Annotated in this window: 101 protein-coding genes, 1 tRNA gene, 1 other RNA gene and 2 pseudogenes (2 of these 105 running past the window's edge); 64 read left to right on the top strand and 41 right to left on the bottom strand. The window is 62.3% G+C overall.

Annotated features, from left to right (window positions below; all coding sequences use genetic code 11):
• Together IB264_RS21165 and IB264_RS21160 are read right to left on the bottom strand one after the other, a co-directional pair.
• Positions 1-205: the 5' portion of a YmdB family metallophosphoesterase gene (locus IB264_RS21165; RefSeq protein ID WP_053249648.1), read on the bottom strand. It extends 620 nt beyond the left edge of the window; only the first 205 of its 825 coding nucleotides appear in the window; it begins with the start codon at positions 203-205; the stop codon falls past the left edge of the window.
• 108 nt (positions 206-313) lie between these two features.
• Positions 314-886, bottom strand: coding sequence for a 5-formyltetrahydrofolate cyclo-ligase (locus IB264_RS21160; RefSeq protein ID WP_057205722.1), 573 nt, complete (start codon positions 884-886; stop codon positions 314-316).
• 370 nt (positions 887-1,256) lie between these two features.
• Here IB264_RS21160 and IB264_RS21155 point away from each other — a divergent pair, with 370 nt between their 5' ends.
• Positions 1,257-1,454 (top strand): transcriptional regulator, encoded by a 198-nt coding sequence (locus IB264_RS21155; RefSeq protein WP_234907902.1) that lies wholly within the window; start codon positions 1,257-1,259, stop codon positions 1,452-1,454.
• Here the strand turns inward: IB264_RS21155 and IB264_RS21150 are convergent.
• Positions 1,449-1,682, bottom strand: a complete 234-nt coding sequence (locus tag IB264_RS21150; RefSeq protein ID WP_057205693.1) for a hypothetical protein — start codon at positions 1,680-1,682, stop codon at positions 1,449-1,451. The genes IB264_RS21155 and IB264_RS21150 overlap by 6 nt on opposite strands.
• A 97-nt stretch (positions 1,683-1,779) precedes the next feature.
• Between IB264_RS21150 and IB264_RS21145 the strand changes: the two genes are divergently transcribed.
• Positions 1,780-2,655, top strand: coding sequence for a LysR family transcriptional regulator (locus IB264_RS21145; protein ID WP_107027710.1), 876 nt, complete (start codon positions 1,780-1,782; stop codon positions 2,653-2,655).
• A gap of 23 nt (positions 2,656-2,678) precedes the next feature.
• Here the strand turns inward: IB264_RS21145 and ssrS are convergent.
• The 3 genes from ssrS to IB264_RS21130 form a co-directional block, all read right to left on the bottom strand.
• A non-coding RNA gene (gene ssrS, locus IB264_RS21140) (6S RNA) lies at positions 2,679-2,836 on the bottom strand.
• 55 nt (positions 2,837-2,891) lie between these two features.
• Positions 2,892-3,269, bottom strand: a complete 378-nt coding sequence (locus IB264_RS21135) for a cell division protein ZapA (RefSeq protein WP_025424755.1) — start codon at positions 3,267-3,269, stop codon at positions 2,892-2,894.
• A 12-nt stretch (positions 3,270-3,281) separates the two neighbouring features.
• Complete coding sequence (locus IB264_RS21130; RefSeq protein WP_025424756.1) at positions 3,282-3,551, bottom strand: DUF4164 domain-containing protein; 270 nt, start codon at positions 3,549-3,551, stop codon at positions 3,282-3,284.
• A 336-nt stretch (positions 3,552-3,887) separates the two neighbouring features.
• On the opposite strand from IB264_RS21130, the gene tkt reads away from it, so the two are divergent.
• The 9 genes and pseudogenes from tkt to IB264_RS21085 all read left to right on the top strand — a co-directional run bounded on the left by tkt (position 3,888) and on the right by IB264_RS21085 (position 13,029).
• Positions 3,888-5,870, top strand: coding sequence for a transketolase (tkt, locus tag IB264_RS21125; protein ID WP_057205691.1), 1,983 nt, complete (start codon positions 3,888-3,890; stop codon positions 5,868-5,870).
• Between the two features lie 75 nt (positions 5,871-5,945).
• On the top strand, positions 5,946-6,956 hold the full coding sequence (gene gap / locus IB264_RS21120; protein WP_057205689.1) for a type I glyceraldehyde-3-phosphate dehydrogenase: 1,011 nt from the start codon (positions 5,946-5,948) through the stop codon (positions 6,954-6,956).
• 5 nt (positions 6,957-6,961) lie between these two features.
• A complete protein-coding gene (locus IB264_RS21115) occupies positions 6,962-7,552 on the top strand; it encodes a putative glycolipid-binding domain-containing protein (RefSeq protein WP_057205688.1) in 591 nt (196 codons plus the stop codon).
• Entirely contained in the window at positions 7,552-8,751 is a 1,200-nt protein-coding gene (locus tag IB264_RS21110) for a phosphoglycerate kinase (RefSeq protein ID WP_057205686.1), read from the top strand. The genes IB264_RS21115 and IB264_RS21110 overlap by 1 nt, the downstream gene beginning before the upstream one ends.
• 343 nt (positions 8,752-9,094) lie before the next feature.
• Complete coding sequence (locus IB264_RS21105; RefSeq protein WP_057205684.1) at positions 9,095-10,120, top strand: class I fructose-bisphosphate aldolase; 1,026 nt, start codon at positions 9,095-9,097, stop codon at positions 10,118-10,120.
• A gap of 238 nt (positions 10,121-10,358) precedes the next feature.
• Positions 10,359-11,276, top strand: coding sequence for a PhzF family phenazine biosynthesis protein (locus IB264_RS21100; protein WP_057217982.1), 918 nt, complete (start codon positions 10,359-10,361; stop codon positions 11,274-11,276).
• A gap of 99 nt (positions 11,277-11,375) precedes the next feature.
• Positions 11,376-11,909 carry a MarR family winged helix-turn-helix transcriptional regulator gene (locus IB264_RS21095; protein ID WP_057205682.1) on the top strand — a complete coding sequence of 178 codons (534 nt, stop codon included), beginning with the start codon at positions 11,376-11,378 and terminating at the stop codon, positions 11,907-11,909.
• Positions 11,906-12,667 carry a DNA alkylation repair protein gene (locus tag IB264_RS21090; protein WP_107027708.1) on the top strand — a complete coding sequence of 254 codons (762 nt, stop codon included), beginning with the start codon at positions 11,906-11,908 and terminating at the stop codon, positions 12,665-12,667. Before IB264_RS21095 ends, IB264_RS21090 begins: the two co-directional genes overlap by 4 nt.
• Before the next feature lie 17 nt (positions 12,668-12,684).
• Positions 12,685-13,029 (top strand): annotated as a pseudogene (locus tag IB264_RS21085) (DUF6616 family protein).
• A 25-nt stretch (positions 13,030-13,054) separates the two neighbouring features.
• On the opposite strand, the gene IB264_RS21080 reads toward IB264_RS21085, so the two are convergent.
• Positions 13,055-13,507 (bottom strand): GrpB family protein, encoded by a 453-nt coding sequence (locus IB264_RS21080; protein ID WP_309141663.1) that lies wholly within the window; start codon positions 13,505-13,507, stop codon positions 13,055-13,057.
• A 116-nt stretch (positions 13,508-13,623) separates the two neighbouring features.
• Positions 13,624-14,172, bottom strand: a complete 549-nt coding sequence (locus tag IB264_RS21075) for a TetR/AcrR family transcriptional regulator (protein WP_057205674.1) — start codon at positions 14,170-14,172, stop codon at positions 13,624-13,626.
• Positions 14,173-14,275: 103 nt separating this feature from the next.
• On the opposite strand from IB264_RS21075, the gene IB264_RS21070 reads away from it, so the two are divergent.
• On the top strand, positions 14,276-15,775 hold the full coding sequence (locus IB264_RS21070) for an MFS transporter (protein WP_057205672.1): 1,500 nt from the start codon (positions 14,276-14,278) through the stop codon (positions 15,773-15,775).
• 122 nt (positions 15,776-15,897) lie between these two features.
• Here IB264_RS21070 and IB264_RS21065 read toward each other — a convergent pair whose 3' ends face one another.
• A complete protein-coding gene (locus tag IB264_RS21065) occupies positions 15,898-17,832 on the bottom strand; it encodes a tetratricopeptide repeat protein (RefSeq protein WP_107027713.1) in 1,935 nt (644 codons plus the stop codon).
• A gap of 126 nt (positions 17,833-17,958) precedes the next feature.
• The gene (locus IB264_RS21060; RefSeq protein WP_107027707.1) at positions 17,959-18,114 is read right to left on the bottom strand and encodes a hypothetical protein; all 156 of its coding nucleotides are present in this window, start codon (positions 18,112-18,114) and stop codon (positions 17,959-17,961) included.
• A gap of 258 nt (positions 18,115-18,372) precedes the next feature.
• Between IB264_RS21060 and IB264_RS21055 the strand changes: the two genes are divergently transcribed.
• The 3 genes from IB264_RS21055 to IB264_RS21045 all read left to right on the top strand — a co-directional run bounded on the left by IB264_RS21055 (position 18,373) and on the right by IB264_RS21045 (position 20,724).
• Positions 18,373-19,680: an MFS transporter gene (locus tag IB264_RS21055; protein WP_025424770.1), complete on the top strand. Its 1,308-nt coding sequence runs from the start codon at positions 18,373-18,375 to the stop codon at positions 19,678-19,680.
• The gene (locus IB264_RS21050) at positions 19,667-19,855 is read left to right on the top strand and encodes a DUF1192 domain-containing protein (RefSeq protein ID WP_057205668.1); all 189 of its coding nucleotides are present in this window, start codon (positions 19,667-19,669) and stop codon (positions 19,853-19,855) included. Before IB264_RS21055 ends, IB264_RS21050 begins: the two co-directional genes overlap by 14 nt.
• Before the next feature lie 350 nt (positions 19,856-20,205).
• Positions 20,206-20,724, top strand: coding sequence for a DUF1465 family protein (locus tag IB264_RS21045; protein WP_025424772.1), 519 nt, complete (start codon positions 20,206-20,208; stop codon positions 20,722-20,724).
• 179 nt (positions 20,725-20,903) lie between these two features.
• On the opposite strand, the gene rpmE is transcribed toward IB264_RS21045, so the two are convergent.
• Positions 20,904-21,125, bottom strand: coding sequence for a 50S ribosomal protein L31 (gene rpmE, locus IB264_RS21040; RefSeq protein WP_025424773.1), 222 nt, complete (start codon positions 21,123-21,125; stop codon positions 20,904-20,906).
• 209 nt (positions 21,126-21,334) lie between these two features.
• On the opposite strand from rpmE, the gene IB264_RS21035 reads away from it, so the two are divergent.
• Positions 21,335-23,137 (top strand): ABC transporter transmembrane domain-containing protein, encoded by a 1,803-nt coding sequence (locus IB264_RS21035; protein WP_082523471.1) that lies wholly within the window; start codon positions 21,335-21,337, stop codon positions 23,135-23,137.
• Positions 23,138-23,268: 131 nt separating this feature from the next.
• Positions 23,269-24,261, top strand: coding sequence for a tripartite tricarboxylate transporter substrate binding protein (locus tag IB264_RS21030; RefSeq protein ID WP_025424775.1), 993 nt, complete (start codon positions 23,269-23,271; stop codon positions 24,259-24,261).
• A gap of 307 nt (positions 24,262-24,568) precedes the next feature.
• On the opposite strand, the gene IB264_RS21025 is transcribed toward IB264_RS21030, so the two are convergent.
• The 6 genes from IB264_RS21025 to IB264_RS21000 all read right to left on the bottom strand — a co-directional run bounded on the left by IB264_RS21025 (position 24,569) and on the right by IB264_RS21000 (position 31,747).
• A complete protein-coding gene (locus tag IB264_RS21025) occupies positions 24,569-26,215 on the bottom strand; it encodes an FAD-binding dehydrogenase (RefSeq protein ID WP_057205666.1) in 1,647 nt (548 codons plus the stop codon).
• A gap of 120 nt (positions 26,216-26,335) precedes the next feature.
• Positions 26,336-27,367, bottom strand: a complete 1,032-nt coding sequence (locus IB264_RS21020) for a peptidoglycan -binding protein (RefSeq protein ID WP_057205664.1) — start codon at positions 27,365-27,367, stop codon at positions 26,336-26,338.
• A gap of 3 nt (positions 27,368-27,370) precedes the next feature.
• Positions 27,371-28,474, bottom strand: a complete 1,104-nt coding sequence (locus tag IB264_RS21015) for a MotA/TolQ/ExbB proton channel family protein (protein WP_025424778.1) — start codon at positions 28,472-28,474, stop codon at positions 27,371-27,373.
• A gap of 255 nt (positions 28,475-28,729) precedes the next feature.
• Positions 28,730-29,530: an inositol monophosphatase family protein gene (locus IB264_RS21010; protein WP_057217926.1), complete on the bottom strand. Its 801-nt coding sequence runs from the start codon at positions 29,528-29,530 to the stop codon at positions 28,730-28,732.
• Positions 29,531-29,914: 384 nt separating this feature from the next.
• The gene (locus IB264_RS21005) at positions 29,915-31,084 is read right to left on the bottom strand and encodes a tetratricopeptide repeat protein (RefSeq protein ID WP_057217928.1); all 1,170 of its coding nucleotides are present in this window, start codon (positions 31,082-31,084) and stop codon (positions 29,915-29,917) included.
• A 9-nt stretch (positions 31,085-31,093) separates the two neighbouring features.
• Complete coding sequence (locus IB264_RS21000) at positions 31,094-31,747, bottom strand: thiamine phosphate synthase (protein ID WP_057217986.1); 654 nt, start codon at positions 31,745-31,747, stop codon at positions 31,094-31,096.
• Positions 31,748-31,849: 102 nt separating this feature from the next.
• Here IB264_RS21000 and IB264_RS20995 point away from each other — a divergent pair, with 102 nt between their 5' ends.
• Positions 31,850-32,629: a sulfite exporter TauE/SafE family protein gene (locus IB264_RS20995; RefSeq protein ID WP_057217929.1), complete on the top strand. Its 780-nt coding sequence runs from the start codon at positions 31,850-31,852 to the stop codon at positions 32,627-32,629.
• 97 nt (positions 32,630-32,726) lie between these two features.
• Entirely contained in the window at positions 32,727-32,987 is a 261-nt protein-coding gene (locus IB264_RS20990; protein WP_025424783.1) for a helix-turn-helix transcriptional regulator, read from the top strand.
• A gap of 161 nt (positions 32,988-33,148) precedes the next feature.
• Here IB264_RS20990 and IB264_RS20985 read toward each other — a convergent pair whose 3' ends face one another.
• Positions 33,149-33,322: a YdcH family protein gene (locus tag IB264_RS20985; protein ID WP_082557445.1), complete on the bottom strand. Its 174-nt coding sequence runs from the start codon at positions 33,320-33,322 to the stop codon at positions 33,149-33,151.
• 212 nt (positions 33,323-33,534) lie between these two features.
• Between IB264_RS20985 and IB264_RS20980 the strand changes: the two genes are divergently transcribed.
• From IB264_RS20980 to IB264_RS20960, 5 genes are all read left to right on the top strand, one after another.
• Positions 33,535-33,738 (top strand): YdcH family protein, encoded by a 204-nt coding sequence (locus tag IB264_RS20980; protein WP_025424784.1) that lies wholly within the window; start codon positions 33,535-33,537, stop codon positions 33,736-33,738.
• Between the two features lie 53 nt (positions 33,739-33,791).
• On the top strand, positions 33,792-34,256 hold the full coding sequence (purE, locus tag IB264_RS20975; RefSeq protein WP_038576471.1) for a 5-(carboxyamino)imidazole ribonucleotide mutase: 465 nt from the start codon (positions 33,792-33,794) through the stop codon (positions 34,254-34,256).
• Positions 34,253-35,302, top strand: coding sequence for a 5-(carboxyamino)imidazole ribonucleotide synthase (locus IB264_RS20970; protein WP_057217931.1), 1,050 nt, complete (start codon positions 34,253-34,255; stop codon positions 35,300-35,302). The genes purE and IB264_RS20970 overlap by 4 nt, the downstream gene beginning before the upstream one ends.
• Positions 35,303-35,478: 176 nt before the next feature.
• On the top strand, positions 35,479-35,604 hold the full coding sequence (gene ykgO / locus IB264_RS20965) for a type B 50S ribosomal protein L36 (RefSeq protein WP_025424787.1): 126 nt from the start codon (positions 35,479-35,481) through the stop codon (positions 35,602-35,604).
• A gap of 81 nt (positions 35,605-35,685) precedes the next feature.
• Positions 35,686-36,300: a hypothetical protein gene (locus IB264_RS20960; protein ID WP_025424788.1), complete on the top strand. Its 615-nt coding sequence runs from the start codon at positions 35,686-35,688 to the stop codon at positions 36,298-36,300.
• Positions 36,301-36,551: 251 nt separating this feature from the next.
• On the opposite strand, the gene IB264_RS20955 is transcribed toward IB264_RS20960, so the two are convergent.
• Positions 36,552-36,698 carry a hypothetical protein gene (locus IB264_RS20955; protein ID WP_171520440.1) on the bottom strand — a complete coding sequence of 49 codons (147 nt, stop codon included), beginning with the start codon at positions 36,696-36,698 and terminating at the stop codon, positions 36,552-36,554.
• Between the two features lie 172 nt (positions 36,699-36,870).
• On the opposite strand from IB264_RS20955, the gene IB264_RS20950 reads away from it, so the two are divergent.
• A complete protein-coding gene (locus tag IB264_RS20950) occupies positions 36,871-37,875 on the top strand; it encodes an alpha/beta fold hydrolase (RefSeq protein ID WP_057217932.1) in 1,005 nt (334 codons plus the stop codon).
• A 19-nt stretch (positions 37,876-37,894) separates the two neighbouring features.
• Here the strand turns inward: IB264_RS20950 and IB264_RS20945 are convergent, their stop codons facing one another.
• The 3 genes from IB264_RS20945 to IB264_RS20935 all read right to left on the bottom strand — a co-directional run bounded on the left by IB264_RS20945 (position 37,895) and on the right by IB264_RS20935 (position 40,708).
• Positions 37,895-38,542, bottom strand: coding sequence for a substrate binding domain-containing protein (locus tag IB264_RS20945; protein WP_192434034.1), 648 nt, complete (start codon positions 38,540-38,542; stop codon positions 37,895-37,897).
• 250 nt (positions 38,543-38,792) lie between these two features.
• Positions 38,793-40,232 (bottom strand): pyruvate kinase, encoded by a 1,440-nt coding sequence (gene pyk / locus IB264_RS20940; RefSeq protein ID WP_057217934.1) that lies wholly within the window; start codon positions 40,230-40,232, stop codon positions 38,793-38,795.
• The gene (locus tag IB264_RS20935) at positions 40,232-40,708 is read right to left on the bottom strand and encodes a DUF1036 domain-containing protein (protein WP_025424793.1); all 477 of its coding nucleotides are present in this window, start codon (positions 40,706-40,708) and stop codon (positions 40,232-40,234) included. Before IB264_RS20935 ends, pyk begins: the two co-directional genes overlap by 1 nt.
• A 194-nt stretch (positions 40,709-40,902) precedes the next feature.
• Between IB264_RS20935 and IB264_RS20930 the strand changes: the two genes are divergently transcribed.
• From IB264_RS20930 to IB264_RS20920, 3 genes are all read left to right on the top strand, one after another.
• Entirely contained in the window at positions 40,903-41,697 is a 795-nt protein-coding gene (locus tag IB264_RS20930) for an N-formylglutamate amidohydrolase (protein ID WP_107027705.1), read from the top strand.
• A gap of 19 nt (positions 41,698-41,716) precedes the next feature.
• A complete protein-coding gene (locus IB264_RS20925; protein ID WP_057217936.1) occupies positions 41,717-42,022 on the top strand; it encodes a DUF1244 domain-containing protein in 306 nt (101 codons plus the stop codon).
• A gap of 124 nt (positions 42,023-42,146) precedes the next feature.
• A complete protein-coding gene (locus IB264_RS20920) occupies positions 42,147-42,413 on the top strand; it encodes a DUF2312 domain-containing protein (protein ID WP_025424796.1) in 267 nt (88 codons plus the stop codon).
• Positions 42,414-42,493: 80 nt separating this feature from the next.
• Here the strand turns inward: IB264_RS20920 and IB264_RS20915 are convergent, their stop codons facing one another.
• Positions 42,494-44,365, bottom strand: a complete 1,872-nt coding sequence (locus IB264_RS20915) for a DUF882 domain-containing protein (RefSeq protein ID WP_057205658.1) — start codon at positions 44,363-44,365, stop codon at positions 42,494-42,496.
• A 180-nt stretch (positions 44,366-44,545) separates the two neighbouring features.
• Positions 44,546-46,027, bottom strand: coding sequence for a sigma-54 dependent transcriptional regulator (locus tag IB264_RS20910; protein ID WP_234907910.1), 1,482 nt, complete (start codon positions 46,025-46,027; stop codon positions 44,546-44,548).
• Positions 46,028-46,275: 248 nt separating this feature from the next.
• Here IB264_RS20910 and IB264_RS20905 point away from each other — a divergent pair, with 248 nt between their 5' ends.
• From IB264_RS20905 to IB264_RS20895, 3 genes are read left to right on the top strand one after another with little or no spacing between them, the layout of a single operon-like run.
• Entirely contained in the window at positions 46,276-48,135 is a 1,860-nt protein-coding gene (locus IB264_RS20905) for a M3 family oligoendopeptidase (RefSeq protein WP_057217938.1), read from the top strand.
• 60 nt (positions 48,136-48,195) lie between these two features.
• Positions 48,196-49,353: an aminodeoxychorismate synthase component I gene (locus tag IB264_RS20900; protein ID WP_057217939.1), complete on the top strand. Its 1,158-nt coding sequence runs from the start codon at positions 48,196-48,198 to the stop codon at positions 49,351-49,353.
• Positions 49,350-49,976, top strand: a complete 627-nt coding sequence (locus IB264_RS20895) for an aminotransferase class IV family protein (RefSeq protein ID WP_057217940.1) — start codon at positions 49,350-49,352, stop codon at positions 49,974-49,976. Before IB264_RS20900 ends, IB264_RS20895 begins: the two co-directional genes overlap by 4 nt.
• On the opposite strand, the gene IB264_RS20890 is transcribed toward IB264_RS20895, so the two are convergent.
• On the bottom strand, positions 49,941-50,891 hold the full coding sequence (locus IB264_RS20890) for a GGDEF domain-containing protein (RefSeq protein WP_082557447.1): 951 nt from the start codon (positions 50,889-50,891) through the stop codon (positions 49,941-49,943). The genes IB264_RS20895 and IB264_RS20890 overlap by 36 nt on opposite strands.
• 162 nt (positions 50,892-51,053) lie before the next feature.
• Between IB264_RS20890 and IB264_RS20885 the strand changes: the two genes are divergently transcribed.
• The 8 genes from IB264_RS20885 to IB264_RS20850 all read left to right on the top strand — a co-directional run bounded on the left by IB264_RS20885 (position 51,054) and on the right by IB264_RS20850 (position 60,556).
• Positions 51,054-51,932: a DUF3445 domain-containing protein gene (locus IB264_RS20885; RefSeq protein WP_371412283.1), complete on the top strand. Its 879-nt coding sequence runs from the start codon at positions 51,054-51,056 to the stop codon at positions 51,930-51,932.
• Between the two features lie 144 nt (positions 51,933-52,076).
• Positions 52,077-53,528, top strand: coding sequence for a homospermidine synthase (locus tag IB264_RS20880; RefSeq protein WP_025424804.1), 1,452 nt, complete (start codon positions 52,077-52,079; stop codon positions 53,526-53,528).
• Positions 53,529-53,699: 171 nt separating this feature from the next.
• The gene (omp10, locus tag IB264_RS20875) at positions 53,700-54,068 is read left to right on the top strand and encodes an outer membrane lipoprotein Omp10 (protein ID WP_057217943.1); all 369 of its coding nucleotides are present in this window, start codon (positions 53,700-53,702) and stop codon (positions 54,066-54,068) included.
• A 333-nt stretch (positions 54,069-54,401) separates the two neighbouring features.
• On the top strand, positions 54,402-56,243 hold the full coding sequence (locus IB264_RS20870; RefSeq protein WP_057217945.1) for a bifunctional UDP-sugar hydrolase/5'-nucleotidase: 1,842 nt from the start codon (positions 54,402-54,404) through the stop codon (positions 56,241-56,243).
• 115 nt (positions 56,244-56,358) lie between these two features.
• Positions 56,359-57,396 (top strand): ferrochelatase, encoded by a 1,038-nt coding sequence (hemH, locus tag IB264_RS20865; protein WP_057217947.1) that lies wholly within the window; start codon positions 56,359-56,361, stop codon positions 57,394-57,396.
• Positions 57,397-57,497: 101 nt separating this feature from the next.
• A complete protein-coding gene (locus tag IB264_RS20860; RefSeq protein ID WP_025424808.1) occupies positions 57,498-58,496 on the top strand; it encodes an SPFH domain-containing protein in 999 nt (332 codons plus the stop codon).
• A gap of 3 nt (positions 58,497-58,499) precedes the next feature.
• Positions 58,500-58,958 carry an NfeD family protein gene (locus IB264_RS20855; protein WP_025424809.1) on the top strand — a complete coding sequence of 153 codons (459 nt, stop codon included), beginning with the start codon at positions 58,500-58,502 and terminating at the stop codon, positions 58,956-58,958.
• A 152-nt stretch (positions 58,959-59,110) separates the two neighbouring features.
• A complete protein-coding gene (locus IB264_RS20850; RefSeq protein ID WP_025424810.1) occupies positions 59,111-60,556 on the top strand; it encodes an outer membrane beta-barrel protein in 1,446 nt (481 codons plus the stop codon).
• A gap of 114 nt (positions 60,557-60,670) precedes the next feature.
• On the opposite strand, the gene galU is transcribed toward IB264_RS20850, so the two are convergent.
• Positions 60,671-61,558, bottom strand: a complete 888-nt coding sequence (galU, locus tag IB264_RS20845; RefSeq protein ID WP_025424811.1) for a UTP--glucose-1-phosphate uridylyltransferase GalU — start codon at positions 61,556-61,558, stop codon at positions 60,671-60,673.
• Positions 61,559-61,952: 394 nt separating this feature from the next.
• On the opposite strand from galU, the gene IB264_RS20840 reads away from it, so the two are divergent.
• Complete coding sequence (locus tag IB264_RS20840) at positions 61,953-63,173, top strand: lytic murein transglycosylase (RefSeq protein WP_025424812.1); 1,221 nt, start codon at positions 61,953-61,955, stop codon at positions 63,171-63,173.
• Positions 63,174-63,274: 101 nt separating this feature from the next.
• On the top strand, positions 63,275-64,495 hold the full coding sequence (locus tag IB264_RS20835; RefSeq protein ID WP_234907903.1) for a DUF459 domain-containing protein: 1,221 nt from the start codon (positions 63,275-63,277) through the stop codon (positions 64,493-64,495).
• A 217-nt stretch (positions 64,496-64,712) separates the two neighbouring features.
• Here the strand turns inward: IB264_RS20835 and IB264_RS20830 are convergent, their stop codons facing one another.
• Together IB264_RS20830 and gltB are read right to left on the bottom strand one after the other, a co-directional pair.
• Positions 64,713-66,170 (bottom strand): glutamate synthase subunit beta, encoded by a 1,458-nt coding sequence (locus IB264_RS20830; RefSeq protein WP_025424814.1) that lies wholly within the window; start codon positions 66,168-66,170, stop codon positions 64,713-64,715.
• 104 nt (positions 66,171-66,274) lie between these two features.
• Positions 66,275-70,999 carry a glutamate synthase large subunit gene (gene gltB / locus IB264_RS20825; protein ID WP_025424815.1) on the bottom strand — a complete coding sequence of 1,575 codons (4,725 nt, stop codon included), beginning with the start codon at positions 70,997-70,999 and terminating at the stop codon, positions 66,275-66,277.
• A gap of 557 nt (positions 71,000-71,556) precedes the next feature.
• On the opposite strand from gltB, the gene IB264_RS20820 reads away from it, so the two are divergent.
• The gene (locus tag IB264_RS20820) at positions 71,557-72,603 is read left to right on the top strand and encodes a low specificity L-threonine aldolase (RefSeq protein ID WP_057205649.1); all 1,047 of its coding nucleotides are present in this window, start codon (positions 71,557-71,559) and stop codon (positions 72,601-72,603) included.
• 100 nt (positions 72,604-72,703) lie between these two features.
• Here the strand turns inward: IB264_RS20820 and IB264_RS20815 are convergent, their stop codons facing one another.
• A complete protein-coding gene (locus IB264_RS20815) occupies positions 72,704-73,561 on the bottom strand; it encodes a LysR substrate-binding domain-containing protein (protein ID WP_057217950.1) in 858 nt (285 codons plus the stop codon).
• Between the two features lie 95 nt (positions 73,562-73,656).
• Here IB264_RS20815 and IB264_RS20810 point away from each other — a divergent pair, with 95 nt between their 5' ends.
• Positions 73,657-74,646 (top strand): bile acid:sodium symporter family protein, encoded by a 990-nt coding sequence (locus tag IB264_RS20810; protein WP_025424818.1) that lies wholly within the window; start codon positions 73,657-73,659, stop codon positions 74,644-74,646.
• Between the two features lie 151 nt (positions 74,647-74,797).
• Here the strand turns inward: IB264_RS20810 and IB264_RS20805 are convergent, their stop codons facing one another.
• Positions 74,798-75,259, bottom strand: a complete 462-nt coding sequence (locus IB264_RS20805; protein ID WP_025424819.1) for an Hsp20 family protein — start codon at positions 75,257-75,259, stop codon at positions 74,798-74,800.
• Positions 75,260-75,653: 394 nt separating this feature from the next.
• Here IB264_RS20805 and IB264_RS20800 point away from each other — a divergent pair, with 394 nt between their 5' ends.
• Positions 75,654-76,619, top strand: coding sequence for an alpha/beta fold hydrolase (locus IB264_RS20800; RefSeq protein WP_057217952.1), 966 nt, complete (start codon positions 75,654-75,656; stop codon positions 76,617-76,619).
• 24 nt (positions 76,620-76,643) lie between these two features.
• Here the strand turns inward: IB264_RS20800 and hisN are convergent, their stop codons facing one another.
• The gene (hisN, locus tag IB264_RS20795; protein WP_057205640.1) at positions 76,644-77,417 is read right to left on the bottom strand and encodes a histidinol-phosphatase; all 774 of its coding nucleotides are present in this window, start codon (positions 77,415-77,417) and stop codon (positions 76,644-76,646) included.
• A 419-nt stretch (positions 77,418-77,836) separates the two neighbouring features.
• A complete protein-coding gene (locus IB264_RS20790; RefSeq protein ID WP_025424822.1) occupies positions 77,837-78,718 on the bottom strand; it encodes an N-formylglutamate amidohydrolase in 882 nt (293 codons plus the stop codon).
• A gap of 195 nt (positions 78,719-78,913) precedes the next feature.
• Here IB264_RS20790 and cpdR1 point away from each other — a divergent pair, with 195 nt between their 5' ends.
• The 4 genes from cpdR1 to IB264_RS20770 all read left to right on the top strand — a co-directional run bounded on the left by cpdR1 (position 78,914) and on the right by IB264_RS20770 (position 81,959).
• The gene (cpdR1, locus tag IB264_RS20785) at positions 78,914-79,276 is read left to right on the top strand and encodes a response regulator CpdR1 (RefSeq protein WP_025424823.1); all 363 of its coding nucleotides are present in this window, start codon (positions 78,914-78,916) and stop codon (positions 79,274-79,276) included.
• Positions 79,277-79,548: 272 nt separating this feature from the next.
• Positions 79,549-79,623, top strand: a tRNA-Val gene (locus IB264_RS20780).
• A gap of 565 nt (positions 79,624-80,188) precedes the next feature.
• Positions 80,189-80,851 (top strand): lysozyme inhibitor LprI family protein, encoded by a 663-nt coding sequence (locus tag IB264_RS20775; protein ID WP_057205638.1) that lies wholly within the window; start codon positions 80,189-80,191, stop codon positions 80,849-80,851.
• Between the two features lie 415 nt (positions 80,852-81,266).
• Positions 81,267-81,959 (top strand): alpha/beta hydrolase, encoded by a 693-nt coding sequence (locus IB264_RS20770; protein WP_057205636.1) that lies wholly within the window; start codon positions 81,267-81,269, stop codon positions 81,957-81,959.
• A 121-nt stretch (positions 81,960-82,080) separates the two neighbouring features.
• On the opposite strand, the gene IB264_RS20765 is transcribed toward IB264_RS20770, so the two are convergent.
• From IB264_RS20765 to IB264_RS20740, 6 genes are all read right to left on the bottom strand, one after another.
• Positions 82,081-82,758, bottom strand: a complete 678-nt coding sequence (locus tag IB264_RS20765) for a peroxiredoxin-like family protein (protein WP_025424826.1) — start codon at positions 82,756-82,758, stop codon at positions 82,081-82,083.
• Between the two features lie 299 nt (positions 82,759-83,057).
• The gene (locus IB264_RS20760; protein ID WP_057217954.1) at positions 83,058-86,336 is read right to left on the bottom strand and encodes an adenylate/guanylate cyclase domain-containing protein; all 3,279 of its coding nucleotides are present in this window, start codon (positions 86,334-86,336) and stop codon (positions 83,058-83,060) included.
• Positions 86,337-86,569: 233 nt separating this feature from the next.
• Positions 86,570-86,845, bottom strand: a complete 276-nt coding sequence (locus IB264_RS20755) for a hypothetical protein (protein WP_057217956.1) — start codon at positions 86,843-86,845, stop codon at positions 86,570-86,572.
• A gap of 36 nt (positions 86,846-86,881) precedes the next feature.
• Positions 86,882-87,064, bottom strand: coding sequence for a hypothetical protein (locus IB264_RS20750; RefSeq protein WP_025424829.1), 183 nt, complete (start codon positions 87,062-87,064; stop codon positions 86,882-86,884).
• 118 nt (positions 87,065-87,182) lie between these two features.
• Positions 87,183-88,121 (bottom strand): 4-hydroxy-tetrahydrodipicolinate synthase, encoded by a 939-nt coding sequence (dapA, locus tag IB264_RS20745; RefSeq protein WP_057217958.1) that lies wholly within the window; start codon positions 88,119-88,121, stop codon positions 87,183-87,185.
• Between the two features lie 11 nt (positions 88,122-88,132).
• Entirely contained in the window at positions 88,133-88,639 is a 507-nt protein-coding gene (locus tag IB264_RS20740; RefSeq protein ID WP_057217960.1) for a hypothetical protein, read from the bottom strand.
• A 301-nt stretch (positions 88,640-88,940) separates the two neighbouring features.
• On the opposite strand from IB264_RS20740, the gene ilvD reads away from it, so the two are divergent.
• Positions 88,941-90,779, top strand: coding sequence for a dihydroxy-acid dehydratase (gene ilvD, locus IB264_RS20735; protein WP_057217962.1), 1,839 nt, complete (start codon positions 88,941-88,943; stop codon positions 90,777-90,779).
• Between the two features lie 162 nt (positions 90,780-90,941).
• The gene (locus IB264_RS20730; RefSeq protein ID WP_025424833.1) at positions 90,942-91,370 is read left to right on the top strand and encodes a lipocalin-like domain-containing protein; all 429 of its coding nucleotides are present in this window, start codon (positions 90,942-90,944) and stop codon (positions 91,368-91,370) included.
• Between the two features lie 59 nt (positions 91,371-91,429).
• Here the strand turns inward: IB264_RS20730 and IB264_RS20725 are convergent, their stop codons facing one another.
• Entirely contained in the window at positions 91,430-91,834 is a 405-nt protein-coding gene (locus tag IB264_RS20725) for a GFA family protein (protein ID WP_025424834.1), read from the bottom strand.
• Positions 91,835-92,213: 379 nt separating this feature from the next.
• Here IB264_RS20725 and IB264_RS20720 point away from each other — a divergent pair, with 379 nt between their 5' ends.
• On the top strand, positions 92,214-92,675 hold the full coding sequence (locus IB264_RS20720) for a MarR family winged helix-turn-helix transcriptional regulator (protein ID WP_025424835.1): 462 nt from the start codon (positions 92,214-92,216) through the stop codon (positions 92,673-92,675).
• 12 nt (positions 92,676-92,687) lie between these two features.
• Here the strand turns inward: IB264_RS20720 and IB264_RS20715 are convergent, their stop codons facing one another.
• Positions 92,688-93,134 (bottom strand): MarR family winged helix-turn-helix transcriptional regulator, encoded by a 447-nt coding sequence (locus IB264_RS20715; protein WP_025424836.1) that lies wholly within the window; start codon positions 93,132-93,134, stop codon positions 92,688-92,690.
• A 61-nt stretch (positions 93,135-93,195) separates the two neighbouring features.
• On the opposite strand from IB264_RS20715, the gene IB264_RS20710 reads away from it, so the two are divergent.
• From IB264_RS20710 to IB264_RS20695, 4 genes and pseudogenes are all read left to right on the top strand, one after another.
• Positions 93,196-93,924: a thioredoxin family protein gene (locus IB264_RS20710; RefSeq protein WP_025424837.1), complete on the top strand. Its 729-nt coding sequence runs from the start codon at positions 93,196-93,198 to the stop codon at positions 93,922-93,924.
• A gap of 123 nt (positions 93,925-94,047) precedes the next feature.
• Positions 94,048-94,508, top strand: a pseudogene (locus tag IB264_RS20705) (DUF1579 domain-containing protein).
• Positions 94,509-94,587: 79 nt separating this feature from the next.
• Complete coding sequence (locus IB264_RS20700; RefSeq protein ID WP_192434032.1) at positions 94,588-95,358, top strand: VOC family protein; 771 nt, start codon at positions 94,588-94,590, stop codon at positions 95,356-95,358.
• Positions 95,359-95,654: 296 nt separating this feature from the next.
• Positions 95,655-97,415, top strand: coding sequence for a GGDEF domain-containing protein (locus IB264_RS20695; protein WP_025424839.1), 1,761 nt, complete (start codon positions 95,655-95,657; stop codon positions 97,413-97,415).
• Positions 97,416-97,443: 28 nt separating this feature from the next.
• Here IB264_RS20695 and IB264_RS20690 read toward each other — a convergent pair whose 3' ends face one another.
• Positions 97,444-98,352 (bottom strand): LysR family transcriptional regulator, encoded by a 909-nt coding sequence (locus IB264_RS20690; RefSeq protein WP_025424840.1) that lies wholly within the window; start codon positions 98,350-98,352, stop codon positions 97,444-97,446.
• A 110-nt stretch (positions 98,353-98,462) separates the two neighbouring features.
• On the opposite strand from IB264_RS20690, the gene IB264_RS20685 reads away from it, so the two are divergent.
• From IB264_RS20685 to glgA, 9 genes are all read left to right on the top strand, one after another.
• Positions 98,463-99,497 (top strand): aldo/keto reductase, encoded by a 1,035-nt coding sequence (locus IB264_RS20685; protein ID WP_025424841.1) that lies wholly within the window; start codon positions 98,463-98,465, stop codon positions 99,495-99,497.
• Between the two features lie 132 nt (positions 99,498-99,629).
• On the top strand, positions 99,630-102,956 hold the full coding sequence (locus tag IB264_RS20680; RefSeq protein WP_057217964.1) for a DUF2126 domain-containing protein: 3,327 nt from the start codon (positions 99,630-99,632) through the stop codon (positions 102,954-102,956).
• Positions 102,957-105,365: a circularly permuted type 2 ATP-grasp protein gene (locus tag IB264_RS20675; RefSeq protein ID WP_057217966.1), complete on the top strand. Its 2,409-nt coding sequence runs from the start codon at positions 102,957-102,959 to the stop codon at positions 105,363-105,365. It abuts the gene before it with no gap.
• A 16-nt stretch (positions 105,366-105,381) separates the two neighbouring features.
• A complete protein-coding gene (locus IB264_RS20670; RefSeq protein ID WP_025424844.1) occupies positions 105,382-106,260 on the top strand; it encodes a transglutaminase family protein in 879 nt (292 codons plus the stop codon).
• A gap of 176 nt (positions 106,261-106,436) precedes the next feature.
• Positions 106,437-107,690 (top strand): TadE/TadG family type IV pilus assembly protein, encoded by a 1,254-nt coding sequence (locus IB264_RS20665; protein WP_081788819.1) that lies wholly within the window; start codon positions 106,437-106,439, stop codon positions 107,688-107,690.
• Between the two features lie 224 nt (positions 107,691-107,914).
• Positions 107,915-110,380, top strand: a complete 2,466-nt coding sequence (locus tag IB264_RS20660) for a glycogen/starch/alpha-glucan phosphorylase (RefSeq protein WP_107027701.1) — start codon at positions 107,915-107,917, stop codon at positions 110,378-110,380.
• Positions 110,377-112,587 (top strand): 1,4-alpha-glucan branching protein GlgB, encoded by a 2,211-nt coding sequence (gene glgB / locus IB264_RS20655; protein WP_057217968.1) that lies wholly within the window; start codon positions 110,377-110,379, stop codon positions 112,585-112,587. The genes IB264_RS20660 and glgB overlap by 4 nt, the downstream gene beginning before the upstream one ends.
• A 432-nt stretch (positions 112,588-113,019) precedes the next feature.
• Positions 113,020-114,282: a glucose-1-phosphate adenylyltransferase gene (gene glgC / locus IB264_RS20650; protein ID WP_025424848.1), complete on the top strand. Its 1,263-nt coding sequence runs from the start codon at positions 113,020-113,022 to the stop codon at positions 114,280-114,282.
• Between the two features lie 11 nt (positions 114,283-114,293).
• Positions 114,294-115,343, top strand: the 5' portion of a protein-coding gene (gene glgA / locus IB264_RS20645; protein WP_025424849.1) for a glycogen synthase GlgA. Its footprint extends 393 nt past the window's final position; only the first 1,050 of its 1,443 coding nucleotides appear in the window; the start codon lies at positions 114,294-114,296; its stop codon lies beyond the right edge, outside the window.

The following is a 115,343-nucleotide window of genomic DNA, read 5'->3' as shown; positions in this document are numbered from 1 at the left end:
CATGGTTGCCTGTGGTGACGACATCGGCACCGGCATTGATCGTCTCGAGAAAGATATCTTCGGTGATGCCGAAGCCGCCGGCGGCGTTCTCGCCGTTGACGATGACGAAGTCCAGCTTGAGGTCACCGACCAGCCCCGGAAGACGCTCCCAGACCGCCGTGCGGCCCGTCTTGCCAACCATATCTCCCAGAAACAAAAGCCTCATGCCCGTTCAATCCCACCAGAGCAGTTCCAGGAGGTTTTGCGTCCGGAACTGCGTAAAACAACAAAGAGATAGAGCGTTTCCACGAATCCGTAGATTGCCTGAAACCCTCTAGAAATGTCGAAATCCGCTCTCCGTGAGGACGGCGTCCAGCGCGACGTCGTGCGGTTCAGCGGGCACTGATGCCACTTCCTGGCAGTCAAATGCAATCCCGATCAGCTTCGGCAGATGCCCTTTGTTGCGCAGTTTGTCGATGGCGCGGTCGTAATATCCGGCGCCGTAGCCGATGCGATGACCGGTCGCATCGAAGGCCGACAGTGGCACGAGCATGATATCGGGGTCGAGTTCCGGCGCATCCGGGCCAGGCCCCGTCGTGCCGAAACCGGTCTCGATGACGGAAGCGCCATTGAGCAATTCGCGGAACACGATCGTCTTCTTGTCGATGATTACGGGCAGGCAGAGCCGCGCGCCGCGATCCCGAAGGCGCGCCATCAGCGGCCGGATGTCCATCTCGGAACGGATCGGCCAAAAGCCGGCAACGATATGGCCGGGATCGAGCGCAATGACGTCGCCAGCGTGATCGGCCATGGTCAGGCTTGCCTCGATGCGGCTCTCCGGCGCCATCGCGTCGCGAAGCGCCAGCTTCTCCTTGCGCAGAGCGGCCTTCAGATCCTTTGGTGACATCATTCCCCTCCGACAGACTGCGCGCAAATATTCGACCGCCCGCACATTCTTTTCCCAAAATGAAACAGAACATCGTGGACCGATCGATTTCCCGCCTCGACGCCTGTGGCATAGCGCGTTGCGGCCTTTAGCTCGAACCACGTCACCGCCGGTTTTGCAACAGTTTGCGACAGTCGAACAGCGCATTCCCGCAACGGCACAGAGTTAGCGTTCCGTTCATCATGGACAACGGTTCCGCTTTCTCATGAGTGGGGCCGCGTGCAAATACAGTCGTGATTTCAAATAATTAGCAGGAACTAATGCCCGCGTTCGATGTATGGACGCGCTCCTGCAGGCAGCAGTGGAAAAGCCGACGTCCATGAAGGACCAGATGATCGAACTCGATCCGTTGGAATTGCGTTGCCTGACGCTGGCCGCCCGCGGCCGCACCCGTCAGGACATGATGCGCGAGACCGACATTCCCCTCGACCGCATCGACAGGGCCTTGCAGGACGCCATGCGCAAGCTGCAGGCGGGCAATCTTGCAGAAGCGATTTTCCGCGCCGCCCGTCTCGATATTATTTCATAACATCCAGAGCGACCGATAGACCGCATCCCTGCCCAAACCCTCCCGCCAGCGGTCGTCGAACCGCAGCTCACGGCGCCCTGCATCGTGCAGCAGATGCGGCTTGTCGCGTGGGATCGCAGGCCGCGGCTCCACGGAAGCGGCTATTAGCATCCAGCGACTTGATGACACGAGCCGGGCACGGATGGTGGTGTGAAGATCGGAGAAGAAGACAAGAGCAAGAACGCTCATCGGGGACAGCCTTGATGTCTATAGGACCGGCTAATTGTCCTCGCCTCGTTGACATCTGACAAACGAATTGCAAGCATGACTGCCATCAGAAACTCTGATGGTAGAGACAATGTCCGTCCCCCTCGACAGCGATCTGCTCAGAACCTTTCTCGCCGTTGCCGACGCCGGCAATCTGACACGCGCCGCCGACAGCATCGGCCGCACACAGTCCGCCGTCAGCATGCAACTCAAGAAACTCGAGGACATGCTCGGCGACCCGCTGTTCGAGCGTCATTCGCGCGGCGTGGTGCCGACGGCGCAGGGCTTGCGTCTCGTCGACAACGCCCGGCGGATCGTGGCTCTGCTCGACGATACCGCGGCATCGATGCGCCAGCCGGCGCTCGACGGAACGGTCAGGATTGGCATCTCCGAGGAATACATCAACTCCACGCTTCCGAAAGCCTTGGGCGCCTTCGCCGCCGTTCATCCCGGCGTGGAGGTGACGGTACAGCAGGGTGTGTCGATGTCGAACGTCAACGCCCTTGCTGCCGGCGAAATCGACATCGCCGTGGTTTTCGAGCCTGGCGGACCGACGAAAAACGAAGTCCTCATGATCGATCCCACTGTATGGGTGACCTCGGACCAGCACGCGGCCCATGAACGCCAGCCCCTGCCGATCGCCACCTATACCTATCTGGCAGGAGGGTGGTGCGATGACCTTGCGATGAAGAGCCTGTGGAATCGTGGGCACGAAAGCCGCGTCGCCTATGCGAGCCGGACCAGCAACGGCCTGATCGCCGCCGTGATCTCGGGGCTTGCCATTGCGCCGTTGTCGCGCAGCGCCATACCGGCCGGTTGCCGCGAACTGACCGAAGAAGACGGCTTCAGCGTCATCGATTTTTCCAACGTCGTACTGCGCACCCGACCCGGCAAGCGCTCGCAGACCGTCGACGCGATGGCCGACGCCATCCGCAGCGCTTTTGCCGCCGGTTAAGACTGATGGAGAAGAGGGAAGAGGTGCGATCCACCCAACCGATGGATATTTTACGATCCCGGGTGCCTACAAAGTAGGTGGGCGCCATATGTCCGAGCCCACAAGCCCGGCCAGGGACAGCTCCCTTGAGATCGAGTAAGGCCCCGGGGATTGTGGATCCTGTCGGGAAGCGCAGACCGCATCCGACATATAGAGCCTATCCCTGCTTCGCGCCAGTGGCAGCCCGACGAAAGAGCTCAGTTTGTCGAAGACGTTGCCCGGCCATTGAGCTTGGCGGCAATGGTGTGGATTTGCGAGGTGACTTCGCTCAGCGCCGAGGCCAGGAGCTCCTCGCTTCTTGCCTGGTCGGTGAGGGTACTGTCGCGCCCCCGCTTGAGGGTGTCGACTTCCGCTTCGAGCGCCTTCAGCCGGCGGTTCACTTCGCTGAGTTCGTCCATGACCATGATGCCGGCCATGACCGTCAGCCGCAGATCGCCGATCTCGCCGAACTGCGTCTTCAAATGACCGACATACTGATCGAAGTTGGTGGCCAGTTCGATCAGATGATCTTCCTGTCCCTCTTCGCAGGCCATGCGATAGGCCTTGCCGTCGATCGATACTGTCACCTGCGCCATGTCGCTTAAACCTCAGCGGTCGAGCACCGCTCGAATGGTTTCCATCGCCGTCACGAGGCGTCGGGAAACCTCGCGGTTGACCTCTTCAAGTCGGTTTGCCCGGAATTGGGATTGGTCGAGTTCCTGTGCCAGTCGCGACCGGTCCGAATTGACCCGCCGGACCTCGCCCTCGAACTCGCCGAGATCGCGTTCCCTGTCAAAACGGCTGTCGATCGCGTTTTCCAGGGACTGAACCGCGTTCTTCAGTTCGTCGATCGCCGCTTTGACCGTCTTTGCCGGCATGTTTTTCGATACCTCGCCCGTGAGGCCGAATCGCCAGCATCCCGTCCGCCGCTTCGGCTCACTCCTTTTTAAACCTATTACGCAAATCTCAACAATGCCAACTGTAGCAAAGCATTACGGAAGCTGTGGATGGTTTGTATAGCCGGCTCATCCGGCCGCAGCGCAAAAACTCTGCTGCGACGCGATATCACCCCTTGAAAACCATGCTGCCAATGGCCGCAAAAGGCCTGTATTTGTTGACTCGCGCGGCGCAGATGCTATTTGTCTGCCGCTTCTTGCACGGTCTTTGGAGGATAGAGACCGTCCCCTGACCACCGAACTCAAAACGGAACAGTCATGATCTCTCGCGAAAAACACGACCGGATGGCGAATGCGATCCGTTTCCTCTCCATGGACGCCGTCGAGAAGGCAAATTCAGGTCACCCCGGCCTGCCCATGGGTGCGGCTGACATAGCGACAGTCCTCTTCACGCGCTTCCTCAGCTTCGATCCCAAAAACCCCTCCTGGCCGAACCGCGACCGCTTCGTGCTGTCGGCCGGTCACGGCTCGATGCTGCTTTATTCGCTGCTCTATTTGACGGGCTACGAAGACATCTCCATCGAAGAGATCAAGAATTTCCGCCAACTCGGCGCCCGCACCGCCGGTCACCCGGAATATGGCCACGCCGCCGGCATCGAGACGACCACCGGCCCGCTCGGCCAGGGCATTGCCAATGCCGTCGGCATGGCGATCGCCGAGCGCAAGCTGCGCGACGAGTTCGGCGCCGACCTGATGGAGCACTACACCTATGCGCTCGCGGGCGACGGCTGCCTCATGGAAGGCATCAGCCAGGAAGCGATTTCGCTTGCCGGCCACCTCAAGCTCAACAAGCTGATCGTCTTCTGGGACGACAACAACATTTCGATCGACGGCCCGATCTCGATCGCCGACTCGACCGACCAGCACGCCCGCTTCCGCGCCTCGAACTGGAACACCATTGCCGTCGACGGCCATGATCCGGAAGCCATTGCCGCTGCGATCGAACAGGCGCAGAAGTCCGACAAGCCGACCATGATCGCGTGCAAGACGACGATCGGTTTCGGCGCGCCGAACAAGGCCGGCACCCACAAGGTTCACGGTTCGCCGCTCGGCGCCGAGGAAATCGCCGCCACCCGCAAGGCACTGAACTGGGAATCCGAAGCCTTCGTCGTTCCGTCCGACGTGCTCGACGCCTGGCGCCTGGCCGGCCTGCGTTCGACCAAGACCCGCAAGGACTGGGAAGAGCGCCTCGACAAGAGCGACGCCGAGAAGAAGGCACAGTTCGTTCGCCGCTTCTCCGGCGAACTCGAAGGCCGCCTGTCGTCGGCCATCGACGACTACAAGCGCAAGCTGGCCGAGACCAAGCCGTCGCCGGCAACCCGCAAGGCTTCCGAAGACGCGCTCGAAGTCATCAACGGCGTTCTGGCCGAAACGATCGGCGGCTCGGCCGACCTGACCGGCTCCAACAACACCAAGACCAGCCAGACCAAGTCGATCACCCCGGACGATTTCTCCGGCCGCTACATCCACTACGGCGTGCGCGAGCACGGCATGGCGGCAGCGATGAACGGCATGGCACTGCATGGCGGCATCATCCCCTACTCCGGCGGCTTCCTGATCTTCTCGGACTACTGCCGTCCGTCGATCCGCCTGGCCGCCCTGATGGGCATCCGCGTCATCCACGTGCTGACGCATGATTCCATCGGCCTTGGCGAAGACGGCCCGACGCATCAGCCGGTCGAGCACATGGCGGCGCTGCGCGCCATCCCGAACCTCCTGATGTTCCGCCCGGCCGACGCCACGGAAACGGCCGAGTGCTGGCAGCTGGCGCTTGAAAGCCACAACCGTCCGTCCGGCATCGCGCTCACCCGCCAGAACCTGATGGCCGTGCGCACCGAGTATGAGGAAGAGAACCTCTGCGCTCGCGGCGCCTACGACCTGATCTCGGCAAGCGACGCCAAGGTGACGATCTTCGCCACTGGTTCGGAAGTCGAAATCGCCGTCAAGGCCTGCCAGGCGCTGACCGCCAAGGGCATCGCGACCCGCGTCGTCTCGGTCCCCTGCTTCGAACTCTTTGCCGAGCAGAGCGAAGACTACCAGCAGGCGATCATCGGCAACTCGCCGGTCAAGATCGCCGTCGAAGCCGGCATCCGCCAGGGTTGGGATCATTTCATCGGCAGCGACGGTGCCTTCATCGGCATGTCGTCCTTCGGTGCTTCCGGTCCCTACAAGGAACTCTACAAGCACTTCGGCATCACGCCTGAGGCGGTCGTCGCCGCTGCGGAAGCCAAGCTTTCCTGATCAAGCCGCGGGGCGCGCGTGAAAGCGCGCCCCGCTTTTTTCCGACCATGCCATTCAGACAGGGAGAGACCCGATATGACAGTGAAAGTCGCCATTAACGGTTTTGGCCGCATCGGCCGCAACGTGCTGCGCGCCATCGTTGAATCCGGCCGCAAGGATATTGAAGTCGTTGCCATCAACGACCTCGGCCCGGTCGAGACCAACGCACACCTGCTGCGTTTCGATTCCATCCACGGCCGTTTCCCGGCTGATGTGAAGGTCGAAGGCGATGCGATCATCATCAACGGCGGCAAGCCGATCAAGGTCACCGCGATCCGCAACCCGGCCGAACTGCCGCACAAGGAACTCGGCGTCGACGTCGCGATGGAATGCACCGGCATCTTCACCGCCCGCGACAAGGCAGCCGCACACCTGGAAGCCGGCGCCAAGCGCGTCATCGTTTCGGCTCCGGCCGAGGGCGCCGATCTCACCGTCGTTTACGGCGTCAACCACGACAAGCTGACGAAGGATCACCTCGTCATCTCCAACGCATCGTGCACGACCAACTGCCTTGCACCGGTCGCCAAGGTCCTGAACGACGTCATCGGCATCGACCACGGCATGATGACGACGATCCACTCCTACACCAACGACCAGCCGTCGCTCGACCAGATGCACAAGGATCTGTACCGCGCTCGCGCTGCAGCCCTGTCGATGATCCCGACCTCGACCGGTGCTGCCAAGGCCGTTGGCCTGGTTCTGCCGGAACTGAAGGGCAAGCTCGACGGCTTCGCCATGCGCGTTCCGACCCCGAACGTCTCGGTCGTCGACCTCAAGTTCGTCGCCAAGCGCGAAACCACCAAGGAAGAGATCAACGCTGCGATCAAGGCAGCTGCTGACGGCCCGCTCAAGGGCATCCTCGGCTACACGCTCGCTCCGAACGTCTCGATCGACTTCAACCACGACCCGCATTCCTCGGTCTTCCACATGGACCAGACCAAGGTGATGGAAGGCAAGTTCGTGTCGATCCTGACCTGGTACGACAACGAGTGGGGCTTCTCCAACCGCATGTCCGACACTGCGGTTGCGCTCAGCAAGCTCATCTAACTCCGATGTTTCGCGCCCTTTCCCAAACGACGGTCCGCTGGCGTCCGCTGGAGGGGGAAGGGCTCGAACATCTGACGCTGACGCAAATCGACACAGCCAACGGCGCGGTCATCCGCGCCGTTGGCGTTCTGATCGGCAACCGCGGCGGCACGCCCTACGGTGTGCGCTACCGGATCGATTGCGATGCCGGATGGCTGGTTCGAAAGCTCATGGTCGATACGACCGATGGCCGGAGCCTTCATCTGCGCTCGGATGCTCCGGGCCAATGGGCGACGTCGGGAGGCACGGCGCTGCCCGAATTCGACGGATGCATCGACATCGACCTTGCCGGCACGCCCTTCACCAACACCCTGCCGATCCGCCGTCTCGGCCTTGATTGCAAGGCCGGCAAGGCGCGGCTGAAAATGCTGTACGTGCCGTTCGACACCTTTGAACCGGTGGTCGACGGCCAGCACTATACCTGCTTCGATGATGGCAGGCTCTATCGCTACGAGGCCGAGGACCGCAGCTTTGCCGCAGACCTGCCCGTGGACGAGGACGGCCTCGTCATCGACTACCCCACCCTTTTCCAGAGACTATCACCGGAGACAATCTGATGACTTTCAAGACCCTCGACGACCTGACCGACATTGCCGGCAAGCGCGTGCTTGTGCGTGTCGACCTCAACGTGCCGGTCAAGGACGGCGTGGTCACCGACGCAACCCGCATCGAACGCGTCGCGCCGACTATCCGCGAACTGTCGGAAAAGGGCGCCAAGGTCATTCTGCTGGCGCATTTCGGCCGCCCGAAGGGTGAGCCGGTCGCCGAAATGTCGCTGAAGACCATTGCACCGGCAGTGGAAGACATCCTCGACCAGCGCGTTCACTTTGCCGCCGACTGCATCGGCGACAAGGCCGCAAACGCCATTGCCGAGATGAACGACGGCGACGTGCTGCTGCTCGAAAACACCCGCTTCCACAAGGGCGAAGAGAAGAACGAACCAGACTTCGTCAAGGCACTCGCCACCAACGGCGACATCTATGTCAACGATGCCTTCTCGGCCGCGCACCGCGCCCACGCCTCGACCGAGGGCCTTGCCCACCACCTGCCGGCCTATGCCGGCCGCACGATGCAGGCCGAGCTCGAGGCACTTGAAAAGGGTCTCGGCCAGCCGAAGCGCCCGGTCGTTGCCATCGTCGGCGGCGCCAAGGTCTCGACCAAGATCGATCTGCTGCAGAACCTCGTGAAGAAGGTCGACGCCCTCGTCATCGGTGGCGGCATGGCCAATACCTTCATCGCCGCAAAGGGCGTCAATGTTGGCAAGTCGCTCTGCGAGCACGATCTCGCCGATACCGCCAAGGCGATCATCACTGCAGCGGCTGAAGCCGGTTGCGCCATCGTCCTGCCGGAAGACGGCGTTGTCGCCCGCGAATTCAAGGCCGGCGCCGACAATGAAGTGGTGGAGATCAACGCCATCCCGGCGGATGCGATGATGCTGGACGTCGGTCCGAAGTCGATCGCTGCGGTCAACGACTGGATCTCCAAGGCCGAGACACTGGTCTGGAACGGTCCGCTCGGCGCCTTCGAAATCGCCCCCTTCGACAAGGCGACGGTCGCCGTTGCCAAGCATGCGGCTGCCCGCACCCGCCAGGGATCGCTCGTGTCGGTCGCCGGCGGCGGCGATACGGTTGCAGCCCTCAACCACGCCGAAGTCACGGACGATTTCAGCTATGTCTCGACCGCCGGCGGCGCCTTCCTCGAGTGGATGGAAGGCAAGCCGCTGCCGGGCGTCGACATCCTCAAGCAGCAGAAGTAAGTCAGGCGCTCAGGCGCGCGGGTTACCCGCGCGCCTGAGACACAGAAAAAACCAAGATAATTCAAACGATTAAAATTATTTAAATCGTTTCAGTCGCTTTTCCTGCCTTTTTCCCGGACAATTTCCCCTGTTACTCACGCCCTGTTTGGGGGCGTGGCGGTCACGTGCGCACCGATTGCCCCGAAACGGTTTCAGTGGTTGCCTGATCCTTGCTGATCGGCGCTGAGCGGGATGAGGAAAACGCCTGCTTTTTCCGTCCGTATCCCGCTCTACTTATTGGGAACGATCACGGTTATGATTTGGTCCGGCCCGGCCCAAATCATCGTGACCTAGGGAGAAAAACATGAGCGAAAGACTGGAAGACATCGCAGTTGCCATGGTCGCAAACGGCCGGGGTCTGCTTGCCGCCGACGAGTCCACGGCGACGATCAAGAAGCGCTTCGACGGCATCGGTCTGGAATCGACCGAGACATCGCGGCGCGACTATCGCGAAATGCTCGTTCGCGCCGACGAGGCGATGCGCAAGTACATTTCCGGCGTCATTCTCTACGAAGAGACACTGTTCCAGAAGGCGGCCGACGGCACGCCGCTGGTGGACGTCATCCGCGCCGCCGGGTCGATCCCGGGCATCAAGGTCGATGCCGGTGCCAAGCCGATGACCAATTTTCCGGCGGAAACGATCACCGAAGGTCTCGACGGGCTCGCACAACGCCTGACGAAATATTACGAGGCCGGTGCCCGCTTTGCCAAATGGCGTGGCGTGATTGCCATTTCGGACACGTTGCCGAGCCCAGGTGCCGTCAGGGCTAACGCCCATGCGCTCGCGCGCTACGCCGCCCTTTGCCAGGAAGCCGGCATCGTTCCGATCGTCGAGCCGGAGGTGCTGATGGATGGCGCGCCGGGCGATCACTCGATCGACCGGTCGCAGGAGGTCACCGAATGGACGCTGCGCGTCACTTTCGAGGCGCTCGCCGAGATGCGTGTAAAGCTCGAAGGCATGATCCTGAAGCCGAGCATGGTCATCGATGGCAAGAAGGCGCGCAAGGCGTCCGTCGCCGAAGTCGCCGAACGCACGATCAAGGTGCTGCGACGCACGGTGCCATCAGCCGTTCCCGGCATCGCCTTCCTTTCCGGTGGCCAGACGACCGAGGAGGCGACGGCCCATCTCTCGGCCATGAATGCGACCCACAATCTGCCCTGGAAGCTCACCTTCTCCTACGGCCGCGCCCTGCAGCAGGAAGCGCTGTCCGCCTGGAACGGCAAGGCCGAGAACGTCGCTGCCGGCCAGCGGGCCTTCTCGCACCGCGCCGAAATGTGCAGCCTGGCCGCCAAGGGCAGCTGGAAGAAGGACCTGGAGAAGGCCGCCTGAGCGCCGCCGTCAGCCAAGTCGAAGACGACGCAAGGGGCCATTTATTGGCCCCTTTTCGTGCGGCCCCCGCATGGTTTGCCGCTCGCCGTAGAGTGTAAATGCCGATCTTGTCACCAAGACAAGTTGGTGTCTTTGCCGGTTTCGCCGCCTGCCTTAAGCCTTTCGATCCAGGCCATCAGGCGGCGCTGATCGCCGCCGCATCCAGCGGAAGCGAGCGTTCATGACTTCTTTTGCCCCCGTGCACTCCGTCGACTACATCACCGTCGACGTCTTCACTGAAAATCGTTTCGCCGGCAACCAGCTTGCCGTCATCCCGGACGCACGGGGTTTAAACGATGCGCAGATGCAGGCGATCGCAACCGAGTTCGGCTATTCCGAAGTCACCTTCGTGCTGCCGCCGGAGGATCCTGCCAACAGCGCGCGGGTGCGCATTTTCACGCCGACGATGGAGATCCCCTTCGCCGGACACCCGAATGTCGGCACCGCCTTCGTGCTCGGCCAGCAGGCGGAGATTTTCGGCCGGGCGCCCGGCGATCACCTGCGGTTTGAAGAGCTCGCCGGCCTGGTCGAGGTCGCCCTGTCGCGCGCCGATGGCGCGGTGAAGGAGGCGCGTATCGTCGTGCCGCGCGCCTTGAGCATCGGACCCAGCATCGATGTCGAGACGATCGCCGCCTGCGCCATGGTCGCACCCGATGTCGTCAGCACCGCCAACCATGCACCGGTGCGCGTTTCCGTTGGCCTGCCCTTCGCGGTCGCGGAACTGAAAGACGTAGCCGCGCTGTCGGCGGCGCGTCCCAACGTCACCGCCTTCGAGGCCGCCAATCGGCGCTACAAGCCAGACGAAGACAGCTTCAGCCTGTTCCTCTATGCCCGCTCGGCCGAAAATCCATGGCAGCTGCGCGCCCGCATGTTTGCGCCGCTCGACAACGTCATTGAGGACCCGGCGACCGGCAGCGCCTCAGCCGCCCTTGGCGCCTATCTCGTCTCGCTTCTGCCCGAGGAGACCATCGACGTCGATCTGACGATCGAGCAAGGCTTCGAGATGGGGCGCCGAAGCATCATCGAGGTCAGCGTCAGCAAGCAACGCGGCACCGTAGGCAAAACCAGCATTGCCGGCGCCTGCATGACTGCGATGCGCGGTTCCATCGCGCTCTAAACACCCGCAAGACGCTGACCGGCGGCGCGAGCGAACCCGCATGCGTGCCTTCGGCGAACCCATTGACTCTTAATTTGGCGCCATACTATATGGCGCCTTATGGATATACTTGAGCAAAAGCACCTCGCCCTGATCACCGAAGCCGAACAGCGCGGACACCTACCAACCGCCAACCTGCGTCTGTGCTTCGAAGTCATGGCACTTGCCGCCGCCATCGATCGCGACTGTGCTGCGCGCCTCGCGCCACACAATCTCTCAGAGGGAAAGTTCGTTCTGCTTTTCCTGCTGCACCAGCTGCCGCAGGGATTGTCACCATATGAGCTTGCCGATCGGGCCGGCGTCACACGCGCAACCGTTACCGGACTTCTGGACGGGCTGGAGCGGGACGGCTTTCTCGCGAGGCAGCAGAGCAAGGACGATCGCCGAAAGGTGCTGGTGCAGTTGTCGCCGAAGGGCGAGCATGCAGCGCGCGAGCTGTTCGACACGCACACGCGCTGGATTGCATCGCTGTTTGCCGGTTTCGACGAGCGCGACCGACAGACGCTAAGTACGCTCATCCAGCGCGCGTGGCGCAACACCGACGCCGGCCGAAAGGCCGTATTGACGACGGCTGGAAGCGAGATCGAGCCGTGAGCCCTGCCCCACGGCGCGTGCAGGATATCGACCCGCAACGGCTCGCGCTGTTGAATGCGGGAGCGGCGCAAACCTCGACGCTGACCCAATGCCTCGCGGTCGATTTCGCGGCGCTGATGCGGTCGGCCGTACCGGAAGTCGGCGACGATGCACTCGCCAGCATCGGCGCCATAGCCGGCACCGGCATTTCCAAACGCATGGCGCTCGCAGCAGGATTGATCCGCGGCCGGCTTGGCGATGGCGCAGTGACAAGGCTGCAGCAACACCAGTCCGACACGGTCAGGGGCTGGGCGTGCTTCGTGATCGGCGCAAATCCAGCGCTCACGCTTGAACAACGCCTCGAAGCGATCCGGCCGCTTGCCGACGACCCGCACTTCGGCGTGCGTGAATGGGCCTGGATGGCCGTGCGGCCGCATCTCGCCGCCGATCTCAAAGCGGCGATAACGCTTCTTGGCCGCTGGACCGCCTCCCGCTCCGACCGTCTGCGCCGGTTTGCAAGCGAAGCGACGCGCCCCCGCGGGGTCTGGTGCAGCCATATCCCGACGCTCAAAGACAATCCGGAAATGGCACTAATCATCCTCGAACCGTTGAACGCCGACCCCTCGCGCTACGTTCAGGACTCCGTCGGCAACTGGCTGAACGACGCGGCCAAGGACCGGCCCGACTGGGTTCGCGATCTCTGCGCCTCCTGGCAACGCAAGCAAGACAGCGCCGCCACCGCCCGGATCTGCAAGCGCGCACTTCGGTCCATCGATTGATCCTGAAAAGAGAATGCATGCCCCACTATCTGAGCGAACTCTATACCTCGAAGCGAACATGGCTGTCGCTTGACGCCGTCGCGCGGCAGCAGTTTTTCGAGACCGTCGGCCATGGCATGGCCAAGTTATCGGATCTCGGGGTCGAGCCTATCGCCTTTGGCGAGGTGGATGCCGGCAAGCTTCATGCCGCATCGCAGTCCTATTTCGCCATCTGACGCTTCCCCGATGAAGCAGCGCTTGATGCCCTGGTCTCGGGCATCGCGGCGGCCGGCTGGCACGACTATTTCGAAACGATCAACGCCGCCGGTCGCGGGACCGACCTGCCCGGCCACCTTGCCCAACTGGCGGCAGCCCGTAGCTGACGCCACGCGAGGGGGAGAGGGCCGTTCAACTCCGGCCGGCGCACTCGACCACCTGCTCGATAAACTGCGTCTTGGCCGCGGTATAGCCGTCGCCATCGAAGGCAAATGTCGCGGCAAGGCTTCGCTTCAGCGCTGCGTAGGCGTCGACCGTCTCGCGGCTTTGACGAAGCTGATCACGAAAGATCAGGCGACGGCGATGGGTGTCGTTGTGTGGCGGACAGAGATAGACGCGCTGTCCCGGCGATCCCTGCTTGGCGAATGCCCAGACACCATCGTCATATCTGTTCCCCCGTGACATAAAGCCGTCGGCGACGAGCGCCGCGCCGCCGGCGGCAATCGCTTCCGGCCTGCACAGCGTCACATCGATATCGATGATCGGCTTGGCGATGAGCCCGGGAACTGCAGTGCTGCCGATATGGTCGATTGCGATCGTGGCGGAGCCAAGCAGGCATCGCCAGATGCTTCGACATCTCCGCAAACGCCTGCGGCCACGCATCGTCGTAGGCGATGACTTCGACCAGCGTCGGCATGCTCTTCCCTTTGCTCGAAGCCCTGTCGCTTGCCGGATCGTGCCCGGCGGTCGAGGGGTCGCAGTCAGGCGTTTTCTTTCGGCACCAGGGCAACGATATCGGCAAAAATATCCTGCCATTCGGTATCGTCCATTTCGGCAAAACCGAAACTGCGCAGCAGGAAGGCGCCTTCCGTTGCGAGAAAGGCAAGACGCGCCCGGCGCCCCTCCTCGGTCGACAGATCGAGGCTGTCGAGGCGCCCGCGATACCAGGCCCGGTTCTTTTCCATATGGTCTTCGCGCTGCAGGAGCGCTGCCATCATCCCGGACGTGCGGGCATTCTCCGCCGTGTTCATGCGCGCTGTCACCTCCGCGTGCGCACGCATCGCCGTTACCGGATCCGTCTCGTCTCCGACTTCGGCGGCGACCGCGCTGTCGAACTCGTTGAACCAGCGTTCCATCATCGCGTCGATCAGGCCGTCCTTGTTACCGAAGCAATATTGAACCCCGCCCTTGGTGATGCCCGCCGCCTTGGCCACCGCGTCGATCGTCAGGCCGGCAGCACCGATGGCGCTGACGGTCGCCTCCGCCGCATCCAGCACCTTGTCGCGATCGATCGTCCGGCGTCGTCCCATTTCAGATTCCCACTTTCAATTCCATACGTATGTATTTATATAATCGCTCTGACGTCAACAAGGCCAAAGGTCCCGCAGGCAGGGTCGGCCACAGAGGTGTACCATGTCCCCGCATAATCGCTGGCTCATTCTTGCCATCGTGTCGAGCGCGCTGCTGCTGATCGTTGTCGATATGACCGTGCTTTACACGGCGCTGCCCCGGCTGACCCACGATCTTGGCGCGTCCGCGTCGGAAAAGCTCTGGATCGTCAATGCCTATGCGCTGGTCGTTGCCGGCCTGCTGCCGGGGCTCGGCACGCTCGGCGACCGGCTCGGCCACAAGCGGCCGTTCATTGCCGGTCTTGCCGTCTTCGGCCTCGCTTCACTGCTGGCGGCCTATGCCTCGAACCCGTCGATCCTGATTACCGGCCGCGTGCTTCTTGCCGTCGGCGCCGCGCTGATGATGCCGGCAACGCTTTCGATCATCCGGCTGACCTTCACCGACGAACGTGAGCGGGCGCTGGCGATCGGCGTCTGGGCTGCCATCGCCTCGGGTGGCGCGGCGATCGGCCCGGTGCTCGGCGGGTTCCTGCTCGAATACTTCTGGTGGGGCTCGGTCTTTCTCATCAACGTGCCGATCGTCGCCGTGGCCTTGCTGCTCGGCGTTGTCGTGCTTCCCGACAGCAAGGGCAACAAGGATCACCCGTGGGATCCGCTCGGCTCCGTCCAGATCATGGTCGGCCTGGTCGGGCTTGCCTATGCCATCAAGGAGATGAGCAAGCGCGAACCCTCGGCTGAAGCCGGGCTCATCGCCGCCGCCATCGGCGTCGTAGCGCTTCTCCTCTTTGTGCGCAGACAGAGGCGCAGCCCGCACCCGATGATCGACTTCGGCCTGTTCCGCAACGCCGCCTTCTCCTCGGGCGTCGCCGCAGCCCTTGTCGCATCCGCGGCCATCGTCGGCGCCGAGCTCGTGCTCAGCCAGCGGCTGCAGCTTGTCGCCGGGTATTCGCCGCTTGACGCCGGCATTTTCATCCTGCCGATCCCGCTTGCGGCCTTCGTCGCCGGTCCGCTTACCGGCATGATGCTGCCGCGCCTCGGCGCCGAGATGGTGCTGCGCACCGGCCTTATCACCGCAGCCGCCGGCCTCGGCGCGTTTCTTGCCGTGCACGAAGCCGGCGTGCTCGCTCAGATCGTCAGCCTCATCGTGCTCGGCCTTGGCATTGGCGCTTCGATGACGGCAGCCTCCAGCGCCATCATGTCCAACGCCGCGCCGGAACGCGCCGGCATGGCCGCCTCCATCGAGGAGGTTTCCTTCGAACTTGGCGGCGCCATCGGCATCGCCGTGCTCGGCAGCGTGATGTCGGCGGTCTACACCGCCTTCGTCATGCTGCCGGAAGGGGCGGGCATATCGGCAATCGCACGCGACAGCCTGGACGAGGCGTTGATATTGGCGGAAAAACTGTCGTCGAATGATGCCGAAAATCTAGTGGCACTCGCCAAAGCGGCCTTCGAGAAGGCGTTCGTCGCCGTCGTCCTTTTGGCAACAGGCCTCCTGTTTGCCACCGGCGCCGGCATCTGGTGGTTTACGCGCGGCAATCGCCTACAACGCCGCGCGTCTTATTAGACGCGCAAAGTTCGCCGTAGCACTTTGAATTGCTGCATGTCTTTATCCTTAAATCGAATGCGATTTAAGGAAACGTGCAGTCGCGCCGGTCGGGTCCTACCGGGCGCACTGATTTCAGGTGGTCAGTGCTTTGCTGCCTCGCACTGGGCGATCGCTGCCACCATCGCCTCGAAACGCACATGGTGGCGAACGGCGTCCAGGTCGGAGTCCTGCTTGAACCAAAGCAGCTGGTAACAGGAACTTTGCGGCAACAGGCTCTCGAGCATGTCGAGCGCCGTGTCGACATCGCCGAGGATCGAATGGACGCAGGCCGTGTTGTAGCGTGCGACAACATCATCCGGATCGATGGCGATCGCACACGCCGCCCATTCACGCGCGCGCTCTGCTTCGCCCATATGGGCCAGCGCCAGGGCGCCGCGATGGGCCGGACCGGAATTCTCCGGATGCAGCTCCAGCGCCCGCTCGGCCCGGGAAATACCAATCTTCGCCCAGTGTCCCCGCTCGGTTTCCTGGCCCAGCGACTTGTAGGCGCTCATCAGGTGGATCGGCGAGAGATAGTCATCCGGGCTGATTTCCGCGGCCCGCTTGAAGAACTGGATCGCCGTCTCGAACTCGCCGCGCATGAAGAGAAAGCGGCCATAGTGAAAGTTTGCCTCGTAGAGCTGCGGATCAAGCGTCAAGGCGCGCTCAAACTCGGCAACGGCCTCTTCGCTTTGCCCGTCCTGGTGCAGGACCAATCCCCGGGAAGCGTGCGCTTCCGCCAGGTTCGGATCGAGCGCCAGCGCCCGCTCGCTCGTGCTCAGAATGCTCTCGAGCGGGAATTCGTGCTCGTGCCAGTCGCGAAGAGCGGATTCGCAATCGGCGATGCCGGCATAGGCGCGGGCAAAATTCGGGTCGAGCTCGACGGCCTTCAGGAACATCCGTCGGGCGAGCAGCAGATAGGAACGGGTCCAGGCGTGCGAGAATCGCCGCCCGCGCAGATAGTAAGTGTAGGCCTCGACGCTCGTCGTCGGATCGCTCTCGATCGCCTTCTTCTCCTCAGGCAACAGCTTGATGCGCAATTGGTCGACGATGGCGTGAGTGATCTCGTCCTGGATGGCGAAGATATCGGTGAGATCGCGGTCGTAGCGGTCGGCCCAAAGATGCGTGCCTGTCAGCGCATCGATCAGCTGCCCGGTGATGCGCACCCGCGCGCCGGCCTTGCGCACACTGCCTTCGAGGATGAACCGAACGCCCAGTTCCTGCGCCACGGTTTTGACCCGGACAGACCGTCCCTTGTAGGTAAAGACCGTGTTGCGGGCGACCACGTGCAACTGCGAGATCTTCGACAGGTCGGTGATGATGTCTTCGGTGATGCCGTCGGAGAAATATTCCTGCTCCGGGTCATGGCTCATATTGGTGAAGGGCAGCACGGCGACGGAAAGCCCGTAACCATCGTCCACCGTTACCGTATGGGACCCATTCAACACCTTGGCGATCTTGGTCGGCGCCCCCAGCGCCACCGAATAGACATGCACACCCGCTGCGATGTTCTTCAGCGCGTGCTGTCCCTTGTCGACGAAGCCGACATCCAGCCTCGAGCCGACATGGTCGCGAACGGAGGCGGAGACGGCAATGCCGGAGGGCTCGGCCAGGCCTTCGAGCCGGGCTGCGACATTGACGCCGTCGCCGAAGATATCGCCGTCCTCGACGATCACGTCGCCCAGATGCACGCCGATGCGCAGTTCGATACGCTTCAACTGCGGCACGTCTTCGTTGCGGATAAGCATGCCGCGCTGAATGTCGACGGCACAAGCAACCGCGTTCACGACACTCGCGAACTCGACCAGAATGCCGTCGCCGGTCAGTTTGACAATCCGACCCTTGTGTCGGCTGACCTTGGGATCGACCAGCTCGTTCTTGTGCCGCTTCATGGCGGCCAGCGTGCCGGTCTCATCAGCGCCTATGAGGCGGCTGTAGCCCACGACATCGGCAGCAAGGATGGCAGCAAGGCGGCGTTCCAAGTAACCCCCGATTTCATCTCCTGGGTGAAGTATACAATCTAGCGCGTTCTTCATCATCTGTCCTGCGCGCTTTTCTGGGTACGACGAATGACCGAAGAACCGGATAACACACTAGGCCAGATGGCGAAGTTTCCAAGGAAACCACCATCCTAACACTATGGGATTACTTCGTTCGCCGTATCACGGTCGAATAAGAACCGTGATCATCATCATGACGATCGCAAACACTGCGATCTTCCAGAAATCGCGACGCTGCCTCAGACCGGGCAGGCCGATCGGCCAGATCAGCTGGATGGCCATCGCCAGAAGCAGAATGAGCGCCAGCGCCTTCGACATATCCAGCCTATCCCCGGGTAAATTCCCGCAACTCGGCGGAACTGTCACGCCGCCGTCACCTTGTCGTCGTAGCAGCGCAGGCCGTCAGCACGCGCAACTGCTTATGATCCCGAAATTCGATATCGATTCTTGGGATGATGCATTAGAGGGCTATTGTTTCCGCCGCCGATTTGCAATGACCGGCCGGACAGAATCCGGCTGGCAATTCCGGGCACACCGCCCTAACTTGCTGACGGCAGAACGATTTTCGGATGGATGATGAGAAAAAACCTGCTCCCCGTCGCCTCGCTCCTGCTGGGCACGCTGTTTCTCTTCCTGGGCAACGGCCTGCAGGGCCTGCTTTTGCCGGTCAGAGGCACGGCCGAGGGCTATCCCACCACCATCCTTGGCCTGATCGGCACGTCCTGGGCGGCCGGCTTCGTGCTTGGCTGCTTCTTTGCACCTAATGTCGTCAAGCGCATCGGCCATGTGCGCGCCTTCAGCGTCTTTACCTCGATGATTGCCATCGTCGCGTTGATGACCGGCATCCTGATCGACCCGACCTGGTGGCTGATCCTGCGTGCGCTGACCGGTTTTTCCACTGCCGGCACCTCGATGATCATCGAAAGCTGGCTCAACGAGCGCGCCACCAATGAGAGCCGCGGCGTCATCTTTTCCCTCTATATCGCCATCACGCTCTTCGGCGTCGTCGGCGGCCAGATGATGATCCCGTTCGGCGATACCTCCACCAGCACCCTCTTCATGATCTGCGGTATTCTCTATTGCGTCGCTATGCTGCCGACCCTGCTCTCGAAGGCCGCCTCGCCGCAGCCGCTGAAGCAGGTCCAGCTCGACCTGCGCGGGCTCTATCGCAATTCCCCGGTCTCGTTCCTCGGCATCCTGCTCGTCGGCATCGCCAACGGCGCTTTCGGCACGCTCGGCGCCGTCTTCGGCCGCCAGGCGGGCCTCTCCGACAGCACTGTCGCGGCGATGATGAGCGTGGCGATCTTTGCCGGCGCGGTGATGCAGCTGCCGGCCGGGCGCCTGTCCGATCGCATCGACCGGCGTTACGTGCTTGCCGCCCTTGCCGGTGTCGGTGCGCTGGCGGGGCTCCTGATCTTTCTGGTCGAACCGAGCCAGGTCTGGATCGTGCTTACCCTGATTGCGATCTATGGCGCGGCGGCCAACGCGCTCTACCCGATCGCCGTTTCGCATGCCAACGACTTTGCGACGGCAGAGGATTTCGTCAAGGTTTCCGGCGGATTGCTGCTGCTCTACGGCATCGGCACCATTATCGGCCCGACCATCGGCGGCCCGGTGATGACTGCGACCGGCCCCTACGGGCTGTTCATGATCACCGCCTGCGCCCATATCCTCATCACCGCCTACGCCATCATCCGCAGCCGCATGCGCGCGCCGGTTCCGGTCGCCGAGCGCGATGCCTTCTCGCCGATCAACGCCGGAACGGCGATGACGCCCGAGAGCTTGCAGCTCTCGCCGCGCGCAGCACCGTTCGATGAAACACATGATGACGACGACGGCGATATCGACCCCGAACAGGAGGAGAAGTCGAATGGGCCTGTTTGACGAAGACCAACCCAAGAAGAAGCTGGCGCATGAGATCGGCAGCGACCTGTCGCTTCTGTCCGTCGACGAGCTCACACAGCGCATCGCGCTGCTGAAGGAGGAAATCGCCCGGCTCGAGGCGGAGCGCGAGCGCAAATCCGCAAGCCGATCTGCGGCCGAAGGCCTGTTCCGCTGACGATCGCACAAGGACAAACGGCCCGAAACGGCGCTTTCTTAACGGTATATTAAGCATTCTCTGCGATTGTCTGTTTATCCGGAGCTTTCCGGACTCAGACAATTTCTCCGACTGGCGAATGGGTCTGATTTTTCTCCCTGTTTTACCTTGAGAGCCGCTTTCCGCGGCTCTTTTTTTGTTTTGATATATGTCGCTGCAAAGAATTGTGGAGATTAACCCTTTCTTAAGAATGCTCTTGCGCGAAATGCGCTATGGCATCATTCTTCAGGCATAGAGGCGGCAAGGAAACTTTTCCCAAAACCGCCCGTTACCCGACTGTCGTGATGCGTTTGAACCAGGGAAAACAGGTCATGTCCGAAAGAGGATTGAATACCGTCAGTTTCGCGGGACACGCGGCGGCGTCGGCGCAGTTCAAGGCGCTCTATTCGGAAGGCATGGGTCTGGTCGAAGAAACCGCGAGCTATCTCGACGGCCCCGGTCGCCTGGCCTCCAAGGTCCTGCCGCGCATGGCATCGGTCCTCTATGCAGCAGAATCCATGCGTCTGACCACGCGTCTCATGCAGATGGCATCATGGCTCCTGCTTCAACGCGCTGTCAACAACGGCGAGATGAGCCGCGACCAGGTGCTGTCGGAAAAGAGCAAGGTTCGCCTCGACAGCTTCAACGTCGACCGCAGCGCGCCCGGCTGGAGTGAGCTGCCGGAAGCATTCCGCGACCTCATCGAGCGCTCACTGCGCCTGCAGAACCGCGTCGCCCTGCTCGATCGCGAGATCTACCGTCCGCAGGAAGCCTCGACCTTCGTTCCTGATAACCAGAACGGCGTCAAGGCGCAGATTAAGCTCTTGCAGACGGCCTTCGGCACCAACTGATTTCAAGATATTCGGCAGTTCGCTGCCAACGAAACGAACCCGGCCTCTAGCCGGGTTTTTTCATGCGCGGCTTGAGCCGGCTCGCACGATCAAAGATCGGCCTTAAGTCGGAACGGAAATCCGCACAACAAAAAGCCCGGCAGAGCCGGGCTTCGAAAACGCGCCAAGAGAGCGTGCGATTAGAGGCCGAGGCCTTCGAAACGCTTCTTGAACTTGGAGACGCGGCCGCCGCGGTCCATGAGCTGCTGGTTGCCGCCCGTCCAAGCCGGGTGCGACTTCGGGTCGATTTCCAGGTTCATGGTGGCGCCTGCCGAACCCCAGGTCGAGCGGGTTTCGTATTCGGTGCCGTCAGTCATGACCACCTTGATCAGGTGATAGTCGGGATGGATGTCTGCCTTCATAACGATCTTCCTAGAGTTCCAGGGTCCAATTGTCGCAAGGCATTGCGACTTCGAGACCGAACACGTAAATGAAGCCGCGGACCGGCTGATGGGCCACGGCTTCCCAATTCGATGCCGTGCCTATACATCAAGGTCCGCGGGATAACAAGTGCCGCGCGGAAGACTCATGGGCAAACCCGCCCCCTCCGTGATTGGCGAACGGGGGTCATGTGTCCGAACGAGCAAACCAGTCACCAGCGCGTAAATCCATTCGCCCTCTCGCCACGCTGCTGCCCTACCTCAAGCGCTACCGCCATCTGGTCATCGGCGCCGGGATTTCGCTCGTTATCGCTGCGGTGACGACCCTGACGCTGCCGCTCGCCGTCAGGCGCATGGTCGACAACGGCTTCTCCAATTCCGACAGCGGCTTCATCAATACCTATTTCTCGATGCTGATGATGCTCGCCATCATCCTGGCTTTGGCCAGTGCGGCCCGCTACTATTTCGTCATCACCCTTGGCGAGCGCATTGTCGCGGATCTCCGGCGCAACGTCTTCCAGCACGTCACCCGCCTTTCCGCGTCGTTCTTCGACGTGAACCAGTCGGGCGAGATCGTCTCGCGGCTGACCGCCGATACCACGCAGCTGAAGTCCGCCGTCGGCGCGACGGCATCGGTAGCACTTCGCAACCTGATCCTGTGTCTCGGCGCCATCGGCATGATGGTCTATACCAGCCCGAAGCTGTCGAGCCTGGTGCTGGCGGCAATCCCGGTGATCGTGTTTCCGCTGGTCGGCTTCGGCCGCTCCGTCCGCCGCCGCTCGCGCGAGGCACAGGACACCCTGGCGATGGCATCGGCCTATGCCGGCGAGGCGATCGCCGCCTCGCGCACGGTTCAGGCCTTCAACAGCGAGGACATCGCCAACAACCGCTTCGGCAACGCCGTCGAAGATGCCTTCGGCGCGGCACGCGCGGCCATCAAGGCCCGCTCGGTGCTGACAGCCTTCGCCATCACCATGGTGTTTGGCAGCGTTGTCGCCGTCCTGTGGTTCGGCGCGCGCGACGTGCTGGCGGACAATCTCTCGGCCGGAACCCTCAGCCAGTTCCTGCTTTATTCGGTCTTCGCCGCCGGTAGCCTCGGATCGCTATCGGAGGTCTGGGGCGAGCTCTCGCAGGCAGCCGGTGCCGCCGAGCGGTTGAACGAGCTCTTGACCGAAGTCCCGGAAATCGAGGCGCCCGAAACCCCCGTCGCCATGCCGGCGCCGGCGCTCGGCGCCATCAGCTTCGACGAAGTCTATTTCGCCTATCCCGCGCGCCCTGATTACAAGAGCCTGAACGGCCTGAGCTTTGCGATCAAACCGGGTGAAACCGTCGCCATTGTCGGCCCATCCGGCGCGGGCAAGAGCACCGTCTTTTCGATGCTGCTGCGGTTCTACGATCCGGCAAAGGGTGCCATCACGGTCGATGGCGTCGATATCCGCACCGTGGACCCGAAGGATCTGCGCGACCGCCTGGCGATCGTGCCGCAGGACGTCACCATCTTCGCCTCCTCCGTCCACGACAACATTGCCTTCGGCCTGCCGGGTGCAAGCCGTGAGGCGGTGCGCGCCGCTGCCGTCGCCGCCCAGGCCGACGAATTCATCGGCCGGATGGAGAAGGGCTACGACACGCTTGTCGGCGAGCGTGGCATCACGCTCTCGGGCGGCCAGCGCCAGCGCATCGCCATTGCCCGCGCCATCCTGCGCAACGCGCCGATCCTTTTGCTCGACGAGGCGACCTCGGCGCTCGACGCCGAAAGCGAGACACTGGTGCAGAAGGCACTCGAAGGCTTGCTGCATGAACGCACGACTGTTGTCATCGCCCACCGGCTCGCAACCGTCTTGAAGGCCGACCGCATCCTCGTGATGGAACACGGCCGGATCGTCGAAGAGGGAACCCATGCCTCGCTGATCCGGCAGGACGGGCTCTATGCCAAGCTGGCCCGTTTGCAGTTCAACCACGGCGCCGAGGAGCTGTTCCTGAACCCGGGGAAGTAAGACGACCACTACCATAGTCGCATGCCGGCATGTCCGGCATGCCATTGCAGCTGGAAAGCCGGACCCTATTCTATAGGTGCCGGCTTTTTTCGGCCGCCACGACCGATGTGGATTGTTCAGGGAGGAACCTAATGACATTTTCGAAGTTGACCCGCCGGGCGGCGCTTGCCCTCGGCTTCACCGCACTCACCGTTCTCGGCTCCGGCATCCAGGCGAATGCCCAGGACTTTCCGGATCGCGCAATCACCCTTGTCGTTCCCTTTGCCGCCGGCGGCTCGACCGACGTGGTCGCGCGGATCGTGGCGCAGAAGATGTCGGAGGATCTCGGCCAGCAGGTCATCGTCCAGAATGTCGCCGGCGCCGGTGGCAACCTCGGTGCCGACAATGTCGCGCGCGCCGACCCGGACGGCTATACGATCCTCATGGGCACGGTGGCGACGCACGCCCTCAACCCGCTGATCCTCAAGACCAAGCCCTATGACCCGGAAAAGGACTTCGCTCCGATCTCGCTTCTGGTCGTCGTTCCGAACGTGCTGGTGGTCAATCCGGAGCTGCCGGCCAAGACCGTCGAGGAGCTTCTGGCACTGCTCAAGGCCAAGCCCGATGAATATGCCTACGCTTCTTCCGGCAATGGCACGCCGCTGCACCTCTCCGGCGAGCTCTTCAAGAAGATGGCCGGCGTCAACATGCAGCATATCCCCTACAAGGGCGCCGGACCGGCGCTCAACGACGTCATCGGCAACCAGGTGCCGATCATGTTCGACAACCTGCCGTCCTCCTCCAGCCACATCAAGGCCGGCACCTTGCGGGCGCTTGCGGTAACGACCGCCGAACGCGCGCCATCCTTCCCCGACGTTCCGACGGTCGCGGAGGCAGGCATTCCGGGCTACGAAACCTATACCTGGAACGCGCTGTTTGCACCGGCCAACACGCCCGAGCCGGTTGTCGCCCGCCTGAACGAAGCCGCCAACAAAGCGCTTGCGGACCCGGCCGTGGTCGAGCGGATGAAGGAATTCAGCGCAACCATCGTCGGCTCTACGCCGCAGGAGCTTGCCGCGCATGTGAAGGCCGAGCTCGCAAAATGGACGCCTGTCGTTCGCGACGCCAACATCCAGATGGATTGATCAGAGTTACTTGACCCCATCTGCCGGATCGGCCCCTATCCGGCTGCCGCCGCCTTCTCCCCGCCTGCGGGGAGAAGGGATATGTGGCACGCGCTCGCCGATCTCGAGCGTCTCCGTCTTAGGCGGGGCCATCAAAACGCTCATGTATTTCGCATTCCCTGGCCGAAACCGCTTCGCACTTTTCCGGGAAGCTCTGGCCATAACAAGCGCTGGGCCGACTGCAGCATGCGTCCCCTCTCCCCGCTTGCGGGGAGAGGGCTAGGGTGAGGGGCCCGACACGCGGACAACGATAGCCGATTCAGCCCGCTTAGACCGCACCCGCATGCCTCCCGGCGACACGGCCGGAATAGATGCAGCCGCCGAGAAACGTGCCTTCCAGCGCGTTGTAGCCATGCATGCCGCCGCCGCCGAAGCCTGCGACTTCACCTGCAGCGTAAAGGCCCGGCACCGGTTCGCCCGACTGCTCCAGCACCTGGCCGGCCAGGTTGGTCTGCAGGCCGCCGAGCGTCTTGCGCGTCAGGATATGCAGCCTGACGGCAATCAGCGGCCCGGCCTTGGGGTCGAGCAGGCGGTGCGGTTTGGCGGTACGCAGCAGCCGGTCACCGCGGTAGGACCGTGCCCCGCGGATCGCCGTCACCTGCGCATCCTTCGAGAAGGGATTGGTGATCTCGCGGTCGCGCGCCTCGATCTGCTCGCGCAGGTGATCGACCGACAGCCGGTTCTCAGCCGTCAGCGCATTCATCGCCGGCACGAGATCGTCGAGCCGATCGCGAACGATGAAATCCTCTCCCCTGTCCATGAAAGCCTGCACCGGTCCGGGCGGGTTCTTGCCCAGCCGCTTGAGCAGGAGAGAGATGCTTTTGCCGGTCAGATCAGGGTTCTGTTCGGAACCGGATAGGGCAAATTCCTTCTTGATGATCGCCCGCGTCAGGATGAACCAGCTGTAGTCATGGCCGCTTTCGCGGATGGCCTGCAAGGTGCCGAGCGTATCGAAGCCGGGCATCGCTGGCGCTGAAAAGCGATTGCCGTCAGCATCGCACCAGAAGGACGACGGACCGGGCAGGATGCGGATGCCGTGATCCGGCCAGATCGGATCGAAATTCTTCAGGCCTTCGGTGTAGTGCCACATGCGATCGGAATTGATGACCGAGCCGCGGGCGCGGCCGGCAATCTCCAGCATGCGGCCATCGACATGATGCGGCACGCCGCAGACCATCGTCGCCGGCGGCTGGCCCAGCCGCTTGCGTGGCCAGTTGCGCCGTACCAGCTCATGGTTGCCGCCGATGCCGCCCGATGTCACGATCACCGCGCCCGCCGAAATCTCGAAATCGCCGGCGACATCACGCGAGCTGCGCTGGCCGCGGCCGACCGGATCGGCCTTGAGCACCGAACCGCGCGCGCCGGTGACCGCCCCATCCGTCGTCACCAGTTCGTCGACGCGGTGGCGGAAGCGAAAACGCACGAGGCCGCGGCTTTCCGCCTCGCGCGTCAGCCGCACGAACGGCTCGATAACAGCCGGGCCGGTGCCCCAGGTGACGTGGAAGCGCGGAACAGAATTGCCATGCCCATGCGCAAGGCCGCCACCGCGCTCGGCCCAGCCGACGACGGGGAACCAGCGCATGCCGAGCGAATGCAGCCAGCTGCGCTTCTCGCCGGCAGCGAAATCGAGATAGGCATCGGCCCACAATCGCGGCCAGTGGTCCTCGGGACGATCGAATTGCGACGAGCCCATCCAGTCCTGGCGGGCGAGCTGGCGACTGTCCTTGATACCCATGCGCCGCTGCTCGGGACTGTCGACGAAAAAGAGACCGCCTAGCGACCAGAAGGCCTGACCGCCGAGGTTCTGCTCCCCCTCCTGATCGAGAACGATCACCTTGCGGCCAAGCGCTGCTGCCTCAGACGCGGCCACAAGACCGGCAAGCCCAGCACCGACGACCAGTACATCGCAATCCATTAACGGCGCCCTCCCCTGCATCCGCCAAGATGCAAGCTTCCCCCTGCATGTTGTGGATGCAAGTGTTACGCGCACGTCAAGGTCAATTCAAGGGCGTCGGACCGAGGGCTATCCTTGAGCCTATTTCTCGGTCAGCTTCAGCTCGATACGACGGTTCTGCGACCGCGCTTCGACGCTCTCGCCCTCGGCGATCGGCTGATACTCGCCGAAACCGGCGGCGACCAGCCTGTCGGCCGGCACGCCCTTGGAGATCAGGAACTTGACGACGGATGTGGCACGGGCGGACGAAAGCTCCCAGTTGTCGGCAAAACGGCCGGTGCCTGAAAGCTGTACATTGTCCGTGTGCCCGTCGACGCGCAGCACCCAGTTGATCTCCGCCGGAATTTCCTTGGCAAGGTCGAGCAGCGCCGAGGCGAGCTTGGCCATTTCAGTCTGGCCCTCAGGATTGAGTTCGTTGCCGCCGGAGGGGAAAAGCACTTCCGACTGGAAGACGAAGCGGTCGCCGACGATGCGGATGTTTTCGCGATCGGACAGGATTTCGCGCAGCCGTCCGAAGAAATCGGAACGATAGCGGTTTAGTTCCTGCACCCGCTGCGCCAGCGCGACATTCAGCCGGCGACCGAGATCGGCGATCTTCGTCTGCGAAGACTGGTCCTTGGCTTCCGACGCCTGCAATGCCTCTTCGATCGCCGCGATCTGGCTGCGCAGCGCCGCGATCTGCTGGTTGAGAAGCTCGATCTGGCTCATGGCACGGGCGCTGGTCTGGCGTTCGGCGTCAAGCTCGGCACCGACACGCCCAAGCTTCTCGTTGGCGGCATCCGTGCTGCCGGCGCCCTGGTCGAGCAAGGCTTTCAGGCGAGAACGCTCGCCTTCCGACTGGGAGAGGGAGGCCTGGAGATTGGCGAGTGAATCCTCCAGATCCTGCTTGCCGCTCTTTTCGAGCGCGAGCAGCTGTGTCAGCTCGTTGATCTGGCTGTTCAGCCGGGTCAGAACCTCGTCCTTGCCGCTGATTTCGCGGCTGAGCAGGAACTGCGCCAGCACGAAGACGCTGAGCAGGAACATGATCGACAGGAGCAGGGTCGACAATGCGTCGACGAAACCGGGCCAATAGTCGATCGTGCGCTGTGAACGGCCTTTTCGGGCAAGCGCCATGGATCATTCCCCTCCGGTATCGTCCGCATGGCTGAGCTTGGCCTGCGATCCGGACTTCTCGCTGTTCACTGAAATGCGCTCGGAGTGGCCGATGCGCGTCGTGAGCTTGTCCAGCGTCTTGCGCATCGCCTTCGCCTCTTCCTGCTGCGCCTCGATCCAGTCGCGCAGCATCTGCTGCTCGCCGCGCATGTTCTTGACCAGACCCTGAATACCTTCAGCCAGGCTCGCCATTGCCGCCGTCGTGCGCTGGTTGGAACCGCCTTCATGGTTGAGGCGGACGAGCTGGTCCGTCAGGCGCTTCAGCTCCTCGACCGGCGCGCCGGTCGACAGGTCGCCGGCAATCGAGAGTTCCGATCCGACATCGGTGACGGAGGAGAGCCAGTTTTCAAGCTCGGTATAGAAACGGTTCTGAGCCCGACCCGCCTGCAGATCGAGAAAGCCGAGGATCAGCGAGCCGGAAAGGCCGAAGAGCGACGTCGAGAACGCCGTTCCCATGCCGGTCAGCGGCGCCGACAGGCCGTTCTTGAGAGCGCCCAGCACGTCCTCGGTGCTGCCGGAACCGGCATCCAGCGACTGGATGACGGTGTTGATGGAGCCGATCGTGCCGAGCAGACCCCAGAAGGTGCCGAGCAGGCCGAGGAAGACGAGCAGACCGGTCAGATACCGCGTCGTGTCGCGCGATTCATCCAGCCGTGTTGCAATCGAATCCAGGATCGACCGCAGCGCCGTCGTCGAGATCGCCGTCTGGCGGCCACCGATCAGCGCGCGCATCGGCGACAGCAGGACCGGATCCCGCCCGACCTTGTCGGCGCTGCCGGCGGCGCGGAAAGAATTGAACCAGCGCACCTCTGGACGAAGCCCGAGCACATGGTTGAACGCCAGCAGGATGCCGATCAGCAGCACCCCGAGGATCAGGCCGTTCAGGCCGGGATTGGCGAGGAAGGCATTGTGTGCCTGCCGAAAGAGGATCGCGCCGACGAAACCGACGATGATCAGGAAAATCACCATGGTCCAGAAAAAATGCATGGGGCTCGAAAGCTTATGCGGATTGTAGTCTGCTTCCACCCCTTCCCGACCGTCCCACCCGGACAGATGCAGTTTCGTCATGGGTATACCATTCTCCCGGTTGCATTTGGCGGAACGGTGCCGCGACGCGTCGGAGCCTACTGCATAATTCCTCAAATCGGAATCGATTTAAGAGAAAGTTATGCAGCAAGTTAACGCGCTGCAGCATCCATCGCGCGTCCTGTTTAACGTGTGGCGCTGTAGTGGAGCTTTGCGCCGAATTGAAGGAAAAAACAAAAAGCCTCCGACACATGGAGCGCCGGAGGCTTGGCAAGCAGGAAACGGACGGGCCGTCGATTATTTCGACGGGATCGGACGGTGAACGACGTCGCGCAGCGCCTTGGTGATGTATTCGTTGCCGCAAACGATCGAACCCTCGTCGACCGGCTTGGCTCCGCCATCGATATCCGTCGACCAGCCACCGGCTTCGCGGATCAGAAGCACACCGGCCGCAATGTCCCAGGCGGCCAAGTCGCGCTCCCAGTAGCCGTCGAAACGGCCGGCTGCAACATAGGCGAGATCGAGTGCCGCCGAGCCCATGCGGCGGATGCCGGCGACTTCGCCCATCACGTGGCGCAGTTCGATCAGGTATTTGCCGTGATTGCCACGACCGAGATGCGGCGTGCCGGTGGCGATCACTGCATCCGATAAGGCCTTGCGCGCAGCGACGCGCAGGCGACGGTCATTGAGGAAGGCGCCGCCACCACGCTCGGCGGTATACAGTTCGTCGGTTGCCGGGTTGAACACGACAGCGCCGACGATCTCGCCCTGGCGCTCTAGCGCAATCGAGACAGCAAAATGCGGAATGCCGTGCAGAAAGTTGGTGGTGCCGTCGAGCGGATCGACGATCCAGCGATGGGCGCCATCGGTGCCGATGATCTCCTCGCCTTCCTCGCCGAGGAAGCCATAGGTCGGACGCGCCTTCAGCAGTTCTTCGCGGATGAGCTTTTCGGCCTTGCGGTCGGCCTGGGACACGTAGTCGCCCGGTCCCTTGAGCGAGACCTGCAGGTTCTGGACTTCACCGAAATCGCGCGCCAGCGACTTGCCGGCCTTGAAGGCGGCCTGGACCATGACATTGAGGAGAGCTGAACGGGCCATCTGGCGATCCTTGTGAAGCGAAGGCCGATCGAGCCTTCTCGATCGGACATTGAACCTGTGTGACGGAACACGGGGATAGCACCTGCCGATCGGGCAATGCCTGTCATCGAGTCCCATCGTCAAAAAACCGAGTGAAGATCACTCCGCCCGGGGCGTGCCGGAAAACCATGGCGCCAGGGGCAAAAACCGGGGCTTCAAGACCACAAAAATCCCGGAAGTTCAAGAGAAATAGCGCCTGGCTCGGCCGAACAGCCGAGATTCAGGCGCCTACAGCGGCGCGCGTCTTATTAGACGCGCAAAGGTCGCTGTAGCACTTTGATTTTTGCTGCATGTTTTTATCCTTAAATCGAATAGGATTTAAGGATACATGCAGTGGAATGCCGGTCAGCTCGAGCGGAACTTGTTGGCTGCGCTGAGTGCCGCCTTCTGCTGCTGCTCGTTGAGACCGAGGTAGAAGTCTTCCAGCGCATCGTCCTTGAGGCCGGCCCGGCGCGACAGCACATACCACTTCGCCGCCTCGACCGGATTGGGCCGGGTGCCGATGGCGTTGACATAGAGATGCGACAGCCGGTTCTGCGCCACGACATTGCCGCCTTCCGCCGCCCGCTTCATCCAGCCGAAACCGTCCTCCAGGTTGCGATCGCCGGCAATGCCTTCGATCATCCAGATGGCGATATCAAGCTGCGCCGTATCGTAGCCGGCATGGGCCGCCCGAAGCAGCCATTCCCTGGCCCGCGCCCGCTTGCCTTCGTCAATGCCATCGACGTTGAGATAGATCTGCGACAGCGCATATTGCGCGTCGGCGATCCCCTGCTCGGCCGATTTTTCGTAGTAGGGCATAGCGGCCTTCAGACCCTTCGGTCCGGGGCTGTCGGCCACGAGCGTCTGGCCATAGTTGAACTGGGCCGACCCATTGCCGAGATCGGCCGCCTTCTTCATCAGTTCTTCGGACTTCTTGCGGTCGCGCTTGACGTAGCGCCCCTCCATCAGGATCAGCGCGTATTTGAACATGGCGGCCGGGTCGCCGTTTTCAGCCGCCTGTCCGTACCAGAACGCCGCCTGCTTGGCATTGCGCACCACGCCGAGGCCCTGCTGCAGGATTTCGGCAACAAGCGTTTGCGCGGCAGGATCGCCGAGCTGCGCGCGCGGAAGTGCGAGATCCATCGCCGTCAGATAATAGCCGCGCTGGAAAGCGCCGTAGGCGTCGTCGACCTTGCCGGCGAATGGCTTTTCCGCAGGTAGTGCCGGCAGTTCGGCGCCCATGCGGTCAAAGACATTGACGCCCTGCGAAGGCACCGTGCCATCACCAGCCTTCTTCTTGTCCGCCGGATGAGCCGGCTTGGCCCCAGGCTTGCCAGTGCCTTCTTCAGGCAGCGCCGCGCCATTGAAGGGGGTGATGCGGCCGCGCTTTGCAGCGCCACTATCATCGGCGTTGACGCCCAGCTCCGGCACTGGAGCCGGCTTTTCCTGCGCGCGCACCGGCGTCGCCACGGCAGCGGTGGCGGCAAGGAGGGCAACGCCCCAACTGAGCTTTGACGACAGGCGGTTCAACATCGACACGTCTTAAGCTTCAAACCGTGGCGCTTTTTCGTCAAGAAGCGCGTTGACGGCGGCGACCACCGACGGCGCCTGCTCGGGCTCGCCGAAGACGGCCAGGCGAAGCGCCACGAATTCGGCGCCGGTCTCGGCCGCCGCCAATGCGGACTGCGGATCCGTGCCACCCATGACGATGCAGGGGATCTCGATCATCGAGGCCCACCATTCGGCGAGCGCCAGGTTCTTCGGATGCGCATCCGGCTTGATGTCGCCATCCGTCTTGCCGAAGAACACGTAGTCCGGACGCACTTCGCCGATTTGAAGCGCGTGATGGCGATCGGCCGCATTGCCGCCGCCGACGATAAGCTTCGGCGTGTGCTTCTCGACCGCCTCGCCAAGTGCTTCGGCATTGCCGGAAATATGCAGGCCATCGGCCCTGGCGCGTCCGGCGACCCGGGAATCGCCCTCGATCAGCGCAGCGGCTCCAGCCTCCTGGATGATCGGCACGAGGCGCTCGGCGTGTTTCTGGAACTCGGCGTCATCGAGGCCATATTGCGGCACGATCACCGAAGCGACGTCGCCGCCCTTCAAGGCGTCGGCAAGCACCTTGGCGCGATCCGCCGGATCAGCGATATCCGGCGCAATCAGCACCAGGCGGCAGCGTTCTATTGTGTTGCTCATGACATCCATTTCTAGCTGTGCCCGCATGTCGGCGGAAACCAGCGCTCGATTTCGTTTGGGAAAACCGATAGACGGAGACGTCAAAAGGATCAACCGCCACCGATGCTTCCCGACCTGGACTTCTATCTCATCGCCATCCCGGCGGTTCTTCTCGTTGGCCTCAGCAAGGGCGGCATGGGCGAGGCCCTTTCGTTGATGGGCGTGCCGATCCTGTCGATGGCCGTCTCGCCGGTTCAGGCGGCCGCGCTGCTTTTACCGATCCTGATCGCGATGGACCTCGTCTCGCTCTGGATGTGGCGCAAGCACGGCGATCGCAAAACCCTGTTCATGCTCCTGCCCGGCGCCATCGCCGGCATTCTCATCGGCTGGGCGACGTCGGCCTATGTCTCGCGCGACTATCTGCGCCTGATCATCGGCCTCATCACCGTGCTGTTCGTCCTGCGCTATGTCTACAATGTCTGGCGCATGCGCAACGGAATAACGATCACGCCCAAGCAGCAGCGGGCTGGTCCCGCAACACTCTGGGGCTCGTTTGCCGGCTATGGCAGCTTTGTCGCCCACGCCGGCGGCCCGCCTTTTCAGATCTACGCCCTGCCGCTTCAGCTCGATCCGCGCGAATACACCGGCACCATCGTGCGCTTCTTCGCCATCCTCAATGCCGTCAAGCTCATTCCCTATTTCGCGCTTGGCCAGCTCGACATGAGCAATCTCAAGATCTCCGCGACGCTGTTTCCGCTGGCGATCGTTGCCACCGTCTGCGGTGCCTTCATCGTTCGCCGCATGAAGCCGCAGATCTTCTATCCGTTCATGTATAGCATGGCTTTCATCGCCGGGCTGAAGCTGCTGTGGGACAGCCTCAACAGCCTGCTGGCCGGCGCCTGACTGCATTCAAGCGATCGATCATATTGCAAAGCAAAACGAAAATGCCGCAGCGCACAAATTTCTTGCCGCCCGCGGTGATTTCGCTTAACGTCCGGTCATGACCATTGCGGACCCTTTCGATGCCATCGCGGATCCCAACCGGCGTTACCTGCTGGAGGAACTGCGGCGCGCGCCGAAAACGGTCAACGAACTGGCCGAAGGATTGCCGATCAGCCGGCCCGCGGTATCACAGCACCTGAAGGCCCTGCTCGACTGCAATCTGGTTTCGGTTTCGGCCAACGGTACGCGGCGGATATATGCGATCAACCGCCCTGGCTTCGACAGGCTCAACCTATGGTTGGATCAATTCTGGGCCTGACAGCCGGACGGAAGCGTAACCGCGGCCTGACACAAATCGACCGGGTCTCAAACCCGGTCGAGCGATCCGTATCTTCCGTTGAGGGGATTGGTTGTGAACCTTGTTGCGTCGTCTCCGCGGAGAGGACACCTCCCGTTGTTACTGGGAAATACCGTTTATAATCAGTGAGTCGAGGAGCGAATCCTTTCGATTTCGTCCCTGATGCGCAGCTTCCTTCGCTTGATGTCGCTGATCATTTCGTCCTCGATGGACGGCTGGTTCATTGCTGCATGGAGCTCCTGCTCCAGTGCGCCATGTTTTTTCTCAAGCGTTGCAAGATGAGCCTCAATGGTCATTGGCAGTCCCTTCCTTTTGCTTGCATCCGGCAGGTAAATGCCGGATGTTCCATGGTTGTAACCTTACTACTGTGCCATGCCATTTTTCATTTGTCGAAGGCGAAATGATGACGACGGATAACTTCCCGTTACCGCCCAAGATGTGATAGAGCGGCGCATGAAATTCCGGTTCGAGGAGGACTTCGCAACCGGGCTGATGGGGATCGCTTTGCATGCCGGACCAGGACCAGGCCGAACTCAGATTGACCGCCGCGCGGCTGAGGCAGGAACATGAAGATTATGATGCTGCGATCAACGCCATGATTCAGACCGGCTGCGATGCGCTGAGAATTCAGCGCATGAAGAAGAAGAAGCTGGTCATCAAGGACAAAATCACCAAGCTCGAAGACCAGATCATCCCCGACATCATCGCCTGAAGCGGAACTTTAAAGACGTGCTCGACACCACGACCCCACCCGTCGCCATCATCATGGGAAGCCAGTCCGACTGGGAGACGATGAAGAACGCCGCCGATACGCTCGACGCGCTCGACATTGCCTATGAGGCTCGCATCGTTTCTGCACACCGCACACCTGATCGGCTGGTAAGCTTCGCCAAGGGCGCGCGCGACGAAGGCTTCAAGGTCATCATCGCCGGTGCCGGCGGTGCCGCCCATCTGCCGGGCATGTGCGCCTCGATGACGCCGTTGCCGGTGTTCGGCGTGCCGGTGCAGTCGAAGGCACTGTCCGGGCAGGACAGCCTGCTGTCGATCGTCCAGATGCCGGCCGGCATTCCCGTCGGAACACTGGCGATCGGACGCGCCGGCGCGGTCAACGCGGCACTACTCGCCGCAGCCGTACTGGCGCTCAGCGACAACGACCTTGCCGACCGTCTCGACGACTGGCGCGAACAGCAGACCGTCGCCGTCGCCGAGTATCCGGTGGACGACGCATGACAACCATTGGCATCATTGGCGGCGGCCAGCTCGGCCGCATGCTGGCCATGTCTGCTGCACGGCTGAACTTCCGCACCATCATCCTCGAGCCGCAGTCCGACTGTCCGGCAGCGCAGCTGGCAAACGAACAGATCGTTGCCGCCTATGACGATGAGCGCGCGCTCGATGCGCTGGCGGCCGCCTGCGACATCGTCACCTACGAATTCGAGAATGTGCCGGTTGCGGCCGCCGAGAGGCTCGCCCGTGCCCGACCTGTCTTCCCGCCGCCGAAGGCACTGGAAGCCGCCCAGGACCGCCTGGTCGAAAAACGCTTCCTCAACGACAGCGGCATCGTCACCGCCCGTTTCCATGCCGTCGACAGCCAGGCCGATCTTGAAGCAGCACTTGCCGATTTCGGCGGTTCCGGCGTCCTGAAGACCCGCCGCCTCGGCTATGACGGCAAGGGCCAACGCGTGTTCCGCTCCGGGCAGGACAACCCGCAAGGCGCCTTCGCGGCGCTCGGCTCCGTGCCGCTGATCCTCGAAAGCTTCGTGCCGTTCGAACGGGAAATCTCCATCATTGCTGCCCGCTCGGTTGATGGCGCCGTCGCCTGCTTCGATCCGGCAGAGAACGTTCACCGCAACGGCATTCTGCATACCTCCACCGTACCCGCCGCCATTGGCCCTGCCACCGCCGAGACCGCGCGCACTGCGGCCAAGGCGATCCTCGATGCGCTCGGCTATGTCGGCGTCATCGGCGTGGAGTTCTTCGTGCTTGCCGACGGTAGCCTCGTCGCCAATGAAATGGCGCCGCGCGTGCATAATTCCGGCCACTGGACGGAGGCGGCCTGCATCGTCTCGCAATTCGAGCAGCACATTCGCGCCGTGGCCGGCCTGCCGCTCGGCAATCCCGTTCGCCACTCCGACTGCGTGATGCAGAACCTGATCGGCGACGACATCGACGATGTGCCGGCCTGGCTTGCCAAGGATAACGTTTTCGTCCATCTCTACGGCAAGACGGAAGCGCGACCGGGCCGCAAGATGGGTCACCTCACCCGCTTGACGTGAGCCTCAAAGCCACAGAAATGCGGGGCAAGGCGCCAAAATCCGGTGTCTTGCGGTTGACACAACAGGGGTGACACGGTATTTGCCATCCCACCTTATGGAGCGCGCTGAATGGCGCGCTTTTGATTGTTAGAAATACCGGGCGAATTTTGTTTCCCCGAAACCTGCGGATCAGGAAAATGAAGATCAAGAATTCGCTCAAGTCGCTGAAGACCCGCCATCGCGAAAACCGTCTGGTTCGTCGCAAGGGCCGTATCTACATCATCAATAAGCAGAACCCGCGCTTCAAGGCACGTCAGGGCTGAGGCCCAGACTGGTTTCTGTTTGGCGTCTCGCTTCGGCGATGTCCCAAAATTGATTTTGATCTTATTCCGTGGCGAGCTAACATGCTCGCCATGCGAGTTTTTGTACCCTTGATTCTGGCGTGTTCCGCCCTTCTCGCCGCCTCAGTTGGAGCCGGCACCCTGACTTTCGCCGCAGAGACGGCACCGGAAACCGAGGCCGCCAGCCTCACCACCCCAAAGCAACGCCTCGACGCCCTGTTCTCCGACCTCAAGAAGGAACGGGACGCCGACAAGGCGCGCGAACTCGCCAACCAGATCCGCCTGGAATGGCAGGATTCCGGCAGCGCGACGGTCAACCTGCTGATGCAGTGGGCCGACAAGTCCATCACCGACAATAAGCCGGCGGCAGCCCTCGATATCCTCGACCAGGTGATCACGCTGGCCCCGAGCTACGTCGAAGGCTGGAACCGCCGCGCGACCCTGCACTACACGATGGGCAACTATCGCAAGTCGATGTCGGACATCAATCATGTCCTGTCGCTCGAGCCTCGGCATTTCGGCGCGCTCGCCGGCATGGCCGCAATCCTCGGCTCCGCCGGCAAGGACGAGCTGGCGCTCAGGGCCTGGGAGCAGTTCCTGGCAATCTATCCAGCCGATCGCAAGGCACAGGAGCAACTGGGCGAGCTGACCGAAAAGCTCGCGGGCAGCAAGACGTAAACCGGCCGGATGCCGAAGCAAGCGCAGGCCCCGCGATGACGCCTCCCACGGAACTGGCCGCTATCCGCAACCTTGCCACGGCAGCGCGCCAGTTCATGGAGCCGATCTGGCTGGAATGGCATAGCGCCTGGAACGGCGATGCGCCGGTCACGCCCTCTCAATGGACATGCGGGCGCACAAGTCTGTTTCTGTCGCGTGCCCTGGCGGCTGAAGGTTTCGAGGCTTCATGGGCAAGCGGCACGCCCCGCCTGTCATCTTCCGGGCCGGAATTGGGCGATTTCGGCTTCCTTGGCGACGCCGGCTGGCAAAGCCACGCCCGGGTCGAGTGCGGCAACGTCATCGTCGATATTACGGCCGACCAGTTCGGCGCTCCGCCCGTGCACATCGTCGATCGACACGATCGCCGCTACGGCAAGGGCGACCGCGTCACTGCATTGCCTGAGTTCATTCTGACCCGTCAGCGCGCGCTGAACGAAATCTGGCCACGATGGCTCTGCAATAGCAGAAGACCATTGACCCTATCCCTGGGATGTTCGTGTACACTGCCGAGTAAGAGGAGCCGCCGAGACAATGGTTCTAGCCGTCGTGTTGATCGTTGCCCTCACCCTCGCAGGTATTGCCTACAGCCTGCGTAGCGCACAAAACATCAGCGCGCGGTTCCCGAACACAGGCGAACTGATCGACGTCGGCGGCTTCCGCATGAACAGCGTCCACCTGCAGGCGACAGCCGGGGCCGACCTAGCTCCTCTCGTCTTCATCCACGGTGCGAGCGGCAACCTGCTCGATCAGATGCATGCCTTTGCTCCTGTCTTCGAAGGCCGCGCAGAGATGCTTTTCGTCGACCGGCCGGGCCACGGATACTCCGAGCGCGGCGGGCGGGCGAATGATCGCCCCGATGGCCAGGCGGATGCGATTGCAAAGCTGATGGAGAAGAGAAGCATAACCCGGGCGATCATCGTCGGCCATTCCTTCGGTGGCGCGATCGCCGCGAGCTTCGCTCTTCGCCATCCGGCGAAGACGGCGGGCCTCATCCTGCTGGCGCCCGCGACCCATCCCTGGCCGGGCGGCATCGACTGGTACTATCGGCTAACGGCCCTGCCCTATGTCGGCTGGCTGTTCGCGCATACGGTTGCCGCACCGGTCGGACTGAGACGCATCGAAAGCGGCACGCGTTCGGTCTTCCATCCCAATCCGCGGCCTGCCGACTATATCGACAAGACCGCGCCGCACCTCGTGCTGCGGCCGCTGGCCTTCCGCAACAACGCCGTCGATGTCGCAAATCTGCATGCCTATGTCACCGAGGTCGCGCCGCGATATCAGGAGATCGCCGCACCAACGATCATCGTCAGCGGCGACAGCGACGACATCGTGCTGGCCGATATTCACTCGCGCAGCCTGGCGCGCGACATTGCCGGATCGGAACTGCTGTGGATCGGCAACCTCGGCCACAAGCCCGATTATGTCGTCACCGACGTGATTGTCGCCGCAGTGGAGAAACTGGTGGGCAAACCCGGCGATCTCCGCGCAGCGGTGAAGCTCGCCGAAGAGAGGCTCACCGACGGCAAGGCGCATTGATAGGAGCGGAAGTTTTATCTCAACCGACCTGAGCCGTCGGCCTTCCCAGCGTCTCGACGAGATAATCGATGAACACGCGAACCTTGGGCGAAAGGTGACGTCGGCTGAGGTAGACGGCATAGAGGTTGAACGCGCTCATATGCCAGCTTTCCAGCAAGGGGACCAACCGACCGGAGGCGATATCGTCTCCGACGATGAAGTCCGGCTGTACGATGACCCCGCCGCCGACGAGTGCCAGCGCGCGCAGCAGATCGCCATTGGTGGCATGCACGACCGGATGAATCCGAACCTGCGTCTCGCGCCCCTCGACATCGGAAAACATCCAGCTATCCCCGAGCGAGAGATAGGAATAGCTAAACGTTTCATGGCCGCCGAGATCGGACGGTTGCTGCGGCGTGCCGCGGCGCGCGAGGTAATCTGGCGAAGCACAAACGATCATCCGCACCGGTGCGATTTCACGCGCGATAAGGCTGGCGCTGGGCGCGCGGGCAATACGCAAGGCGACATCGACACCGGAGTGGGCGAGATCGACGAGCATGTCGGTCAAATCGATGTCGAGACGCAGGCCGGGATGCTTCGCCCGGAAGCCCGGCAAGACGCGGGCGAGCGGCCCGATCCCATAGGAGAGCGGCGCGCTGATGCGCAGCAGCCCGGTGGGCACGGTCACGTGTTCGCCCACCAGCGCCTCGGCCTCGCTGATGTCGGCGAGTATCTGCCGGGCACGTTCGTAGAAGAGTTGGCCCGGCTCTGTGAACAGGTCACTGGACCAAGGAAGGCGTGATGGATGAGGAATACCTCTTTTGGGACACTCAGGGCTTCATGAAGCAGATCGGCCTGGCCCAATAGAAAGACAGAGGCCACGGGAGCAGGTTCACTGCTCCCATGGCCTCCTGGCATTCTGAAACGAGCGGCGAGCCTCAGATACCGCTCAGGCCGTCCGAGCCGATATAGGCGATGCGCAGCATGTTGGTGGCGCCGGGGGTGCCGAGCGGCACACCGGCCGAGATGATGACCCGTTCGCCGGGCTTGCCGAAACCCTCATGAGCAACGATGCGGCAGGCACGGTTGACCATGTCGTCGAGATCGGTCGCATCCTCGGTGACGACGCAATGCAGGCCCCAGACGACCGAAAGCCGGCGAGCCGTCTGGACGATCGGCGACAGCGCGATGATCGGAACCTGCGGGCGCTCGCGCGCGGCGCGAAGGCCCGTTGTGCCGGACGAGGTGTAGCAGACGATTGCAGACAACCGCAGCGTCTCGGCGATCTGGTGGGCGGCCAGCGAAATCGCGTCGGCACCGGTCGCCTCGGGCGGCGTGCGCTGCGCGTAGATGATGCTGGAATAGTGCGGGTCGCGCTCGACGCTGCTGGCGATCGACGCCATGGTCGAGACGGCTTCCACCGGATACTCGCCGGAGGCGGATTCAGCCGACAGCATGATGGCGTCGGCGCCTTCGAAGACGGCAGTCGCCACGTCGGAGACTTCAGCGCGCGTCGGCACCGGCGCGGAGATCATCGATTCCAGCATCTGCGTGGCCACGACCACCGGTTTGCCGGCGCGGCGACAGGCGCGCGTCAGCTGCTTCTGCAGGCCAGGCACAGATTCGAGCGGCATTTCGACGCCAAGGTCGCCGCGTGCAACCATCAGCGCGTCGGAGAGCTCGATGATCTCGTCGATGCGCTCGAGCGCCTGCGGCTTCTCGATCTTGGACATCAGACCGACGCGGCCGCGGGCGATCTTGCGAACCTCGGCCAGGTCCTCGGGACGCTGGACGAAGGACAGCGCCACCCAGTCGAACTCTCCGGTTGCCAGAATCGCATCGAGGTCCGAGCGGTCCTTGTCGGTCAGGACGCCGACGGCCAGCAGCGTGTCGGGCAGGCTGACGCCCTTGCGGTCGGAAATCTTCGTGCCGGCAACAACCGTTGTGACGATGCTCTTGCCGTCGGTCTTTTCGGCGCGCAGGTGCAATTTGCCGTCATCGATCAGCAGGCGATGGCCAGGCTTGACCGCTTCGAGGATTTCCGGATGGGGCAGAAACACACGGGTGCTGTCGCCAGGCTCGTCCTTGTTGTCGAGGGTAAAGGTCTGACCGACCTTGAGGTCGACCTTGCCTTCGGCAAACTTGCCGACGCGCAGCTTCGGACCCTGCAGGTCGCCGAGAATGCCGATCGGGCGGCCACAGCGCGCTTCGACCGCGCGGATGCGCTGCACCAGCGTGCGCATCACTTCGTGGCTTGCGTGGCTCATGTTGATACGGAACAGATCAGCCCCCGCCTCGTGCAGCTTCTGGATCATCTGCTCGTCGGCAGACGCCGGTCCGAGCGTGGCGAGGATTTTGACTTTTCTGTTCCGCTTCATCAATTCTGGCTTTCCTGCGTGCCGGGCGTATCGGAGAGCTGAACCATCCAGCTTCCTTGTCGCCCCGTGTCATATTCCTTGAATCCCATCCGCTGGAAGCCGCGGGCAAAGCAGTCCTGCACGCCCGAAACCTTGAATTCGTTTTCGGCGACGCACATGTTGACGTCGCCGGTCCAACGGCCACCCCGGGCCGCGTCTTCAGCGTAGAGATAATAGTATCGCGATTCGAGCTCGCCCTCGATCAGGGTCGCACAGGTGGTCGCGGGAACCTGCCACCACCCCTCGGTTACCCAGCCTTCCTTGGCGCGGTAACCGATCGCCACGCCGACCAGATTTTGCGTGCCATTGCAGACGCGAAAATCGGCGCGAGCCTCACCGGCAAATAGAAATGAGCCTGAAATAGCCAGGGAAAACAGGAGGATCCCCCCCAATGTCGACAGCCCCGGCTTCGCTTTGGAAAATGGATATCTGGACACGGTTTCCGATGGAACTCCGTTTTGATTTGCGTGGCCTTTCTTGCGACGACCAGCCCGGAAAGTCAACGTAACTCTAATCGATTACATCGGGCTAATTAGGTGTCGATTGCGCAAAACAGTTGCGTTTTTCTTGTGAATGTCGCCGACGCGTGCAATCAAAAGCATACCCCCCCCCAAAAGCAGACTGGAACGGCATGCAGCACTATTCGCCCTATGAGATTATCGAAGCCAACCCCACAACCGGCCTCGTACTACTCGCCGACCACGCCATGAACCGCCTGCCGGAAGAATATGGCAGCCTCGGCCTGTCGGCAGCCGCGTTTCAACGTCACATCGCCTATGACATCGGCGTCGAACATCTCGTCCGCCGGCTCTCGGCCGCACTCGACGCACCGGCAGTTCTAGGGTGCTTCTCGCGACTTTTGATCGACCCCAATCGCGGCGAGGACGATCCGACCCTGATCATGAAGATTTCCGACGGCGCGATCATTCCGGGAAACCACCCGATCAGCGAGGAGGAATGGGACAACCGGCTGAACCGTTTCCATCGGCCCTATCACCGCGCAGTCGCCGAGACACTGGAGCGCAGTGCCGTGGCCACGGGCAGCGCCCCGCTGGTCATCTCCATCCATTCCTTTACGCCCGCCTGGAAGGGTGCCGTCCGTCCGTGGCACGCGGCCGTGCTCTGGGACAACGACCCGCGCGCGGTGCTGCCGCTGATCGAAAAGCTCGAAGCATCGGGCGATATCGTCGTCGGCAACAACGAGCCCTATGACGGGGCGCTGCGCGGGGATACGATGTTCCGGCACTGCATGGCACCGGGCATTCCCCATGCCCTGATCGAGGTTCGACAGGATCTGATCGCAGACGAGGCGGGCGTCGCCGCATGGGCCGATCGGCTCGCCCCGATCCTTGCTGATCTCAATACCCGGCCCGACCTGCATCGCTATGAGCAGCACCCGTCGCGCACCGGCGCCTACGACATTTGAGACCAGGAAAGACAAGATCATGACCGAGCTCACCCCGGACCAGCAGACCGCCTTCGAGGCCGCCGCCTTCCGGCGTCTGGTCGCGCACTTGCGCGAGCGCAGCGACGTGCAGAACATCGACCTGATGAACCTTGCCGGCTTCTGCCGCAACTGCCTGTCCAACTGGTATCGGGACGCGGCCAACGAGGCCGGCATGACACTCGACAAGGAGCAATCCCGCGAGATCGTCTACGGCATGCCCTATGAGGAATGGCGGGCGCTGCATCAGAGGGAAGCCTCGAGCGAGCAGAAAGCCGCCTTCGAAACCAACCGCCCCAAGGAATAAACCTCTGCGCCGGGCCACCGCCACGGAAATGCCAGCGTTGTTGCGCAATGGCCCTTGACCTTGGCCGCCGTTCGCGGCACGTCACGGCACCCAAGAATTTCATTCCCCGCAAAAGGAGAAGACCATGTCAGATGCACACGGCGTCGCACGCGACCAACTCCGCGCTTTCATCGAACGGATCGAGCGCCTGGAAGAAGAAAAGAAGACCATCGCCGACGACATCAAGGACGTCTACGGCGAAGCCAAGTCCACCGGCTTCGATGCCAAGATCCTGCGGAAGGTCATCTCCATTCGCAAGCAGGACGCCGATGAGCGCATGGAACAGGAAGCGATCCTCGACACCTACCTGCAGGCGCTCGGCATGATCCCGGCCGCGGCTGAAGAAGAATAATTTCTCCTGCCATAGACAGCAAAAAGCCCGCCGGTATCACCGGCGGGCTTTTTTTGTGTTGAGTCTTATTTGCTCGAAACTCAGTTGGTGCTGAACTTCTTCACTTCCATGAAGTTGACGGCGTTGCCGCTGAAGCGGGCCGTATCGACCGTTGTTCCGGCCGTGCTGTTGAAGCCCGCAGCATAAACAGTCGTCGGGGCCGTGCGCAGCGTCTTGCTGACGAAGCGCGGTGCCTTCACGGGCTTGGAAAGCGTCGCGACGCGGCCGGCAGAAAGGGCCCATTCGGAGATGATCTTCTGCGTCAGCTTCGGCTCGGTGCGAACCGACGAACGGGTCGCGGCGTCGGCATCATGCTTCTTCGGACGACCACCTTTTGCCGGGGCTTCGGCCTGGGTGTCGAAGGCGCCATCAAAGGCATTGGCGCGGCCATTCGTCGAGGCCTGCGGCGCATAGGCGGCCATTTCGACTGGCTGGGCGACTGGCTCGCGCTCTGCCTGTGTCGGCGCGGCAAGCGCGACGCGTGTCGATGCCTGAGCCGTGGTGTCACGCGGCGGCTCGGCCGAAGCCAGAACCGGGCGCTCTGCAAAGGCAGGCACGGCAACCTTGGCATCCGCGACAGCGGCAAGAGCCGCATCACCCGCCGGGCGCATGGCCGGAACCGGCACGAAGCCAAGCGCCTGCATGTCCGTTGCCAGCGGATCGACCGATGCCACAAGCGTCTCGCCGGCAGCAGCGTTCACGCCACCCCGATCGAGCATCTGCGGGACCGGCACCTTGACCGAGGTCAGATCCGCAAATTCGCTCGGCATTTCCGGCGTCTGCGGCAGGGCGGCAGCAAGCGCGTCCTGGGCCGCGTTCTTCTGCGGCGCGACCAGGGCCACGGCTACGCCGCCATTTTCAGGCGCATCCTTGAAGGCCGGACGAACGGCCGGAACCGGAGCATTGATGTTCTGATCGGCTGTGGTGGTCTCGGCTGTGGTGGTCTCGGCTGCGACCGAACCGGCAACACCCGGAAGTGCTTCCTGGGCGGCAGGAGCCGACGCCGTCTGGACCTTTGCCGGAGCGGCTTCTTCATCGCCGGGGCCGGCCGCGATTGCCGAGGGTTCTTCATCCTCGTCGCCGCCACCGCCAAAGAGCATGGCGAACAGGTTACCGCGGCGCTTGCCGCCCTCGGCATCGCCCGCACCCTTGGCACCACCACCGGCAACTTCGATCGCCGAGGCGCCGACGCGACGCTTGTAGTCGGCAACAGCCTGGTTATAGCCCGGTAGCGGCTTGCCGTCGGACGGAACGTGCATGGTCTTGCCGTCGGGGAAGAGACGGGCCAGTTCGTTGCGGGTCATGCGCGGCCAGGCGCGAACGCCGCCGACATCCATGTGAACGAACGGAGAGCCTGAGGTCGGGTAGTAGCCGACGCCACCGACCTGGAATTTCATGCCGATTTCGCGCACCGTCTTCAGCTTCACGTCGGGAATGTAGAAGTCCATCGCCTTGCCGAGCATGTGCTGGCTCTTCTTGGCAACGCCCTTGGAACGCGAACGCAGCATGCCGTTGGTGGCCGGCGAACGATAGGCCGAAACGACGTGGATATAATCGCGCGAGCCACTCTTGGTGTAGACTTCCCACACGAGGTCGAGCAGGCGCGGATCCATCTTGGTCGGCTCGTTGCGACGCCAGTCGCGCAGGAACCGGTTGATCTGCTGCAGGCCCTTCGGGTCATAGCGGCCGTTGCGCTTGAAGGTGATCTGCGCCTTTTCCTGCGTGTGGATGAAATAGAGCTTGAGCGTACGCGTCTGGCCGGCGGCCTCGACGGGAGGTGCCATGCCAGGCGTAACCAGAGACACCGCAAGGGCGATGGATGTCAGAACCTGCGGCACCTTACGGGTCATCGCCGAGCAGAGTCTGCTAGCTAAGGAGCCGAGAGGCTTCTTAAAACTGAACAAATTTGGCATTCAATCCCCGTCCGACGGACAACCGTGCTTCGCTGTCTCAGATGACTGTCAAATAAGGTGACAGGATGGCATATATGCCACAGTCGTCACCGCCCCTTATAATATAGTGAACACTTCACTAACAAGGTCTAAACGGCGGTGACGGAATCGCACGGCTAGTGAGGCGTGAATGCGTCGATTTTATGCCGCCTCGCGCAAGGGATTGTCCGGATCTATGCCGTAATCCTTGAGTTTGCGGTAGAGCGTCGACCGGCCAATGCCGAGTTTGCGCGCCACCTGGCTCATCTGGCCCCGATAGAATTTCAGCGCAAAACGAATCAGTTCCTCCTCGACTTCGGCGAGTTTGCGCACGTCTCCGCCCTCGTCGACGCTGGCAATTGCGTTCTCCATACGGCCATCATGCGTGGCATCGGCCTCCATCGATTTCGCCGTGCTGGCAAAATCGGGATAGACGCTTGCGGCCGGATCGGCAGCGGCGGTGCGCTCGGGGCCGGCATCGCCCCAGGAGAAACCGCTGCGGTCGGAAACGACGTAGCCGGGGATCTGCGTGGCGATCTGCGGGAAGTCCTTGACCGTCAGCTCGTTGCCGTCGGCCAGAACGACCGCACGAAAGATCGCGTTCTCCAGCTGGCGGATGTTGCCCGGCCAGTCATAGGCGGTGAGCAGCGCCATCGCACCGCTCGAAACGGTGAGCGGCGTGCTGAGCCTCTGCTCGGACGCAAACCGGTCGACGAACGAGCGCACCAGGACCGGGACGTCCTCCTTGCGCCGGCGCAGCGCCGGAATGGTGATCGGGAAGACGTTGAGGCGGTAATAGAGATCCTCGCGGAACCGGCCTTCGCGCACCTCGTTGATGAGGTCCTTGTTGGTGGCCGAGATCAATCGCACGTTGACCCGATGCGGATGGCGCGCGCCGATCGTCTCGATCTCGCCCTGCTGGACCGCACGCAGCAGCTTCACCTGCACTTCGAGCGGCAGGTCGCCGATCTCGTCGAGGAACAGGGTGCCGCCGTCGGCGTCGACGAACTTGCCGCTGTGCTTTTCGGTGGCACCGGTAAAGGCGCCCTTCTCGTGGCCGAAGAGAATGCTCTCGACCAGATTGTGCGGGATGGCGCCACAGTTGACGGTGATGAACGGCTTGCCCGAACGGTCGCTGGCCGACTGGATCGCCCGCGCCACCATTTCCTTGCCGACGCCGGATTCACCCTCGAGCACGATCGGAATGTTGGACTGCGCAGCCCGGCGAGCGAGATCGATCACCCGGATCATCGCCGGGCTGGCCGAAACGACGTCATCGAAACCGACGGCACCGCCGCGCGGGCGGCGCGAGGTTTTGACCTTGCCGTCGCGGCTCGCCATCTTCAGCGCGTTGCCGAGCGCCACCGACAGCCGCTCCGGAGAAACCGGCTTGACCAGGAAGTCGAAGGCACCGGCCTGCATCGCATGGACGACGGTTTCGATACCGCCCTGCCCCGTCTGCACGATGACGGGCGTATCGACGCCCCGTTCCGCCAGCGCATCGAGAAAGCCGTGGCCGTTCATTTCGGGCATCAGCAGATCGAGAAGGATGACGTTGATGATGCCGCCCTTGCGCTCGAGCAGCTCCAGGCCACTGCGGCCATTGTCGGCGAGATGCGCGACATGACCGAGACGCTCGATCATGTTCGTCAGCAACCGGCGCTGCACCGGATCGTCATCGATGACAAGAATGTGTGATGTCACGGAAGCCTCCTGCTTTGGACACGCGGTACTTTTTGGCCAACGTCATGTGCCAAATCACGTCAGGCATCTGTGCCATAAAGGGCTGAACATCATCTTTTGAGAAATGCTTGCATTTTATCCATTGGCGGCGATAGCAATGGAACCCGTATCGCTTGCCTCTTCCTGCCACGAACGAGAGAAATCCGACGATGACCTTCCGCACCTTCGCCCTCGAGAAAACCATCGTCCGTGCCGCCACCGGCCCCGCCCAAGGCGCTGTGGCCGAGCTCGGCGATCTGCCCTCCTGGCGGCTGGAGGATCTCTATCCGTCCGCAACCTCTGACGCCTTCCGTTCCGACATGAAGAAGGCCGAGGCGGATTCGATTGCGTTTGAGGCCAAGTGGAAAGGCAAGCTTGCCGCCGCCGCGACGAAGGCCGGCGACGAAGGCATCGGTGCTGCCGTGAAAGAATTCGAAGCGCTGGAAGACATCATGGGGCGCATCGCGTCCTTTGCCGGCCTGACCTATTTCTCCGACACCTCCAAGCCGGAAAACGGCAAGCTCTACGGCGACGTGCAGTCGAAGCTGACCGATATGTCGGCGCATCTCCTGTTCTTCTCGCTCGAACTCAACCGCATCGACGATGCGGTGATCGACGCAGCGCTTACCAACGACGGCCTGGCGGCGCACTACAAGCCCTGGCTACTCGACCTGCGCAAGGACAAGCCCTACCAGCTTGATGACAAGCTCGAGCAGCTGTTCCTCGAGAAATCGATGACCGGGCCAGCCGCCTTCAACCGCCTGTTCGACGAGACCATGACGTCGCTGACCTTCACCGTCGACGGCGAGACGATGCCGCTCGAAATGGCCCTGAACCTGCTGCAGGATCCCTCGACCGAGGTGCGCAAGAAGGCGGCGATGGCGCTTGCCGAAACCTTCAGGGCCAATATCCGCACCTTCACGCTGATCACCAATACGCTCGCCAAGGACAAGGAAATCTCGGATCGCTGGCGCGGTTTCGAGGATATCGCCGACAGCCGGCACCTCGCCAACCGCGTCGAGCGCGAGGTCGTCGATGCGCTCGCGGAAGCGGTGAAGTCAGCTTATCCGCGCCTTTCGCACCGCTACTATGCCATGAAGGCGAAGTGGCTCGGCATGGAACAGATGGAGTTCTGGGATCGCAACGCGCCGCTGCCGGAAACGCCGAATGCGCTGATCTCGTGGAACCAGGCGAAGGATACGGTGCTTTCGGCCTACCATGCCTTCGCCCCAGAGATGGCCGCAATTGCCCGCCGCTTCTTCGATGACCGCTGGATCGATGCGCCGGTGCGCCCCGGCAAGGCCCCCGGCGCCTTCGCCCACCCGACCGTTCCCTCCGCGCACCCCTATGTGCTCGTCAATTATATGGGCAAGCCGCGCGACGTAATGACGCTTGCCCACGAACTCGGTCACGGCGTGCACCAGGTGCTCGCCGGCGAGCAGGGCGCGCTGATGGCTTCCACGCCGCTGACCCTCGCCGAGACGGCATCGGTGTTCGGCGAAATGCTGACCTTCCGTGCGCTTCTCGACCAGACCAAAGACAAGCGCGAGCGCAAGGCCATGCTCGCCCAGAAGGTCGAGGACATGATCAATACGGTCGTGCGCCAGATCGCCTTCTACGAATTCGAGCGCAAGCTGCACACGGCCCGCAAGGAAGGCGAACTGACCGCCGAGGATATCGGCAATCTGTGGCTTTCGGTGCAGGCGGAAAGCCTCGGGCCGGCGATCCGGATTTCCGAGGGCTACGAGACCTACTGGGCCTATATCCCGCACTTCATCCACTCGCCGTTCTACGTCTATGCCTATGCTTTCGGCGATTGCCTGGTCAACTCGCTCTATGCCGTCTACCAGAACGCCGAAAAGGGCTTCCAGGCAAAGTATTTCGAGCTGCTGAAAGCCGGCGGCACCAAGCACCATTCGGAATTGCTCACTCCCTTCGGCCTCGATGCCACCGATCCGTCGTTCTGGGCACAGGGTCTGTCGATGATCGAGGGGCTGATCGACGAACTCGAGGCGCTTGATAAGGCGTGATCCGGCGCGGGCCGAGCCCGCGCTCCAGAGACTTTCAAGGAAAAGTGCGAAGCGGCATCGATGAACGAAAACGCACCTTTTGTGCTTTTCCGGGACGACAGCGAAAATCGGACCACGGTTTTCACTGATCCGGAGCGCGTCGTCACGGCGCGGACCAAAGCCGAATTCCGCCGCGGCCTCGCCGAGCTTGAGCGTGCACATGCGGCCGGCAAATGGATTGCCGGCTTCATGGCATATGAGGCGGGCCATATCTTCGAAGAGAAGCTGAGCCCCTTTGCCGAGGAGGGGCGCGAAACGCCGCTGATGTCCTTCGGCATCTTCGACGCACCGAGCGACGACCATCCGCTTGGCGAGCCGCAACGTCGGATGGAGAACGAGCCTTTCCTTGCCGAGCCGCGTGCCGCCTGGGATTTTCCCACCTATCGCGAGCGGTTCGACCGCCTGCATCAGCATCTGCGCCAGGGCGATTGTTATCAGGCGAACCTGACAATGCCGATCCGCGCCCGCTGGACCGGCGATCCGCGCGCCGCCTTCTGGTCACTGATCGAACGGCAACCGGTAAAATACGGCGCGCTCGTCGCGCTGGATGGTCCGTTCCTCGTCTCGCGCTCGCCCGAGCTCTTCTTCCGGGTCGACGCTGACCGATGGATTGAGACGCATCCGATGAAGGGCACCGCAAAGCGCGGCGCGTCGGCTGAGGAGGACGCCGAGATCATTGCTGCCATGCGCACTGACGAGAAGACCCAGGCCGAAAACCGCATGATCGTCGACCTCTTGCGCAACGACATCTCGCGCATCACCGAGGTCGGAACGCTCGACGTCCCGAAACTGTTCGACATCGAGACCTATCCGACCGTTCACCAGATGGTCAGCCATGTCAGGGCCAAGCTGCGGCCGGATGTCGGCATCACCGATATTTTCGCCGCACTCTTTCCCTGCGGCTCGATCACCGGCGCGCCGAAGATGCGGGCGATGGAAATCCTGCACGATCTCGAAGACGGTCCGCGCGACGCCTATTGCGGCGCAATCGGCTTTATCGCGCCGAACGGCATCATGCGCTTCAGCGTGGCGATCCGCACCATCTCGCTGTTTGCCGACGGCGAAGCCGTCTTCAATGTCGGCGGCGGCATCGTCTTTGATTCCGGCGCCCAGTCCGAATATGACGAATGCCTGCTCAAGGCGCGCTTTGCCATCGGCGATGCCGAGATCGCCCGATGACGGATTTTTCCCTGATCGAGACCCTGCGCTACGAACCCGATATTGGATTCGTTCGCTTGAGGTTACATCTCGCCCGGTTGAAACGATCGGCGCGAAGATTGGGATTTGCCGGCGCCGAGCGGGCGCAGGCTGAGCTGCAAGCCGCCGTCCAGGGTGCAACAGGCCCGCTGCGTGTCCGCCTGACGCTTGACCGCAACGGCGCCGTCGCCGTGACCACGGCGACTTTCACGCCCCTTGCAGAAGACACTGTCTGGCGCGTGCGTTTTGCGGAAACGCGGCTCTCTTCCGAAGACAAGCTGGTGCGGGTGAAGACCACCCGGCGCGACATCTACGAGACGGCACGCGCTGAATACCCGGCAACCGAGGTCGACGAAGTTCTTCTCCTCAACGAAAAGGGCGAGGTCTGCGAGGGAACGATCACCTCAATCTTCCTCGACGATGGCAGCGGGACGCTGAAAACGCCGCCGATCGCCTGCGGGCTTCTGGCCGGCGTGCTCCGAACCGAACTCATCTGCCAGCGACGGGCGCGCGCCGCCCGCCTGTCGCTCGACGATCTGGCAAAAGGCGAGCTCTATGTCGGGAATTCGCTACGGGGCCTGATCCGGGCGAAGCTCTGGGTCTGAACCCGGCAAGGTGTACCGCTTCACCCGGTCGCGCCCGTCGCGCTTGGCGAGATAGAGCGCCTCGTCGGCGCGGGCATAAATGTCCTTGACGCCGTCGCCTTCCCGATACTCGGCCAGCCCCACCGAACAGGTGTAGTAGAACTCCGGGATACTCGCGAGCGGCCTGGCGCTGCGCACCTTGTCGAGCAAGCGGTCGAGGATCATGTTGCCTTCGCTGATCGTGGTGTCTGGCAGGATCAGCATGAACTCCTCGCCACCGATGCGGCCGAAGCAATCGGAGCGACGCACGAACTCCTGCATCTGGCGGGCGAAGTCGAGCAGGACCTCATCGCCCTGATGGTGACCATAGCGATCGTTGATCGCCTTGAAATAGTCGATGTCGATGATGGCGACACAGCCCCACATATGCGGGTTCTGGGCGCAATTGGCGATGAATTCGCCGAGCCGCCCCATGGTGTAGCGCCGGTTGGGCACATTGGTGAGTTCATCGACCTGCGAGGCGCGCAGCGCGAAATCGCGATCCTGCCGCAGCGCGCGCTCCTCGACGCGAATGGTGGTGATGTCGACGGCGACGCACAGCATCCATCCCCTGGCATCGACCGTTTCCGTCATCCACAGCCAGCGGCCGTCATGCAGGTCGGTCTCCATCGCGCGAAACGGGATCTTGCCGCGCCGATTGATCGTTGAGGCTATCCAGGCATTGATGTCGCTGGTCGAGAGCACGGTTCCGCGACCGGCGGCATGGTTGCGCCGCATGATTTCCGCCCAGGTCGGCGCCTCGTCCGACTCGATGAAATAGGCGGCGCGAAAGGCATCATTGGCAAATTGCAGCCGGTCGTGCTGATCGTAGAGCGCCATCAGCACGGGTGTTTGGGCCTGCAGGCCCATCAAGGTCTTTATATGGTCGCCGGTCACGTTCAGTCTGCGACGCCTCCAGGTCGGGGAAGGAAACAACAATCATGGCGCGTAGCGGATGATTGTATCAAAGCTATAGCACGAAGTCCTTGTGACAAGCTTCGGCCCATGCGAAACGAAAGGGAATATGGTTAAATCGCGAGAATGATCCGGTCATCCCGCATGAAACACACGCCCTACGACGGCTCCTCCAAGCCCTTTACCATCGGCCTCACGCAGCTCGATCCCGATCGCTGGATCGAGCCGGACGACCAGCTGCAGCACTATCTCGACCAGAAGGCCCAGTTGCTCGCACAGTCCCGCGACGTGGTTTTTGCCGCCGACGACCGGACGCAGGATGCGCAAAGCGAGCTGCTGCAGATCCTCTCCGACTATCTGCCGACACGGTATCCCGACATCTACAGTCGGCAGGACGAAACAATGATGGTCGGCGGGCGACGGGTACCCTTGTCCGGCGACGACGCGCTTGTGCTAGCGGGCTCGCTCGTTCAGGACGACCTGGCGATCATGCAGCGCGACGACCGCGGCTGGCGCCTTGGCGCCGCCTACATCGCCTTCCCCTCGTCCTGGTCGCTCGCCGAAAAGTTCGGGCGCACGATGGACGAGATCCACGCCCCGGTCCCCGGCTTCGGAGACGGCACGCGCAACGCCGAACTCATCAGCCGCATGTTCGATAACCTGCCGCCTGGCCGCTTCGTCGAACGCTTCAACTGGGCCGTCAATGTCGACGGCTCCCTGCATCTGCCGAAGTCCAAATCGGAAGGGGTGTCGGCCGGCGCGATCGAGCTGACCGAAGAGCGCACCTTCATCCGCATCGAGCGCCAGACGTTGCGCAAGCTGCCGCGAAGCGGCGCGATCGTCTTCACCATCCGGATCTATTCCGATCCCTTGGCGCTGTTGCGACAGCGGGCGGATGCGGGGATTTTGGCCCTTTCCTTCATCGAGCAATTGCGCTCTCTCGACCTGCCGCAGGCGGCCTACAAGGGCCTCGTCAGCAAGCGGGACGCTCTCAATTCGGCCCTCATTTCCATCGCTGGTTAAACAATATCGCAGATCAGCGTTGACCCGGCGGCCCTTTATTGTGACAGCAAACTATGCTCTAGGGCCTATCACACGGCGCGAGCCTCATTTTCAGACACTTTCAACACCGTCACTGGGAAAGTTTCCTCAGGAGTTAAGACCAAAATGGCAGACACCACCTATCCGGTTTACGGCGAGATCACCGGCCCGATCGTCATGATCGGCTTCGGTTCGATCGGCCGCGGCACCTTGCCGTTGATCGAGCGCCACTTCAAATACGACAAGAACCGGTTGATCGTGGTCGAGCCGCGTGAGGATGCTGCCGACAACGAGATCTTCGAGCGTCATGGCGTCCGCCACGTTCGCGCCCATGTGACGAAGGACAACTATAAGGAGCTGCTGAAGCCGCTCCTGACCGAAGGCGAAGGCCAGGGCTTCTGCGTCAACCTGTCGGTCGATACCGGCTCGCTCGACCTGATCAAGATGTGCCGCAAGCTCGACGTTCTCTACATCGACACCGTCGTCGAACCGTGGCTCGGCTTCTACTTCGATGCCGAAATGGACAACGCCTCGCGCACCAACTATGCCCTGCGCGAAACCATGCGCAAGGAAAAGGAAAAGAACCCGGGCGGCACCACGGCCGTTTCGACCTGCGGCGCCAACCCGGGCATGGTCTCGTGGTTCGTCAAGCAGGGACTCCTCAACCTCGCCAACGACCTCGGCGTGAAATACGACGAACCACATCAGGACGACCGCGAAGGCTGGGCGAAGCTGATGAAGAAGGTCGGCGTCAAGGGCGTGCACATCGCCGAGCGCGACACCCAGCTGACCAAGAAGCCGAAGCCGCTCAACGTCTTCTGGAACACCTGGTCGGTCGAAGGTTTCATCTCCGAAGGTCTGCAGCCGGCTGAACTCGGCTGGGGCACCCATGAGAACTGGATGCCGAAGAACGCCAAGAAGCACAAGAAGGGCTGCAAGGCGGCCATCTATCTGGAGCAGCCGGGTGCCAACACCCGCGTGCGCACCTGGTGCCCGACGCCTGGCCCGCAATACGGCTTCCTCGTCACCCACAACGAGTCGATCTCGATCGCCGACTTCTTCACCGTCCGCGACAAGGACGGCGAAGTTACCTATCGCCCGACCTGCCACTACGCCTACCATCCGGCCAATGACGCCGTCCTTTCGCTGCACGAAATGTTCGGCAACGGCGGCAATTCGCAGCCAGTCCATCATGTTCTTGACGAGAAGGAACTCGTTGAAGGCGTCGACGAACTGGGCGTCCTGCTCTACGGCCATGACAAGAATGCCTACTGGTTCGGTTCGCGCCTGTCGCTGGAAGAGACCCGCCGCATCGCCCCCTACCAGAACGCCACCGGCATGCAGGTCACCTCTGCCGTGCTCGCGGGCATGGTCTGGGCGCTCGAAAACCCGAAGGCCGGCATCGTCGAAGCCGACGAGATGGACTACAAGCGCTGCCTCGAAGTGCAGCTGCCCTATCTCGGCCCGGTCGAAGGACACTACACCGACTGGACCCCGCTCGACGGTCGCCCGGGCCTGTTCCCGGAAGACATCGACACGAAGGATCCCTGGCAGTTCAAGAACATCCTCGTTCGCTAAACCGCTGACATTGCGAAGCATCCGGCCCGGGGCATTTCTGCCCCGGGCTTTTTTTGTTCATATGGGAAAAGCCCGGCGCGCCGGCCCGACCACTCTTGCTTTCAACTCTTGATCGCGGCATGGTTCGGCGAAATGAAACGGACGCTCGGCACAAAGCGAGGGAAATCGCCAATGAAGCCATTCGCAATTCTGACCCTTCTCGCGACCGCCGCGACCCTGGCCTCCTGCCAGTCGTCGCCCCGGGAAGCCGGAGGGGCACAGCCCGCTCGCCAGGCAACGGGTGTCGAAGGCTCATGGACGGATCCGAACGGCATCGTTTCGACCTTTGCAGGCGGAACCTTCTCGACCCGCACCACCGACAGCAACCAGCTGCTGGCTTCCGGCAACTACGTGAAGCTCAGCCCGACACTCGTCGAGATCAACATGACCTCGCTGGTGCGCAATACCCAGTCCAAGGTCAATTGCGCGCTGGTCACACAGAGCCAGCTCAATTGCACCACCGATGCCGGCGCCCAGTTCTCGCTGGCGCGACGCGGCTGAGACAAGCTTCGAGCACGGATCAAAGCTCCCGCAAGGGGGCTTTTTTTGTGCATTCGTATGACTTAACCCTACTGCATGTTTCCCTAAATCGAAGCCGATTTAGGGGGAAAAACATGCAGCAATTCAAAGCGCTACAGCGACCTTTGCGCGCCTGAAAAGGCGCGCGGCGCTGTGGTTGCAGATCCGGCAACCGGAGGATGGTTTTAGTGCTTGAAGTCGCCCTGAAGTGATGAAAACATTCGCACCGGCAAAGCCACCCCGGCCGCGGGGACCGGACCCGCTTCGGCGGGTCTGAAAGCGGCCGGCAAACAACAGGCAAAACAGGAGAACATCATGATCAGACACATACGGACCGGCCTGATGACCGCGTCCATTCTTGCCCTCTCCTCGGGCGCAGCCTTCGCCGATTATGAACTGAACATCCTGCACATCAACGATCTCCACTCCCGTATCGAATCGATCAACAAGTTCGATTCGACCTGCTCGGCCGAAGAGGAAGGCAAGAACGAGTGCTTCGGTGGCGTCGCCCGCCTGAAGTCTCTGATCGACCAGAAACGCCAGGATCTGTCCGGCAAGAACGTCTTGCTGTTGAATGCCGGCGACAACTTCCAGGGTTCGCTGTTCTTCACCACCTACAAGGGTCTGGCCGAAGCCGAATTCCTCAACCTGATGAAGTTCGACGCGATGACGGTCGGCAACCATGAATTCGACGAGAGCGAAGATGGCCTTGTCGGCTTCCTCGATAAGATCGAGTTCCCCGTCGTCACCGCCAACGTATTGCCCAGTCACAAGTCGAAGATCGGCGACCGCATCAAGCCGTCGATCGTTCTCGAAGTCGGCGGCCAGAAGATCGGCATCGTCGGCGCCGTCGCCAACGACACGCCCGAACTCTCCTCCCCCGGCCCGGACATCCTGATCGGTGACGACGTCGCCACCACGACCGCCGCGGTCGAAGAGCTGAAGAAGCAGGGCGTCGACAAGATCATCGCGCTCACCCATGTCGGCTACCCGCGTGACCTCGCCGCGATCGCAAAGATCCCCGATGTCGACGTCGTCGTCGGCGGCCACTCCCACAGCCTGCTGTCGAACACCGACGCAAAGGCCGAAGGCCCCTACCCGACGATGGTCGACAACCCGGGTGGCTACAAGGTTCCGGTCGTCCAGGCCGCCTCCTATAGCAAGTACCTCGGCGATCTCGTCGTCACCTTCGACGACAAGGGCGTGGTGAAGGCTGCCAAGGGCGATCCGATCCTGGTCGATTCTTCCATCAAGCCGGATCAGTCCGTTTTGACGCGCGTGGCCGAACTCGCCAAGCCGATCGAGGAGCTGCGCTCCAAGATCATCGGCAAGACCGAGGCCCCGATCGACGGTTCGCGTGACAATTGCCGGGCCAGGGAATGCGAAATGGGCAGCCTCGTTGCCGACGCCATGCTCGACCGCGTCAAAGGCCAGGGCGTGACGATCGCCATCACCAATGGCGGCGGCCTGCGCGCCTCCATCGATGCCGGCGACGTTTCGATGGGCGAAGCCATCACCGTGCTGCCGTTCCAGAACACGGTTGCGACCTTCCAGCTCAAGGGTGACGGCATCCGTGCCGCGCTTGAGAACGGTCTTAGCAAGCTTGAAGAACCCGGCGGCCGTTTCCCGCAGGTGGCCGGCATGAAATATTCGTTCGACAAGTCGAAGGAAGTGGGCAGCCGCGTCGTCTCGGTCGAGGTAAAGGAAGGCGAAGGCTTCGTGCCGCTCGATCCGGCAAAGACTTATTCGATCGTCACCAACAACTACATGCGCAATGGCGGCGACGGCTACGCAATCTTCAAGGACAAGGGTGAGAACGCCTACGACTACGGTCCGGGCCTCGAAACCGTTCTGGCCGACTATCTCGCCGCGCACCAGCCGTTCAAACCCTACACGGATGGCCGCATCACCGAAGTTGCTGCAGCCGCCGGCGCCACGACTGCCGAACCGGCAACGCAGCCTGCAGCCGACGCCGCCGCGAGCACGACGGCCTCCGGTCCGCAGAAGCACGTCATCGCCAAGGGCGACACGCTTTGGGATCTCGCCAAGGCGTTCTACGGCGATGGCGCACTCTGGGCAAAGATCTCGGCGGCCAACGGCAAGCCGGCTCCGCGCCACCTGCATGTCGGAACCGAACTGGAGATTCCGGCAAAGTAAGACAATTTGCCTCTCCTTCGAGAGCCGGCGCGGGCTTCCCCGCGCCGGCTTTTCTTCTTAGAAGGACGTGACGAAAAGTGCATGCACCTGCTTATACGTGACCACGAGGACCGAGATGACCAACGCGCCCGCCGCGACCGCCCAAAGCGATCACCCGACCGTTAAATCCGGAAAGGTCGGCGTTCTGCTGGTCAATCTCGGCACGCCCGATGGCACCGACTACACCTCGATGCGCCGCTATCTCAAGGAGTTCCTGAGCGATCGCCGCGTCATCGAATGGTCGCGGTTGTTCTGGTATCCAATCCTCTACGGCATCGTGCTCAACACCCGCCCCGGCAAGGTCGGCAAGGCCTATGAAATGATCTGGAACAAGGATCTGAACGAGAGCTATCTGCGCACCTACACCCGCAACCAGGCGACCTTGATGGCGGAAGCCTTCGCCGAGCAGCCGCACATCGTCGTCGATTGGGGCATGCGCTACGGCCAGCCGTCGATCGCCTCGCGGATGGAGGCCCTGCAGAAGGCCGGATGCGAGCGCATCCTGCTATTCCCGCTCTATCCGCAATACGCCGCGGCAACGACAGCCACCGTCAACGACAAGGCATTCGAAGCCCTGCTCAAGATGCGCTGGCAGCCGGCGCTGCGCACCGTCCCGCCCTATCATGACGATCCCGTCTATATCGACGCGCTGGCGACCTCGATCACGCAGCATCTGGCGACGCTCGACTGGGAGCCGGAAGTGGTGCTGACCTCCTTCCACGGCATCCCGAAAAGCTACTTCGAAAAAGGCGACCCCTACTATTGCCAGTGCCAGAAGACCGCGCGCCTGCTGCGCGAAAAGCTCGGCTGGTCCAAGGACAAGCTGCAGGTAACCTTCCAGTCCCGCTTCGGGCCGGAAGAATGGCTGCAGCCCTATACCGACAAGACGGTCGAGAAGCTGGCGCAGGATGGCGTCAAGCGCATCGCCGTGATCAACCCAGGCTTCGTTTCCGACTGTCTGGAAACGCTCGAGGAAATCGCCGAGCAGGCGGCCGAGAGCTTCCATCACAATGGCGGTGAGAAGTTTGCACATATCCCCTGTCTCAACGACAGGGCCGAGGGCATGATGGTTCTCGAGCATGTCGTCCGCCGGGAGCTAAGCGGCTGGCTTTGAAGCCGAAATCTGCGACGACCGCTTGAAATAGACTGACCGATGCCCACGTCTGGGTTAGAGTGTCACTTCAAACTGGGGTTGTGATCATGGGGGACGTGTCTTTGGGCGGATTTGATATTGCGGTCATCGCATTGGTGGTCTTGGTGATCTTTGTGATCATCACCATGGTCAAGACGGTGCCGCAGGGCTATCGCTATACGGTGGAGCGCTTCGGCCGCTACACCAAGACGATGGAACCGGGTCTCAACATCATCATTCCGTTCATCGACCGGATCGGCGCCAGGATGAACGTGATGGAGCAGGTCCTCGACGTTCCGACCCAGGAAGTCATCACCAAGGACAACGCCAGCGTGTCGGCCGATGCCGTCGCGTTCTACCAGGTGCTCAACGCCGCCCAGGCTGCCTACCAGGTGTCCGATCTTCAAAACGCCATTCTCAACCTGACCATGACCAACATCCGCTCGGTCATGGGGTCGATGGACCTCGACGAACTTTTGTCGAACCGCGACACCATCAACGACAAGCTGTTGCGCGTGGTCGATGACGCCGCCAACCCCTGGGGCATCAAGATCACCCGCGTCGAACTCAAGGACATCGCACCGCCGAAGGATCTCGTCGACGCCATGGCTCGGCAGATGAAGGCCGAGCGCGAGAAGCGCGCCCAGGTGCTGGAAGCGGAAGGGTCGAGAAACGCGCAGATCCTGCGTGCCGAAGGTGCCAAGCAGTCGGCCATCCTGCAGGCCGAAGGCCAGCGCGAGGCCGCCTTCCGCGACGCCGAGGCGCGCGAACGTCTGGCCGAGGCCGAGGCCAAAGCGACACAGATGGTGTCGGCGGCGATCGCTGCCGGTGACGTCCAGGCGATCAACTACTTCGTCGCCCAGAAATACACCGAAGCGCTTGCTGCGATCGGCACTGCCAACAACCAGAAGATCATACTGATGCCTATGGAAGCGTCCGCGCTGATCGGCTCGCTCGGCGGCATTGGCGCAATTGCCAGGGAAGTGTTCGGCGACAACCAGGCGCCAGCCCCCCGGCAGCGCCAATCGACGACACCGCGCACCGGCCCGGCGTCCGATCCGTTTGAACCTCAGGGACAATAGGCGATGGTCCAGCGCATCATCCTTGAACTCGGCCCCTGGAGCTGGTGGGTTCTCGGTCTTGCACTGCTGGCGGCCGAAGTCGTCGCACCCGGCGTTTTCCTCGTCTGGATCGCCATTGCCGCGCTCATCACCGGCGTTCTGTCGCTCTTGCTGTGGGACACTGTCGTCTGGGGCTGGCAGGTTCAGTTCGTCGTCTTCGCGCTTCTGTCCATCGTCGCCGTTCTCCTTGGGCGGCACTTCATCTCCTCGTCTTCCAGGGAGACGGACGAACCGCTGCTCAACCAACGGGCCCAAAGCCTCGTCGGCCGAACCGCCGTGCTTGAAAAGCCGATTGCCGAGGGCCACGGCCGCGTGCGTCTGGACGATACGATCTGGATCGTCGAGGGGCCCGATCTGCCCGCCGGTACGCGCGTTCGCATCGTTGCCAGCCACGGGCGCAACCTGACGGTCGAGAGCGCCTAAAGCGCCGCGACCGTTCAGATGCGCGTGCTGCGCTTTAAGCTCTTGTTTTTGCGCATGTCGTTAACGCGTTTTTGCCGTTTGGAAACGATTGGTTAACCACGCGGCTTTACGATTGCGAAAGGATTGCAATCAGGCTCGCGGACAAACGGCAGATGGTGCCAGACAACACTCGCTCGATCGGAAGAGACGCGCGGCGTTTGACGCTGGTGGCGTTGCTGCTGGCCGGCACCGCGATGGCCGCTCCGCTTTCGGCGCATGCCCAAACGGTGACGAACGCCGCCGTGCCGACGACCCCTGGCATCGTTGCCCCCGGCACAGCAACCGCAGCACCGGCGATCGCCGATCCGCAAACGACGGGCGCCGTCAGCACCGACGATCTGTCTCCGGCCTCGGACGAAGACCTCATCCGTCTCAACCGCCGCGAACCAACGATCGATGGATTGCGGACGCGAATAGAGCCGGAAGACGACCGCGCACCCGGCGTTCGCATCGGCACATTCACGCTGCGGCCGGAAATCGGCGAGACGATCAACCATGAATGGCGCAACAACGGCAACAACAACAAGCAGAACCGCGGTTATCTGGAAACCGGCATCCGCGGCACCCTGACGTCGGATTGGTCCCGCCACGAACTGACGGTTATCGGCGCTGGCGTGTTGCAGAACAACATCTCCGGCGAGGGCGAGGAAGAGCCTCGCGCTGACATCGACGCGGAACTGCGCCTCGATCTCTCAGATGAAACCGTTGCGCGTCTTCGGGCAGGCTACAGCTTCGACCGTGAGGACGCCGACGATCCGAACGCGATCTCGAATGCCAAGACACAATCGGGCGTCAACACCTATCGGCTCGGCGCTGCCATCGAGCGCGACTTCGGCCTCATCCGCGGATCGGTCGGGCTCGAATTCGAACGGCAGACCTATGGCGACGTCGAGCTGGAAAACGGCACGACGATGTCGGTCGAAGACCGAAACCGCAACAACGGAACCCTGACGGCGCGCGTCGGCTATGAAATGTCACCGGCACTGATCCCGTTCATCGAGGCCGCGGTCGGCGGGTCGATCTACGATCTTCGCCAGGACACGCTCGGCTTCGAGCGCTCCTACCAGAGCTACGCGACACGTGGCGGTCTGGAGGTCGACCTTGGCGAGAAGCTCTACGGCGAGATCGCCCTTGGCTACGAGACCTATCGTTTCGAAGATGACCGGCTCAGCGACGTCAGCGGCCTGTCCGTCGACGGCCGCCTCAACTGGTCGCCGCAACGCGGTACGGATGTGCTCTTCGGGCTATCGACCGGTCTCGACCCGTCGACGACAGCGGGCGTTTCCGGATCGATGGACTATGCCTTGACCAACATCATCACCCACGAGATGCGCTCCGATCTGGTTGCACGACTGTCCAACACCCTGATCATCCGCAAATATCCGTCAGACTCCAGTTCCCTCGACGAGACAACCTGGCGCACCGGCGCAGGCCTCACCTGGGATATGAACCGTTACCTCGCACTAATCGGCGATGTCAGCTATGAGCGCACCACGCCCGACGTCGGCGATACGACCGACATCACCCGCGTCGGCGTCGGTCTTGTGCTGCGGCGTTGAGTAAAAGCAGAGAGGCCGCCATGCATAAAGGCCGGGCGGCAATGCGCATTTCCATACAAAGAAAAAGGCCGCGCCCGTGGGGGACGCGGCCTTTTCGTTTCGGTTGAACCGGGATTACTTCAAGCTGCTCAAAAGCGCCTTCAGCGGGCCCTCCACGATCGGGCGGATATCGGCGCGCTCCAGCGCGAAGGCGACGTTGGCGAGGATGAAGCCATCCTTGGCGCCACAGTCGTAGGTCTCGCCGCGGAAATGATAGGCGGCGAACTGCTGGACCTCCGAAAGCTTCAGCATCCCGTCGGTCAACTGGATCTCGTTGCCGGCGCCACGCTCCTGTTTCTCCAGGATCGGGAAGATTTCCGGCTGCAGGATGTAGCGGCCGTTGATGAAGAAGTTCGACGGCGCCGTTCCCGGTGCGGGCTTCTCGACCATCTTGGTGATCTTGAAGCCGTCGCCGACCTTGTCGCCGACACCGACGATCCCGTATTTGTGGGCCTGGTCCGGTGCGCATTCCTCGACTGCTATGACGTTGCCGCCGCTCTGTTCGTAGAGCTCGACCATGCCCTTCAGGCAGCCCTTCTCGCCCTTCATGATCATGTCGGGCAGCAACAGCGCGAAAGGCTCGTTGCCGACCAGCTCGCGGGCGCACCACACGGCATGGCCAAGGCCGAGCGGCGCCTGCTGGCGGGTGAAGCTCGTCGTGCCGGCCTTCGGCAGAATGGTGTCGAGAAGCTCGATCTCGATCTTCTTGTTGCGCTCGCGCAGGGTCTGGTCGAGTTCGACCTGGATATCGAAATAGTCCTCGATCACGGCCTTGCTGCGGCCGGTGACAAAGATCAGGTGCTCGATACCAGCTTCCATCGCCTCGTCGACCACATATTGAATGACCGGCTTGTCCACCACCGTCAGCATTTCCTTCGGCACGGCCTTGGTGGCCGGCAGGAAACGCGTGCCCAGACCAGCGACCGGGAACACGGCTTTGCGGACTTTACGCTTGTCGGTCATCGGTACCTCCTTCATTCGGATTTCAATCCTGAGTGTTGCTGTTAAAATCCTTAAATCAAAATCAATTTAAGGAATCGTGCAGCGCTTTGCAGTGCGGCGGCAATCTCTACGCAACGATGTGAACGCACGCTGAACCGGGACGAAAAAAATGCAGATACGGACGGTACTCGCATTTTCTTCCACGGAAGACGCAATGGCCTTTTCATGGTAAAGGGTTTGTTGACCACGTTTCTGTAGATTCGCCTTAATCCGGCGCTGCATCGACTGCGGCCGGATCCGAGAACAGGAACCGCCGGCGGTCGCCGAACCGCAAGGCTGGCTCCAGACTGCCACCATGCGGAAATGTCCCGGCTATGACGGCTGAGGCTCCGCAGAGAAACGGAACCGACAGCTGATGATCAGAAACCGCAGGACGTTTTTCCGTCATATCGCAGCCGCCTTCGTCCTATCCGCCGTCGCGCTTGGCACCTCCCCCGCGCGCGCCGATGCCGGATTCCAGAATTGGATCAACAACTTCTATGCCACGGCTGCAAAGAGCGGCATCACCCAGGCGACCTATCGCAAGGCCTTTGCCGGCGTGAAGACACCCGACGCCACCGTGATCGAAAAGGCCAATTACCAGCCTGAGTTCAAGCACAAGATCTGGGAATACATCGATTCCCGCGTCAACCCCTACACCAAGCGCGTCGGCCAGGAGATGGCCGCCAAGCACGCCCGCACGCTGAATTCGATCGAAAAGCACTTCGGCGTCGACAAGACGATCCTGCTGGCGATCTGGTCGATGGAATCGAACTACGGCGCCGTTCTCGAAAAGGACGACCGCCTGCACTACGTGCCGCGGGCGCTCGCAACCCTTGCCTATGCCGATCCCAAGCGCGCGAAATTCGCCAAGACCCAGCTGATTGCCGCACTCAAGATCCTGCAGAGCGGCGACATCACCCCGCGCGAACTGACCGGCTCCTGGGCCGGCGCCATGGGACACACGCAATTCATCCCGACCAGCTATCTGCTCTACGCGGTCGACGCTGATGGTAACGGCCATCGTGACATCTGGAATTCGGTGCCCGACGCGCTTGCGACCGCCGCCAACCTTTTGAAGAAGAACGGCTGGCAAGCGGGCGAGACCTGGGGCTACGAAGTCGCACCACCGGCCAACGCCGCGAAATATTCCGGACAGACGAAGACGCTTGCCCAGTGGGCAGCACTCGGTTTCCTCCGCCCGAACGGCAAGGGCTTCCGCAACGGCAATTCGCGGGCCGAACTGAAGCTGCCGAGCGGCGGTAACGGTCCAGGCTTCCTGATGACCAAGAACTTCTTCGTCATCAAGCGCTACAACGCGTCGGACAGTTACGCGCTCGGCGTCGGTCTTCTTGCCGACCAGATCGCCGGTTATGCCGGAATGCAGCAGCGCTGGCCGCGACCGGACGGTTCGCTCGATATCAGCGAGAAGTTCGAATTGCAGAACCGCCTGAAGGAACTGGGTTATTACAGCGGCGAAGTCGACGGCAATTTCGGATCCGGCTCCAAGGCTGCGATCCAGGAGTTCCAATCGAAGAACGGCCTGGCGCCGGACGGCGAGCCGACACAACATCTGCTGCGCGCCCTGCGCAACTGACGCGCACGCCCGAAACGCGACGGCGGCCTTGCGGCCGCCGTCCGTTCGATGGATGATCAGATATGCATGCGAAAACCAAGGCCCGGATGACAGGGGGCGCAATGCCCTGGAGGACGGCGACGATGATCATCGCCGCAGCCGCGATGCTGTTCGTCGGCTTTGCCGCAAGTTATGCGGAAGCCCAGCAGAGGGTGCAGCGACGCAATCTCTTCCAGATGCTGTTCGGCGGCCTCACGCGCGAACGCCGCGTAATCGACGAGCGGTACGAGTTTCCGCAACAGCCGCGCCCGAGGCGCGCCCGCCAAAGCCAAACCCCGCAACGACAGAAGGCTCCGGGCCAGCAAAAGGCAAAGCCCGCCATTGCCGATGCGGCGCCGGTGCCGCAGCCGGTTGAAAAGGCGCCGGACTCCAAGAAGGTTCTGGTCGTCGGCGACTTCATGGCCGGCAGCCTCGGCGATGGCCTGAAGACCGCATTCGAGATGACGCCCGGCATCACCATCGAGACGCGCGCAAGCGGCTCGTCCGGGCTGGTGCGCGAGGACTATTTCAACTGGCCGGTGACGCTGCCGAGCTATGTGGGCGAGATCAAGCCTTCCGTCATCATCATCAGCCTCGGCGCCAACGATCGTCAGCAGATGCAGATCGGCAGCACCAAGGAAAAGTACCGCACCGATCTTTGGACCGAGGAATACCGCAAACGTGTCCATGCGCTAGCAGAGTTGGCACACAAGGAAAAACTGCCGGTCCTGTGGGTCGGCATGCCGCCGTTCCAGTCCGCCGCGATGACCGCCGACATGGTGACGTTCAACGGCATCTACCGCGAGGAAGTCGAAAAGGTCGGTGGCCAGTTCGTCGACATTTGGGACGGTTTCGTCGACGAAGGCGGCAAGTTCGTGCTGACCGGCTCCGACATCAACGGCCAGCAGGTTCGATTGCGCGGCGCCGACGGGATCAACCTGACCAAAGCCGGTAAACGCAAGCTCGCCTTCTACGTGGAAAAGGACATTCGCCGCCTGCTCGGGGATGCCGCGGCGACCGACAAGGACGTGCCGGGCGCCGATGGGCTGAAGGACCTTGTGGTTACCGCGCCGCTTGCCAACGAGGACATCGTCAAGACGCAGCCGATCGGCCTCACCGATCCGGATCTCGACGGCGCTGCAGCACTGCTCGGCGATGCCGCACCCAACAAGGGCACAGGCAAGAGCCCGCGCGACCGACTGGTCGACAAGGGGGATGTTGCCGCGGCACCTGCCGGCCGTGTCGACGATTTCCGCCTCGCCAAGCCTAGTACGGTCATCAGCAATCCGGTGATCCGGAACTAACACTTTTTCGAGCGGCTGCGTGCGACAACCATCGTCACGGCGATCGCTTCGCCTAGAGCGTTTCCGATTTGGACGGAAGCGCACAGATGCTCTATCTCTTTGTTTTTACGCATTTCCTGACGGAAAGCCGCTTCGCACTTTTCCTGGAAATTCCCTAAAGCAAAAGGGGCCCCACGATGAACCGGCGGAGCCCTTTTTGCACTTGGGAGCAATGATGTCAGCGCGGCAGGATCGACGATCCCATCAGCGCCTCGTCGATCGCGCGGGCCGCCTGGCGGCCTTCGCGGATCGCCCAGACGACGAGCGACTGGCCGCGGCGAACGTCGCCGGCCGTCCAGAACTTGTCGACCGAAGTCTTGTAGTCGCGGTCGTTGGCAACGACGTTGGTCGAGCCACGACGATCGGTGTTGAGCGTCAGCTTGTCGCCGAGATCCTTCAGTACGCTATCGGTGAACGGGCCGCTGAAGCCGATGGCGATGAAGGCGAGATCGGCCTTGATGATGAACTCCGTGCCGGCAATCGGCTTGCGGCGATCGTCCACCTGGCAGCACTTGACGCCGATGAGGTTGCCGTCCTCGTCGCCGACAAACTCCAACGTCGCGACCTGGAACTCGCGGATCGCGCCTTCGGCCTGGCTGGACGAGGTGCGCATCTTGGTCGCCCAGAACGGCCAGACGGCAAGCTTGTCTTCCTTTTCCGGCGGCTGCGGGCGGATGTCGAGCTGGGTGACCTTGACGGCACCCTGGCGGAAGGCCGTGCCGACGCAGTCGGAGGCGGTGTCGCCACCGCCGACGACGACGATGTGCTTGCCGCCGGCAAGGATAGGCGCTGACGGCCAGCCGGTGCTGTCGATGTTCTCACGCCCGACCCGGCGGTTCTGCTGCACGAGATAGGGCATGGCGTCATGCACGCCGGCGAATTCGACACCGGGGATGCCGGCATTGCGCGGCGTTTCGGAGCCGCCGCAATAGAGCACGGCATCGTGGCGATCGATCAGTTGCTCGGCCGGCAGGTCGACGCCGACATTGACGCCGCAATGGAAGGTGACGCCTTCGCCCTTCATCTGCTCGACGCGGCGATCAATGAAGTTCTTCTCCATCTTGAAGTCGGGGATGCCGTAGCGCAGCAGGCCGCCGGGCTTGCTCTCGCGCTCGTAGACGTGAACCTCGTGACCGGCGCGCGCCATCTGCTGGGCGGCGGCCATGCCGGCCGGACCCGAACCAATGACGGCGACCTTCTTGCCGGTCTTGGTAACAGCCGGCTGCGGCACGATGTAACCCATTTCATAGGCCTTGTCGGCGATCGCCTGCTCGACGGTCTTGATCGCGACCGGCGCATCCTCGAGGTTCAGCGTGCACGCTTCCTCGCACGGCGCGGGGCAGACGCGGCCGGTGAATTCCGGGAAGTTGTTGGTCGAATGCAGGTTGCGGATCGCCTCTTCCCAGTTGCCGTTGTAGACCAGATCGTTCCAGTCGGGGATCTGGTTGTGCACCGGACACCCGGTCGGCCCATGGCAGTAGGGGATGCCGCAATCCATGCAGCGTGCCGCCTGCTTCTGCACCTCCGGTTCCGACATCGGAATGGTGAATTCACGGAAATGGCGGATGCGGTCGGACGCCGGCTGGTACTTTGCCACTTGCCGGTCGATCTCGAGAAAACCAGTTACCTTACCCATCGTATCATCCTGATAGCTATGCGTCTGAACAGGCGCTTGAGACAAGCGCGCGTGATGAACCCCCGAACCCTTTTCGGAACCGGGAGCCCTTTTCACCGGGGCCTCTATTCGGCCGCCTCTGCCATTTTCATGCGTTCCATGTCTTCGAGCGCACGACGATATTCGACCGGCATGACCTTGCGGAATTTCGGCCGGTAGTCTGCCCAATGGTCGAGGATCGCCTTTGCCCGGGGCGAGCCCGTATGGTGCAGGTGGCTGGAGATCAGCTGATAGAGCCGCTCCTCGTCGTGGCGCGTCATATCGCCGGACACGTCGACCATGCCCTTGTGCATGATGTCGCCGCCGTGATGATGCAGCTTCTCGAGCATGTCGTCTTCTTCGGGCACCGGCTGCAGTTCGACCATCGCCATGTTGCAGCGGCGGGCGAAATCGCCTTCCTCGTCCAGCACATAGGCAACACCGCCGGACATGCCGGCCGCGAAGTTGCGGCCCGTCGCGCCGAGAACGACGACGACACCGCCGGTCATGTATTCGCAGCCGTGGTCGCCCACGCCTTCGACGACCGCAATGGCACCGGAATTGCGCACGGCGAAGCGTTCGCCGGCAACACCGTTGAAGTAGCATTCGCCGGAGATCGCGCCGTAAAGCACGGTGTTGCCGACGATGATCGAGTTTTCGGGCACGATTTTGGTGTTTTCAGGCGGCCGGACGATGATACGGCCACCGGAAAGCCCCTTGCCGACATAGTCGTTGCCGTCGCCCACCAGGTCGAAGGTGATGCCGCGCGCCAGGAAGGCGGCGAAGGATTGGCCCGCCGTACCCTTGAGGGTGACGTGGATCGTATCGTCCTTCAGGCCCTTGTGGCCCCAGCGCTTGGCAAGCACACCCGAAAGCATGGCGCCGGCCGACCGGTCGACGTTCTTGATCTTGGCTTCGAAGGCGACGGGCGCCTTGGTTTCCAAGGCGATCTTGGCCTTCTCGATCAGCGTTCGGTCGAGCACGTCGTCGATCGGGTGCTTCTGGCGGCTGGTCCAGTAGGTCTCCGCCTTCGGAGCGTCGACCTTGTGGAAGATCTTCGAGAAATCGAGACCGTTGGCCTTCCAGTGGGCGAGCGCGCCGTCCTTCTCCAAGAGTTCGGAAGCACCGATGATTTCATCGAGCCTGCGCACGCCGAGCGAGGCGAGGATCTCGCGCACTTCCTCTGCAACGAAGAAGAAGTAGTTGATGACGTGCTCGGCCGTGCCCTTGAAGCGCTTGCGCAGCACCGGATCCTGGGTCGCGACACCGACAGGACAGGTGTTGAGGTGGCACTTGCGCATCATGATGCAGCCGGCCGCAATCAGCGGCGCGGTGGCAAAACCGAACTCGTCGGCGCCGAGAAGCGCGCCGATGATCACGTCGCGGCCGGTCTTCAGGCCACCATCGACCTGAAGGGCAACGCGCGACCGAAGGCCGTTCAGCACCAGCGTCTGCTGAGTTTCGGCAAGGCCGATTTCCCAGGGGCTGCCGGCGTGTTTCAACGACGTCAGCGGCGATGCGCCGGTGCCGCCGTCGAAACCGGAAACGGTGATGTGGTCGGCGCGCGCCTTGGCGACACCGGCAGCAACCGTGCCGACGCCCACTTCCGAGACCAGCTTGACCGAAACATCGGCTTCAGGGTTGACGTTCTTCAGGTCGTAGATCAGCTGCGCCAGATCTTCGATCGAGTAGATGTCGTGGTGCGGCGGCGGCGAAATCAGGCCGACGCCCGGCGTCGAATGCCGGGTCTTGGCGACGGTCGCATCCACCTTATGGCCGGGCAGCTGCCCGCCCTCGCCGGGCTTGGCGCCCTGGGCCACCTTGATCTGCAGCATGTCGGCATTAACAAGATACTCGGTGGTCACGCCGAAGCGGCCGGAGGCGATCTGCTTGATCGCCGACCGTTCCGGGTTGGTCGAGCCATCGGGCAGCGGCAGGTAGCGGTCGCTTTCCTCGCCGCCTTCGCCGGTGTTCGACTTGCCGCCGATCCGGTTCATGGCGATTGCCAGCGTCGTATGCGCCTCGCGGCTGATCGAGCCGAAGGACATGGCGCCCGTCGAGAAGCGCTTGACGATGTCGGTGGCCGGCTCGACCTCGTCGACGGAGATCGGCTTGCGGCCGGCAGCCTCCGCACTCTTGACGGTGAACAGGCCACGGATCGTGTTCATCCTGAGCGCCGAGTTGTTCACCATCTCGGCAAATTCGCGATAGCGATCCTCTGCATTGCCGCGCACGGCATGCTGCAGCGAGGCGATCGCATCCGGCGTCCAGGCGTGGCTTTCGCCGCGCATGCGGTAGGCATATTCGCCACCGATATCGAGCGTGTTGGCAAGCACCGGATCGGCACCGAAGGCTGCCTTGTGGCGGGCGACGGTTTCGGCCGCGATCTCTTCAAGGCCGATGCCTTCGATCGTCGTCGCAGTCCCGAAGAAGAACTGGTCGACCAGCTTCGACGACAGGCCGACAGCATCGAAGATCTGCGCGCCGCAATAGGACTGGTAGGTCGAGATGCCCATCTTGGACATCACCTTGAGGATGCCCTTACCCACCGCCTTGATATAGCGGTAGACCACTTCGCTGCCGTCGACTTCCTTGGGGAAATCGCCGCGCTTGTGCATGTCGGTCAGCGTATCGAAGGCAAGATACGGGTTGATCGCTTCGGCGCCGTAGCCGGCGAGCAGGCAGAAGTGATGCACTTCACGCGGTTCGCCGGATTCCAGCACGATGCCGACCGAGGTGCGCAGGCCCTTGCGGATCAGGTGGTGGTGCACGGCGGCCGTTGCCAGCAGCGCCGGGATCGCGACGCGGTCCGGACCGACCTGGCGGTCGGAAAGCACGATGATGTTGTAGCCACCCTTGACCGCCGCTTCCGCACGTTCGCAGAGGCGATCGAGCATTTCCGGCATGCCTTCGGCATCGCGCGAAATGTCGTAGGTGAAGTCGAGCGTCTTGGTGTCGAACCGGTCCTCGGTATGGCCGATCGAGCGGATCTTTTCCAGATCGCCGTTGGTCAGGATCGGCTGGCGCACTTCCAGCCGCTTGGCATGCGCCATGCCGGCATGATCGAGCAGGTTCGGGCGCGGGCCGATGAACGAGACGAGGCTCATCACCAGCTCTTCGCGGATCGGGTCGATCGGCGGGTTGGTGACCTGCGCGAAGTTCTGCTTGAAGTAGGTATAGAGCAGCTTGCGCTTGTCGGACATTGCCGAGATCGGCGTGTCGGTGCCCATCGAGCCGATGGCTTCCTGGCCGGTGGTGGCCATTGGCGACATCAGGATCTTGGTGTCTTCGAGCGTGTAGCCGAAGGCCTGCTGGCGGTCGATCAGGGAAACGTCGCGGCGCAGCGCACGCGGCTCGACCGGCTTCAACTCTTCGAGGATGAGCTGGGTATCGTCGAGCCACTTGCGGTAAGGATGCTTGTCGGCGAGCGAAGACTTCACCTCCTCGTCGGAGATGATGCGACCCTGCTCCATGTCGATGAGCAGCATCTTGCCCGGCTGCAGGCGCCACTTCTTGACGATCTTTTCTTCGTCGACCGGAAGCACGCCGGCTTCAGACGCGAGGATGACGCGATCATCAGATGTGACGATATAGCGGGCCGGACGCAGACCGTTGCGGTCGAGCGTCGCGCCGATCTGGCGGCCGTCGGTGAAGGCCACGGCTGCCGGTCCGTCCCACGGCTCCATCAGCGCTGCGTGGTATTCGTAGAACGCCTTGCGCTCGGGCGACATCAGCTGGTTGCCGGCCCAGGCTTCGGGGATCAGCATCATCACCGCATGCGAAAGCGAGTAACCGCCCTGCACCAGGAATTCGAGCGCGTTGTCGAAACAGGCGGTGTCCGACTGACCCTCGTAGGAGATCGGCCAGAGCTTGGAGATGTCGTCGCCGAAGAGCGGCGAGGACACGGAAGCCTGGCGCGCCGCCATCCAGTTGACGTTGCCGCGCAGCGTGTTGATTTCGCCGTTGTGGGCGACCATGCGATAGGGGTGCGCGAGCTTCCAGGACGGAAACGTGTTGGTCGAGAAGCGCTGGTGAACCAGGGCGACGGCCGACTGGAAGCGCTCGTCCTCCAGGTCCTTGTAGTAGGCGCCGACCTGATAGGCCAGGAACATGCCCTTGTAGACGATCGTCTGCGTCGACAGCGACACGACGTAGAAGCCGAGATCGCCGCCTTCCGCTTCCGCATAGATGCGGTTGGAGATCACCTTGCGCAGCGTGAACAGGCGACGCTCGAATTCGGCGTTGGTCGCGGCATCGCGGCCGGCACCGATGAACACCTGCACATGGTGCGGTTCGGTCGCAGCGATATCAGGAGCCTTGGAAAGCGACGAATTGTCGACCGGCACGTCGCGGAAGCCAAGCACGTGCTGGCCTTCCTCGGCGACCACTTCGCTGATCACGTCCTTGAAATGGGCAATCAGCTTTTCGTCGCGCGGCATGAAGAGGTAGCCGACGCCATATTCGCCGGCCTTCGGCAGGGTAACGCCCTGCTTGGCCATTTCCTCGCGGAAGAAGCGGTCGGGGATCTGCACGAGGATGCCAGCGCCGTCACCCATCAGCGGGTCGGCGCCGACGGCACCGCGGTGCGTCAGGTTTTCGAGCATGAAGAGGCCGTCGCGCACGATCTGGTGCGACTTCTCACCCTTCAGATGCGCGACGAAGCCGACGCCGCAGGCATCGTGTTCGTTGCGCGGATCATAGAGACCCTGTTTTCGCGGCAGGCCGGACGGGAATGTGGGCGTTTTTTCAGCCGTCGCAACAGTGTGTGCGAGGTTGAGCCCAGATTGCTGTGATGGCGTGTGATCCGTCATCGTCTTCCCTCCTGTTGAACCCGGCATGTCCGGGCATACCTGCGCCCGCGCATGGCTTCTCGTCGCACGCATTCACGTGCCGCCAAAGCCGGGGCATTCATCGTCTCATGATCCTGATCAGGTCGCAAATAATGCACGGCATCATCAGGCATTGATGTCAGTGACCATCCTGATGGCAGGCGTTAACAACCGGATGAAATCCGGCGGATCCCCCTGCGCCACACGCCGATTGCCGATTTTTTGGGCACTTGCGGCGATTGTTCCGGTCCCTAGACCGAAATAGGACAGCAAGACTGTCCTATTTCATGCGCTCTATGCCAGAAACCGCCCCCCTCCGCAAGGGGCATATGAGCAAATAATAGAAGGGATTTTGCCGAACATTGCCGAAAATTTCCCGGTTTTATAATTTAATTACGACAAACGGACGTTTTCTTCATTTTGGTTTCAAACTGGTATCCTGTTGGCCTCCATAGCAGCGACCGTGATTGATCCGGCCGGCAGGTGGGTTATGGTCGCCCGAACGACGTCGATATGACCGTGAAACAGGACGATATGTGATGATTTTTTCCTCTGACAACTGGGCTGGCGCCCACCCTGCCATCGCCCAGAGCCTCGTGACCCATGCCGACGGCTACGCCTCCGCCTACGGCACCAGTGAGCTCGACCGGAAGGTGGAGAGGAAACTGTCGGAGGTTTTCGAGCGCGATGTCGCAGTCTTCTTCGTCGGCACGGGAACGGCCGCCAATTCGCTGGCGCTCGCCAGCACCAGCCGCGCCGGCGGCGTCGCGTTCTGCCACCGCGAAGCGCACGTGACGGCCGACGAGTGCGGCGCTCCGGAATTCTTCACCCATGGATCGAGGTTGAAGCCCGTCGACGGCAAACATGGCAAGATGGACGCATCGCGCCTTGAGGCGGAAATTCGCCGCTACCCGCTCGACAATGTCCATGGCGGTCAGCCGATGGCGGTCACGCTGACGCAAGCGACCGAAAGCGGCACCGTCTACGCACTCGATGAGATCGAGGCGATTGCCGCGGTCGCCAATGCACACAAGCTGCCGCTGCACATGGACGGCGCCCGCTTTGCCAATGCGCTGGTCAGCCTCGATGCCACACCGGCCGAGATGACCTGGAAGCGTGGCGTCGATCTCGTTTCCTTCGGCGGCACGAAGAACGGCTGCTGGTGCGCCGAGGCCCTTGTCCTCTTTGATCTTTCGAAGGCGCACGAGATGCATTTCCTGCGCAAGCGCTCGGCTCAGTTGTTCTCGAAATCGCGCTTCGTCTCGGCCCAGTTCGACGCCTACCTCGAAGGCGGTCTCTGGCTCGACCTCGCCCGGCATTCCAACGCCATGGCCCGGCGTCTTGCCAACGGCATCGCCGCTTCGCGCAACAGCCGGCTCGGTTGGCCGGTCGAAGCCAACGAGGTCTTCGTCATCCTGAAAAAGGACGTGGCGACGAAACTGCAGGAGCAAGGCGCCGTTTTCTACGACTGGCCGGTTCCGCACGAACTCGCCGGAAGCCTCGCGGCCGACGAGGGCCTCTATCGCCTGGTGACGAGCTTTGCGACCAAGATGGACGACGTCGATCGCTTCGTCGCAGCCTGCTGAGGCGACTGCATAATTCCTTGGATCAGGATAGATCCGAGGAGAAAATTATGCAGCAAATTCAAAGAGCCACAATACCGCGTGCCACGCGCGGTGTTGTGGCTCACGCCTGGCCCTGTAACGTCCTCACCTTCGACAAAATCTCGGTCGAGAGCGCCGCGATCAGCTTCTGGTCGGCGCCCTTGCTGGGAACCAGTACGAACTCGACATCCTCCAGCGGCGGCAAGGTGCCGGTGGGTATTTCCCGCAGGCCCTGCGGCGCCATACTGCGCGGCTGGACGAGCACGCCCATGCCCGCTTGGGCGGCGGCCGTCAGCCCGCTGAGGCTGCCGCAGGTGCAGACGATCCGCCATGGCAGCCGATGCCGGTCGAGCACCTCGAGCGCCACGCTGCGCGTGATGCTCGGCGGCGGAAAGGCGATCAACGGCAGCACCCTGTCACGCTTCACACGCTCGGGATCACGCGCCAACCAGACCAGCGGCTCGCGATAGACCAGTTCGCCGCGCGGATCGCCCAGCCGCCGCTTTGCCAGCACCAGATCGATCTCGCCACCATCCTGCATATGGTAGAGCACGCCGCTGAGTGCTACCGTCAATTCGAGCTCCACCGACGGATGGGCGCGAACGAAATCTTCGAGCACGCCCGGCAACCGGCTGGTGACGAAATCCTCCGACATGCCCAGCCGTAATCGTCCGCGCAGACTGCTTTCGGCAAACAGCGCCTTGACCTCGTCGTCGATCGCCAGCATCGAACGCGCATGGGCAAGCAGGGCCTGACCATCCGTCGTCAACGAGACCCGGTGCGTGTCGCGGGCAACGAGCTTGCGCCCGAGCGACGCCTCAAGCCTTTGAATATGTTGACTGACCGTCGACTGGCCAAGCGCCAGTCTCTCGGCCGCGAGGGTGAAGCTGCCCATCTGTTCGAGCGCAACGAAGCTGCGCAGTTGCACGAGGTCGAGCATGCATTATCCAATTTCGCGATAACTGTTATTCCTTGCATCCTGCTTCATAATGACATTTCTCGGCAAGACGTTTCTCAATCGAGCCAGTGACAGACATGGGCCGCTATCTTCCCGACACCTTCACCCTGCTCCTGCTTCTCACCGTGCTTCTGGCATCGATGCTGCCGATCCATGGCGAGGCGACGGCCTGGTTCGCCATGGCAACGAAGGTGGCGGTCGGCCTGGTCTTCTTCCTGCATGGCGCAAGATTGTCGCGCGATGTCGTCGTCGCCGGCTTCCTGCATTGGCGGCTGCATCTGGCGATCCTGGCATCGACCTTCGTGCTGTTCCCGCTGATCGGCCTCGTCGTCGGCTTCGTACCGTCATCGGTCCTGCCGCCGGCGCTCTATACCGGCATCCTCTTCCTCTGCGTCCTGCCCTCGACCGTGCAATCGTCGATCGCCTTCACGTCGGTTGCCGGCGGCAATGTCCCGGCAGCAATCTGCTCAGCGTCCGCCTCCAACATCTTCGGCATGTTCCTGACGCCGCTTCTCGTCGGTCTCCTATTTTCCGCCGGCGGCCATGGCGGTGTGTCGCTGGATGCCCTTGAGCAGATCCTGCTGCAGCTGCTGGCACCGTTCATCGCCGGTCAATTGTTGCAGCCGTGGATCGGCGGCTGGATCCGGGCGCGCAAGGGCCTGCTTGCGCCCGTCGACCGCGGTTCGATCCTCATGGTCGTCTATCTGGCCTTCAGCCAGGCCGTCACATCGGGGCTATGGCAGACCTTTTCGCTTGCCGATCTCGGGGTGCTGGTCGCGATCGAGATCGTCATGCTGGCGCTGGTACTCGCCGTCACCATGTTCGGCAGCCGCCTCTTCGGTTTCAACCGCGCCGACGAGATCGCCATTACCTTCTGCGGCTCGAAGAAGAGCCTTGCGAGCGGCATCCCGATGGCAAGCGCCATCTTCGCCGGCCAGAACATCGGTGCGATCGTGCTGCCGGTCATGCTCTTCCACCAGATCCAGCTGATGGCCTGCGCGGTGATTGCCCAGCGTTACGCCGCCCGCAAAGAGCTGGACGCCATCGCCGAACCCGTCCGCCCCTAAAGCAATTCCAGGAAAAGTGTGAAACGGTTTTCCGTCCGGCATTGCGTTATTTCAATGATCTAGAACCTGTCCGGGAAGACGCGAAAACAACGATCCCAAAAAAAGGCGGCGTCCTTTCGGGCGCCGCCTCTTCAAGCTTGGGAGGGAGGGATTAGAGGTTCTGGGCCTCGATCTGCTTCGGCTGCGATGCGACCGACGTAATGTCGATCCGGCGCGGCTTGGCTGCTTCCGGGATCTCGCGGGTGAGGTCGATGTGCAGCAGGCCATTCTTCAGCGAAGCGGACTTGATCTCCACATGGTCGGCAAGCTGGAAGCGACGTTCGAAGGCGCGCTTGGCAATACCGCGATGCAGGAACTGGTTTTCTTCGGCCTTGTCCTCGCTCTTTTCGCCCTTGATTGTCAGCGTATGTTCGCGCGCTTCGATCGACAGTTCGGTTTCGTCGAAGCCGGCAACCGCCATGGTGATGCGGTAGGCGTTTTCGCCGGTGCGCTCGATGTTATAGGGCGGATAGGTCTGAGCCTGGTCAGGCTGGCCGAGGCTGTCGAGCATCGTGAAGAGGCGGTCGAAGCCGACGGTGGAGCGATAGAGGGGGGAAAAATCAACGTGACGCATGGTGTCCTCCTGGGAGCAACTGTTTGCGATGTCTGGTCTGCCACCCCATCCAGGCAGCGGCGCGACCGGTGAACGGACCCGTTATCGGCGTCCGTGAGCAAGAGATGGGAATGCGATTTCGTCAGTTCAAGGCATGCCGCCTCAAGATTCCCAAGAGGTGAATGGCGGATGAATGACAGGTTCGGCCGTGGTTCAGATCAGGGGCGTTACAAAGGCCACACTGGGAGGAAATCTCCTGGGGCTGAAGTGACATGTCCCTTCCCCTTCAGCGGCCGGAAACGGTGATCGTCCGGATTTCACCCACCGTTTCCGGCTTTTTTCTTTGACGGCGCCAAGCCCGCCGCCTATCCCTGATGATACCGATCAACGCGTCTTCAGCCTGGTTTCGTCCGTCATGACCACGATCCTCCGCTCCACACCGGATAATCCGTTACCGGACAATCACGTGGCGGGCTTCTTCGATGGAGCCGGTGGCCGCAAGATCCGCTACGCCATCTTCAAGACCAGGACGCCGGTTGCGCGCGGCACCGTGGTGCTGCTGCAGGGCCGCAACGAATCGATCGAGAAATACTTCGAGACCATCGCCGAACTCAACGCCGCCGGCCTCTGGGTCGCAACCTTCGACTGGCGCGGCCAGGCGGGCTCGGAGCGGCTCTTGCCCGAGGCCGGGCGCGGCCATGTCGAGCGCTTCTCCTATTACGAGCGCGATCTGACCACCTTCCTCGAACAGATCGTGCTGCCGGATACCCGGCTGCCGTTTTCGATTGTCGCCCACTCCATGGGCGCGCTGGTCGCGCTGTCGCTCGCGCCCATGCTTTCGAGCCGCATTGATCGCCTGGTGGTGCTTGCCCCCTTTGTCGGCCTCGGTGGCCAGATAATTGGCGAACGCAGCATCGCCAGCATGGCAACGGTGATGCGCTGGGTCGGTCTCGGGCGGCTGCCATTGCATGCCGACAAAGGCAATCGCCCCTTTGAAAACAACGTGCTGACCGCCGACCGCCGGCGCTTTGCGCGCAACCTGGCCTTGACCGAAGCCTATCCGGAATTGCGACTTGGGCCGCCGTCGGCGCGCTGGTTGACCGAAGCGTTTCGTGCAATGCGCCGCGTCGCCCGACGGGAACATCTGACCCGCATCACCCTGCCGACGATCATCCTGGCGCCGACAGCAGACCGGCTGGTGCCGCATGTCGCCGTCGAGTGGCTGGCGCGCAATTTCCGCGCCGCCCACATGATCCCGATCGACGGTGCGCGCCACGAACTGCTGCACGAGGCCGATCGTTATCGCGCCCAGGCCATGGCGGCCATTCTTGCTTTCGTCATTCCCGATAAGGACGACAAGGACGAAGGCGAAGCGGCCTGAGACAATTCAGTCTTTTGAGAAAATTCAGCCTTTGAGAATTTCCAGCGCCTGCGCATGCAGTTCGGCGCTGCCGGCAGCGATGACTTCGCCACCCATTTCCGCCGGGCCGCCCTGCCAGTTGGTGACGATGCCGCCAGCCTGCTCGATCAACGGGATAAGGCCGCCGACGTCATAGGGCTTGAGCCCGCACTCGATGACCAGGTCGACATGACCGGCCGCAAGCAGCGCGAAGGCATAGCAATCACAACCGTAGCGGAACAGCCGCACCTTGTCCTGCAGCGCCTCGAAGCGGGTCTTGTTGTCGCCGGTGTAGAGATGCGGCGAGGTCGTAAACAGCACGGCATCTGAAAGCGCGTCGCAAGTGCGGGTCGACAGCACCTTGTCGCCGTCGGGTCCACGGTAGAGCGCCTGCTTGCCGTCGGCAAAGAAGCGTTCGCCGGTAAATGGCTGATCCATCAGGCCCATCACCGCATCGCCGTTGCGATAAAGACCGATCAGCGTGCCCCAGACCGGCAGGCCGGAGATGAAGGCGCGCGTGCCATCGATCGGATCGATCACCCAGACATATTCGCGATCGAGCCCGACATTGCCATGCTCCTCGCCGAGGATACCGTGACCGGGGAAATTCTCCTCGATCAGAGCGCGGATCGCGGCCTCAGCCGACTGATCGGCCTCGGTCACCGGATCGAAACCGCCCTCGAGCTTGTTGACGACGCTCGTGCCGATGCGAAAGCGCGGCAAGGTTTCCGCCTTGGCGGCATCGGCGAGACGATCGAAAAAGGAGCGGTCGGGCAGCATGTCACTCTCTTTAGGGAAAGAAGCAGGAAGGTCCAATCTGCATAGACGAAATCTGCAGAAAGGCAAACGGCCAAGCGACCGGCTGTCAGCGATCCAAGACGGTGGGCCGTTCCGATCGTTTCAGCGCCGTCGATCCGGTGAAATTCCTTTGCCGCACTGCAAAAGTTTTCACTCTCTCAACTTGACAATTGTGCAGTGCAATATTAGGGTTTTTGTGCAGTCACTTGTGACTGTAAATACCCTCCTTGGGTGTTTCCTCCCTAGACTTAACCGCGCCACCGGCGCGGTTCTTTTTGAGGTCTACTACAGCGCCGCGCGGCTTATTGGACGCGCAAAGGTCGCTGTAGCGCTTTGAATTGCTGCATGTTTTTATCCTTAAATCGAATAGGATTTAAGGAACATGCCATAGGGAACCGACGCTACTCCGCAGCAAGCGGCAGATAGGCGCCATAATCCTCGACATGACGCGCGAGCGACGCGATGAAGCTGGTGAGATCGGCGACCAGCGCGCCGAAACCGGGCTTGCGGACCAGCGTCGTCTCATCGACATAGAGCCCGCGATTGATCTCGATCTGCAGCGCATGCAGGCCGCGGCTCGGTCGGCCGTAATGTTCGGTGATGAAACCGCCGGCATAGGGCTTGTTGCGCGCGACGGTATAGCCGAGCTCAGCCAACAGATCGACGGCCATCCTCGACAGTTCCGCCGCGGCACTGGTGCCGTAACGATCGCCGATGATGAAGTCCGGCCGCTGGGCGCTGCCCGGCAGATGCACATTGCCGGGCATCGAGTGGCAATCGATCAAGACCGACAGGCCGAACTGGACATGCGTGCGGGCGATGAGCTTGCGCAAGGTGGCGTGGTAGGGCTTGTAGATCGTCTCGATGCGCGCCAGCGCGTCTTCGACGGGGAAGCGGCCGCGATAGATTTCCATGTTCTCGGCGACAAGCCGCGGCACGGTTCCAAGGCCGCCTGCCACCCGCATCGAACTGATATTGGCATGCGGCGGCACCGGCCCGTCGAACATGCGCGGGTCGAGTTCGTAAGGCTCGCGGTTGACGTCGAGGAAGGCCCGCGGGAAATGCGCCAGCAGCATCGGCGCGCCGAGGAACGTCGCGTTCTGGAACAGCTCGTCGACATAGTGATCTTCGGAACGACGGATCGCCAGCGCATCGAGGCGGGACTGATCGAGAAAGGCCTGTGGATAAGAGCGGCCGCTATGCGGCGAGTTGAATACGAAGGGAATCCGCTGACTTGCAGGTTCCAGAACCTCAAACAGCTCCCTCTCCGTCATCTCCCCCATCGGAACCCTTTTTACCATGTGCGGTTCTTGCTGTTGCCATCATGTTGCCAGTTGGTCGGCTCTGTGTCCATAGTGCGCCCACTCCGGTTTCTGGGGAGTTGACGCGTCGCGTTCACGAGATATTTACCCCGTTGCGGTTTGGATAGAACGCCGCAATCCATACGCAATGAATAAAGAGAAGCAACGGCCGAGTTCATGACTGTGAAAATCCTTCTTGCCGAAGACGACAACGATATGCGCCGCTTCCTTGTGAAGGCGCTCGAAAAGGCTGGCTACAAGGTCATGTCCTATGACAACGGCGCCAGCGCCTACGACCGCCTTCGCGAAGAGCCCTTCTCGCTTCTCCTGACCGATATCGTCATGCCCGAGATGGACGGCATCGAGCTTGCCCGTCGGGCGACCGAACTCGATCCGGATCTCAAGGTGATGTTTATCACCGGCTTTGCCGCGGTCGCGCTGAACCCGGATTCGAAAGCTCCGAAGGACGCCAAGGTCCTGTCGAAGCCCTTCCACCTTCGCGACCTGGTCGACGAGGTCAACAAGATGCTGGCCGCCTGAGGCCAGACATTTTTTCCACAGCTGCCGCCGCCGTCCGTGACACTTGGACCGGATCGGCGCAGACTTCAGATCGACCGCCGCGATCCACAGGGATCTCCGGCGGTCTTTTTATTTCAGTGACTTACGCGCAAAGCCCGGAAATTCGGACTTCCGGCAAGCCGCCACAGGCGGCAGACGATGACGGAAAACCGCCAGCAAAATTTCAGTCAAAAAACCTTCGAAAACCCTATTGACGCGAGAGCGGGTTCTATGGTCTATGCGCCTCATCGGATGGGCGTGTAGCTCAGCGGGAGAGCACTACGTTGACATCGTAGGGGTCACAGGTTCAATCCCTGTCACGCCCACCATCCAAGTTTCTGATAAAAAGGGCTTTCGGGAAACCGGAAGCCCTTTTTACGTTTTGCTTCCAAGGTTCATCGAACCTGCGGCCGATGACGCCTAAGCGCGATATTGGAGAGGATCAGAACAGCATGGGACGATCCGTGCCGGATCATCGGCACACTGCGGATTGCGCTAAATGGAAAGCGGCATGAATCGCTACTCGTTTACCTTGACGCAAAATCGCAAAGATTGCAGTATTCAATAGGATACAACTTAATTTCAAGCAGCGTTACGTTGTTGCACACACACTACAGCGGCAGGATATACACCAACATTTTCAAATCCTTCCGACGCAGCCACGCGCAAAATCGGCCTCGCCCTTCGTGATCAGGACTATGGGCAGTCTGATCGAAAACAGTGCTCGACAAGACCTTCGGGTCTTGCCTTGCGCCTGTTTCCTTCCATCCGATCCCATGGTCCTGAACAGAGTGGATGAATTTAACAGGCCCTGACCCTTGCCATCGAATTTGTGAAACCAACGGCACGCACAGTTCTCACGGGTTGTCCAACGCCACACGAGGAGACGGTACAATGAACAGATTTTTCGTTTTCGGTCTTGGTCTTTTCTCAATGTCGACTGCACCATCTCTGGTCCAGGCGCAGGAGGAGCCGAGCTTTGATTGTTCAAAGGCCAAGAGCCAGGTCGAAAAAGTTCTTTGCTCCGGCGGAGATTCCGGAATGGGGTGGATCGATCAGACCATGGCCGACCTGTACAAGGCCGTCCGCGCTGCGCCAGGCGCGGATGCCGCCACACTGGAATCGAGCCAGCGCGCCTGGCTTGCAAAGCGAGACCATTGCAAGGGTTCGGACGAGAAGGTGATGAATTGCCTGATCGACAGCTATCGTGGCCGCTATGCCGAACTCAGCTCCGCCTATGACCAAAAACATCTCACAGGCACGTACGGGAACGCGCGCGGCGTGCTCGACAGCGTGTTGTTTCCCGATGGCAACCTCTTGGTCAACATCTCGACCGATGTCGGCGCTCCCTCCTACGACTCCTGCTCGGTAACCTTCCGTGCCCCGCTTGAAGGGGAGGCGGTGCAGCACGTTTTCACGCCTGAGGAAATCGGCGCCGACGGTCAGTGCACGGTCGACTTGAAGATCACAGGTTCCCAGATCGATGTCACTCCCAAGGATTGCCGCGTTTTCTGCGGCAACTCTGCCTCGTTCGACGGCGCCTACAAGAAACAGTAAGGCACGATCGAGAACTTGATCGATAGATGAGAGGAACGGCGATCGTGCTTCGATGAAGCCGATCGTCTGCCTACCTGTGATCTGATCAACCGGCCCACCGTGACGGCATTGCCGTGCAAGCCACCGAGTGACGGCATCGACCGCAGCGGCCGCCACTGCGCGGAATATTCGGGGTAGCTCATGGATCGGCCAGCCTCGCCGCCCTACTTTGCTCTCGCGACCTGAACGCATCCGCCCGGCAGGAGGCACGCGCCATGTCGACGGCAAAGTGCCGAGGATTCGAGAGCCCTACCGCATGTTTCGTTAGACTGTATTCGATCTAAGGATAAAACATACAGCAATTCAAAGTGTTACAGCGACCTTTGCGCGTCTAATAAGACGCGCGGCGCTGAAGTGGGAAGGAAAGGAACGGACAATGCCAGCCATCAAGAACATCGTCCTGGTCCATGGCGCCTGGGGTGACGCCTCGCATTGGCGCCACGTGATACCGCCGCTGCACGCCAAGGGCTACAATGTCGCAGCGGTCCAGAACCCGCTGACGTCACTTGCCGACGACATCGACCGGACATCGAAACTTGTGGCCGCACAGGACGGGCCGACATTGCTGGTCGGCCATTCCTATGGCGGTGCCGTGATCACCGGCGCCGGCCACGCGCCGAACGTTGCCGGCTTGGTCTATATCGCCGCTTTCGCGCCCGACGAAGGTGACAGTCTCGGCAGCATCTTCGCCCGCCGCGACGCCCCTTCCGGTGCCGGCAGTATCCGGCCTGATAAGGATGGTTTCCTCTGGCTCGACCAGGCGACGTTCCGCCAGAGCTTCGGCCAGGATCTCGGCGAGACCGAAGCGCTGGTCATGGCCGTCGCGCAGAAGCCGATTGCAGGACGCTGCTTTGAAGACAAGTCCGGCCCGCCGGCCTGGAAGGTGAAGCCCAGTTGGTATCAGGTGTCGAGCCGCGACAACATGATTCCGCCGGAAACCGAACAGTGGATGGCGGAGCGCATCAAGGCGAAGAAGACGATCACGCTTGACGCGAGCCACGCGTCGCTGGCCTCGCGTGCCCCGGAGGTCGTCGCTCTGATCGAAGAAGCGGTCGCCTCGCTCGCCTGACGTCGGGCGTCGCGCCACCGGCTGCCCCGAACGACATTTTCATTTCGGGGCAGCATCGTCTTCGCGGGACGAACACCGGCGCCGGCCAAACGTGCCGCCGTCTATCGTCCACGGGCGGCGGTCAATGGGCGACGTTCGACGCGGCCGACATCAGCTCCTCTCGGCGAGGCACGCCGAACATGTTGTGTCCGTCAGCCGTGGCCTCGGTAAAGCTCCATCGCACGATGCCATCCCGATCGAGCAGGAACTCGCCGACGAGTTGCCCTTCGCCCGTCGCGATCATGCGTTCGTCGTCATGTGTGATTTCATAGCCGTCCGCCTTGTCGAGAAACGACGAGGCCGCCCAAGGATCCATAGCGGCCGGCAGCTCGCCCGGCATGTCAACCAGCATTGCCATGACGGTTTTCTTGGCAAGTTTGTGAGGCCAATCGTCCTCATCCTCGGTGAACTGAAGATTGGGTAAGCCGAACGCGCGGTGAGAAACCCGTTCCGGATCGGACGCCGCCAGCAGATGTGGCAGCGGATGGTAGCGGAAATAAAGGCGCGCCCGGTCGATCGGCGTGTTGACGACCGTCAGGCTCTCGACACCTTTTTCGCGCAGTGCCTCGTCGAGCTGCGCCATCGCCGCGATCTGGCGTCGGCAGAAGGGGCAGTGCAGACCGCGGAACAGGCCGACCAGCACCGGCTTGCGACCGCGAAAATCGTCGATGGAAATCTGACCGTCCTGGGTGATGGCGTCGAGAACCACGTTCGGTGCCCGGTCACCGGGTTGCAACGGTCCATTGTGCTGTTCAACCATAATCTTTTCTCCTTATGCCGATCGTGGGTCACGGAGATGTGGGGAGCGCGTCTCGCGCGGTGCGCTAAACGCGACCATCGCGTCGAACGCAGAGCCGGTTTGGCGACACAAGCCTACATTTCGGGCGCCCTTTCGCGGCCAATCCTACAGCGCCGCGCGTCTTGTTAGACGCGCAAAGGTCGCTGTAGCACTTTGAATGGCTGCATGTTTTTATCCTTAAATCGAATAGGATCTAAGGAAACATGCAGTAGAACCCGAATCGTCGTGTTTACCTTCGACGGACCTGCCCTGCAGCGCCCCTAGTCGAGGAATGGCAGTATCATCAACGCTTCGGGATCAAGACCGTGCCGTGTGCATATGTCGCGAGCCGAAGCGAAGTGCCTTTCCGCACCATCGAGGTCACCAGCATCAAGGCAGAGCGTCGCCAAGCCATCATAGCACGGAAACAACAGCTGTGCCTCTCGCGTTTCGAAAGCGAGTTCGAGAGCCTCCTCATACAGACGGCGCGCGACATCCGGGCGACCGTGGCACTGATCGATCTGTCCCAGCACCAGCAACGACACCGGCAGATGATCGCGCTGATCGAGCTCGCGGTCGATCGCGATCGCCCGTTCGGCAGCCGGAATGCCGTCGGCAGCACAGCGGTCGGTGAAGGTGCAGTAGGCCACCGCCAGATTGGAAAGCAGCCGCGCCTGGAAGCTGAGGTCGCCGATACGGTGGGCCATGCCGAAGCCGAACTTGCAGACCTCGATGGCCCGCCGTGGCTCGATGATCGTGTAGAGGACGGCAAGATTGGTGTACCCCCGGCAGGCCGCATTGAGCAGGTCGGCAGCCTCCGCGACCGAGACGCTGCGCTCGATCGTTGCGATCGCCTCAGTGCCGCGGTTGAGGCGCGCCAGCGCCACCCCTTTGGTATTGAGGGCTTCCGCCGTCACCCGATCCATTTCGCGCCGAGCGTCCGGTGCTTGCGGCACCAGCGCCCCGACACGCTTCAGGGCATCGTCGGCCCAGACGATAGCGTCGGCATAGTTGCCCATGCGAAAGGCAAGGTGGCCCCGTTCCTGGGAGAGATGGGCGCTTTCGATCGGCGCATCCGCGTCTTCCAGAAGCTGGGCCGCGTTCGCGAATGCCACCAGCGCCTCGTCGCGCCGGGCCGCCTCCCACAGGAGATGTCCGTACTTGCGCTGGATGCGGGCCGCTGAGACCCGGTCGTCAGTGGCATGATAGACGTCGAGCAGGGAAGCGTAGTGCCCAGCAGCCGCGTCGCGCCGCCCGGAAGGGCCGAGCAGATCGGCAACGCGCTCGCGGGCAGCAAGCCATTCGGTCCCCTCCTCGCCAGCGGCCGCCCAGGCGGCCATGGCCTGCTTGTAGAACCGTATGGCATCATCATTCGCATAGATCGCCTGCGCGCGTTCTCCTGCCGCCATGAGATAGCGCGCGCCCTTCGACCTATCCTCCGACTGGCTGAAATGGTGGCCAAGCAACGCCATCTCCTCCAGCCTTGTCGTCTGTGCTCCATAGCGGCGCTCAAGCTGGTCGGCGACAACGGCATGTATCTCCGCACGCCGACGCAGGAGCAGGTTGTTGTAGACCACCTCCTGCAGCAGCGTCTGGGTGAAGCGGTAGGTCTGCGCGCCCTGTAAGCGTCCCTCCCGCGTCTCCTCGATAATTTCGGCATCACACAGATTGTCCAGCGCCGCATCGATCGTGGCTTCATCGCCGGCAACGACACGCAGCAAGTCGACATCAAACCGCGGGCCGATGACTGCCGCATGGTGAAGCAGTCTGCGCGACCGCGGTTGCAGTCGGTCGATCCTGCCCAAAAGCATGGCTTCGATGGTTACGGGAATATCGACGGTGGCCTCGCGCTCGACCACGCGCCAGGCGGCCCCGAAATGCTTCAGCGCATCGACTTCGATCAGGCCACGTACGATTTCCTCGATGAACAGCGGATTTCCGCTGGCGCGCGCCAGTATTCGGCCCGCCAGCCCCCGATGCAGGCCATCGGTACCGAAGAAGGCCGAAAGCAGCCTGCGCCCTTCGGTCTCGGTGAGCGGCGCGAGCCGCAACGCCGTGAGGCTCGTTCGGCCAGGCTTCAGCCGATCGACCGCCGCGTCCGGGCGCTGCGTCGTCAGCATCATCAATGGACTGCCCTCCATCCGGTCGAGGATAAAGGCGATGGCATCGAGGGACGCGGCATCGGCCCAATGCAGATCCTCGATCACCAGCAGCAGCGGCGTTCGCGACAGGCGCCGCTCGAAGATGGCTCGCACGGCCGCAAAGAGCTGGCGACGCATCTGTTCCGGCTCGACATGGCGCAAGGTTTCGTCGTGCGTTCCCATCCCCAGGATGCGAAGGAAAAGCGGCACGAGCTGTTCAAGCTTTTCGGGCGCAAAGCCGATCTCGGCAAGCCCCGCTGTGAGCAACTCTGTCGTCCGCTCCAATGTATCGAAGGTCGAGATGCCATAGGCGCCGCGCAAAACAGATGCCAGAACACCGTAGGAAGGTTCTCCGAGCGGAGAAGAGCTAGCGCGACGAACGACAACGTGCCCGAAGCGCGGATCGACGGCGACCAGCGCAAGAAATGTATCGACGAGGCGCGATTTTCCCATCCCCGCCTCCCCGGACAGACGCACCAGTTGCGCCGCCCCGTTACAGGCGAGTTCCAGGCAATCGAGCAGTCGCTTCATTTCCGCATCGCGCCCGACCAATGGTGAAGTCAGACCCAACGCCTCCAGACCTCGTGCGGCACTAGGGGCGTCAAGAACCTTGATCAGACGGTAAACCTCGATGATGCCGGCCTTGCCGCGCAATGCGGTTGCACCCAGCGCCTCGTAGGCGAAGGCATGCCGGGTCACGCGGTGTGTCACCGGTCCAACGAGAATTTCGCCGGGTCCTGCCATGGACTGCAGGCGCTGCGCGGTGTTCACGGCATCGCCAGTGACCGAATAGGATCTGCTGTCTCCAGCGCCCAGGGCGCCGGCAACCACGGTTCCGGTATTCAAGCCGATATGCAGGCTGACCGGCGCACCGATGCGATCCTGCCAGCGCTCACCGACAAGGCTGCCGCGCGCGATCATGTCGATCGCTGCACGCAGGGCCCGCTCGGCATCATCCTCATGCGCCACCGGGGCGCCAAACAGCGCGAGCAGCGCATCGCCGATGAATTTGTCGACGAAGCCGCCATAGGTTTCGACCGCCTCGGTGAGCTCTGCAAAAAGTTCGTTCTGAAACGTTTGCAGGATCTCCGGATCCATATGTTCGCCAAGGCTGGTAAACCCGCACAGATCGGCAAAAAGAATGGTTGCCGTGCGGCGGTCGGCATTTTCGTTGTCGCTCGATACCGTCAGGGATGAGTCCCGCACCGCTCTAGGCTGGGGCATCACGGCAGTGTGCCCGGACGCCAGGACCTTTGCCGCCGTCGGCTTGTCCACCGGCGTCCCACAATTCGGGCAGAAGGCGAAACCTGGCAGACAGTCCGCGCCACAGCCCGGACACAGGCTCTGCTGTTTGGCTCCGCAGCTCGGGCAAAACGAAAAACGCCCCTCGATCTCGCAACCGCACTCACGACAATTCATTAATGGCGAACCTTCGAAGAGGCCCCGTGCTCCGCATGCTATCCAGAGCCGTTTGGACAAAATGTGCACAAAACAATGAACCCGCCGGCAAGGCTTTGCAAGCAATCGCTAATTAAGATTTCAAAGACTGACAGGTTACGAACAGGACGCGCCATGGCGCCCTTGGGAGGCATTCTGCATTCCTCTCCGTCGACCAAGCGAGCCCTTGGCCGACGGAAACAAAGACCTCGAAATCAGGGGTGGGCGCGGCGGCGGGACGGCCTGCGCACGCACGACCTGCCCGCAAAGGTACCGAGATCGATGGCGGCGCCGTCCGGCGCCCGGCAAACCTCTTCGGGGTGCCGATCGCTTGCTTCGATGGCGAAATGGATCGCCGCCGCCTCATTGGTGAAGAGCCCTCCGACCAGTCCCTTGCGGTCGGAGACAACCCACCATCCATGACTATCGCGCCCGACGACGAAACGCGCGCGCGCCAGGAAGCCACACCGTACCTGCTGCATACTGCCCATGATCGAATGGTCCTCGTTGATGAAGAGTGCGGCGACTCAGCCGACAAACCAGGGGATGACCATCTGGATGGCATAGGCGAGCCCAAGCACGATACCGAGGCGGATGCCGATGCCGAGAAAGGCGTCGCGAACCACACTGTTGGAGGTGGCATAGTTATCGCTGCCCTCCGACCGGCGTCTTTGTTCCGCCTGCGCGGCAAGATGGGGAAAGCGTGACATGGTCTGTCTCCTTTGATGTGTTTGATGTGTAGCGCGCGCCGTGTCGGCCGCGCACAGCGGCAAAAGCCGTCCGATCTGCGATGATATGGAAAAGTCCGTTGATCGCCGCGACGCGGCCTCAGCTCGCAAGCGCCAGTGGCAAGCTCGGGCTGGCATGGGAGGCGCTGCGAACCTCGGCCAGCGGTTCGAGCGCTGAACGGATCTCGGCTGCCGTCTCCGGCGACACCGTCGTCAGCGGCAGCCGCACGTCGGGGCTTAAGCCTCGTGCCAGATGCAAGGCGTATTTGATCGGCCCCGGGTTGGTTTCGCGCTCGAGCGCGATAAACAGAGGTTGGAGCCGCTGATGGATGGCGACAGCCGCTTGGGCGTTGCCCGTTGTGATCGCATGATGCAACGACACCATCAGCCTCGGCACGACATTTGCGGCCACCGAAATCGTGCCGTGCCCGCCACAAAGGTTGAACGGCAGCGCCGTCTGGTCGTTGCCCGAGAAGTGGCAGAGCTGCGCCTTGATCGATGGCGACGATGCGAGAAAGCGGCCGACGTCTCCCGTCGCGTCCTTGATGCCGACGACCCCAGGCAACTGCGCCAATCGCTCGAGCGTGCGCGGCGCGATATCGACGCCGGTGCGTGAGGGCACGTTGTAGACGATGACAGGCAGATCGACCGCCCGGACCACCGCCTCGTAGTGGCGATAGATCCCGTCCTGGGAGGGCCTGCTATAGTAGGGCGCAACGATGAGGGCTGTGTCGGCGCCGAGCGCCTTAGCTTCCGCGGTCAGTTCGATCGTCGTTTCGGTAGAGTTCGTACCCGTGCCGGCGATTACAGGGATCTTCCGCTCAGTGACCTCGACGCACCGTTCGATGACTACTCTACGCTCAGTGCGGGAAAGCGTCGCCGCTTCGCCGGTCGTTCCGCAGGCGACGATGCCGGAAATGCCGTGGCGGATTTGCCATTCGACCAGCGACATCAGGCCGACGGTATCGACCTTGTCGTCCTTGAATGGCGTAACCAACGCCGTGATCGCCCCTTCGAGGCGAAGCCAATGATCGCTCATGGAAATGTCCTTCAGGTTGGAAGATGGCCGCGGCGGGTGCTGTCGCCTTCGATGGAAAGCTGATGGAAGCGGCAGCATTGCAAGAAGGCCGAAAGGATCGCCGACGCCAGATCGGCGTGGCGCACCCTGAATGTCACGCGTCCGGCACCCTCAGGCGCATAGCGAAGCGCGCAGGTCCACACCCCGCATTCATGGCTGAGGGTACGCAGGCAGAGCTTGGCTTCGGTCGAAGTCGTCAGTTGGATCACGGCATCGACCAATGCATCAGCGGCCATGAGTTTGCGGAAGCGGCGCGACGGCCAGTCTTCAGCGACCAGTTCAGTCCTGTCGCGGAGCAGCCGTACCGCCTCCCAGACGTGATGTTCACGCAGACGGCGCACCACCGCGATGCGCAGAAGCAGGAGCTTCAAGGCATCCGGCCCGCCGTCGGCGCGATCCGCTCCCTCAAAGGGGCTGATGCCGGGCTGGCGATCCGGCGTATCGGAACGATGGCGAAGGCTGAAATCGTAAAGGGTCATGATGCTCACCCGTTGTCGATGAGTGGAGGCTACCCCTGCCCCGCGTCCGGTTTCGATTGCGACTTGCATCGGCCGGCATAAGATTTTCATAAGGGGATCACGTGGCGGGTGTCCAAGGCAAGAGTACAGCGCTAGATTGGCGCAAGGGGTCGATATCCGGCCGAAATGCAGGCATTGTCGCGTCGAAATAATCTGACGCAAAAGATGACGTGCACGCAATTTTGCGCTAGGTAGCCCCTGCACTGGCGGTCGATGACCGCCACATCAGCCAATGACATTTCGTCCTTGAAGGAAAACGTCCATGCCTGCCTATCGCTCCCGCACCACCACCCACGGCCGCAACATGGCCGGCGCCCGCGGCCTTTGGCGCGCGACGGGCATGAAGGATGGCGACTTCGGCAAGCCGATTATCGCGGTGGTCAACTCCTTCACGCAGTTCGTGCCGGGCCACGTCCACCTCAAGGACCTCGGCCAGCTCGTCGCCCGCGAAATCGAAGCGGCCGGCGGCGTCGCCAAGGAATTCAACACCATCGCCGTCGATGACGGCATCGCCATGGGCCATGACGGCATGCTCTATTCGCTGCCGTCGCGCGAGATCATCGCCGACAGCGTCGAATACATGGTCAACGCCCACTGTGCCGACGCCATGGTCTGCATCTCCAACTGCGACAAGATCACGCCCGGCATGCTGATGGCGGCACTGCGCCTCAACATCCCGTCCGTCTTCGTGTCCGGCGGCCCGATGGAGGCCGGCAAGGTCGTCCTGCACGGCAAGACGCATGCGCTCGACCTGGTCGACGCCATGGTCGCTGCCGCCGACGACAACATCTCCGACGAGGACGTCAAGGTCATCGAGCGCTCGGCCTGCCCGACCTGCGGTTCCTGTTCCGGCATGTTCACCGCCAATTCGATGAACTGTCTGACGGAAGCGCTCGGCCTGTCGTTGCCGGGCAACGGCTCGACGCTCGCAACGCATGCCGACCGCAAGCGCCTGTTCGTCGAGGCTGGCCACCTGATCGTCGACATCGCCCGCCGCCATTACGAGCAGGATGACGACAGTGTGCTGCCGCGCAACGTCGCCTCGAAGCAGGCCTTTGAAAACGCCATGGCGCTCGATATCGCCATGGGTGGCTCGACCAACACCGTTCTGCACATTCTCGCCGCCGCCCATGAAGGCGAGGTCGATTTCACCATGGCCGACATCGACCGGCTGTCGCGCAAGGTTCCCTGCCTGTCCAAGGTGGCTCCGGCCAAGAGCGACGTGCACATGGAAGACGTGCACCGTGCCGGCGGCATCATGTCGATCCTCGGCGAACTAGAAAAAGGCGGGCTGATCAACCGCGATTGCCCGACGGTGCACAGCGAGACCCTCGGCCACGCCATCGACCGCTGGGACATCACGCGCACGACGAGCGAAACCGTGCGCAACTTCTTCCGCGCGGCCCCCGGTGGCATTCCGACCCAGGTCGCCTTCAGCCAGGAAGCCCGCTGGGATGAGCTCGACACCGACCGCGAAAAGGGCGTCATCCGCTCGGTCGAACATCCCTTCTCCAAGGACGGCGGCCTTGCCGTGCTCAAGGGCAACATTGCGCTCGACGGCTGCATCGTGAAGACCGCCGGCGTCGATGAGAGCATCCTGAAGTTCTCCGGTCCGGCACGGGTGTTCGAAAGCCAGGACGCATCGGTCAAGGCCATTCTCGCCAACGAGATCAAGGCCGGCGACGTCGTCGTCATCCGCTACGAAGGTCCGAAGGGCGGCCCGGGCATGCAGGAAATGCTCTATCCGACGAGCTATCTGAAGTCGAAGGGCCTTGGCAAAGCCTGCGCGCTGATCACCGACGGCCGCTTCTCCGGCGGCACCTCGGGCCTTTCGATCGGCCACGTCTCGCCGGAAGCGGCGAACGGCGGCATGATCGGCCTGGTGCGCGAAGGCGACATGATCGACATCGACATCCCCAACCGCACGATCAGCCTGCGCGTCGACGAGGCGGAACTCGCCAGCCGCCGCGCCGAACAGGACGCCAAGGGCTGGAAGCCGACCGAGGTGCGCAAGCGCAAGGTGACGACGGCCCTCAAGGCCTACGCCGCCTTTGCCACCTCCGCAGACCGCGGTGCTGTTCGCGACCTCGGCGATCTCTGAGCCGACGACGGTTAACGAGACGGAAGGCTCCCGCTCGCGGGGGCCTTTTTCATGCGCGTCGCGACCTTGCGACCACACGCGCCGCTACCAGGCTCAGCCGGCCTGTTACGCACACAATTCACCTGCTATTTTAGATTGATCTAATTTTTGTAGGGGTGGACGATGACAAACGCGGCGAACCTGCTCGGCACCTGGAAAATGCTCTCCTGGACCCGCAAGGCGGTGGTATCGGGCGAAATCAGCGATGCCATGGGTCCGGACCCCATCGGCTATCTCTCCTACCAGCCGGATGGCCGCATGACCGCGGTCGTGGTCAAGCGCAATCGACCCGTGCCGAACGGCGCAACCCCCACCGACGAGGAAAAGGTCGCACTGTTCGATTCGATGCTTGCCTATGCCGGCTCCTATACGCTCGAGGACGGCAAGGTCATCCATCATGTCGAGGCGAGCTGGAACCCGGCCTGGGGCGTTTCGGACCTGATCCGGCCGTTCATGCTGGACGGCGACCGGCTAGTGATCCACAGCGCGCCGGGCGTCGACCCAACAACCGGCGAAGAGGTCACCTATCACCTTGAGTTCCGCAAGGTTTGAAGACCGTTCCACCAGGGCCCATCGATGCAGGAGCATTGCATGACGCCCGATGCAGCAGCCTAGAGGTGGCGTGTCTCGGCCGGCGGGTGGAACCAGTTGTTGTTGCGGCCGTCCATGTACTTCACCGGCGCTTCGGCAAGCACGGCGGGATCGAGATCATCGAGCGTTGCAACATTGACGGAATAGTAGGCGCCGCCGATTTCCTCGATATAGCCATGCCCGTAGGCAGCAATGCCGCAGGTCTTGCAGAAGCGGTGATGCACGCTGTCGCTGCCGAACTGGTAGTCGGCGATATCGACTTCTTCGGCCTGCAGCCGGAACGCATCCGGCTTCACGATCGCGCCCCAGTAACGCTTCTTCCAGCAGATCGAGCAGTTGCACTTGCCCGTACCGGCGTCGAGATCGATGTCGGCCTCATAGCGGATCTTTCCGCAATGGCAGCTTCCCCGATAGGTCATTTTCATTGACTATACTCCCAGACCAAAACAGCGCCTTCTCAAGGCGCCAACATGACAACTTACTGTCATTTACCCCTCCCACAATGACAACATATTGTCAATTGCGCTCTACGATGGAATGCTGAAAGTAGGGAAAGCAGACGGACCGAGCACGATACTCAAACGATGCACCGAATTTAGAGACGCCGGATCCCCGAAGGGGCACTGGCCCAGTTGTCGTTGCGTCCGTCCGTATAGACGACGGGAGCCCCCGCCGGCGCCGAAGGGTCGAGGTCGTCAGGGCAGGCAAGATTCCCTTCGTACTATCAAAACGCTTGCGACGAGGACGCCTCCATGACAACATGCTGTCATTATTCACCATCGCGCAATGGTAGTCTCTTCCAACATGAATGACCCTGTTCGCACCCCTGCCGGCGACGCCTTCGCCCAGTTCGCCATCTCGGTGCTTCGCCTGGCCGGTCCGTTGACGGCGGCGGGCGACACGCTCGCCAAACCCTCGGGCCAGACCAGTGCGCGTTGGCAGGTGTTGGCGGCTGCAAGCCACGCACCGATGTCAGTTGCCGATGCCGCCCGCGCGCTTGGCCTTGCGCGACAGGGCGTACAGCGCATCGCCGACCTGCTCGAAGAAGAGGGCTTGATCGCCTATGGCGACAATCCGGCACACCAGCGGGCAAAGCTGATGGTACCGACGCCGCGCGGCGAGGAGGTGTTGGATGAAATCAAGGCCAGGCAGGCCGTCTGGGCGAATGCCGTTGGCGCGGAACTCGGAGAGGAGCAGTTGCAGCGAGCAACCGCATTGATCGGTGAAGCCATCGGCCTGCTGCGGGATCGCCAGGCGACGGGCTAGAAGCAGGATCGATCAGGCAAACTGCAGGAGATCGGAGCGCAGACGCTCCGGCCCGCCCTCACCGAGCCTCACGCCCACGATCGCGTGGGTCGCCTTCCAGATCGGGACAGCCCGTGCCAGCAGGCGCTCGCCCTCCGGCGTCAACCGCAGCCGACGCGACCGTCGGTCCTCTTCGTCAGCGAAAATCTCGACGAGCCTGCGCCGCTCCAGCGGCTTCAGCGCTGCCGTCAGCGTCGTGCGATCCATGGCAAGCAGCGACGCTACCGCGCCCATGTTCGGCGGCGCCGGACGATTGAGCGACATCAGCAGGGAAAACTGGCCGTTGGTAATGTCGAGCGGCCGCAAGGCATCGTCGAACTGGCGGGCGATCGCACGGGCCGCGCGCTGGACATGCAGGCACAGGCAGGTGTCCTTCACGAACAATGTGGTCTCGAACGGAATGACGGGTACTTTTGACATGACTGATTAATGTTGATATCAACGTAATTAGTCAAGTGCAACGTTGGAAGGAGGAGCGGGCATGAGACAGGATCATGCAGTCGTATCGTCGCAGGAATGGCTGAAAGCGCGAAAAGCGCTTCTGGATCTGGAAAAAGAACACACCCACCTCAGAGACAAGGTCAACGCGGCACGCCTCGCCTTGCCCTGGGTGAAGATGGAAAAATCCTACGTCTTCGACACGCCTGATGGCCAGAAGTCCCTGGCCGAACTCTTCGACGGGCGCAGCCAGCTCGTCGTCTATCACTTCATGTTCGGCCCGACCTGGGAGGCCGGCTGCCCCGGCTGCTCGTTCCTCGTCGACCATTTCGACGGCATGCTGCCGCACCTCAATCACCACGACGTGACGTTGACCGCCGTCTCCAACGCGCCCCTCTCGAAGCTCGAAGCCTACAAGAAACGCATGGGCTGGCGTTTCCCCTGGGCTTCGGCCGAGGGCAACGGCTTCAACAGCGACTTTCACGTCGCCTTCACGCCGGCCGAACTCGCTCAGGGCAAGGTCGTCTACAACTTCACCGAGACGGAAAGTGCCAACGCACACGAGGAACTGCCCGGCCTCAGCGCCTTTCAGAAGACCGACGACGGCACCGTCTACCACACCTATTCCACCTATGCCCGCGGGCTTGAGGAAATGGTCGGCACGCTGATGCTTCTCGACCGCGCGCCGAAGGGACGAAACGAGGAGGGCACACAGGGTTTCGTGCGCCGCCATGACGAATATGGCGATATGCCCAGACGCAAAGCCGGCTAAGCCTCCCGGCAACTGCGCCCGGAACGGAACCTTTCGGCACCGGGCGCGTTTCTTTTCGCTTGTATCTCTGATCCACTCGTATCTCTGATCGATTTTCACGCGTCCCGGGGAGAGGAAGCTTCGGTGAAGGCAGAACCGGAAGAAGCGCATCGCTGGCTCGAGCAACTGCTCGGCGATTGGCAGGTGCGCACATCCGGCGCGCCGGAAACAGGCACCCCATGGACAGAGCATGTTCGCAGCCTTCAGGGGCTCTGGGCGGTCTGCGAAGGCCAGGGCACGATGCCAGACGGCAGCTTCGGCCAGACCTTGATGACACTTGGCTACAGCCCCGAAACCGGACGCTTCGTTGGAACCTGGGTCGGCTCGATGATGACCCACATGTGGATCTATGACGGCGAACTCGAACCTGACGGGCTGACGCTGTCGCTCTATTGCGATGGCCCGGACTTCGACGCTCCAGGAAGGAAGGCCAGGTATCGCGACGCCATAACCATGGCCAATCCCGGCGCCTGTTGACGGCCCATGTCAGGACGGTTGAGGGGGCCTGGAAGGAACTGATGACGGCGGAGTACAGCCGCCTCTGACGGGGATTTAAAACACATCGCTTGGCCTCGCCGGCCTCGTTCGGCGCCGGCTTCCAACATCGCAACCGGAGGACATAAGATGGCAGGCCATCACGGCAAATTCGTCTGGTACGAACTGATGACGACGGACACCAAGGCGGCAGAAACCTTCTACAAGGACGTCGTGGGGTGGGACGCCCGCGACGCCGGCATGCCCGGCGTCAGCTATACCCTGTTTACGAAAGGTGAGCGGCAAGTCGCGGGCCTGATGACCATGCCCGAAGGCGCGCTCGAGATGAACGTGCCCCCCGCATGGCTCGGCTATATCGGTGTCGAAGATGTCGATGCGGCGGCGGCAACGGTTGCTGCCAAGGGCGGCAAGATCCACCGTGCGCCCGACGACATCCCCGGCATCGGCCGCTTCGCCATCGCCACCGACCCGCATGGCGCGGTTTTCGCCCTGTTTACCGGCATCGGCGACCCGCCGCCCGCCGTTGACCCAATGATGCCGGGCCAGATCGGCTGGCATGAACTGATGTCCGGCGACCTCGACACGGCCTTCCCCTTCTATGCCGAGGTCTTCGGCTGGACCAAGGATCACGCCATGGATATGGGGGAAATGGGCACCTATCAGATCTTTGCAATCGACGGCGTGCAGGCCGGGGGCATGATGACCAAGCCGAAGGACATCCCGTCCCCCTATTGGCTCTATTACATCAACGTCGCAGCGCTCGACACGGCCATAGAGCGTATCAAATCCGGTGGTGGCAAGATCGTCCTTGAGTCCTTGGAAGTACCGGGCGGAGCCTGGATCATCCAGGCGCTCGACCCGCAAGGCGCACTCTTCGCTCTTGCCGGCCAGAGAGGCTGAACGCAATCGCGATCGAAACGGACCTGCCTGACGTCCATCGATGGGCTCCAGGCAGGCCGATGATCACCGCTCATCTGGCAGGCGCCCTGCAATCGGCGCCCGGCGTGCGCCGCACGCATCCCTCAGTTGCGGTTTAACCCATGGTATTTTAGGGTATTTCAGGGATATTTAACACCTTATGCGATAGTACATGCGGCATGTATCACTGATCGCGGAAAGCATTCCTTCTCCGCGACAAGAAATTGTCGCGACTCCGGCACGATAGCCGGTAGCATTGGTGGACCAACTTCGCGCAAATGACCAATCACACCAACAATGAGCTCCAGCGCGGCGAGAACGGTCGCAACCTTCGCTCAGCGAAGATGCTGCGCCGCAAACTGCAGTGGCTGATCGCCATCGTGGTCGCCTGTACGGGTGTGCTTGCCACCGAAATCATCGCCGCGTCCTATTCCGACTTCGTTGTTGCTCGACGCAACCTTGCGGAAGTCATCGCGTTCTGTCGTGTTCTGAACACGGCAACCTATCTCTCGGCCGAGCGTGGGCCGTCGAATGGGGTGATGGGCATCGGCGTCGGCCCGGGTTCTCCGGTTCAGGCGCGCCTTGTCGAGTTTCGGGCGCGCAGCGACGCAGCCCTTGCCGAGATCGTCGCCGGCGCGACCGATGGCAGCCGGTCGGAGCCGGCGACGGCACTTTCTCCCATTCTTGCCGAAGTCCAGCGTCGCCTTCAGCTCGGCCGTGCCGAGATCGATCGCATCGCCGCCCTGCCGCCGGAACGCCGCGACCTCAAGGAAATCCAGATGGCGATCGAAGGCATGTTTGCGGTGATCGACGCAATGCGCCCCGCCTTCGACTGGAACATCCAGCGCTTGACCAACACCGATCCTGATCTGGCGGGCATCGCCATCGCCGCCCATATGCTCGCCAATCTGCGCGAGGATGGCGGTCGGCTCGCGTCCCAGGTCATGGCTCCGGTCGCGGTCGGAAGACCGCTGGAAGCCAAGAACATCGCCGACAGCGAGCGAACCCGCGGTCGCCTGCAGGAAATCTGGTCCGTCGTCGGCAAGCCGGGCGCATTGCCCGGGCTGAAGCCGAAGAACATCGCCGATATCGCTGCGATCGAGCACCAGTTCTTCGGCGAAGGTTTTGCCATCGTCGACAGCGTCGTTTCGGTCGGCAGGCATACCGGGCATTACCCGATGACAGCGGAGCAATTCACCGACCGCTACGTTCCGAAGATGAAGCCACTCGAGATCCTTCGCCGCGATTTCATGGATGCCACGGTCGAGAGGCTCGCCAGCAGCAAGACGCAGGCTTCGGTCAAGCTGGCGATCGCCACCACCGCAACCTTCGCCCTGTTCATCGTTCTTCTCGTTCTCATGCGCCGCGCGCGATCGCTGGTCTTCGAGCCGCTGCTGCTTGCGCGCCACAGCATCATCGAGCTTGCCCATGACCGCCCGATCGCCCGATTGAGCGGCAAGGGCGGCGAAGGCGAAATGGGACGGCTGTTCGATGCGATCGACGTGCTGCGTCAGAGGCTCGACGAGCGCACGCTCCTGATGAAGCACCTCGAACGCCAGGCCGAGACCGACGAACTGACCGGTCTGCTCAACCGTCGCGCGCTGGAACTCATCGGCGGCGCCGAGGATGCGGCGGGTAACGACAAGAACGCCTGCCTGATCCTCATGGACATCGATCACTTCAAGCAGATCAACGACACCCACGGCCATCTTGTCGGCGACATCGTGCTGAAGGAAACCGCCCGCATCATCCGCTATTCCGTGCGCTCGTCCGATCTCGTCGCGCGTTTCGGCGGCGAGGAATTCGCCGTCATTACCCCAGGCGACGATCTCGAGGCAGCGCGCGCCCTTGCCGAACGCATCAGGTCCAATCTTGCGCGCGCGCCAATCACCTTTGCCGACGGCAAGGAGCTGAACGTCACCGCAAGCTTCGGCGTCGCCGGGGCCGACGCCAATCCGGGCTGGAAAGGCCTGATCGAAAGCGCCGACACCGAGCTCTACCGCGCGAAATCCGAAGGACGCAATCGCGTCTGCGGCTGACCCGACAGCCGGACACCCCGTCTCCTCGTCACCCGGACAACCGTGCTCGCGCTGCCAGAAAATCGAGCATCACCCTGACGCGGGACGGAAGCGCCCCGCCCTGGCCCTGAAACACGGCGTGAAAGGTCTCGCGGTCCCCCGGATTGAGATGCTCGACCAGCGGCACCAGCCGGCCGGCATCGATGTCATCCCTAACGGTAAAGGTCGCCATCCGTGCCAGTCCAACGCCGGCAAGCACCAGCCGGCGCAACCCCTCCCCGTCGCTCACGCGCAGCTTCTCGCTCGGCGGCAGCAATATCGCTTCGCCATTGGACAATAGCGGCCAGCCGTCGACGGACCTGATATAGCTGAGGCTTAGGCGATTGTGCGCCATCAGCGCGTCAAGGCTCTCGGGCCTGCCGCAGCGCTCGAGATAGGACGGCGCCCCAACGATGGTCATCGACGTGCTGCCGAGCTTGCGTGCAATCAGCCTCGAGGCTTTGAGCGGACCGGCGCGGATTGCGATGTCGACGCGCTCCGCCATGAGGTCGACGACGGCATCGGTCTGGATGATGTCAACCGAAAGCTCCGGATAGGCGCTCAGAAATTCCGGCAGCAGCGGCATCAGCACATGCGTGGCAAACGATGCGCTGGCGTTGAGACGAACGCGGCCCGCCGGTGCATCGCCAGCAGCCGCCTGTCTCTCCGCGTCATCGATATCGGCGAGAATGCGGGCCGCTCGCTCGTGGAAGGCGCAGCCCTCCGGCGTCAATTGCAGTTGCCGCGTCGACCGGTTGATCAGCCGAACGCCGAGCCTTTCTTCCAGCCGCTGCACCAGCTTGCTCACCGCCGATGGCGTCATGCAGCATTCGCGTGCCGCCGCCGAGAAGCCGCCGAGCTCGACAGCCCTGACGAAGACGGCCATTTCGCCGGATCGGTTGATCGAATTTCGCGACATGTGACTTCAACTCACAAATGATGTTCCTGCAGACGGTCTACCTCTCAAATGCCAGAGACACCACCTTCCTCCTGCCAATGCAGGCACGAACGCAACGAGGAGTTAGAATGATGGAATACAGACGGCTTGGCTCATCAGGATTGAAGGTTCCAGCGCTCAGTTTCGGCGCCGGCACCTTCGGCGGCAAGGGCCCGCTTTTCAGCGCCTGGGGCAACAGCGACAATGCCGAGGCACGCCGTCTTGTCGACATCTGCATCGAGGCCGGCGTCAATCTTTTCGACACGGCAGACGTCTATTCCGACGGTGCCTCCGAAGAGGTGCTCGGCGCAGCCATCAAGGGACGGCGCAACGACGTGCTGATCTCCACCAAGATGTCACTGCCGATGGGCGACGGTCCGAACGATGCCGGTTCGTCGCGCTCGCGGTTGATCAAGGGGATCGACGATGCCCTGCGCCGCCTCGGCACCGACACCATCGACCTGATGCAATTGCACGCCTTCGATGCCGGCACGCCGGTCGAAGAGGTGCTTTCGACGCTCGATACCTTGGTGCGCGCCGGCAAGCTGCGCTACGTCGGCGTTTCCAATTTCGCCGGGTGGCAGCTTATGAAGTCGCTCGCCGCGGCGGAAAAACAAGGATATCCGCGCTACGTCGCCCATCAGGTCTATTACTCGCTGGTCGGACGCGACTATGAATGGGAACTGATGCCGCTTGGGCTCGACCAGGGCGTCGGCGCACTCGTCTGGAGCCCGCTCGGTTGGGGCCGCCTGACCGGCAAGATCAGACGTGGCCAGCCCTGGCCGGAAGGAAGCCGCCTGCACGATACCGCCTCCTTCGGCCCGCCGGTCGATGACGACAAGCTCTACGATATCGTCGACGTGCTCGACGAGCTGGCGGCTGAGACCGGCAAGACCATCCCGCAGATCGCCATCAACTGGCTGCTGCAGCGCCCGACGGTGTCGAGCGTCATCATCGGCGCCCGCAATGAAGAGCAGTTGCGCCAGAACCTGGGTGCCGTCGGCTGGTCGCTGACACCTGACCAGATTGCACGGCTCGACAAGGCCAGTCAGAAGACGCCCACCTACCCGCACTTCCCCTATCACCTCCAGGAAGGCTTCGCCCGCCTGAACCCGCCGGCAGTGTGAACGCCTCCGCCCGCCGATCGACGCGCCGGAGAAATCCGGCGCTGTCTTTCGCGCTTGCTTTCTCCCTTCGCATTGCACAAACTTCCTTTGAATGGCGGCGCTAGACTTGCCATCAAGGGGACAAAATCCGGTATGTCGATCAAGGCAAGTATCTACCACCTGACCCACTATACCTATGACCGCCCGATCAGGCTTTCACCGCAGATCATCCGGTTGAAACCGGCGGCCCACTCCAAGACCAAGGTCATCAGCCACTCGCTGAAAGTTTCGCCTGCCAACCACTTCGTCAATCTGCAGCAGGACCCCTACGGTAACTATCTCGCCCGTTACGTCTTTCCGGATCCGGTGACCGAACTGAAGGTCGAAGTCGATCTCGTCGCCGACATGACCGTCTACAACCCCTTCGACTTCTTCATCGAGGAAGAGTCCGAGCACTGGCCCTTCGCCTATCCTGAGGACCTGATCGACGACCTGAAGATCTACATGACGCCGGAACCGATGGGGCCGGCTGTGTCCGCGTTCATGGCGACCGTCGACCGCTCAAGGCAACGGACCATCGACATGGTCGTCGGCCTCAATGCCCGGCTCCAGCAGGACGTCGGCTACGTCATCCGCATGGAGCCGGGTGTCCAGCCGCCGGAGGAAACGCTGACGTCGGCCAGAGGGTCGTGCCGCGATTCGAGCTGGCTGTTCGTCCAGATCCTGCGCAATCTGGGTTATGCCGCCCGCTTCGTCTCGGGCTACCTCATCCAGCTGGCGCCCGATCTCAAGGCGCTCGACGGCCCGTCCGGCACCGAACACGATTTTACCGACCTGCATGCCTGGGCCGAGGTTTATCTGCCCGGCGCCGGCTGGGTCGGGCTTGACCCGACCTCCGGCCTTCTGACCGGCGAAAGCCATATTCCGCTCGCCGCCACGCCGCATTACCGCAACGCCGCCCCGATTTCCGGCGGCTTCTTCGGCGATCTTGAAACTCGTACCGACTTTGCCTTCGACATGAAGGTCTCGCGCGTCGCCGAGCATCCGCGCATCACCAAGCCGTTCTCCGATGAAAGCTGGCAGGCCCTCAACGCGCTCGGCGAGCAAGTCGACCAGGTGCTGTCCGAAAACGACGTGCGCCTGACGATGGGCGGCGAGCCGACCTTCGTATCGATCGACGATTTCGAAGCAGAGGAATGGAACACCGAAGCTGTCGGGCCGACCAAGCGCGAGAAGGCGGATATCCTCATCCGTCGGCTGCGCGAACGCTTCGCGCCCGGCGGTTTTCTGCATTACGGCCAGGGCAAGTGGTATCCGGGCGAAAGCCTGCCGCGCTGGACCTTCTCGCTCTACTGGCGAAAGGACGGCGTGCCGATCTGGCGTCAGGCCGATCTCATTGCCGAGGAGAACGGCCAGCATGACGTGACGGCAGAAGATGCCGAACGCCTGCTGCATGTGGTGGCAGCCGAATTGAGCGTGCCGACTGAGATGGTCGTGCCGGCTTTCGAAGACCCGGCCGATTGGCTGCTCAAGGAAGCAAACCTTCCCGACAACGTCGATCCGGCCAATTCCAAGCTGAAGGATCCAGAGGAACGCAGCCGCATGGCCCGCGTGTTCGAGCGCGGCCTGACGGCACCGACCGGCTACGTGCTGCCGGTGCAGGCCTGGAATGCGCGTGCCACCGGCGTGCGGTGGATGAGCGAGAAGTGGCAGACCCGCCGCGGCCGCATCTTCCTCGTTCCAGGCGACAGCCCCGTCGGCTATCGCCTGCCGCTCGGCGCCCTGCCCTATGTCGCTCCGTCCGCCTATCCCTATATCCATCCGGTCGACCCGACCGTTCCGCGCGACGATCTGCCCGATTTCGCCGAAACCAGCGCCCGCCCGCAGCATTCGCGCTTCCAGGCCTCGGAAGCGCCTGAAACCCCGCAACCCCAGCCACGCGACGAGATCGCCGGGCTGGTGCGCACGGCGATCAGTGTCGAGCCGCGCGACGGCAGGCTCTGCGTCTTCATGCCGCCGACGACGAGCATCGAGGAATATCTCGACCTGATCGCTTCGACCGAACGGGCCGCCGCCGCACTCGGCCTGCCGCTTCACATAGAAGGTTACGCGCCGCCACACGACGAGCGCATCAATGTCATCCGCGTGGCACCCGATCCCGGTGTCATCGAGGTCAACATCCATCCGGCCGCCAGCTGGCAGGAGTGCGTCGATATCACCACCGCGATCTACGAAGAGGCACGTCAAAGCCGGCTCGGCGCCGACAAGTTCATGATCGACGGCCGCCACACCGGCACTGGCGGCGGCAATCACGTCGTCGTCGGCGGCGCCAATCCCAATGACAGCCCGTTCCTGCGCCGGCCCGACCTGTTGAAGAGCATTGTCCTCTATTGGCAGCGCCATCCGTCGCTCTCCTACCTGTTCTCCGGCATGTTCATTGGGCCGACCAGTCAGGCCCCGCGCATCGACGAGGCTCGGCACGATCAGCTCTACGAGCTGGAGATTGCGCTCGCGCAGGTCCCGCTGCCGGGTTCCGCAACACCGCCGCCCCTGCCCTGGCTGGTCGACCGGCTGTTCCGCAACCTGCTCGTAGACGTCACCGGCAACACCCACCGTGCCGAAATCTGCATCGACAAATTGTTTTCGCCGGACGGGCCGACCGGTCGCCTCGGCCTCGTCGAATTCCGCGGCTTCGAGATGCCGCCCAATGCCCGTATGTCGCTTGCCCAGCAGCTGCTGGTGCGCGCACTCATCGCCCGTTTCTGGAAGCACCCACTCGACGGCCGCTTCGTGCGCTGGGGCACGGCACTTCATGACCGCTTCATGCTGCCGCATCACGTCTGGCAGGATTTCCTCGAAGTGCTCGCCGACCTGCGCGCCCATGGGTTCGATCTTCGGCCGGAATGGTTCGAGGCCCAGCTCGAATTCCGCTTCCCCTTCTGCGGAGAGGTCGAATACGAAGGCGGCAGGCTGGAAATCCGTCAGGCACTGGAGCCTTGGCATGTCATGGGCGAACAGGGGGCGATCGGCGGCACCGTGCGCTATGTCGACAGCTCCGTCGAGCGGCTGCAGGTCAGGCTCGACACGCCAAATCCCGAGCGCTACACCGTCACCTGCAACGGCCGTCCCGTGCCTCTCGCCAAGACGGGTGTCAATGGCAGCGCCGTTGCCGGCGTTCGCTACAAGGCCTGGCAACCGGCCGCTGGCCTTCACCCGGTTTTGCCCGTGAACACTCCCCTTACATTCGATATCTATGATACATGGTCGAATCGGGCGATTGGCGGATGCGTCTACCATGTCGCCCATCCGGGCGGGCGCAGTTACGAGACATTTCCGGTCAACGGCAACGAGGCAGAAGCGCGGCGACTGGCGCGGTTCGAGCCCTGGGGCCACACCCCGGGAGGCTACCTGCTTCATCCGGAAAGCCCGTCGATGGAATTTCCGATGACGCTTGATCTCAGGCGTCCGCCAGGAGCGTAAATGGCGAAGAAGCAGACAGCAGCGGCAGGCCGGCTGGGCATCGATGACGATCCGGTCTTCGGCTACCGTGCACTTCCAGGCATCGCCGACGAAATGCTCGACGCGCACGGCAATGTCCGGCCCGTCTGGCAGCGGCTGCTTTCGACGCTCGGCCGCCTCGACGAAACGGACCTTGTCAATCGCTTCGCACGCGCCGACCGCTATCTGCGCGACGCCGGCGTCTTCTATCGGGTCTATGGCGGCAAGGACAGCTCGGAGAGAAGCTGGCCGCTGTCGCATATCCCGGTCCTGATCGACGAGCACGAATGGGCGACGGTCTCGCAAGGCCTCGTCCAGCGTGCCGAACTTCTGGAGAAGGTCGTCGCAGACGTCTACGGCGAAAACCGCCTGGTGCGCGAAGGCCTGCTGCCGCCGGCATTGATCGCCTCCAACCCCGATTTTCTCCGACCGCTCGTCAGCGTCAAACCGGCCGATGGCCATTTCCTGCAATTCATCTCCTTCGAGATCGGCCGTGGGCCTGATGGTAACTGGTGGGTCCTCTCGGATCGCACAGAGGCGCCGTCCGGTGCCGGCTTCGCGCTGGAAAACCGGGTCGCCACCACGCGTGCCTTCTCCAATCTCTATGCCGAAACGCATGTGCATCGCCTCGCCGGCTTCTTCGGCGCCTTCCGCGACACGCTGCAGGCGCGCAAGCTGCATCCGGACGATCGCATCGCCGTGCTCTCGCCCGGGATCGCCAACGAGACCTATTTCGAGCACGCCTATATCGCCCGCTATCTCGGCTTCATGCTTCTGGAAGGCGAAGACCTGACTGTTGTCGGCGGACGGGTGATGGTGCGCACGGTCGCCGGGCTGAAGCCGGTCGGCGTGCTCTGGCGCCGCCTCGACGCCGCCTTCGCCGATCCGCTGGAATTGAACCAGTCGTCGCACATCGGCACCCCCGGCATCGTCGAGGCTCTGCGGGCCGGTTCCGTCGCGATCGTCAACGCGCTCGGCTCCGGCATCGTCGAAACGCGCGCCTTCCTCGCCTTCCTGCCGGCCATCTGCCGGCATCTACTCGGCGAGGAACAGAAGCTGCCATCGATCGCCACCTGGTGGTGCGGCCAGACATCCGAGCGTGCGCAGGTCGCCGCCAATATCGAGCGCATGGTCATCGGCCCGGCCTATGCGACGCGCCCGTTCTTCGACGACAACGGCCAGTCGGTGCTCGGAGCGTCACTGGGCGAAAAGGACAAGGCGTCGATCTCCGATTGGCTCGATGCCGAGGCCGGAAAACTTGTCGGCCAGGAGGCGGTCACGCTGTCGACCACGCCGGCCTGGGTGCGCGGCCGCCTGACGCCGCGCCCGATGAGCCTGCGCGTTTTTGCCGCCCGCACCCGCGATGGCTGGCAGATCATGCCCGGCGGCTTTGCCCGCATCGGATCCGGCGACGATGTTGCCGCGATCGCCATGCAGGCCGGCGGCACGGCGGCCGACGTCTGGATCGTCAGCGACCGGCCGGTCGAACGCACCACCTTGCTGCCGGCCGAGGAAAGCTTCACCCGCAACATGCCGGGAAGCCTGCCGAGCCGGGCGGCCGACAACCTGTTCTGGCTTGGCCGCTATATCGAGCGCGCGGAAGGGGCGTTGCGCATCCTGCGCGCCTGGCACGGCCGGTTTGCCGAGACTGCCGACCCGAGCCTGCCGCTGCTTCAGGACGTCACCGATTATCTTGCCGCCCTCGATATCGATACCCGCCAGGCGGTGCCCGACAGCCTGCTGGCCAATATCGCAAGCGCGCTCTTCAGCGCCGGCAACATCCGCGACCGCTTCTCGCCGGACGGCTGGCTGGCGCTCAACGATCTGTCGCAGACGGCACGAAAGTTTCATGCGACCGTGCAGTCGGGCGACGATGCCACCCGCGCCATGACCGTGCTTTTGCGCAAGCTCGCTGGGTTTGCCGGTCTCGTGCACGAAAACATGTATCGCTTTACCGGCTGGCGCTTTCTGTCGATCGGCCGCTACATCGAACGTGGGCTGCACATGACGCGGCTGCTTGGTCATATGTCCGGCCCCGACGCCCCCGATGGCGCCTACGACATGCTGCTTGAGATCGGCGACAGCGTCATGACCCACCGCCGGCGCTACAACGTCAACACCGCGGCACTCACCGTGACCGACCTGCTGGCGCTCGACCCGCTCAACCCACGCTCGGTGCTCTACCAGCTGAACGAGATCAAGACCGAGGTGGAGCTTCTGCCGAACGCCTATGTCAACGGCCAGATGTCGCCCTTCTACCGCGAGGCGATGCGCCTGCATTCCGGCCTTGCGGTCATGACGCCGGAGGCGATGAACCTCGGCGTCTACAACAGGCTGGAGCGGGACCTGGAAGCGCTCTCCAATATTCTCGCCAACACCTATCTCGGCTGACCGGCAGGATACACCCATGCTCTATGATATCAGCCTGAAGATCACCTACGGCTACGAAGTGCCGGTGTCCGGCGGGCGCCACCTCGTGCGCGTCATGCCGGCGACGCTGCCCGGCCGGCAGCGGCTCGTCGTCGGCTCGCTCAGTTGTCACCCGATGCCGGCGGAACGCTCCGAAAGCGTCGATTTCTTCGCCAATCCCTTCACCGCGATCCTGTTTCGCTCCGCCCATGACGACCTCGTGATCCGCATGCAGGCGCGGGTGCAGGTGGAGCCGTTGCCGCTGACGGCCGACTTTTCGGCCGATCTGTCGCGCCTGCCGACGGAGCTCGCCGCCTCGTGGTCCGTCGACCCGGAAGCGCCGCATCATTTCATCGGCCCCAGTCCGCTTCTGACGGAGGTCCCGGAGATTGCGGCCTACGCACAAGCCGTGGTCACTCCCGGGATGACGATCCGCCAGATCGCAACGGCAATCTGCGCCCGCATCCACCGGGACTTCGTCTACGACGCCGAGGCGACGACGGTAAGCACCACACCGGCGGAAGCATTCGAACTCAAACGCGGTGTCTGCCAGGATTTCACCCATGTGATGATCGTGGCGCTCAGGAGCCTCGGCATTCCCGCTGGGTATGTTAGCGGATTCTTGAGAACGATTCCTCCCGCCGGCAAGGAGCGCCTGGAAGGGGCTGACGCCATGCACGCATGGGTTCGTATCTGGTGTGGCACCACCGCTGGTTGGCTTGAACTCGATCCGACCAACAATATCCCTGCTGGAACCGACCATATCGTCGTCGGTCATGGTCGCGACTACGGCGACGTTGCACCCGTCATCGGCGTGCTGAAGAGCTATGGCGGGCAGAAGACCGAACAGGCCGTTGACGTCATTCCGGTCACCTGACCCGATTTGAGACACGACGTTCCCGTTTTCGCACGCCTCCGTGTCGCGTGAACCCGCTGTAACCACTGGTTTTCCTGCATTCCGCTAAAATTGAATCGATCGCCTGAACGATATCGTAAGTCACCCCCGCTAATGTCCCCCTCAAGCTTGCAACGCGTTCCTTGGGGTGTGCAGAGATGGGAAAACGATCCACGATCAACCGGTCCTTCATGGCTATGCTGAAGGACCGCGGCGGCAATTTCGGCATGATGGCGGCTTTGGCAACGCCATTGATACTTGCGGCCGGTGGCGTCGCCATCGACCTGGCGAACATGGTGACGATGAAGAACCAGATGCAAGATGCGGCCGACGCCGCAGCGTTGGCCGCAGCGTCTGCACTGGTGTCGAAAACTCCGCCTACGCCGGAAGAGGCCAAGGAAATCGCATTGAACTTCCTGAAGGCTCAGTCCACGGCCGCAGGCAGTGCCACTGACGGCTGGGGCGAGAATGGCGGAACTGCGGCATCGTTCAAATCCGCCGCCGATCCGGCCGCAGAAGACAAGCCGCCCGTCGATGAGGCAACCGTCGACATCATCGAGGGCAGCAACGGCGCGACGGGCAAGACCTTCAAAGTCTCGATCGTCAACAAGCACACGATCGAATTCAACGCGATGACCCGCCTGCTCGGGCGGAAATGGACCCAGCTCGAAACCCGGGCCACCGCGGACAGCGCAACCGAAACCAAGAACGCGCTGTCGATGTATCTCGTGCTCGATCGCTCCGGCTCGATGGCCTGGAAGACCAACGCGTTGGACACGACGAAAACGTCGTGCGCCAACTACACCGAGGACAACTGGAGCAAGTATCCGAACCTGAAGGCGACCAAGCCCTGCTACGTCACCAAGGTCGATGCGCTCAAGACCGCGGTCAAGGATCTGCTCGCGCAGTTGAAGATTGCCGACCCGAAGGATCTCTATGTCCGCACGGCAGCCGTTTCCTACAATTCGGCGCAGGATACGGCCGGTAATCTCGATTGGGGCACGACGGGAACGGCAACCTATGTCAACGCCCTCGTTGCAACCGGCGGCACAGCATCGGGCAATGCCTTTAAGACCGCATACAACAAGGTCACTGCCGCGACGGAAAATACCGCGCACAAGGCCAAGAACGGTCAGGTACCGACAAAATACATCGTGTTCATGACCGACGGCGACAACAACAACACGAGCGACGACACGACGACACTGACGTGGTGCGATACGGCACGCAAGAACAACATCCAGGTCTATACCGTCGCCTTCATGGCACCGGACCGCGGCAAAGCACTGCTCAAGTCCTGCGCCACCACCACCGCCAACTACTTCCAGGCGGAAGAAGCCGCCGACCTGATCGCGGCCTTCAAGGCGATCGGCGAGAAGGCTTCGGCCATGGCGACCCGCCTGACCAAGTAAACAACAAAAGCGCGCACCACTGTGCCGCCCGGTCCCGCCGGGCGGCATTTTTCGTTCGCGCAATCGTCAAGCCCATGGCTCTTCGTCGCGTATCCCTTCTATTCAGGCAATTCTAATCCTTTTAAAAACAGCTGTTGCAAGCGCTTCGGATCGATGCATAAATTGCCCATCCCCGGTCGGTTCCGGCCTGCGACCTCCCAACGCAAAAGGGTAAGACAGTTCTGATGATGAACAAGATTTCCGCCAACGAACTGCCGCAGCCCGCACTTCGTTCTTCCGAACCCGATCAGCTTGCCGTCGAAATTCTCGAACGCCTGAAGTATCGTATCGGTAAGGATCCGAAGGTCGCCAAGCCGCATGACTGGCTGACCGCGGCTATCCTCGTGGTGCGCGACCGCATCACCGACAAGTGGATGGATTCGACCCGCCAGACCTACGCGACCGGTGCCAAGCGCGTCTATTATCTGTCGCTGGAGTTCCTTATCGGCCGCCTGATGCGCGATGCCATGACCAATATCGGCCTGATGGAGGAGATGCGCGATGCGCTCGCCTCGCTCGGTGTCGATATCGATGTCATCGCCCTGCTCGAGCCCGACGCAGCACTCGGCAATGGTGGTCTCGGCCGTCTTGCAGCCTGTTTCATGGAATCGATGGCGACGGTGGACGTTCCAGCCTATGGCTACGGCATCCGCTACATGCACGGCCTGTTCCGCCAGCAGATGGCCGATGGCTGGCAGGTAGAGCTGCCGGAGACCTGGCTTGCCCATGGCAATCCCTGGGAGTTCGAGCGGCGCGAAAGCTCCTATGAGATCGGCTTCGGCGGCGTTGTCGAAACCGCCAATGTCGACGAGGAGATCCAGCGCTTCGTGTGGAAGCCGGCCGAGCGTGTGATCGCCACCGCTTTCGACACGCCTGCCGTCGGCTGGCGCGCCAAGCGCGTCAATACGCTCAGGCTCTGGACGGCGCAGCCGATCGACCCGATCCTGCTCGATGCCTTCAATGCCGGCGACCACATCGGCGCGCTGCGCGAAAGCAACAAGGCCGAAAGCCTGACCCGCGTGCTCTACCCCGCCGACGCGACGCCCGCCGGCCAGGAGCTTCGCCTGCGCCAGGAATATTTCTTCTCGTCCGCGTCTCTGCAGGACATCCTGCGCCGCCACCTGCAGCAGTATCCCGACTTCACCTCGCTGCCCGATGCCGTCGCGATCCAGCTCAACGATACGCATCCGGCGGTCTCGATTGCCGAACTGATCCGGCTGCTGACGGATCTGCACGGCCTAGATTTCGAACAGGCCTGGGAGATCACCCGCCGGACCATTTCCTACACTAACCACACGCTTTTGCCCGAAGCGCTCGAAAGCTGGCCCGTGCCGCTCTTCGAACGTCTGCTACCGCGCCACATGCAGATCGTCTATGCGATCAACGCCAAGATCCTGATCGAGGCGCGCAAGCAGAAGGGCGCCACCGACCAGGAAATCCGCAACATCTCGCTGATCGACGAAAGCGGCGACCGCCGGGTGCGCATGGGCAACCTTGCGTTTGTCGGCTCCCATTCGATCAACGGCGTGTCGGCGCTGCACACCGAGCTGATGAAGGAAACGGTCTTTGCCGACCTGCACAGGCTCTATCCAGATCGCATCAACAACAAGACCAACGGCATCACCCCCCGCCGCTGGCTGATGCAGTGCAATCCCGGCCTGTTCAGCCTGATCCGCGAGGCGATCGGCGACGAATTCATGGACAATACCGAGGCGCTGCAGGCACTCGATGCCTTCGCCGACAAACCGGATTTCCAGGAGCGTTTTGCCGCGGTCAAGCGCGCCAACAAGGTGAAGCTGGCGCAGCTTGTGCAAAGCCGCCTCGGCCTCAGGCTCGACCCGTCGGCGATGTTCGACATCCAGATCAAGCGCATCCATGAGTACAAGCGCCAGCTCCTCAATATCATCGAGGCGGTGGCGCTCTACGACCAGATCCGCTCGCATCCCGAGCTCGACTGGGTGCCGCGCGTCAAGCTGTTCGCGGGCAAGGCGGCGCCGAGCTACCACAACGCCAAGCTGATCATCAAACTGGCCAACGACGTCGCCCGCGTGGTCAACAACGACCCGGCGGTGCGCGGTCTTCTGAAGATCGTCTTCGTACCGAACTACAACGTCTCGCTGGCCGAGATCATGGTCCCCGCAGCCGACCTGTCCGAGCAGATCTCGACGGCCGGCATGGAGGCCTCCGGCACCGGCAACATGAAGTTTGCGCTGAACGGTGCGCTGACGATCGGCACGCTCGACGGCGCCAATGTCGAAATGCGCGACTGGGTCGGCGAGGAAAACATCAAGATCTTCGGCCTGACGGCCGAGGAAGTCACCAACGCCCGCGCCGAAGGCCACAATCCGCGCGCCATCATCGAAGGGTCGCGCGAGCTGTCGCAGGCGTTGCAGGCGATCGCTTCGGGTGTGTTTTCGCCCGATGACCGCAACCGCTTCACCAGCCTCGTCGATGGCCTCTACAATCACGACTGGTTCATGGTCGCGGCCGACTTCGAAGCCTATGCCCGGGCGCAGCGTGAAATCGACCAGCTGTGGACGACGCCGTCGGCGTGGTATTCGCAGGCCGTACGCAACACCGCGCGCATGGGCTGGTTCTCGTCCGATCGGACCATCCGGCAATATGCCGGGGAAATTTGGAGAGCCGGATGACCCCTTCGGCCGGCAAGGACCCGGAACCCGCAGCCGCAGCCCTGCTGTCAATGCCGGCCATTGCGGCCATTCTTTCGGGCACGCACGACGATCCCTTTGCCGTTCTTGGCGTGCATCCGGCGGGAAAAAACTACGTCGCCCGCTGCTTCATCCCGGATGCCGCTAGCGTCGTTGCGGAAACGCTGGCGGGCAAGGAACTCGGAACCCTCGAGCGGCGCGACGACGCCGGCTTCTTCGAGGGACCGGTCTCGCTGCGCAAGATCCAGCCGGTGCGTTATCGCGCCCGCAACGATGGCGGCGAGTGGATCGTCGTCGATCCCTACAGCTTCGGCCCCGTACTCGGACCGATGGACGACTACTACATCCGCGAGGGCTCGCATCTCCGGCTGTTCGACAAGATGGGCGCCCATCCGACCGACCATGAAGGCGCTCAAGGCTACCATTTCGCCGTCTGGGCCCCGAACGCCAAGCGCGTGTCGGTGGTCGGCCAGTTCAACGGCTGGGACGGGCGGCGCCATGTCATGCGGCTGCGGACCGACACCGGCATCTGGGAAATCTTCATCCCCGGTGTCGAGGCGGGCCTTGCCTACAAATACGAAATCCTTGACCGCCAAGGTACGCTGCTGCCGCTGAAGGCGGATCCCTTCGCACGCCGTTCGGAGCTTCGGCCCAACACCGCCTCGGTGACGACGCCTGAGATCGCACAGGTGTGGGAAGACGAGGCGCACCGCGCCCATTGGGCATCGACTGACGCCCGCCGCCAGCCGATCTCGATCTACGAGGTCCACGCCGGCTCGTGGCAGCGCCGCGACAATGGCGACATGCTGTCCTGGGATGAGCTCGCCGACCGGCTGATCCCCTACTGCGTCGACATGGGTTTCACCCATATCGAATTCCTGCCGATCTCCGAATTCCCCTACGATCCCTCCTGGGGCTACCAGACGACAGGCCTCTATGCGCCGACGGCACGCTTCGGCGAGCCGGAAGGGTTTGCGCGTTTCGTCAACGGCTGCCACAAAGTCGGCCTCGGCGTCATCCTCGACTGGGTGCCCGCGCATTTCCCGACCGACGAGCACGGGCTGCGCTGGTTCGACGGCACCGCGCTCTACGAGCATGAGGATCCGCGCCAGGGTTTCCACCCCGACTGGAATACGGCGATCTACAATTTCGGTCGGCAGGAAGTGCTGTCGTTCCTCGTCAACAACGCGCTCTATTGGGCGGAGAAATTCCACGTCGACGGGCTGCGCGTCGATGCCGTCGCCTCGATGCTTTACCTCGACTATTCGCGCAAACACGGCGAATGGGTGCCGAACGAATACGGCGGCAACGAGAACCTGGAGGCGGTCCGCTTCCTTCAGACGATGAACACCGAAATCTACGGCGTCCACAAAGGCATCCTGACGATCGCCGAGGAATCGACGTCCTGGCCCAAGGTGTCCCATCCGGTCCATGCCGGCGGTCTCGGCTTCGGCTTCAAGTGGAACATGGGCTTCATGCACGACACGCTGCAATACATGTCGCGCGAGCCGATCCACCGTCGCCACCACCACAACGACCTGACGTTCGGGCTGCTCTACGCCTTCAGCGAAAACTTCGTGCTGCCGCTGTCCCATGACGAGGTCGTGCACGGCAAAGGTTCGCTCATTGCCAAGATGACCGGCGACGATTGGCAGAAGTTCGCCAACCTGCGCGCCTACTACGGCTTCATGTGGGGCTACCCCGGCAAGAAGCTCCTGTTCATGGGGCAGGAGTTTGCGCAGTGGCGCGAATGGTCGGAGGAGCGCGCGCTCGACTGGAACCTGCTGGAATATCACCTGCATGAGGGCATGCGCCGACTGGTGCGCGATCTCAACGGCACCTATCGCTCGAAGCCGGCGCTGCATGCGCGCGACTGCGAAGGCGACGGATTCGAATGGCTGCTCGCAGACGACCGGGACAACTCGGTCTTTGCGTGGCTGCGCAAGGCGCCGGGTGAAAAGCTCGTCGCCGTCATCACCAATTTCACGCCCGTCTATCGGGAAAACTACACGATCCCGCTTCCGGTCGCGGGTCGCTGGAAGGAAATATTGAACACCGATGCGGAAATCTATGGGGGGAGTGGCAAGGGCAACGGCGGCGCCGTTCAGGCACAAAAGGATCAGACAGGAGCAATAGCAGCCACCATCACCTTGCCGCCTTTGGCAACGCTGATGCTGGAGCAGGACTAGAGCATCCCGCTTTCAAGTGGAATCACTGAAAGCGGATAAGATGCTCTAGAATCAAAGTGCTAGAGCGTCCTTTGTGCGTTCATCTGAACGCACGGCGCTCTAGAGCATTTCCAGGAAGTGCGAAGCGGTTTTCCGTCAGGAAATGCGCAAAAACAAAGGGATAGAGCGTTTCTTCGACTTGGTTCAAATCGGAAATGCTGCTGCATGTTTCCTTAAATCCTATTCGATTTAAGGATAAAAACATGCAGCAATTCAAAGTGCTACAGCGACCTTTGCGCGTCTAAGTCTAATAAGACGCGCGGCGCTGCAGAGTGTTCCAGCCCGACGGGGTGAACCGGACGGCGGGAGTGCAAGAAGAAATTTCGAGGGCCGCAAGGCGTCGCCAAAGGTCGCCGTGACGATCCCGAAGAACAATGATTTTGGGGAGGACAAATGGTGGAAAAGCGTACGCAACCCTTGGCCCGTGATGCCATGGCCTATGTTCTCGCTGGCGGCCGCGGCAGCCGCCTGAAGGAATTGACCGACCGACGGGCAAAGCCGGCCGTCTATTTCGGCGGCAAGGCCCGCATCATCGACTTCGCACTCTCGAACGCCCTCAACTCCGGCATCCGTCGCATCGGCGTCGCCACGCAGTACAAGGCCCATTCGCTGATCCGCCACCTGCAGCGCGGCTGGAACTTCTTCCGCCCCGAGCGAAACGAAAGTTTCGATATCCTGCCGGCAAGCCAGCGCGTTTCCGAAACGCAGTGGTACGAAGGCACCGCCGACGCGGTCTACCAGAACATCGACATCATCGAGGATCACGGCGTCGAATACATGGTCATCCTGGCGGGCGACCACATCTACAAGATGGACTACGAACTGATGCTGCAGCAGCACGTCGATTCCGGCGCCGACGTCACCATCGGCTGCCTCGAAGTGCCGCGCATGGAAGCGACCGGCTTCGGTGTGATGCATGTCGACGACAAGGATCGCATTATCGCCTTTGTCGAGAAGCCGGCCGATCCGCCGGGCATTCCCGGCAATCCCGAGATGGCGCTCGCCTCGATGGGCATCTACGTGTTCCACACCAAGTTCCTGATGGATCTGTTGCGCCGCGACGCGGCCGATCCGAAGTCGAGCCGCGACTTCGGCAAGGACATCATCCCGTATATCGTCGACAACGGTAAGGCGGTCGCCCACCGCTTCAACCAGTCCTGTGTGCGCTCGGACTTCGAACGCGAAGCCTACTGGCGCGACGTCGGCACGATCGATGCCTATTGGCAGGCCAATATCGACCTGACGCATGTAACGCCCGAACTCGACATCTACGACAGCACCTGGCCGATCTGGACCTTCGCCGAGATCAAGCCGCCGGCAAAGTTCGTGCATGACGACGAGAACCGCCGCGGCTCCGCGACCTCGTCGCTGGTGTCGGGCGACTGCATCATCTCGGGCGCTGCCCTCAATCGCAGCCTGCTTTTCACCGGCGTCAGAGTAAATTCATATTCGCGACTGGAAAATGCCGTCATACTGCCCGATGTGAAGATCGGTCGCCGCGCGCTGCTCAGCAACGTGGTGATCGACAGCCGCGTGGTCATTCCGGAGGGCCTCGTCGTCGGTGAAGACCCGGAACTGGATGCGAAGCGCTTCCGCCGTTCGGAAAACGGCGTTTGCCTGATCACCCAGACAATGATCGACAAACTGGGAATGTAGGTCCGCCGCTGATGAACATCCTCTCCGTTGCGTCCGAAGTGTATCCGCTGGTCAAGACCGGGGGGCTCGCCGATGTCGTCGGCGCCCTGCCGGCCGCACTGTCGCCGCACGGCATCCGCACCCGCACCCTGGTGCCCGGCTATCCCGCGGTGCTGCAGAAACTGAAGAAGAAAAAGAAGGTCGGCAGTTTTGCCAATCTGTTCGGCAGCCCGGCCTCGGTTCTCGCGGCCGATCTTGACGGCCTCGACCTGCTGGTGCTCGATCTGCCTGCCCTCTACGAGCGCGACGGCGGCCCCTATGTCGACGCCACCGGCCGCGATTATGTCGACAACTTTCGCCGCTTCGCCGCCCTGTCGCTGGCTGCGGCCGAAATCGCCGCCGGCGATGTCGTGTCCGGCTGGAAGCCCGATATCGTCCATGTGCACGACTGGCAGACGGCACTGACGCCGGTCTATATGCGCTTTGGCCGCGCCGCCTCGACGCCGACAGTGTTGACGATCCACAACATCGCCTTCCAGGGGCAATTTGGGCCGGAAATCTTCGCCGAGTTGGCACTTCCGCCCGAAGCCTTCTCGACGCAGTTCGTCGAATATTACGGCGATGTCGGCTTCCTCAAAGGTGGCCTGCAGACCGCAAATGCGATCACCACCGTCAGCCCATCCTATGCGCAGGAGATCCTGACTCCGGACTTCGGCATGGGTTTTGAAGGCCTGCTCAAGAGCAGGGTTTCCGACCTCTCCGGCATCGTCAACGGCATCGACGCCGACGTCTGGGATCCGGCCAGCGACCCCTTTATCGCCCAGCATTTCAGCGCGACGACATTGAAGCAGCGCGCCGCCAACCGCCGGGCGCTGGAGGAACGCTTCGGGCTCGAACAGGGTAACGGCCCGATCTTCTGCGTCATCAGCCGGCTGACCTGGCAAAAGGGTATGGACCTTCTCGCCGAAGTCACCGACGAGATCGTCGCGATGGGCGGCAAGCTCATCGTTCTCGGCTCCGGTGACACGGCGCTCGAAGGCGCGCTTCTCGCCGCCGCCTCGCGCCATCGCGGCCATGTCGGC

Origin of the sequence: Ensifer sp. ENS11, from assembly GCF_014851895.1 — a bacterium.
GTDB classification, from domain to species: domain Bacteria; phylum Pseudomonadota; class Alphaproteobacteria; order Rhizobiales; family Rhizobiaceae; genus Ensifer; species Ensifer canadensis.
Note: the sequence above shows the minus strand (reverse complement) of the source record. Positions and strands in the feature narration are given on the sequence as shown.

What these genes read in the sequence shown, in the direction of transcription:
- IB264_RS21160 (WP_057205722.1), bottom strand. Translation starts at nt 886, where the DNA reads ATGTCACCAAAGGATCTGAAGGCCGCTCTGCGCAAGGAGAAGCTGGCG.
- IB264_RS21155 (WP_234907902.1), top strand. Translation starts at nt 1,257, where the DNA reads ATGATCGAACTCGATCCGTTGGAATTGCGTTGCCTGACGCTGGCCGCC.
- IB264_RS21150 (WP_057205693.1), bottom strand. Translation starts at nt 1,682, where the DNA reads ATGAGCGTTCTTGCTCTTGTCTTCTTCTCCGATCTTCACACCACCATC.
- IB264_RS21145 (WP_107027710.1), top strand. Translation starts at nt 1,780, where the DNA reads ATGGTAGAGACAATGTCCGTCCCCCTCGACAGCGATCTGCTCAGAACC.
- IB264_RS21135 (WP_025424755.1), bottom strand. Translation starts at nt 3,269, where the DNA reads ATGGCGCAGGTGACAGTATCGATCGACGGCAAGGCCTATCGCATGGCC.
- IB264_RS21130 (WP_025424756.1), bottom strand. Translation starts at nt 3,551, where the DNA reads ATGCCGGCAAAGACGGTCAAAGCGGCGATCGACGAACTGAAGAACGCG.
- tkt (WP_057205691.1), top strand. Translation starts at nt 3,888, where the DNA reads ATGATCTCTCGCGAAAAACACGACCGGATGGCGAATGCGATCCGTTTC.
- gap (WP_057205689.1), top strand. Translation starts at nt 5,946, where the DNA reads ATGACAGTGAAAGTCGCCATTAACGGTTTTGGCCGCATCGGCCGCAAC.
- IB264_RS21115 (WP_057205688.1), top strand. Translation starts at nt 6,962, where the DNA reads ATGTTTCGCGCCCTTTCCCAAACGACGGTCCGCTGGCGTCCGCTGGAG.
- IB264_RS21110 (WP_057205686.1), top strand. Translation starts at nt 7,552, where the DNA reads ATGACTTTCAAGACCCTCGACGACCTGACCGACATTGCCGGCAAGCGC.
- IB264_RS21105 (WP_057205684.1), top strand. Translation starts at nt 9,095, where the DNA reads ATGAGCGAAAGACTGGAAGACATCGCAGTTGCCATGGTCGCAAACGGC.
- IB264_RS21095 (WP_057205682.1), top strand. Translation starts at nt 11,376, where the DNA reads ATGGATATACTTGAGCAAAAGCACCTCGCCCTGATCACCGAAGCCGAA.
- IB264_RS21075 (WP_057205674.1), bottom strand. Translation starts at nt 14,172, where the DNA reads ATGGGACGACGCCGGACGATCGATCGCGACAAGGTGCTGGATGCGGCG.
- IB264_RS21070 (WP_057205672.1), top strand. Translation starts at nt 14,276, where the DNA reads ATGTCCCCGCATAATCGCTGGCTCATTCTTGCCATCGTGTCGAGCGCG.
- IB264_RS21065 (WP_107027713.1), bottom strand. Translation starts at nt 17,832, where the DNA reads ATGAAGAACGCGCTAGATTGTATACTTCACCCAGGAGATGAAATCGGG.
- IB264_RS21060 (WP_107027707.1), bottom strand. Translation starts at nt 18,114, where the DNA reads ATGTCGAAGGCGCTGGCGCTCATTCTGCTTCTGGCGATGGCCATCCAG.
- IB264_RS21055 (WP_025424770.1), top strand. Translation starts at nt 18,373, where the DNA reads ATGAGAAAAAACCTGCTCCCCGTCGCCTCGCTCCTGCTGGGCACGCTG.
- IB264_RS21050 (WP_057205668.1), top strand. Translation starts at nt 19,667, where the DNA reads ATGGGCCTGTTTGACGAAGACCAACCCAAGAAGAAGCTGGCGCATGAG.
- IB264_RS21045 (WP_025424772.1), top strand. Translation starts at nt 20,206, where the DNA reads ATGTCCGAAAGAGGATTGAATACCGTCAGTTTCGCGGGACACGCGGCG.
- rpmE (WP_025424773.1), bottom strand. Translation starts at nt 21,125, where the DNA reads ATGAAGGCAGACATCCATCCCGACTATCACCTGATCAAGGTGGTCATG.
- IB264_RS21030 (WP_025424775.1), top strand. Translation starts at nt 23,269, where the DNA reads ATGACATTTTCGAAGTTGACCCGCCGGGCGGCGCTTGCCCTCGGCTTC.
- IB264_RS21025 (WP_057205666.1), bottom strand. Translation starts at nt 26,215, where the DNA reads ATGGATTGCGATGTACTGGTCGTCGGTGCTGGGCTTGCCGGTCTTGTG.
- IB264_RS21020 (WP_057205664.1), bottom strand. Translation starts at nt 27,367, where the DNA reads ATGGCGCTTGCCCGAAAAGGCCGTTCACAGCGCACGATCGACTATTGG.
- IB264_RS21015 (WP_025424778.1), bottom strand. Translation starts at nt 28,474, where the DNA reads ATGACGAAACTGCATCTGTCCGGGTGGGACGGTCGGGAAGGGGTGGAA.
- IB264_RS21010 (WP_057217926.1), bottom strand. Translation starts at nt 29,530, where the DNA reads ATGGCCCGTTCAGCTCTCCTCAATGTCATGGTCCAGGCCGCCTTCAAG.
- IB264_RS21005 (WP_057217928.1), bottom strand. Translation starts at nt 31,084, where the DNA reads ATGTTGAACCGCCTGTCGTCAAAGCTCAGTTGGGGCGTTGCCCTCCTT.
- IB264_RS21000 (WP_057217986.1), bottom strand. Translation starts at nt 31,747, where the DNA reads ATGAGCAACACAATAGAACGCTGCCGCCTGGTGCTGATTGCGCCGGAT.
- IB264_RS20995 (WP_057217929.1), top strand. Translation starts at nt 31,850, where the DNA reads ATGCTTCCCGACCTGGACTTCTATCTCATCGCCATCCCGGCGGTTCTT.
- IB264_RS20990 (WP_025424783.1), top strand. Translation starts at nt 32,727, where the DNA reads ATGACCATTGCGGACCCTTTCGATGCCATCGCGGATCCCAACCGGCGT.
- IB264_RS20985 (WP_082557445.1), bottom strand. Translation starts at nt 33,322, where the DNA reads ATGACCATTGAGGCTCATCTTGCAACGCTTGAGAAAAAACATGGCGCA.
- IB264_RS20980 (WP_025424784.1), top strand. Translation starts at nt 33,535, where the DNA reads ATGCCGGACCAGGACCAGGCCGAACTCAGATTGACCGCCGCGCGGCTG.
- purE (WP_038576471.1), top strand. Translation starts at nt 33,792, where the DNA reads ATGGGAAGCCAGTCCGACTGGGAGACGATGAAGAACGCCGCCGATACG.
- IB264_RS20970 (WP_057217931.1), top strand. Translation starts at nt 34,253, where the DNA reads ATGACAACCATTGGCATCATTGGCGGCGGCCAGCTCGGCCGCATGCTG.
- ykgO (WP_025424787.1), top strand. Translation starts at nt 35,479, where the DNA reads ATGAAGATCAAGAATTCGCTCAAGTCGCTGAAGACCCGCCATCGCGAA.
- IB264_RS20960 (WP_025424788.1), top strand. Translation starts at nt 35,686, where the DNA reads ATGCTCGCCATGCGAGTTTTTGTACCCTTGATTCTGGCGTGTTCCGCC.
- IB264_RS20950 (WP_057217932.1), top strand. Translation starts at nt 36,871, where the DNA reads ATGGTTCTAGCCGTCGTGTTGATCGTTGCCCTCACCCTCGCAGGTATT.
- pyk (WP_057217934.1), bottom strand. Translation starts at nt 40,232, where the DNA reads ATGAAGCGGAACAGAAAAGTCAAAATCCTCGCCACGCTCGGACCGGCG.
- IB264_RS20930 (WP_107027705.1), top strand. Translation starts at nt 40,903, where the DNA reads ATGCAGCACTATTCGCCCTATGAGATTATCGAAGCCAACCCCACAACC.
- IB264_RS20925 (WP_057217936.1), top strand. Translation starts at nt 41,717, where the DNA reads ATGACCGAGCTCACCCCGGACCAGCAGACCGCCTTCGAGGCCGCCGCC.
- IB264_RS20920 (WP_025424796.1), top strand. Translation starts at nt 42,147, where the DNA reads ATGTCAGATGCACACGGCGTCGCACGCGACCAACTCCGCGCTTTCATC.
- IB264_RS20915 (WP_057205658.1), bottom strand. Translation starts at nt 44,365, where the DNA reads ATGCCAAATTTGTTCAGTTTTAAGAAGCCTCTCGGCTCCTTAGCTAGC.
- IB264_RS20910 (WP_234907910.1), bottom strand. Translation starts at nt 46,027, where the DNA reads ATGATCGAGCGTCTCGGTCATGTCGCGCATCTCGCCGACAATGGCCGC.
- IB264_RS20905 (WP_057217938.1), top strand. Translation starts at nt 46,276, where the DNA reads ATGACCTTCCGCACCTTCGCCCTCGAGAAAACCATCGTCCGTGCCGCC.
- IB264_RS20900 (WP_057217939.1), top strand. Translation starts at nt 48,196, where the DNA reads ATGAACGAAAACGCACCTTTTGTGCTTTTCCGGGACGACAGCGAAAAT.
- IB264_RS20895 (WP_057217940.1), top strand. Translation starts at nt 49,350, where the DNA reads ATGACGGATTTTTCCCTGATCGAGACCCTGCGCTACGAACCCGATATT.
- IB264_RS20885 (WP_371412283.1), top strand. Translation starts at nt 51,054, where the DNA reads ATGAAACACACGCCCTACGACGGCTCCTCCAAGCCCTTTACCATCGGC.
- IB264_RS20880 (WP_025424804.1), top strand. Translation starts at nt 52,077, where the DNA reads ATGGCAGACACCACCTATCCGGTTTACGGCGAGATCACCGGCCCGATC.
- omp10 (WP_057217943.1), top strand. Translation starts at nt 53,700, where the DNA reads ATGAAGCCATTCGCAATTCTGACCCTTCTCGCGACCGCCGCGACCCTG.
- IB264_RS20870 (WP_057217945.1), top strand. Translation starts at nt 54,402, where the DNA reads ATGATCAGACACATACGGACCGGCCTGATGACCGCGTCCATTCTTGCC.
- hemH (WP_057217947.1), top strand. Translation starts at nt 56,359, where the DNA reads ATGACCAACGCGCCCGCCGCGACCGCCCAAAGCGATCACCCGACCGTT.
- IB264_RS20855 (WP_025424809.1), top strand. Translation starts at nt 58,500, where the DNA reads ATGGTCCAGCGCATCATCCTTGAACTCGGCCCCTGGAGCTGGTGGGTT.
- IB264_RS20850 (WP_025424810.1), top strand. Translation starts at nt 59,111, where the DNA reads ATGGTGCCAGACAACACTCGCTCGATCGGAAGAGACGCGCGGCGTTTG.
- galU (WP_025424811.1), bottom strand. Translation starts at nt 61,558, where the DNA reads ATGACCGACAAGCGTAAAGTCCGCAAAGCCGTGTTCCCGGTCGCTGGT.
- IB264_RS20840 (WP_025424812.1), top strand. Translation starts at nt 61,953, where the DNA reads ATGATCAGAAACCGCAGGACGTTTTTCCGTCATATCGCAGCCGCCTTC.
- IB264_RS20835 (WP_234907903.1), top strand. Translation starts at nt 63,275, where the DNA reads ATGCCCTGGAGGACGGCGACGATGATCATCGCCGCAGCCGCGATGCTG.
- IB264_RS20830 (WP_025424814.1), bottom strand. Translation starts at nt 66,170, where the DNA reads ATGGGTAAGGTAACTGGTTTTCTCGAGATCGACCGGCAAGTGGCAAAG.
- gltB (WP_025424815.1), bottom strand. Translation starts at nt 70,999, where the DNA reads ATGACGGATCACACGCCATCACAGCAATCTGGGCTCAACCTCGCACAC.
- IB264_RS20820 (WP_057205649.1), top strand. Translation starts at nt 71,557, where the DNA reads ATGATTTTTTCCTCTGACAACTGGGCTGGCGCCCACCCTGCCATCGCC.
- IB264_RS20815 (WP_057217950.1), bottom strand. Translation starts at nt 73,561, where the DNA reads ATGCTCGACCTCGTGCAACTGCGCAGCTTCGTTGCGCTCGAACAGATG.
- IB264_RS20810 (WP_025424818.1), top strand. Translation starts at nt 73,657, where the DNA reads ATGGGCCGCTATCTTCCCGACACCTTCACCCTGCTCCTGCTTCTCACC.
- IB264_RS20805 (WP_025424819.1), bottom strand. Translation starts at nt 75,259, where the DNA reads ATGCGTCACGTTGATTTTTCCCCCCTCTATCGCTCCACCGTCGGCTTC.
- IB264_RS20800 (WP_057217952.1), top strand. Translation starts at nt 75,654, where the DNA reads ATGACCACGATCCTCCGCTCCACACCGGATAATCCGTTACCGGACAAT.
- hisN (WP_057205640.1), bottom strand. Translation starts at nt 77,417, where the DNA reads ATGCTGCCCGACCGCTCCTTTTTCGATCGTCTCGCCGATGCCGCCAAG.
- IB264_RS20790 (WP_025424822.1), bottom strand. Translation starts at nt 78,718, where the DNA reads ATGGGGGAGATGACGGAGAGGGAGCTGTTTGAGGTTCTGGAACCTGCA.
- cpdR1 (WP_025424823.1), top strand. Translation starts at nt 78,914, where the DNA reads ATGACTGTGAAAATCCTTCTTGCCGAAGACGACAACGATATGCGCCGC.
- IB264_RS20775 (WP_057205638.1), top strand. Translation starts at nt 80,189, where the DNA reads ATGAACAGATTTTTCGTTTTCGGTCTTGGTCTTTTCTCAATGTCGACT.
- IB264_RS20770 (WP_057205636.1), top strand. Translation starts at nt 81,267, where the DNA reads ATGCCAGCCATCAAGAACATCGTCCTGGTCCATGGCGCCTGGGGTGAC.
- IB264_RS20765 (WP_025424826.1), bottom strand. Translation starts at nt 82,758, where the DNA reads ATGGTTGAACAGCACAATGGACCGTTGCAACCCGGTGACCGGGCACCG.
- IB264_RS20760 (WP_057217954.1), bottom strand. Translation starts at nt 86,336, where the DNA reads ATGAATTGTCGTGAGTGCGGTTGCGAGATCGAGGGGCGTTTTTCGTTT.
- IB264_RS20755 (WP_057217956.1), bottom strand. Translation starts at nt 86,845, where the DNA reads ATGGGCAGTATGCAGCAGGTACGGTGTGGCTTCCTGGCGCGCGCGCGT.
- IB264_RS20750 (WP_025424829.1), bottom strand. Translation starts at nt 87,064, where the DNA reads ATGTCACGCTTTCCCCATCTTGCCGCGCAGGCGGAACAAAGACGCCGG.
- dapA (WP_057217958.1), bottom strand. Translation starts at nt 88,121, where the DNA reads ATGAGCGATCATTGGCTTCGCCTCGAAGGGGCGATCACGGCGTTGGTT.
- IB264_RS20740 (WP_057217960.1), bottom strand. Translation starts at nt 88,639, where the DNA reads ATGACCCTTTACGATTTCAGCCTTCGCCATCGTTCCGATACGCCGGAT.
- ilvD (WP_057217962.1), top strand. Translation starts at nt 88,941, where the DNA reads ATGCCTGCCTATCGCTCCCGCACCACCACCCACGGCCGCAACATGGCC.
- IB264_RS20730 (WP_025424833.1), top strand. Translation starts at nt 90,942, where the DNA reads ATGACAAACGCGGCGAACCTGCTCGGCACCTGGAAAATGCTCTCCTGG.
- IB264_RS20725 (WP_025424834.1), bottom strand. Translation starts at nt 91,834, where the DNA reads ATGAAAATGACCTATCGGGGAAGCTGCCATTGCGGAAAGATCCGCTAT.
- IB264_RS20720 (WP_025424835.1), top strand. Translation starts at nt 92,214, where the DNA reads ATGAATGACCCTGTTCGCACCCCTGCCGGCGACGCCTTCGCCCAGTTC.
- IB264_RS20715 (WP_025424836.1), bottom strand. Translation starts at nt 93,134, where the DNA reads ATGTCAAAAGTACCCGTCATTCCGTTCGAGACCACATTGTTCGTGAAG.
- IB264_RS20710 (WP_025424837.1), top strand. Translation starts at nt 93,196, where the DNA reads ATGAGACAGGATCATGCAGTCGTATCGTCGCAGGAATGGCTGAAAGCG.
- IB264_RS20700 (WP_192434032.1), top strand. Translation starts at nt 94,588, where the DNA reads ATGGCAGGCCATCACGGCAAATTCGTCTGGTACGAACTGATGACGACG.
- IB264_RS20695 (WP_025424839.1), top strand. Translation starts at nt 95,655, where the DNA reads ATGACCAATCACACCAACAATGAGCTCCAGCGCGGCGAGAACGGTCGC.
- IB264_RS20690 (WP_025424840.1), bottom strand. Translation starts at nt 98,352, where the DNA reads ATGTCGCGAAATTCGATCAACCGATCCGGCGAAATGGCCGTCTTCGTC.
- IB264_RS20685 (WP_025424841.1), top strand. Translation starts at nt 98,463, where the DNA reads ATGGAATACAGACGGCTTGGCTCATCAGGATTGAAGGTTCCAGCGCTC.
- IB264_RS20680 (WP_057217964.1), top strand. Translation starts at nt 99,630, where the DNA reads ATGTCGATCAAGGCAAGTATCTACCACCTGACCCACTATACCTATGAC.
- IB264_RS20675 (WP_057217966.1), top strand. Translation starts at nt 102,957, where the DNA reads ATGGCGAAGAAGCAGACAGCAGCGGCAGGCCGGCTGGGCATCGATGAC.
- IB264_RS20670 (WP_025424844.1), top strand. Translation starts at nt 105,382, where the DNA reads ATGCTCTATGATATCAGCCTGAAGATCACCTACGGCTACGAAGTGCCG.
- IB264_RS20665 (WP_081788819.1), top strand. Translation starts at nt 106,437, where the DNA reads ATGGGAAAACGATCCACGATCAACCGGTCCTTCATGGCTATGCTGAAG.
- IB264_RS20660 (WP_107027701.1), top strand. Translation starts at nt 107,915, where the DNA reads ATGATGAACAAGATTTCCGCCAACGAACTGCCGCAGCCCGCACTTCGT.
- glgB (WP_057217968.1), top strand. Translation starts at nt 110,377, where the DNA reads ATGACCCCTTCGGCCGGCAAGGACCCGGAACCCGCAGCCGCAGCCCTG.
- glgC (WP_025424848.1), top strand. Translation starts at nt 113,020, where the DNA reads ATGGTGGAAAAGCGTACGCAACCCTTGGCCCGTGATGCCATGGCCTAT.